The organism is Pseudoalteromonas sp. SR41-7, assembly GCF_014163935.1.
GTDB classification, from domain to species: Bacteria; Pseudomonadota; Gammaproteobacteria; order Enterobacterales; family Alteromonadaceae; genus Pseudoalteromonas; species Pseudoalteromonas distincta.
Genome location: NZ_JACJEF010000014.1, coordinates 1 through 102,119 on the forward strand (window position 1 = coordinate 1; position 102,119 = coordinate 102,119).

Here is a 102,119-nt window from a genome sequence, read left to right on the forward strand (position 1 = left end):
ATTTAATTATTTAATTATTTAGTATCATACCAATTCGCTTAATTAAGTGATCAACTTTGAGGCAAGAAAATCTTGTCGATAACAAGGCAAAAATTTCGTTATTTAGTTGCTCTATATCAGAAATTTTTAACGCAGTTACCGTCAGATTTAATCCCTCAAATTGATTAAGTATTATTGCGGGTTGGTATAAGCACGTGGCATTTTTGAATCTGTCGTATAGCGGTCACGCAGTTTATCTTGACGAGATTGTGTAGAAACCTCAACGCCATTAATAAACATTTTGCTTACATGGCTGCTTAACTCAAACGGGTCATTACTCCATATTACTACATCAGCAGCTTTGCCAACTTCAAGGCTACCTGCATTAATGCCAAATACATCAGCAACGTTTGATGTTAGCGCTTTTAACGCACCTTCTTGGCTCATACCATAAGACACAGCATTACCAGCATCAAAACGCAGCTGATAAATATTGTGACTTGCATCACCACCTACCGTTAATAATACTTTAACGCCTGCTTTTTCAAGCATACTAGCATTATCTAAACTTGCATGAAGCGAATCAAAGCTTCCAGGTAAGCTATCCATTGCACTAATAATCACTGGAATATTTGCTTTAGCAACGCGCTCTTTTACTACAACAGCATCTTGCGCACCATTAAGTACTAGGTTAATACCAAATTGCTCTTTTACTTTAATTAGCTCAATAATATCCGCCGCACGCGAAACGCCAACCACTAATGGCATTTCACCACTGAGTACTTTAGCCATTACTTTATCTTCAGTACTTGGCTTGTCGTCATCTTTTTTCGCTTTTTTACCGGCTTTAGTTTTGTGCTCATCAAGCTTATTAATCAGTGTTTGCAAAGTAAAAGCACGTGAGCCTTTACTACGCTCACCTAAGTAAACAATTAAAGCCGCTTGTTTTTGCATGTCGCTGTCAAAACTACCACTTAAATCAACAACACTCGCAAGGCCTGAAAAAATGCTATCGCCGCCATGAGGAGTAATTACATCGCGTGTTACGCCGCCTTTACGAGCGTAAGGAATTAAGCTTGAATGTGCGTTGTAAGCAAGGCTTACATCAAAATCAATACCAGCTTTTTCCTCACCTGCATCGCGAGAGCCTGCAACTGCACTTACTTCAACTAAACCAAGTTGATTAATACTTGCTATAAAGCCAGGGGTTACAATTTGCCCCTTTGCATCAATAATTTGATCTACTTTAATTTCAGTTGGATTAATCGCTGTGATTTTACCATCTGTCATTACAATGCTTGCCGCTTCTAATACACCTTGATCAGAAGACGTATGCAATGTTGCATTAATAATTGCTAGCGATTGTGCGCTTACAGCACCAGATGCTAATAATCCTGCAGCAACCAGAGAAAGCGAAAACGAACGTGATAAATTTTTCATTCTGGGTGCTCCTTATTGTTGACCTAACATAAAATCACTTGTTGCTTGGTACGCGCTGTCGTTTCTATCGTAAACCTTTGCACCATCAACAAACACTTGTTCAGCTTTAGCATAGACACTAAATGGGCTTTGATTCCAAATAACAACATCGCCCTGCTTACCCGCTTCTAGTGAACCTGTTTTGTCATCAATACCTAGCGATTTAGCAGCGTTAGACGTGATCCATTTAATAGCGTGTTGCTCAGAAATATCAAAACCATTTTCGTTAGCTCGGTACATCACCTTGCCCGCTTCTTGGTTTAAGCGCTGAATAGTAGTATCTGAATCTGAGTGAACAACTGCACACGAGTTTTTAACCGCATCAACAATAGCTACGTTTTCTTGAACCATGTCGTAGGCTTCCATTTTAAAGCCCCACCAGTCTGGCCAAAGTGCAGCACACGAACCATTTTGTGCAAGTAAGTCAGCAATTTTATATGCTTCTACACCGTGATGAAAAGTACCTGCGTGGTAACCAAATTCTTTTGACAGGTCAATCATCATTGCCATTTCTTCAGCTTTATAACAATGATTATGAATACGTACTTCGCCTTCAAGCACACCGCGAAGCGTATCGTGTTTAATATCACGTACTGGCGCTTCTGGGTTTAAACCGGCTTCATAATCGGCATCATATTTATCCCATGCACGTTTGTACTCAGCGGCTTCAGCCCATGCCATTCGGTAACCAGCCATATTACCCATACGGGTTGAAGGCAATACACCTTGACGACCATAAACACGTTTAGGGTTTTCACCACACGCCATTTTTAAACCATACGGCGCCTCTGGAAATTTCATCCCTTGCATAGTGTGCGCTGGTACGTTTTTAAGCGTAACGCCGCGTCCACCAAATAAGTTAGCTGAGCCTGGTAAAATTTGTAGAGAAGTAATGCCGCCTTCGCGTGCACGATTAAAGCCTGGATCTTGTGGCCAAACAGAATGCTCAACCCACACTTCTGCAGTGTTAGGGCTGGTCATTTCGTTACCATCTTGATGCGACTCGACCGAAGGACTTGGGTATGCGCCTAAATGTGAATGTACGTCAATAATACCCGGTGTTACCCATTTTCCTTGTGCATCAATTGTTATATCAGCAGTGGCTGTTAAGTCTTTACCTACTTGTTGTACTTTACCATCAACAAGTAATACATCAGCCTCATCTAAACGCTCACCAGTACCGGTAAGTACTGTTGCATTTGTAATAAGAGTGCTTGATGTAGAAATTGGCTGATAAGTACTTGGGTAAGGATTTTTGTTAATTGTTATTTTATCGTCTTGTGGGCCGTTTTCTTGGCAGCCTACAAGTGCAGCAGCTAAGCCAACCGCTAATAAAGAAGGTGCAAATTTTTGCATGTTGTTTGGATCTCCTGTTTTTTTGCTACTTTAGCGAAACCTAAAGGATAAAGCCAAAAAAACAGGTGAAAACGCAGTTAATTAAGATGAATTTCTGTAATTATTTCTTTATATAATTGTTATATAGCTTTTCAAGCGCACCTTCGGTGGTAAGCGAGGGATCTTTACTAATAAAGTGCTTAACCGTACGCGTTACAAAATCAGAGTTTTGCTTATGTAGCTTAGAAAAATCTTTAATAAGTGTATTACCATCTTTAGCCGCCGTTACTTTGTCATGACGATGACGATACTGGCTCAATGCTTTATTAAAATCGCCTTGATAGTCTTCAACCAAAATTTTATAAAAGTCGCTTTTTTGAACATTTAAATCGTTAATGCAGTAATTTAGCGCCTCTTTAAAGTCGGTAAATATCATGCCTTCTACATCAAACTCTTTTGTTTTTTCGCGCACTGCTACTTTGGCATCTTCTGTGGCATAGCTAAAACCCGTAAAGGCTAAACGCTCAGCGGCTTCTTTGCCTAATTTCATACCCGCTTGAATACTATGGGCAAACTCGTCGCTCATGTCGCCAAGTTCGCTTTCTTCCCACATGTTATAAACGCGCAGTGGTTTAGCATATTTATTTGAGAGCTTTTTTTTAAGCTTGGTAAAGCGCTCATCAATCGTCATCAGTCTTTCGTTATGTAAAAGTGCATGGCACTCATAACACGCAGGAATAGAGATAAAGTCAGCCTCTTCACCTAAATCAACGATACTTTGTAGCATATGCAGTGGCGGACAATGATCGCGCTCTGTCGCTTCACAGCCACAATAAAAACACTGATTAAAATGCTGCTGATCGCACGCGTATGCTTGCTGATAATAACTGGCTAACGTTTTGCTCACCGTTGCTCCTAAAAAAACACGACTAAATTATGGGGGCGATAATAACAGCCTGAAAAAATAAGTTATACCAATTGCATTAAATTAGTGCTCTATTATTTCACTAAGAAAATAGTGCAATAACAGGCACAAATAACAACGTGTAGTTATTCTATACAAATAATTTTTAACGCAGTAAGTACACTATTTAATGCTATCGAATGATTAAGTTTTTTATTAGTCGCTAGATTTAAATAACGGCCGCTATTAAACCAAATAAACCACCAAACACACCGCCCCATACTACAAGCCAGCCTAGGTGCTCGCGGATCATGGTCTGAATAATCTCTTTAACCATTTTAGGAGTAAGCTCATCTAAGCGCTCATCAACTAGTTTAAGCACCGTTTTATGTAGGCTTTCTGCGCTATTACCTTGTGAAAGTGTTTGGCTTACTAATGCTTTAAAGTCGTCAGTTTGAGAAATCTCACTAAGCGACAATTGCATTTTTTCAATAAACTTTTCACGCATCGGCTCTATTGCCGCTGTACCGCCAAACATTCCTAGCATACTACCAAACTGAGACTGCTCTATTACCTCTAACAAATTGTCGAATGCAGGGTTTAGATCAACATTGCTAATTATTGGCTCAAAGTCGATATTGGGCTGCGCTTTATTGAGTAAATTATTAATTTTTTGCTCTGAAAAAAACTCCGTTAATATCAGGTTTCGTATAGCTACTTTAAAGCTTTCAAACTTAAGCGCTATAACACCAGAACCATATAAAAACGGGACTTTTTCGAATAACATATGAATAGCTAATAAATTAGTTACCGCGCCAGAAAGTGCAAATAAACCAACAGACAACACAATTGCTTGGTTAAACATAAAACCTACAACAACACATAAACCCGCTAGCAAATTGGTTATTAAACTTTTGTTCATTTTAACTCCACTACAGTAAGTGTAATTTTATTCAATATAGCCGTTAATTTTACAACGTTTAGATTGTTAAATTAATACCTTTTTGCCATAGTTTAAGTATCTGTTTAAAAGGCGAGCAATTGTTATGTGGAAAACAGTAAATGAGCACATCAGCCGAGCCATCAATTTTGACTTTAAGCACACCTACAAACGCCAATTACAAAGTACAAACACCGACAAACTATTTCATATTACCAATGGTACGCATAACTACCTCGTTAAAATAGCACTAAAAAGCGAGCTCGAGCGTTTAGAAAGTGAATTTATTGGCTTAAAGCTTTTGGCGCAAAATAGTAATTTTAAAGTACCTGAATGTATTACAACTGGTGCAAATATAGAGTTTTCGTTTATTGTTTTACAATGGCTCGTTTTAGATAAACAACCCCACGACACGTGGACTAATATGGGGCGTAACCTCGCTAAAATGCATCAAAAACATGACCAAGCTATGTTTGGTTTTGATGTAGATAATTATCTAGCCACAACCATACAGCCAAACCGCTGGCACAAAAAGTGGGATGTATTTTACGCCGAAGAGCGTATAGGGTGGCAATTACAACTACTCGCTGAAAAAGGCATTAACTTTATTGAGCCCGAACGCTTAATTAATACCGTAAAAGAGCAACTACATAGCCATCAAGTACAACCTTCATTACTGCATGGCGATTTTTGGCGTGGCAATATGGGATTTTTAAAAGCAGAACCAACAATATTTAACCCGGCTTGTTATTATGGTGATCGGGAAGTGGATATTGCAATGAGCGAACTATTTGCCCCACTGCCTAAAGACTTTTATAGCGCCTATAACGCGCACTACCCGCTTTCTCAAAATTACGAAAAACGTAAGTTAATATACCAGCTATACCCCATTTTAAATCATGCCAACATCTTTGCCGGTCACTATCTTACTGAAGCTAAACAACATATAGAAAAGCTGGTATTTGAAGGTATAAAATAAATGTCATAAGCTGCATTTCAACACTATATTTAATGAGTAAGTAGACGTTCATCTGTAAGCGATTAAGTTGAACCTAACTTAATTATTTATAACTGGAGTGATTATGAAAGATTTTTTATCACAACGAATAACGTGCCCACACTGCGGACACCACATACATCTAGACTTAGACGCAAGCAGCGGCGATCAAGACTATATAGAAGATTGCACTGCCTGCTGTAACCCAATTCATTTAAATATGCATATAGACCATGCTAATAATAAATTGGAGCTACACGTAGACAGTGACGACGAACAAATATTTTAACTTAAGCCTGATGGCGTAAGTAGTTCTCTACCGTATTTACAATAGTGTAAGTTTGCTGATCAACTTCAATATTAAACTTGTCACCCACTTGCGCTGCACCAATGTTTGTAATGGCGAGCGTTTCCGGAATTAGGTGTATCCAAAAACCTTGTTCATCAACTTCGCCTACGGTTAAGCTTGCGCCATTTATAGCAACAAAGCCTTTATATAACACATACTTTTTCCACTCTTTTCGCAAGCTTAATTGTATTTTACAGTTATTCTCAAGTTTCACTATTTGAGAGATTTGTGACGTACAATGAATATGCCCAGACACTATATGCCCACCTAGCTCAGTACCAAACGTAACAGAGCGTTCGTAATTTACTAAACTGCCTAGCTCAAGCAAGCCTAAATTAGTTAACTTTAGAGTTTCGTCAATCACATCAAAATGCACTTGCGCCACCACATCATGATTACTTAGCTCAACTTGCACAACCGTTAAACAACAGCCATTAATAGCAATACTTGCGCCTAAATCTAAATGCTTAACGTACTCATCGCTCACCGATACAACTAAGCGTAACACACCATCAGCTTGAGTTTTAGAGACCACTGTTGCTTGTGTTTGCACTATTCCTGTAAACATAAAATCACTTAAAATTATTACAAAGTGCTAGTTTAACGTATCAACTCATAAAATCATTCACTACTGTGATTTTTATTTGAAACGCAATAGATTACAATTGCCGCCTGTTTTATCTAATAGCTTTTTTTATGACCTTTTGCAATTGGGAAGCCAAGCGTTTACTTTCCCTAGCCTTACCTGTTTTTTTAGCACAAGTTACACTTATTTTAATGTCGGTAGTCGACACAATTATGGCCGGCCAAGTTAGCCCTACTGACTTAGCTGCACTTTCTATTGCAACAGGAATATGGAACCCATTATTACTTGCTCTGCAAGGTATTTTATTAGCGCTTACTGGTATTATTGCGCAGTTTTCGGGCAGTGATGACCGCAAAGGCATTAGCCACTATTTTCAACAAGCGCTTTATTTAACCGCTATTTTAAGCTTTACAGGTTTTGGTATTGCCCATTTAGCAGATGCCATTATTTTAAAGCTCGATACAACGCCTGCTATTGCAAACCTTGCCATTGACTACATCCATTTTGTGAAATGGGGTGTGTTTGGATTTTTAATTTTTACAGTATACAGAAACGTTACCGAGGGCATGGGGATGACCAAACCCGCCTTTTATATAAGCCTATTAGGTTTAGCCGTTAATATTCCAGTAAATTATATTTTCATAAATGGCTTATTTGGTTTTCCTGCTTATGGCGGCGCAGGCTGTGGCATTGCCACAGCAATTGTTTTAACTGTTATGGCAATAGCACAAGTTACTTACTGCCAAATGAGTAAAAAGGTAGATGCTAAAGGCCTGCTTTCATCATTCGAAAAACCTAATTTCACTACCATTGGTATTATTACTAAGCTAGGTATACCAATTTCACTTGCAACCTTTTTTGAAGTCACTTTATTTGCGTGTATACCGCTATTTATTGCGCATTTAGGAGCAGTGGCTGTATCGGGGCACCAAATAGCAGCGAGTGTAACTACATTGCTGTTTATGATGCCACTGAGCCTCTCTATCGCTATAAGTATTCGTATTGGTAACCTATATGGTCAAAATAATTTACTGCAGTTAAAAGTTGCCGTATCGACTAGTTACATATTAGCTATTGTAATTGCACTATTTTTGGCACTTATGACTTTTACAGGTCGTGATTTAATTAGCCAACTTTATACCGACAGTCCCGCAGTAATGGCTCTGGCTTCATCAATTATGATACTAGCGTGTGTCTACCAGTTACCCGATGCATTACAGGTTGCTGCAAATGGCATGCTTCGTGGGTTAAAATACACCACGCCTATATCGTATATTACGTTTATATCGTATTGGTTAATCGGCTTTTGTTTAGGTTACGTATTGGCAAGAACAGACATAATTGTGCCAGCTATGGGGCCGCATGGCTTTTGGGTTGGAATAATAGTAGGCCTTAGTGTCGCTGCTATTTTATTAATGCTAACAGTAAGAAAGCGTCTAAAATATGAATTTGTTAACAGTGATTCACTCAATCAAAACTAATAAACTCAGCCTTAAAACATTACCAGCTGCTTTGCTGGTAATGTGTTTTTTAATGCTTACAGGCTGCAACAAACCACAAAGTACTGTAAACGCTACTTATATTGAACGCTTAAGTAGCACAGTTGATACAAGCACCACAGAGCCTGCGCCACTCAAGCAACTCCCTTTACTGCAGCCTCCCCCAATAGCACAAAGTGACTTAACATTGAGTATTGTGGAGCTTGCAGGCATTAGCCAATGTAAGCTTAACGTGCTTATAAGTGAGCACAATAACCAATTAGGAAAAACAGCCAGCGCTGCTGGGCAATTAAAATATCAAATAAACTTTATTAAAAGTGCGCAGGTTTGCTTAAATACGCTTGATAAAAATAGCCCTAGTTACACAAAAATACTCGCAGCCAAAAACTATAAAGAAACACACCTAATGTACTTTTTTAATACCATGTTATTTAAAGAACCTGAGTTAAATCGTACCTGGCAACTCACCTCAAACGAGCTCACTACTGAACCCGCTGGTTTTCGCGATACCGTATTTGCGCTAAAGCAACTTGTACTCATTAAACAGCAAATTAAGGCTAAAGAATTTAGTGAAATTAATAGCGACTCTATTTTTAGTGCACTCGAGCAGCTTAATAAATTTCAATTTAACCAAGCACTCATTCAATCAGTCCGCATGCAGGTCGTGTTAAATAACAACGCTACACAGTTTGTAAAAACACTAAACTTTAATACGCTGTGCCCAGAGGATAAAAATAATAAAAACGCAAAAATCATAAGCAACGTATTTCAAAAGTTTTACCTAAAAGAAATTCAGCCCTATCAAGCGCAATTAACTGGTTATCTAGAGGTACTACAACCGCTTTATAATGAGCTTTGGTTTAACGAAAGTATCTCAAGCCCTCAAATTAATAACTTAGTAAAAACGGGCTCAACAAGTAACTTACTGAACTTACTTAAAAGCTCAGCTAAAAAACATGTGGTTTGGTGGCAAGGTTTTTATAAAACGTGTGAAATAAGCCCAATATGAATAAAAAAACGGCAAATAAACTCAAAAACAACAAACTTGCTTGATTCACCAACCGCCACGCTATATATTAGCCGCCGTTGTTAAGCAATTAACACTTACTTAAATAAAGTAATACGACTGTAGCTCAGTTGGTTAGAGCACTACCTTGACATGGTAGGGGTCGGTGGTTCGAATCCACTCAGTCGTACCAACGTTTAAAAAAGTATAATTGAAGGAAAAAGCACTACCTACTCTTGATCACCCGGTCCAAAGGTCAGTAGTTCGAATCCACTCAGTCGTACCAACATTTAAAAAAGTATAATTGAAGGAAAAAGCACTACCTACTCTTGATCACCCGGTCCAAAGGTCAGTAGTTCTAATCCACTCAGTCGTACCAACATTTAAGTAAAACCTCAAAAATTGTACGACTGTAGCTCAGTTGGTTAGAGCACTACCTTGACATGGTAGGGGTCGGTGGTTCGAATCCACTCAGTCGTACCACTTCAAAGTAATAAAAAAAAACTAAAAATACCGAAGAATAAGCACTACCTACTCTTGATCACCCGGTCCAAAGGTCAGCAGTTCGAATCCACTCAGTCGTACCAACATTTAAGTAAAATAAATAAAAGTACATCTGAAGGAAAAAGCACTACCTACTCTTGATCACCCGGTCCAAGGGTCAGTAACTCGAATCCATTCAGTCGTACCAACATTAATAAACGTATAATTGAAGGAAAGAGCACTACCTAATCTTGACCACCGGTCCAAGGGGCAGTAACTCGAATCCACTCAGTCGTACCAATTAAACTATACATTTCAAACGGTTAAAAACCTAAATAATCTATCTATATAATTTTTACGCTGAATTTAAATTCTAAGTTTTTATTATTTTGTATTCAAAATTTAGAACTGACTAGAACCAAATCCAAAAAACCGTCCTAAATATTATGCTTTTCATCGAGTTGTTCCTAAAACAATATCTGAACGCCTAAAGCTATTTTCAGTTAAAATAGACCACTTCTTAGCAAGTGTATAACTTTACAGTAGTTTAGATTGAGCAACAAAAAATTTAAACAATTACCTTTCAACAGTTTGAGGAAGAATCCCTATGTGGTATTACTTACCTTAAACTCATTTACTTGCTTAATGTTTTTATTTAGTTTTAACAATACCTCAATAAGTGTATCAAGCTCTTTTTGTGAAACCCCTTGTAATAACAATCTTTCTCGCTCTAAAGCTACATAGAGAATTTTATCATGTAACTTTTCACCTTTTTCCGTCAGCTTTGCTAATGATGAACGACCATCTTTAGCATTTTTTATAAAGCTAATATGGCCTAACGTTTGTAATTGTTTTAAAGCTCGACTAACAGCTGCTTTATCTAGGCCAATCACCTGACAAATACGATTTGCAGAAATGTTAGTTTCTACTTTCAGCATCGCTAATACACGCCACTCAATAACGCCTACATTAAAGTTTTTTCGATAGCATACAGATGCACCACTTGAGAGTTTATTAGAAAGAAAATTTACAAGCGCAGGTATATATCGTTCAAGATCTAGCTGCTTAGCACTAGGTTCTTTGGGTTTAGAAGGCATTGGTTTTTCCAATTTTTAGGTATAAATAAATTTTACTAGGTAAATCTTGAGATTAAAACTATTTATGATCATTGCTTATTACGAGCAAAGAGTTTTACATTCATAACGTTAACACTAAGTTAATCTCTACACCCAAATTATAGTTGACACCTCAACTATAATTCAACATTATAAACATAAAGTAACAAACATTAGGAACTTTATGTTTTCAGTAAACGTACGCAGTAAAAAGGTTGAAACACCTAATATTGTCAGTTTTGAGCTAATACCTATAAATGGGCAAGCTTTACCTAAATTTGATGTGGGTAGCCACATTGATGTGGTGCTTAATGATAAAATAACTCGTCAGTACTCACTTATCAGCCATCCTCAATCCGATGAGTTTTATAAAATAGCTGTATTAAAAGATGCCAATTCACGAGGAGGCTCAATTGCACTTCACTCTGATGTGCAAGTCGGTGATACATTATCAATTTCTGATCCTCGCAACCTCTTTGCACTCAATTCAACTCATAATAAAGCACTATTATTCGCAGGCGGTATAGGCATTACTCCGATAATCTCAATGGCAAGAGAGCTTGATATTAACGGCGTTGATTTTGAGCTTCATTATCATGCTAAATCCCCCGTAGAGGCTGCTTTTTATCAAGAATTGCTAGAGTGTTCATTTTCTGAAAAGGTATTTTTTCACTTTTCAACCCAGCCAAAAAAAGATGCCAAAGAACTTATTGGTGAATTTAAAACGAATACGCATTTATACACTTGTGGCCCAGCAGCTTATATGGAATATATTTTTGACAGTGCAAAATCAAATAACTGGAAAGACGAGTACTTACACAAAGAAAATTTTAAAGCTGAACCTAAAGCAGAAGGTACTGAAGATATTCCGTTTAAGCTCATTTTGAGCCGTTCAGGCTTAGAAATTGATGTTTCTGCAGAGCAAACCGCACTAGAAGCAATGGAAGATGCGGGTATTGAGTTAGACGTATCATGCGAAATGGGAATTTGCGGGACATGCGTTACCTATGTGACATGCGGTATACCCGACCACAGAGATGAATTCTTTACTGCTGATGAAAAGGCAAAAAACGATAGGTTCACACCCTGTTGTTCAAGAGCGTTAAGCGACTCTCTAACGCTAGATTTATAGAGAAAATTTTAACACTAGACTTTACACGAGACACTTATGACCACACATACACAAACTAATTCGGACACTAAAACCCCCTTTCCTCTTAACATGTGGTACTTAGCAGCACTAAGCAAAGAGTTAACCGACAAGCCACTAGCTCGCACTTTATTAAACACCCCTATAGTTTTATTTAGAGATGCACAAGGCCATGCTAGCGCACTTGAAGATCGTTGTTGCCATCGCCAACTACCTTTATCGATGGGAACACTTGAAAAAGAAGGATTAAGATGCGGTTATCATGGTCTATTATTTAATGGCCAAGGCCAATGTCTTGAAGTACCAGGGCAAAAAAAAGTTCCAAGAAAAGCAAAAGTAACGCCTTTTACACTTAAAGAGCAAGATGATTTAATTTGGATTTGGTTTGGTTCAGAGCAAGGCTCAACCCCTGATCAAGACCCACCTCGCTATCTTTATCATTCTGACGAAAAATATGTTTACGATGGTGATGTATATCACTACCAAGCACCATTTCAACTCATACATGACAACTTACTCGATCTTAGCCACTTAGGTTACGTACACCTTAAAACGATTGGTGGTGACGCTAAAACGCATATGCATGCACAAATGGATGTAGAAGCTATAGGTGATAAAGTGACCGTAAAACGTTACATGCCAAATTCAACCCCGCCACCAACATATACAGCTGCTTATCCATTTAAAGATAAAATAGATCGCTGGCAAGAAATTGAATTCTATCCATCACATTTAAGGATATGGACTGGCGGTATTGACGCAAACAGTGAATCGGTAACTAACCCTAACCGTGGCGGCTTTCATATGCGTGGCTTACATTGCATAACTCCAGAGACAGAAGAAACATGTCATTATTTTTGGACTATATCAACAAACCCAACAACTGATATTGAAAACGTAAAACAAAAAGTAGTAGAACAAACTCGTTACACGTTCAATGAAGACAAAGTGGTTATTGAAGCGCAACACAAATCAATGAAGCACTTTAAAGGGCAACCTATGATTGATATCCATGTTGATACCGGTGCAAATCACGCTAGGCGAATAATTAAGCGCTTATGTGAAGCTTAAAGGCTTGTTTTAATTATATTAACTCAAACTGAGGTATTACTTTTTCAATGGCCTACAAAGTAATACCTCATCATATTGGACCAAAAATACGCTAATTAAAAATTACGTAGATACTTAGTAGACCAGCTTGCTACCTCTGTTGCTATTAGCAATAATAAACGCATTAAAAAACCCATGTTCTCAAACACCACCTTTTATTATTTTTATAGTCTATGCGTTTAAGGATCATATTTGTTTAAACTCCCTATTACTAACATCGCGCTTATAATTGTATGCAGCGGATCTATTATCGGACCTCTCGGCATGGCCGGCGTCAACATAGCTATTCCAAATCTTGCCGAGGATTTACAAGCAAGCGCTAAAATGATTGGTTGGATGCCGACCCTTTACTTACTTAGTAGCGTGATATTTATGCTGCCTTGCGGGAAAATAGCCGATAACTATGGTCGAAAACGAGTATATGCATTTGGTTTAGGCCTAAATGCACTAGCATCACTGATGTGTGCTATTGCGTCATCAATTGAATGGGTACTTTTTTGGCGTTTTGTACAAGGCGCTGCAGGTGCCATGATTTTTGGTATTGGTGTTGCAATTATTACTTCTATTACGCCAAATAATAAAAGAGGCATGGCACTGGGCACCTCTGCAGCGTGTGTGTATATAGGCTTAAGTGCAGCCCCTGCAATAGGCGGTTGGCTCACCGAAATATGGGGATGGCGGGCTGTATTTTACTCTCAAATTCCGCTTGTCCTTCTGCTACTACTTGCTATTAAACTTTTTTTACATGGTGAGTGGAAAAACGATAAAAAATCCTCGTTTGACTGGTGGGGTACTGCGCTTTTCTCACTCTTTGCAATATGTTTAGTATTAGGACTCAGTGATTTACCCACTATGACTGGATGGGGTTTAACATTACTTTCGGTAATAAGCTTAGGATTATTTATTATTCACCAAAGTAAAAGCAGGCGACCACTAATCAGAGTACAAATGTTCTTAGAAAGCAGAGTATTTAGCTTATCGCTGTCTACATCGTTTTTAATGTACGCCAGTAATTTTTCATTGGCTTTTTTGTTAAGCTTATATCTGCAGTATATTAAAGGGTTAAGTCCTTCTCATGCTGGCCAAATCGTGTTACTGCAAGCGGTTTCTATGGCCATTATGGCACCATTGTCCGGTAAACTTTCAGATAAATTACAGCCACGCATAATAGCTACATTTGGCTGTATAATTGTTATGGTCAGCTTTTTTTTACTATCACTGTTATCTATGGACTCAAGTATCACATACATTAGTGGCTCACTGTTATTGTTAGGTATTGGCTTTGGCTTATTCTCAACGCCTAACAATAATGCAATTATGGGTGCTGTAGATAAGAATGAGTTAGGCGTAGCCTCTTCTTCCATGAATTTATCACGAACAATTGGTAATTTATTTGGAATGAGCTTGGTAAATTTAATTGTGCATTATTACTTAGGGGACAGCACGTTTTCAGCGCAACATAGTCATGCTTTAATGAGTACAATTTCACTCGCGTTTAACGTGTCTTTAGGCTTTGTAATTCTAGCAAGCTGTATCTCGGCATTTCGTGGGAAAGCCTAAATTATGCGTTGCTGATACGGGTTACACGTATAAAAGTAATTATAAATCGTTTTATACGTGTAAGTGTATTTATAAATCGAGTGTTATGGACCCTGTTTTTGCTCTTGAACAACACGGCATAATCAACTTGCCTTGTGCTTTTTCTTTGTCTGTTAAAAAAACATCGCGATGTTCCGGATTGCCTTCCACTACACCAGTTTGGCAAGTGCCACAAACTCCTGATTCACACGCAACTGGTATAAATATCCCATTAACCTCTAGCACTTGAGAGATAGACTGCCCTTCGCCTACAGTAAACTGTTTACCTGAGCTAGCAATTTTTATAGTGAATGACGTGTCTTCTGAAATATTTTCAGCAACCACTGGTGCGGCGAAGTACTCTCGATGCAATCTCTCCTCAGACCAACCCAGCAAACGAGCATGATTTAATACATATGTTATAAACTCAGCAGGGCCACATATATACAAGTCAGTATCATGAATATGCTCACTTAGCACCTGTTCTACATCCATACGACCCGATTGCAATTCTTGGCTAAAGTGAAACGCTATTTTATCGCTAAACGACCCTAATTTTAATGCTTCAACAAATGCTGCAGTTTCAGAAGATTTAGCGCAATAGTGAAATGCGAAAGGTGTCCCTAAACTATGTAATGTTTGAGCCATCGTTAATAATGGCGTAACCCCTATTCCACCTGCAATCAGTAATGTATTTTTCTTTGGATTCAGCAATGAAAAGTGATTTTTAGGTTCACTTACTTCGACTCTATCGCCTATTTGTAGGCTATGTACCTCTGCTGATCCACCACGAGATTGAGGATCTTTTAATACTGCAATTTCGTAGTAACGTGGGTCGCACTGTAACCGACATAGAGAATATTGACGAAGCAAACCATTTGGTAGCTTTATATCAATATGTGCACCTGCCTCAAATGGGGGCAAATCCTCATTGTCAGCGCATCCAAGTACGAGCCTAACAACCGCCTTTGCTTCAACGACCACATTTTTAACAATAACTGAAATCATCCTAATTCCCTTTGTTAAAATGTTACTGATTGGAGCGGTAGCTCGTCTGTAGATATATTTTTCGCATTTATTTCTTTATCGATTAAACGCTCAATGATACGTCGCGACTGAACACCACCGGCATCTATATCAAGCTTTAAAAGATCAAATTGCGGGAAACTCTTCAGATTTTGCTGCTGACGTTCTAATACCTCTAAATCTTCTTGGAAAATACTGCCTTGCCCTTCTCTAATTTTATCAGTTAATGTAGCGTCTTGGGCATTAAAGTTACGTGCCATCCCCCAAAAGTACCACATCGTATTTTCAGTCTCAGGAGTAATAAAATCAACCACTGTACTGCTCGCTTTTTTATTCTTTGGTGCATCAAAACCACCATAACCAGCATGTGCTACACCCACATCAATCATTACATGTGATGGCGGCATAAAGCGACAAATTTGCCAACGGTCTACTGGTGTATCCGATGCAAGCCCATTACCCTCCAGAGCAGTTCGCCAAAATGGCGGTGCCATAATATTTTCCATATAACGGCGACAAAAAACTTTATCGCCTTCTACTTCAGTTTGCACCGGAGACTCATCAATTTCTTTTTGGCCTATACTACTAGCATGAACGTAGGTTTCATGTGTTAAGTCCATTAGATTATCGATCATTAAACGATAGTCGCATTTTATATGATACAACCCCCCCCCATAGGCCCAAGTATCATCTTCAGCCCAAGGTAAGTGTGGGATAAGATCTGTATTTGCAGCCTCTTTATCACCAGGCCAAACCCAGATAAAGCCAAAGCGCTCCTCAACTGCAAATGACTTCATACACGGAAATCTCTGCACACGTTGCAGCGGCATTTCTTTTGTTTTACCGTCCTCACCCATTTTTAGACCATGATAGCCGCATACAAGCAAGCCGTCCTCAACATATCCTAAAGATAAAGCTGCGCCACGGTGTGGACAAAAATCTAGCACCGCAGCTACTTTTCCATCCGCCTGACGATAAAAAGCAATACTTTGATCACACACTTTTCGGCCGAGTGGTTTATCGTGATTGATTTCATCACTCATTGCCGCCACATACCATGTATTTTTAATAAAGGTCTGCTTAGCCATACCTTGATCTCCTGTTGTGTTTTTGTTGTCATTGGATCCAATATAAACTAATAATCCAGATAAATAAAACAAACATGCGTAAATTGGATCCATATAATTTTCTTTTTTGCACTTTTAGTCACGCTTTAGTTGTAAATTCACACTATTTCAATGACTATATGCAGTGTAGATTCCTAATTGGATCCAGTTTAAAAAGTAATTGAGGTAATTTTTTATGACTAAGTCAGGCCAAAATGCAGTAACCACATTGCGACAAATGATTTTAACTGGAGCACTAAAAACCGGAGAAAGGCTCGTTGAAATTGCTACTTCTGAACGTCTAGGTGTTTCAAGAACGCCTGTAAGAATTGCATTTAGAACACTTGAACAAGAAGGTTTGTTGACCAAACTTCCTAGGCGTGGCTACGAAGTCCGCTCAGTTTCACCAATTGAAATTGAAGGCGCTATTGAAGTAAGAGGAGTATTAGAGGGCCTAGCTGCTCGACAAGCTGCTGAAAACGGCCTTAACGAAGAACAAAAACATGAAATACAATCCCTTCTTGCTTGTGGTGATTTATTATTTGAAGGGGCCGAACTAACTGAAGATGACTTAGCAACCTACCATGATATGAACCGCCGTTTTCATCTACTAATTATTGAAGCGTCGGGTAACTTGGCTATCCAGGCTGCACTATCTAAAAATGAGCACCTACCATTTGCCTCGGTAAGCGCGCTTGCCATCGACAAAAATAATATGCAAAAAGAGTTTAAACGCTTTGCATTTGCACATCAGCAACATCACCACGTATTTCATGCAATGCTTTCTCGCCAAGGTGCTCGTGCTGAAGGAATTATGCGTGAGCATGCACAAGCAACACTCGGTTACGATCGAAACTATCACCGAACAGAGCTTAAAAACAAACTCACAGTTATTTCGCACGCAAATAAATAACATGCACAGAAGTGTCACTCACTCTTACATATTGAGGGAGCCATATTCTATAAGATATAAAGCTTGCTAATGAAGGAGGCCTTTAAATATTAAAACTTATTAAGCCTTTGTGCGCTCACGCGAAACCAACATAGCAATGCCCATACCACCACCAATACAAAGTGTTGCTAACCCTTTTGTTTTATTAGCTCGCTGCATTTGATATATCAGCGAGACTAAAATACGACAACCTGAAGCTCCAATTGGATGACCAAGTGCAACCGCCCCTCCGTTAACATTTACTTTATTGCTATCTAGCCCCAGCGCAGTATTTACATACAAAGCTTGAGCCGAAAATGCCTCATTAGCTTCAATTAAATCAATCTCATGCACTTGCCAGCCCGCTTTTTTACACACAGCCTGCGTGGCCGCTATTGGGCCAGTGCCCATGTAAAGCGGCTCAACACCTTCGCAAGCGGTAGCTTCAATCACAGCTAAAATAGGTAAGTTTAACTTTTTTGCATACTCGTCTGTAGTAACCACCACCATCGCTGCGCCGTCGTTAATAGTCGAACTATTTCCAGCAGTAACTGAGCCACCTTTTTTGAACGCAGGCCTAAGCTTACTAAGGTTTATAATTTGTGTATCAGCTTTTACTGATTCATCAACATCAAAACTCTTGATATCGCCTCCACGTTTTGCAATATAAATAGGGGCAATTTCATCTTTGAATAAACCACTGCTAATAGCATTTGCTGCTTTTTGCTGTGAATGAACTGCAAATTCATCTTGTTCCGCTCTAGAAACAGCAAATTTTTCAGCTATATTTTCAGCTGTAATTCCCATATGTATATTTTCGCGACTATCCCACAAACCATCTTTTATCAGGCTATCAACCAAAGATAAGTCACCTAATTTTTTAGGTACTCTATTATTGGGTAATACGTGCGCCGCCTGAGACATACTTTCTTGCCCACCAGCAACCACCATTTTAGCATCACCGCAAAGAACTGATTGCGCAGCCAATTGCACCGCTTTTAGTCCTGAGCCACATACGTGATTAATAGTAAAAGCAGACACATTAATAGGTAGTCCGGCATTAAGTGCTGTCTGCCTTGCTGAATTTTGGCCACAACCAGCTGTTAGCACCTGCCCTAAAATCACCTCCTCAATGTGTGGCTTTACTTGCGGTGTTTCATCAAGAACGGTTTTAAGTAACTGACTACCTATTTCAATAGCTGATAGGCTTGATAAACTTTGTCCAAAACCACCAATTGCGGTTCTTTTTGCAGCAACAATAACAGCCTTCATGCTACCACCTCAGGCAAGTCCATTTCGGGTACATGCTCAGGAATAACAAGCTCACCTGCTGTTAACCGTTGAATATCTTCTACCGAGACATTCGGCGCCCTTTCTAACAAATGAAATTTACCGTCTTTAATTTCCATAAAAGCGAGATCAGTTAGCACTTTTTTAATACAGCCCTTACCAGTTAGTGGCAGTGTACAATTTGCTAATAACTTTGATTCACCATGCTTTGATGCATGGGTCATAGTGACAATAATGTTATCGGCACCCGCCACTAAGTCCATAGCACCTCCCATTCCTTTAATTAACTTCCCGGGGATCATGTAAGACGCAATATTACCATTCACATCCACTTCAAAAGCGCCTAATACAGTTAAATCAACATGGCCACCACGGATCATGGCAAACGACTCTGCACTATCAAAAATTGAGGCGCCGGTTGCCATAGTCACCGTTTGTTTGCCTGCATTGATTAAATCAGCATCAAGTTCATCTTCTGTTGGAAATTGCCCCATACCTAACAATCCGTTTTCTGATTGAAGCATCACTTCAATGCCTTCAGGCACATAGTTAGCAACAAGCGTTGGAATACCAATACCTAAGTTTACGTAGTATCCATCTTGTAGTTCTTGCGCAACACGCATTGCTAATTGCTCTCGGGATAAAGCCATTGTTACACTCCTTCAGCTTGCGAAGCACGAATAGTGCGTTGTTCTATACGTTTTTCAAATGAACCTTTAATAATACGATCCACGTAAATGCCAGGAGTATGAATTTCATCTGAATTTAATTGTCCTGCCTCTACAATCTCTTCAACCTCTGCCACCGTAATTTTCCCCGCTGTAGCCGCCAAAGGATTAAAATTACGTGCTGTTTTTCGATAAACTAAATTACCATATGTATCAGCTTTCCAAGCTTTAACAATGGCAAAATCACCTTTAATCGATTCTTCTAAAATGTAGGTTTTACCATTAAAGTTACGTTCTTCTTTTCCTTGTGCAACTGGAGTTCCATAACCCGTTGCGGTGAAAAAGGCAGGAATACCGGCACCACCGGCACGCATTTTTTCGGCTAATGTACCTTGAGGTGTCAATTCAACATCCAGTTCACCAGACATCATTTGTCGCTCAAACTCTGCATTTTCACCAACATAAGACGCAATGATCTTTTTGATTTGTCGTTTTTCTAGCAGCAACCCTAAACCAAAGTCATCAACACCACAGTTATTCGACACAAGCGTTAACCCCTTAGTACCTTTTTTTTGTATTTCCTTAATTAAATTCTCTGGTATACCGCATAAGCCAAAGCCACCAGCTAAAACGGTCATACCGTCTTCAAGTCCTTCAAGCGCTTGAGAATACGTAATTACTACTTTATTAAATCCAGCCATTGTTTAAGTCCAAATTAAGAATGTGTTTATTAGTTTGACAACAAAGCAAGATATAGTTAATTTTATAATTATGTTTTATTAATTAGTTTTTCTTATAAATGAATATAAAACAATTGAAGGCATTTACGCAGGTGGCTTCCAGCCTAAGTTTTGTAGAAGCCGCAGCTAAATTACACTTATCGCAACCCGCGCTTAGTTTAAGTATCAAAAATTTAGAAGAGAGCTTGGGCGGTAAATTATTAACTCGCACAACACGTACATTAGTACTCACCCAAGAAGGTAAAGCATTTTTACCTGTCGCTAAAAACTTATTAAACCAAATAGACGCAGCAGAACGAGAGATGAAAAAGCGATTTGCACTGGATCTTGGGCATACATCTATCGCAGCCATGCCCTCTTTTGCCAGTTCAATTTTGCCAAAAATAATTAAGCGTTTTCATACAAAGTACCCAAACATAAAACTCTCAGTGGACGATGTGTTATCTGATACGGTTATTGACTTGGTAAATGCTGACTTGGTGGAACTCGGTATTTCATTTGAGCCTAAACATAATGGTGACTTAGTATTTCATCCGCTGTATAACGATCAATTTATTGTGGTTTTACCTCAATTTCATCCGCTTGCTAAGTGCCATAGTATTAGTTGGTCGGAGCTACTAAAGTTTGAGTTAATTACTCTGCAAAGTCCCTCTTCTGTCAGAGGGCTAATTGAAGACACTCTCTCGCAGCATAACATTGCACTCAACCCTGCATTTGATGCGCACCAGTTAGCGACTGTTATAAGGATGGTGAGTAATAATTTAGGAGTGGCTGTTGTACCTGCACTTTGCAAAGAGCAAGCATTAGAAGCAGGCGTAATATGCAGAGAAATAAATTCCCCTATTATTGCAAGACGTGTAGGCGTTATTTCTAAACCTATCACGTCTTTATCTATCGCGGCTAAATCAATGCTTGAAACAATTAAGCTCTATTCATTGGAGTTAAGAGATTGAATTTAGGCCCATTGAATGTTCAAACAGGTGCCTTATTTGTATCATCACACTTTAAATCTCTTGCACCTTTACTTTTTAGTGCAGCGACCAGCGATGCAATTGCACAACAAATAGCAATTAGCACAAGCACAGCACTCAAAGAGTCCAATGTTTTTTGAAGTAAAGTTACAACAATAGGTGCTGTAAACTGACCTAAAAAGAACATACCCGTCCACATCCCAGTTCCTTTACCACGTACATTTTCAGGGAGTAGCTTTAATACCCATGTTAAAGTCGTTGGTAATAAAGAGCCAAAACCCAAGCAACCAATAAAAATAGCTATTGATGAAATTACAATTGAAGAAGACACTGCTGTTGCAAAGTAACCAAAGGCACTTAAACCAAAACCAACACATAATAAAAGTGGCCCTGAGATATGCTTAATTTTTCCGTAACAAAATGCACCTAATGCAACACCTATATTTGCTAAAGCTCCTATTCCGCCAATAATAGCGGGCGTCACTGCCTGACTAATCGACAGTACTTCACCTAGTTTTACAATCATAGAATAAAAAATAATACCAACAAATAGTGTTATAAATAATAGAGGCAGTACTTTTTTTACAGGGAATCCCGTGAGTTGTTTGTCTTCATTTGCTCTTACTTTAGGTTCAAATAAGTTTAAAGCAACCAGCAAAGCAACAGGCAAGGCAAGTAAGTATAAAACAAATGGGCCTCTTGAACCCAATACTTCACCCAACATACCGCCAAGTGCAATGAGAAAAATAGCACTTAAGCTCACTGACGCTATTTGTATAGAAATCCATTTTTGTCTTTCTTTTCCTATGAAGTAGTCAGCAATTAATGCGGTAGCAATTGTCATAATAACCGCTTCTGTAATACCTAAAAAAATACGAGATACTATTATATGAGATAAACTTTCCAAGAAATAAGGTAATACCCCAACAGCGCTGTATATTAACAGAGCAAAAATAAGGAGCGACTTCCTGCCAAACTTATCAGAAAGAGAACCCGCAATTGGAGAGAATACAGCAACACAGAGTGCAGGAATAGTCATAGCAATAGGCACTAAAACCTCATAACCACTAATATGCTTAAACTCTTCAAGTAACATAGGCAGCACAGGAACAAGGGAGATGACTGCCATAACAGGCATAATAGCCGCTAAAATTAAAATAATACCGTGTTTAGTAGAAGCCACAGTGGGCGAGATAGTATTCATAAAAACTTCCTTTAATTATTGTGTGTTTTGCTTAGTGTGTTGTCGGGTCATTAAATACAAACCCGAAGGCTCCACTATGTGTTGAAAGTTTCCAATTGTAGAATTTAATATTTAGATAGAATGTATCACGTAAATAAATAGTTAATTGCAATTACCTTTTTTATCACCTTTCCTCGCTAGAGTGCCTAGTTCTCTCATGTATCTATGAAATAGGTAACTTCAATCATAAAAATCAATTAACTTGATATGCAGTTTTTACTTTATCTTTACTTTTGCGTTGCACACACATCGCAATCTCGTCACTTGTATTAACAAGTGATTAGTAAAACGCTTTTACACACACAATTATAAGGATAGAACTATGAACAAATCGTATTTACGTTCATGTATTCTGACTGCATGTTTAGCACCTTTAGCTATTTCGGCTCAAACTGCCGAAAAAACTACAGAACCTAAAGCAGATAGTGGTATTGAGTTAATAACGGTTACAGCACTTAGAAAAACAGAAAGTTTACAAGATGTGGCTGTACCTATTGATGCCGCAACAGGTAAAGAACTATCACGCATCGGTGTTACCGATGCAACAGGGCTTAATAAAATATCACCTGCACTCAATGTTGTCTCTGGTGGCGGCTCTAATACTGTATTTTTTGTCAGAGGCGTTGGTAACTTTGCTGTAAATGCATACACAGATGCTGCTTTAGCATTTAACGTAGACGGTGTATTTTTAGGGCGCCCAACAGCCACAACGGCATCATTTTTAGATGTAGAACGTATAGAGGTTTTAAAGGGACCTCAGGGCACTCTTTATGGCCGAAATGCAACAGCGGGTGCGATAAATGTTATTTCAACAAAACCTGAACTTGGTGAGACATTTGGCAATATTTCTATTGGTGCTGCTAACTATGGAACAATAACAGCTTCTGGTGCTGTCAATTTACCAATAAGCGATGACTGGGCAGCTCGTTTTGCGATTGGCAAAACTAAAAATGACGGCTACAACGATGATGGTACAGCGGCAACAGATGATACCGCATACCGCGCACGTTTATTTGGTGAGTTTTCAGAAGATGTAAACCTTACCGTCACTGCAGATTACTCAACAACAGAAGGCAATGGTAATTCACCTTCATTTGAAGGTAGTTACGGATTCCCACTCCAAGGAAGTAATAACCACCCAAAAAATATTCCAGGTTACAACTTCAATCCTGCTCCAGATAACGTATCAGCTCCTCATACAGGCCCAGGTACACCAGCTGCAGTTGAATACTACACAGGCCAAATAACCTCGCCAGCATTTACTTCTATCACTCCCCTATATGACCCTTATATAGACAACGAGTATATGGGGGTGTCGGCAGAGTTAAACGTTGCAACATCATTGGGTGATCTAACAATTATTCCGGCTTATAGAGAGAATACGGTTGACGTTTTATTTAATAATCCCGCTTTCCAAGCAGCTATTAATCAAGAAAATCACCAGCAATCTAGTTTAGAAGCTCGTTTCTCTACAACCGTAGGGGCGCTTGATTTAATTATGGGTGGCTTTTACTTTGATGAAAAAGTTGATGGTCTAGCCTCATTTAACCAATACAGCTTGCAATCAACGCAAGATATTGAAAACTCCAGTACAAAGTCAACCGCGTTTTTTGTTCATGGTAAATATCACATCTCTGATGATCTTAGACTCGTTGGTGCTGTGCGTTGGACCAAAGATAAAAAAGAATTTAAGGGACAAGCGGATGTATTTCTAAATTTATGTATTAGAGATTTACCAGCCTACCCTGGCGGACCAGAAATCCCTAATTGTGACGGTGCGCCAGTTATTCCTGTTGGTGCAACTGTTGCAGAAACAATTGCATCTATTGATCCAGCGGATTTGCCAGAAGGAGCTCCTATAGCTAATCGAGGTCCTGTTCCGTATGGCCAAATTCCGTTGTTTCCTGGTGCGCCAGATAACCTGCGTGCAAACTTGCTTTTCATTAACCAAACACAAATTGACCGTGTTCAAGAAAATGACGAAATAACGTATCGAGCAGCAATAGAATACGATATTGCTGATAGTAATTTACTCTACACTAGTTACGAAACAGGCTATCGTTCAGGAGGGTTTAGTCCAACAGCAGGTCGTGAAGAGTTTTTACCTGAGTATATAAATGCATGGACATTTGGTTCTAAAAATAGATTTTTAGATAATTATTTACAAATCAATGCTGAGGCATTTATTTGGGATTATGAAGATCAACAGGCAAGTCACTTTGGTATTGATGGTAATGGTAATTCTGCATTCTTTACTGAAAATATAGGTCAATCAAGTATTAAAGGCGTTGAAGTTGATATTCTTTATCAACTGACTGAAGCAACACGAATCAAAGGTAATATTCAATACCTAAAAAATGAGATTGAAGAGTTTAGTTACCTTCAAAAAACGCCAGACGAAGCTGTAAATGTTGTGACTGGTTGTGACACAACGGTAATAAGCATGACTGATGGGGAGCCCACATATAATGTCAACTGTTCAGGTAAGGAAGGCAGAAACTCGCCATCACTTTCTTTAACTGCAAGTATTAACCATTACTTAGAGTTTAATAATGGTTATTCGGCATCGGTGTCTTTTGATGCTCGTTACCGCGACGAACGTTGGGTTGGCTTTGACTTCTTACCATCACAGCGTGCTGAAGATGTTATTACCTTAGACACTTCTATGCAATTATTTTCAGCAAATGATAAGTGGTCAATTCTCGCATATGTGAGAAACATAACTGACGAAGAGATAAAAGCAACATCACAGTTATTTGCTAATGGTGGCAACACCATGGTATCAACCTATGAAAAACCAAGAACATACGGCATTACATTTAAATATGACTTCTATTAAGAGAGCACACACAATGAAAAAAAGTAGTATTTTATTTAATTTATTTCTATCTATAGGCTGTTTAGCATTTACGTTTAACGGTAACGCAAGCGAAACAAAAAATGAGTGGATAACTCTAGGTACGATGGCAGGCCCTATTCCTAATGCAAAACACTCTCAACCAGCTAATGCGATGCTTGTTAATGGTAATACCTATTTAGTAGATGCGGGTGATGGAACTGCAGGGCAATTAGCAAAAGCAGGACTTAATATAAAGGATGTGGATGCTATATTTTTAAGTCACCTTCACTTTGATCACACAGGTGGTTTGCCTGCAATTATTAGCTTAAGGTGGCAAACAAGTGCTAATAATGAGCTTGTTATATATGGCCCGCCAGGTACTCAGCAAACCGTTGATGGTATTTTTAAATACATGACTTACGGTGCATTAGGTCATTATGGTGTTCCTGGTCAAGTTCCAGCTCCTGCAAATAACAATATTAAAGTAATTGAGGTTCAAGATGGCTCAGATATTAAATTTGATGACTTTACCCTAAATGTAATTAGAAACACTCATTATAGCTGGCCAAAAGGCAGTGACGAATGGAACAAGTTTCAAGCTTTATCGTTTAAGTTTACACTGGATGATGGTTATACTGCTGTTTACACTGGTGACACGGGCCCTAGTAAGGCCGTAGAAAAACTCGCAAACGGCGTTGATTTATTAGTTAGTGAGATGATGGATATTGATCATACCGTTAATCAAATTAAGAAAACGAATCCTCGTATGCCAGAGAAAAAATTTAAAGGTATTCATAGGCACCTTTCAAAGCATCACTTATCTCCTCAGCAGGTCGGTGAGCTGGCTAAAGCAGCAGACGTAAAAAAACTCGTCATTACTCATATGGCGCCAGGGTTAGATACTCCAGAGGAAATCGACTTTTATACCAAGCAAGTGCAAGGTGAATACAAAGGGACGATATCAATAGCTCAAGATTTGAATCGGTATGAATTAAAGCACTGACCTAATTATATAAAACTATAAGTCGCCTATTAAGGCGACTTTTTTATAAGTTTTGTGCAGTAGAAATTACTTTTTCTCTTAACCACCGGTGTATAGGGTCGTTATCAAGTGTAGGGTGCCACATCATTGATTCAACTAAAAGGGGTGTATCAAAGGGAAATGAAACGACCTTTAAACCATGCTTTTGTGCGTGTATATTGGCAAACTTTTTGGGTAAAATAGCTACGCGTTGAGTCCCCTTCAAAGTATAAATCATAGTAGAAAAGTCATTTGTAATAATATCAACTTTTCGACTTCCTCCCATCGTCTCCGTTAACCATGTTTCAATACTTAAATGACTTGTTCGTGCAAAACCTACCGACACATGCCCCATACTGCCAACTTGTTCAGCTGAAATTACATCACCAGCAACTAACTTGTTATCCATATCGACTACACATGCAAGTTCATCAACCATAAGTAATGAACTAGGGTAACCATCAAGCATTACCGATTCCGGTGCTATAAATAAATCGGCTCCTCCTTTGGTAAGTATATTAACTTCATGCGAAAACGGCGATAAAAACTCAAACGTCAATAATGGAGCTAGCGTAGCAAGCTCGGTTAAAATACTAGAAAACAGAACTTGAATAACATAATCCGATGCAACAATTTTGAAATGACGTTCACTTTTTAATGGATCATTAAATCGCTTACCAATAATCCCGCCTCTAATGGTTGTCAGTACTTCAGTAATTGGTACTTGAACTTCAAGCGCAAAAGGGGTCGGTTGCATAGTTTTACCAACTTGCACCAACAAGTCATCCTCGAAAAAGGCACGTGCTCTACCCAAAATACTGCTCATAGCAGACTGCGATAAATGCAGTCTCTTAGCGCTTTTGGTTATGTTTTTTTCTTCTAGTAAAACATCTAATGCAACCAGTAAATTTAAATCTAAATGCTCAAATCTCATAACATTGGCCCACTGCTGATTTTTAAATTTTGATTATTTTTAAGTATTAAAATTATTGATACAACCTATCTAAACATTCAATTTCATCAATTGCAAATGAAGTATTAATATGACTAAAACCAAAGTTTAACAACATCTGCGGACACACAATGAAATTTGCAACAATTAATAATTCAAAACCAGATGGTCAGCTTGTATTAGTCTCAAAGGATCTAACTGACTACGTAGACATTAGCGACCTAGCCGGCACGCTCCAAGAGGCACTAGATTTATGGCCTGCTATACAAGATAAGCTTTTACTTCGCTACGAAGCACTTAACGCACTTGAGCTAACAGGCATTAATAAAGTGTGTAACACTCAATTAATGGCCCCTTTACCACGTAGTTGGCAATGGTTAGACGGTTCACTTTTTTTAAATCATGGCGTGTTGATGCAGCAAGCATTTCATCTGGACCCAATCGAAGATGCTGATATTTATCCACTTGTTTATCAAGGTGCTGGCGATAGCTTTCTTAGCGCTAATGATAAAATTGCAGCTCCAAGTAACGAAGTTGGTCTTGATTTTGAGGGCGAATTTGGCGTGATGGTCGGTGACATCCCAATGGGGAGTAGTCCAGAGTTTGCACTTGAGAAAATACGTCTAATAGTCATGCTTAACGACATCAGCTATCGCGCACTCGGGCCAAGAGAAATGAAAACAGGTTTTGGCTTTGTACAAGCTAAAGGCCCTACCAGCTTCGCACCATTTGCTATTACCCCTGATGAGCTTGGTGAAAACTGGCGTAATGGTCGTATTTCACTGCCACTAGAAGTTTACCGTAACGACAAATGGTTTGGTGCGCCTGATGGCATAGAGATGTTTTTTGGTTTTCATGAATTAATTGCCCATGTCGCTAAAACTCGCCCTATTAAAGCGGGCACCGTGTTTGGCTCAGGTACTGTTTCTAACGCAGATATTAGTAAAGGACAAGCCTGTATCTCAGAGCTACGTGCTAAGGAAATGATTGCCACAGGCAAACCACAAACAGACTTTTTACAATCTGGCGAAACAGTTCATATGCGAGTACTAGATTCGCAGGGCAAGTCAATATTTGGAGATATAAAACAAGAAGCCATAATGGAGAATACACATGTTTAATCCATCACAATACACATTAATCGATTTATCGGTAACGCTTGAGAATAACCCCTATACAGATCCACCGCCATTATTACCAAAAATCGAGTATACCGACCACCAACAAGGTTGGCCAGAAATGTCATCAATGTTCCCTGGTTTAAAAAAAGATCAACTCCCAGGGAATGAATCGTGGGCGGCTGAACGTTTAGAGATCACCACTCATAGTGGCACTCACATGGACGCACCATGGCACTATGCCTCTACCACAGATGGTGGAAAACCAGCCTTTGGTATTGATGAGTTGCCCTTGGAGTGGTGTTTTCAACGCGGTGTTAAATTAGATTTTAGAGATTTCCCTGATGGTTATGTAATTACTGCCCTAGACGTTGAAAAAGAGCTAGCCCGAATTAATCACACCTTATCGCCGTTAGACATCGTTTTAGTCAATACCCGTGCAGGCTCTGTTTACGGTAAGCCTGGTTACCTTGATGCTGGTGTTGGTATGGGCCGCGAAGCCACCTTGTATCTTTTAGAGCGCGGTATAAAAGTTGTGGGTACCGACGCTTGGAGCTGGGATGCTCCTTTTAAATTCACTAAACAACGTTTCGAAGAAAGCGGCGACCCATCAATCATTTGGGAAGGCCATAAAGCGGGTCGCGACATTGGTTATGGGCAAATGGAAAAGCTAGCAAACTTAGCATCACTACCAAGTAGTGGTTTTTTAGTTTCATGTTTTCCTTACAAAATTAAACATGCCTCAGCAGGTTTTGTCAGAGCTGTCGCATTTCTAGAAAAGTAGTTGAGCACAACACATTAATTTATTAAGAGGTTATTATGTTTAAGTATTTCCCGACGAATTATGTATGGAATTTATCAGTAAATTTAGCTATCGAAATGGGCGCTCGCATTGGCGAAATCGAAGAAATGTGTGGCCCTTTACAAGAGGCTGCAAAATCACCAGATAAAGAAGGCGTTCAAGCATTTAGAGACACGTGGGCTAAAATGGCCGATAAACTATGTGGTCTTGCTGAAGAAGATCTAGAACGTGGCAGACTACTTTCTGCAGGGTACAAATATAATCGCGCTGCAACCTACCTTATAACCTGTGAACGCATTCAAGCACATGGCGCCTCGGGAAGAACAGAGCTGTATAAACGTTCACTTTCGCTTTTTCAAAAATCAATCGAACTGGGTCACGAAAACTGTGAACGCGTGGAAATTCCTTATGAAGGCAAACACCTTAGTGCTCTTTATGTCAAAGCCAAAGGCGTTAAAGGCCCTGCCCCTATTCTTATACAAATAAACGGCCTAGATTCATCAAAGGAAATGAAATATCGCGTTGGTTTACCACAATGGTTAGCAGAACGTGGCGTTTCATCACTTGTTTTAGATCAACCAGGTACAGGTGAAGCGTTAAAGCTACAAGACTTCCATGCTCGTTTTGACACTGAGCATTGGGCAAGTGTTGTTGTTGATTGGTTAGAACAACATGATGAAGTAGATAGCAAGCTAATTGGCATGGAAGGTGTCTCTTTAGGTGGCTATTACTGCCCTCGTGCGGTAGCGAATGAACCGAGACTTGCCCTAGGCTGTGTATGGGGTGCAAACCACGATTGGCGTGACGTTCAAAAACGTCGCTTAGAAAAAGAAGGTGACTTCCCCGTACCTCATTACTGGGCACATGTGCAATGGGTTTGGGGTGCAAAAAATATGGATGATTTCATGGAAATTGCTGAAAACGTCCACCTTGATGGTCAAATTGAAAAAATTAAAGTGCCATTTTTAGTCACTCACGGCGCTAAAGATTCGCAAATTCCACTTAAATGGGCCGAGCGCACCTTTGAGCAACTAGTCAATAGCCCTAAGCGTGAGCTAAAAATCTTTACAGAACGAGAAGGTGGTGTACAGCACTCTAGCTTCGACAACAGTTCAAACGCGGGTCAGTACATAGCTGATTGGGTAGCTGAAACATTTAACGAATTAAAAAAACAATAAGGATCACACCATGAATATTATTGGCCCCGATACGCTTGTTTTTGGTGTTGAAGACACCGAGAGTTGTAAGCAGTTCGCACTAGATTATGGCTTAACACAAAAAACTGAAACACGATTTGTTGCTCTTGATGGCACAGGTATTGAGATTAAAAAAGCAGATGACAGCTCATTACCGAATCCTCTTGCTACTGGTTCAATGCTGCGTAAAACAATTTACGGTGTAAAAGATCAGCATACAATAGATGCTTTAAAAACAGAGCTTGAAAAAGACCGAACAGTAACAACTTTAGACGATGGCAGTATCGAATCTGTTGACGATTTAGGGTTTGTTATTGGTTTTCAAGTGACCATACGGCAATCGCTCGAGAATCTACCAGCAGAAAAAGTCAACGCGCCAGGGTGTGAAAACAACCGTGCTGTAAACAATATTGGTATTAATACAGACTTCAAGGCAAAGCCTCGTAGCCTTTCTCATGTTGTGTATTTTGTACCGGATGCCGTTAAAGCTGAAGCTTTTTACGCACAGCGTTTAGGCTTTATTACTACGGATCGTTTTACCCATGTAGGTCCTTTTATGCGCCCTGCCGGTACCAACGATCACCACACATTATTTTTTATAAATACCCCGCCACACATGCAAGGTATTGAGCATTTCACTTTTCATATGAGCGGACCAACAGAAGTTTCTCAGGCAGGTACTGCCTTAGTTAATAAAGGCTATCAAAGCTTTTGGGGGCCAGGTCGTCATATATTCGGATCAAACTGGTTTTGGTACTTCAAAAGTCCGTTTGGCTGCAACATTGAATATGATGCTGATATGGATTTACACGATGATGAATGGACTGCACGAGAAGCAATGCCGGGTGCTGATAATTCGCAAGCTTTCTTGCTTCAGTACCGCGAAAAGTGGGCACCAATGGGCCCACCTCCCGGTAAACCAGAGTAATCATGAGTAAAGTATTTATCGCCTATAAAAGCGATATTACAGAGGGTCAAGCTAAAGGCTTTGACCCTCTTAATCAAGGGCGCGACAGCCTCTTTATAGTTCATAAAAATGGGGAGTATTATGGCTATAAAGATATCTGTCCTCACTACGGTGATACCACTTTACCTTGGAAAAAAGATAAATACTTAGATTCAAAAAGTGATCAAATAGTCTGTGCTGCTCACGGCGCTTTATTCGAAATTAGCACTGGTATTTGCACACAAGGGCCATGTAAAAATCAGGCCTTAACAAACATTGAATTAGATATTCACCAACACAATGAAATTTGGGTGGATATAACAACAATAAAGGAGTTCTAAAATGAACCCGTGTATTTCTAATGTATTAATAATTGGTGGTGGCTTCTCTGGTATGTCGGCAGCCATCGAACTTGAGAAAAAAAATATTGCTGTCGATTTGGTCGAAATTGACCCTAACTGGCGAGCAGAAGGGGCTGGGATCAGTTTAGGCGGAGCCACCATTCGAGCTTTTCAACAACTTGGAATTTTAGAAGAGTTTTTAGCAAAAGGCAGTGCCCATGAAGGGCTAGATATATATGCCCCGCATGGTTTGCACCTTGCCCATATACCAACGCCATTAATGGCTGATGCTAATATTCCAAAAGCGGGCGCTATAATGCGACCAGCACTTGCACAAATTTTGGCAAATAAAACGAAACAAACCAATGCCAATGTTAGGCTTGGCTGTACATTTTCATCTATAGAACAAGACGAAAATGGGGCAACAGTCACCTTTACCGATGGCACGACAAAAACATATGACCTAATCATTGGTGCTGATGGCTTGTACTCAAAAGTACGACAAATCATATTCCCTGAAGCTGAAAAGCCTAAATTTGTAGGCCAAGGTGTATGGCGAGCCGTACTGCCTCGCCTTGAAGGCATTGATAACACGGTAATGTGGGTAGGCGAACATATTAAAGTAGGGGTTAACCCTATGTCGAAAAACGAAATGTATATGTTTGTTACTGAAGATAAAATTGAAAATAATTATATTGAACCAAAAGACTTTTTACCTTTATTAAAAGCACTTGTAGCCAAATTTCCGGCTCCTGTAGTACAAGAGATACATGCTCATCTAAATGAAAACTCTAAAATTGATTACCGCCCGCTTGAAGGACTATTAGTTAAAGATGCATGGCACAAAAACCGAATCGTCCTTATCGGCGATGCAGTACATGCAACAACCCCCCATTTAGCGTCGGGTGCATGTATAGGTATTGAAGATGCTATTGTATTGGCTGATGAACTAACTAAGCATGCTCAGTTAGAACACGCACTAACCGCTTTTAAAGAGCGCCGTTGGGAGCGTTGTAAGCTTGTTGTTGAAAACTCAGGTCGACTTGCTCAAATTGAAATAGAAGGAGGCGACAAAGCTGAGCACTCTGCAATTATGCGCGACTCCCATATTGCTTTAGCTAAAGCAATATAACTGACCCGATTTTAGGTTAACTAGGTTGTTAATACCCCTTCGCTGAAAATGAGTGACAGCGAGGGGGTATTATTTATATTATCCCAACTAATTATAAAAATAACGGACGCCTTGCCATATCAAATGCAGGGATAAAAAGCTCAAGATAAGTCGTAATACCTTTCTAAAGTTAGCTCCATGAGTTTTATTTAATACATGTAAACCTACAAACGTTCCGAACACACCACTAATAACCATACAAAAAATTAAAGGCAGCCAATTAAAAAATGCAAATCCAACAACGCTAAAAACCGCCGCTTTTAATACATGCTGAAGTGCCATACAGCTTGAAAATGTTGCCGTAAATTTTAATTTTTCATACTCTTTTGTATACAAGTAACTGCTTACAATTGGGCCGCTAGCGCCAACAAATACAGAGAGAAAGGCAGTACTTAACCCTGCAATAAAGCGCACGCTTGGTGATGTGCAACTAAATTTAGGCTTTGGGCCCCACAACAAATAAAAAATAAATATTGCCAGCACAATTTTCATCGGCTCAAGTGCTATTTGTGTTACTACAGTAGTCGATAGCACAGCACCAAACAGCCCTCCTACTGAAAAATAAGCCAACATATTCAGGTCAATGTATCTAAACGTTGCTATTGCTCGAGTCGCATTAGAGCCTAACTGAACAAGGCCATGAACGGGAATAACAATTGACATAGGCAGTATAGAGGCCATTGAAAGCAGTAGTAATAAGCCGCCTCCTGCGCCAAATGCGGCGGTAATAAATGATCCAAAAAAAGCGAATGCAATTAAAATCCCCGCATATAGCGGGGTGAGTAAATCATTTAGTAATAAGCTCAAAACGAAAAACCTTAATTGCTACATTTAAAACTCTTCGGTGTCTATTTCCGCTTGAGTTGCTTCAGGATAACGCGGACCACTAACTGAGAACGGTGAGAATAAAGCTGATAGTTGCGTTAACTGCTCTGCTGACAGTACAATTTTTTCAGCACTTACATTATCGGCTAAATGTGCATTATTCTGTGTGCCAGGGATAACATGAACATGCTCACCTTGATGAAGCACCCAGGCTAAACACAATTGAGCCAGTGTTAAATTTGTGCTTTGTGCGATAGATTTTAATGCACTTAACAATTGCTTGTTTTTGCTAAAATGAGGTTCATTAAAGCGTGGCATACCACGTCTAATATCACCTTCAACTAGTACCTCTAGACTGGTAACCTGCTCAGTTAAGAAGCCTCTCGCTAATGGTGAAAATGCAATAAAAGCAGCCCCTATATGCTTACATGTTTCGAGGACTGCAATTTCAGGATTACGCGTCCATAACGAATACTCTGTTTGCACTGCTGCAATCGAATGTACGCTATTTGCTCGCATTATTGACTCGGCTGATACCTCAGATAAGCCAATTGCTTTAATTTTTCCTTCACCAACTAAGCGCGAGAGCTCGCCAACACTCTCCTCAATCGGCACAGATTTATCCATACGATGTAAGTAATATAAATCTAGAACTTCTGTATTTAGACTAGTTAAAGACGCCTCTATTGTTGATCGAAGCGTTTGTGGACGCCCATCAATAACACGCTTGCCATTAACGCCCGCCATACCACATTTGCTCGCCAAAAAAATTTTATCTCGGTGTGGAGCTAAAGCTTTACCTAGTAGGGCTTCATTTTTACCAAATCCATACAAAGCGGCAGTATCAAAATGCTCAACACCTAAATCAATCGCTGCGTGTAATAAATTAATTGCAGCTTCATCTGAGGGAGGACTCCCATAGGCATGGCTCAAGTTCATACAGCCCAACCCAATTGGATTAACGCTATGACCATTAATTTTACGCTTATTCATACGCCCTCCTTTGCGATTAATTATTGATTATTTAATTGCTGCTCTAAGTCGTGAAGCACCCGATAACAATCAAGTACCTGCTCCACACTTGAATTAGGCTCGCGACCTTCTTTTATAGCAGTAAAAAACTCTCTATCTTGCAGCTCAATACCATTCATTGATACATCAACAGCGGAGACATCAATCGCATTTTCTTTGCCATCCACTAAATCATCATAGCGTGCTATGTATGTTCCTGTGTCACCAATATAGCGGAAAAATGTTCCTAAAGGCCCATCATTGTTAAACGATAATGATAAGGTACAAATTGCACCATTTTCAGCTAGTAATTGAATAGACATATCTAAAGCAATACCAAGCTCTGGGTGAATTGGTCCCTGAATAGCATTCGCTTTAACCACTTTAGCGCCTGCTTGATAAGCAAATAAATCAACAGTGTGCGCAGCGTGGTGCCATAAAAGGTGATCAGTCCACGACCGGGCCTCGCCTTTAGCATTGATATTTTTACGACGGAAAAAGTACGTTTGTACATCCATTTGCTGAATACTAAACTCATCAGCCGTTATTTTATTATTAACCCATTGATGTGATGGATTAAAGCGCCGAGTATGCCCAACCATACAAGTCAGCCCCGTGCGCTTTTGTACCTCAACTACCTTTAATGAATTCTCCCAGCTATCTGCTAATGGGATTTCAACTTGCACATGCTTACCCGCTTCCATACATTGGATAGATTGCGCAGCGTGTTGCTGAGTAGGTGTACATAAAATAACTGCATCTGCGTCAATTTTAAGCGCATCATTTAAGCTTGTAAAAACCTGTGGAATGCCATACTCATCAGCCACTTTTTGAGTTTTTTCTAGCGTACGACCAACAAGTGCTACCACTTCAACACCGTCGATATTTTTAATACCGTCAAGGTGCTTAATTCCAAATGCGCCTGGTCCAACAACAATTACTTTCATAAAATTTCTCCAGGTTATTTATTTTCTAAAACAAGATGACCAACAGCAGTATTAGATGCGGGTACATGATAATGACGCTTCTTTAATTCAACCTCATCATTGAGCGCACCACGCATTACGAGCCACATAATAAGCTCAATGCCTTCAGAGCCAGCTAGGTTAATGTATTCAAGATGTGGTTTTAGGGCTAAGTTTTCAGCATCATCAACAATGTCATCTAAAAAAGCATTATCAAATTCTTTATTAATTAAACCTGCACGCGGTCCCTGTAATTGATGGCTCATGCCGCCCGTCCCCCAAATTTGTACATTCAGGTCTTCATCAAAACTTTCTACAGCTTTACGTAACGATTTACCTAAATTGTAACAACGCTGCCCAGATGGGGTTGGATAAAGCACTACATTTACTGCAATAGGAATAACTTTACACGGCCAATTTTCAGGCTGACCAAACATCAGTGATAACGGGACCGTTAAGCCATGATCAACATCTAAAGTATTGACGACAGTTAAGTCAAAATCGTCTTGAATAACAGATTGAGCAATATGTGAAGCAAATTCAGGATAGCCTTTTACATTTGGCACAGGACGCGGCCCCCATCCTTCATCGGCTGGCTTAAACTCTTCACCCGATGCAATCGCAAAGGTAGGAACTAAATTAGAGTCAAACGCGGTTGCATGATCGTTATATACTAATAATACAACGTCTGGTTTTTGCTTTTTTATCCACTCTTTAGCGTAATCATAACCCTCAAATAATGGTTTCCAATACTCATTATCTGTTATGCCATTATCAATAGCAGCCCCAATAGCCGGAACATGTGATGTAGCAACACCTGCATTTATTTTGGCCATGATTAACTTCCTTTCTTTAATGTATTACTGCTGTCGGGTGCACGACCCCCTGATAGCATCATTTGCGCGTATTCATCTTGTGTCATCCCCGTCATCGTTGATGCTGCGGCTTGAAAACTAATACCGTCGCTAGAAAATATTTTTGCAAGAAAATAAATATTGCCGCCTAGGCTCATCATTCTGTTGTAATCACGTGCTATAACCGCTTCTTTTTGTGCTTCGCTCATTGGCCACTCATCAAGGTAGACTTTCTCACCTGCTTTAAATTTCTTCCGATTTGGCGCTTTCATCAACGACATGCAAAATTGATTTAAGTGAAAACCTAAACGCGCCATATCGGCGTCAAATATAATGGTACCTGGCACCTCTTTGTAAGGTTTATTAATAGCCATATGTATTCCTTATTTCGACCAATACAAACGCATTGGATTATCAATTAATAACTTTTTCTGTAATTCAGCAGTAGGTGCAAAAAGTGGAATCATGTCCACTAATTTACCATCGTCGGGCATGTGGCTTTTCATATTTGGGTGCGGCCAATCAGTGCCCCATAAAACACGATCAGGAAAACTTTCCACGACTTTACGCGCAAAAGGAACAACGTCTTGGTAGCCTTTATCAGGACCATCAGCAGAGATCCGTTCAGGGCAACTTACTTTAGACCACACATTTTCATTCTCACGCATAAACTGTAAAAACAACGCAAAGTCTTCGCCTTCAACAGGTTTAGTAACATCTGGGCGCCCCATATGGTCAACGACTAATGTCGTTGGCAAACTAGTGAAAAAATCATAAAGCTCGGGCAAATCTTGGCTTTCAAAATAGATAACAATGTGCCAATTACGTTTAACAATACGATCAGCTATACGTTTTAACGAGTCAAATGGCAAGGCATCAACTAGGCGCTTTACAAAATTAAAACGTACACCGCGTACACCTGCAGCATGTAATTTATCAAGCTCGGCTTCGCTAATATCTTCTTTAATAGTTGCAATACCACGTGCTAAACCATTTGATGCTAAAAGCGCATCTACCATCGCATTGTTGTCAGCTCCATGACAGGTTGCTTGCACAATAACATTTCGACTAAATCCTAAGTAATCGCGTAAATCCCAGAGCTGCTGTTTTGATGCATCGCACGGTGTGTATTTACGCTCGGGCGCAAAACCAAACTCATTGCCGGGGCCGAATACATGACAATGCGCATCAACCGCACCTTCGGGTAACTCAAAACCAGGTTTTGATGGCGATTGATGCCAATGAAGCCAATTGGCATCCATTATAAATTTACTCACAAACCCATCCCTTTTAATTTGACGTCCAAGCGTGGGTATACGCGACGCGCATTCTCTTCAAAAATAGCTTTTTTGTCTGCTGCCGATATTTCTAATGTGTCAATGTAACGTTTAGTATCATCAAAATAGTGTCCGGTTTGCGGATCAATACCACGCACAGCCCCAATCATTTCAGAGCCAAATAAAATATTTTTAGTATCAATAACGTCTACTAATAAATCTATGCCTGGTTGATGATAAACGCAGGTATCAAAATATACATTTTTCATAACATGCTCGTTAAGTGGTGGCTGCTTCATCATATCAGCCAATCCACGATAACGCCCCCAATGATAAGGCACCGCTCCACCACCATGGGGTATAATAAACCGTAAATCAGGAAACTCGTTAAACAAGTCACCTTGTAAAAATTGCATGAATGCGGTGGTATCAGCATTCATATAATGCGCGCCCGTCGCATGAAAATTTGGATTACATGAGCCCGATACATGGATCATTGCAGGAACATCGAGCTCAACCATTTTTTCATAAAGTGGAAACCAACTCGGATCGGTTAACGGAGCTGAAGTCCAATGACCACCAGAAGGGTCAGGGTTTAAATTACAACCAACAAATCCTAATTCATTAACACAGCGCTCTAGCTCAGCAACTGAATTTTCAATTGGTACTCCCGGCGATTGTGGTAATTGGCACACTCCTATAAAACGCGTAGGGTATAAGTCAACAACTCGCGCTATTAAATCGTTACAGGCTGAGGTCCATTGTTTTGATACCTCCTCATTACCTACGTGATGAGCCATAGCCGATGCACGAGGTGAAAAAATAGTCATATCTAAGCCGCGTTCATCAAGTAATTTTAACTGATTTTTTTCAATACTTTCGCGAATTTCATCGTCCGAAATATAGGGAACGCCTGGAAGGGCTCTTCCCTCTTCAAATGCTTTAATTTGCGCTGCTCTAAAAAGCTGTAATGACTCTGGCGCTGTTGTGTAATGTCCGTGGCAGTCTATTATCATTGTGTGTCTCCTGCTGAGAGTATTATTGAAACTATCTTTTAGTAGTCGATCAAGCCATTGCTGAGCCGACCATTAATAAGCGCGCGGTTCTTAACAGCGCAGAACGATGTATTTTATAAGTGCTCAGTTGAGCGATACCTGATACCTGCATTTCAACAGTAAACTGACCCGTTGGATGCTCAACAACGATATCAAACTCCCCATCAATAAAGTTTTGGTTAGCATGCCTATAGGCTACAGTACCTTTTAAAACACATGCACTTGCTACGCTCACACTGCCTAACACCCCAATAGCCTCATGAACACGGTGGGGTATAAACGTTCGAGTGTTAATTACCCCACCATTTTTTGCAGGGCTTACTAAAGACATTTTTGGAATCGTTTTATTAGTTACATCCCCTAAATTCATCATCTTAGCCGCGATTAAACGAATAGCTTCAATCTTTTGCTTTAAATCGGTATTATCCTCGAGTGAATTAGGCGACTCATCACCCACTAAACCAAACTCGCTAGCATCTAAAATAACCACCGGCATGCCGTTATCAATACAGGTTATTGAATACCCATTAATTTCATCTATGGCATTACCCGTAGGAAAAAGTGCACCACAATTGGCACCCGCTATATCTAGAAAGTCGAGCGTGATAGGCGCTGCTGAACCTGGTACACCGTCGATTACGGCATCCCCTTTATAGCTTACTTTGCCATTAGGAGTTTGAACGCGTGCAACAGCTGAGGCTGCAGTATTTAGCATATGAATTCGAACATCGGTTGTTTTTTCTTTTGCATTCACTAAGCCCTGCTCAATTGCAAATGGCGCAACACCGGCGAGTAAATTGCCACAATTTTGTGTATCACTCACCACCGCTTTATCAACTACAACTTGTAAAAAAAGGTAATCCACATCAGTATTTGCTCGCATTGATTTTTCAACAATAGCCACTTTACTGGTGAGAGGATGCGCACCACCTAAACCATCAATTTGCCTTGTGTCAGGCGACCCCATTATGTGTAACAGTAATTCATCGCGCTTTGAGGAATCACTCGGAAGATCACTGGCTAAAAAATAAAGCCCTTTAGAGGTACCACCGCGCATAATTGAGCAAGGAATAGCCGCGTGCATTTACTTATCCTCACTTTGCTTTATATAAGTTAAGCCTTTAGCTGCTAAACGCTCGCGCATAGCATATATATCCAAACCTAACTCACCCGAAGCTAAACGCTTTCGCTTGTCTTCTTCGTTAGCAACACGTTTCAGGACTTTTTCATGAACCTCTTCACCACGACTTTGTTCAACAACAACAACGCCGTCATCATCAGCAACAATGATGTCTCCAGGTTTTATATAAGCCCCTGCGCACACAACTGGCACATTGACATTTGCAATGGTTTCTTTAACTGTACCTTGCGCATAAACATCTTTAGACCAAACCGGGAAGCCCATTTCAGTCAGTGTTGCGATATCGCGTACGCCACCATCAATAATTAAACCTTTAACGCCTCGCGCTTGTAATGAAGTTGCCAACAAGTCACCAAAAAAACCGTCAATACACCCGCTCGTAGGTGTAACAACAAGTACATCACCTGGCTGACATTGCTCTACAGCTACATGAATCATCCAGTTGTCGCCAGGAGCCACTTCACATGTTACTGCACTGCCAGCAATACGAGCAGAGCGATAAATAGGCTTCATATAGCTGGCTAATAAGCCAACGCGACCTTGTGCCTCATGTACCGTTGCAACTTCAGCATTTTGGTATTTTTCTAATATCTCTTTATTAGGGCGCGCTATATCTGTAATACACACAGCCATACTATTTACCTTATTTATAATTAAACGCTATTGATGCAATGAGTATATTGAAGTCAGCTATATAAAGAACTTTAAAAAGCTGTCAAAGGACATTAGTTTTTTCTATAGTGGTAGTAATCAAATATTAATGTGTGAGTTAAATAAAAATGAATTTTAACAATAGACATTTGTTAAGCGCCTTGTATATAAGGAACTTAATGTCGTTAAGCAAGGCAGCTAATACTGTTCACTTAACCCAGTCGGCACTCACCCAAGGCATTAAAAAACTTGAAAACGAACTTAATCAAGTCCTATTTATTCGGACCCACTCGGGGATGACACCGACGCCAAGCGGTATATTTTTTCTAAATCGGGTTGAACGTGCATTTGAGTATTTGGATGAATTTTCGAGGGTTATTTTTAATAATAAACATAAGCAAGATGCCTTTAATCGCTCTGTCACTTCAAAGCAATTAGTAGCACTCATACACTTAGTACAAATGAAAAACTACACCGCTGCAGCCAATAAACTTAATTTGTCGCAACCCACCTTACACCGCAGCATCAAAGATTTAGAGCAACTATGTAAAAAGGACCTCGCGGTACGTTCACCCGTGGGTATTGAACCTACTTGGACGGCAAACTTGCTAAATCGTTTTGCAAAGCTGTTTTTCTCTGAATTACGCCAAGGTATTTATGAAATGAGGGAGTTTAATGGACAAATGGATGGTGCTCTAAAAGTAGGTAGCTTACCATTGGCACGCTCAGCTATTGTGCCATTGAGTATTATTGCTTTAAATAATGAATTTCCTGATGCCCAGCTAAGTATTATAGATGGTCCATACCAAGAGCAGCTAGCTAACTTACTTCATGGTGAAATTGACATCATTGTCGGTGCATTACGCATCCCTGCTCAACATAATGATATTGAACAAATTCCATTATTTAAAGATCAACTTTGTGTTGTAGTAAATGCTCAACACCCTTTGGCAAGCCGCCAAACAATATCAACAAAAGAGCTCCAGCAACTTGATTGGGTAGCACCTAACAAAAGCACACCCGCGTGGCAGGTTTTTAGTAACATATTTGTTAGCCGAGGTTTACCACCACCAAGCCATGTAATAGAGTGCAGCTCACAAGTTGCTGCGCGCGGTATTTTATTAAACAGTTCTCGAGCGGCCTTGTTACCAGCCAAGCAAGTTGAAATAGAAGTACAAACAGGAATATTAGCTATCTGCCCGATGACACTGCCCGATACTGACCGTAGTATAGGACTGACGATACGAAAAGACTGGCAGCCTACCCAAATGCAATCGCGTTTTTTAACAATAATTAAAAACAATACGCGCATGCTTTAATCGAGCTAGTTAATATTCGACTGTTGCTTGAATAATGTTGGGGTTGTATTAGTGGCTAACTTAAAAAAACGGCAAAAATACGCGCTATCTTTAAATCCTAAATGAAGCGCTATTTCGTCGATTGTTTGTGTAGTATAGATTAAACGTCGCTTTGCCTCAGTGATCAGACGTTGATGAGCAATTGCTTTGGGAGAATCATTTAATAAACTTTTACAAATACGGTTTAACTTTGAAGTAGATATATGTAGCTTCTCAGCGTAGTCAGGAATAGTCATATGTGAGGTATAATTTAGCTCAATTAAGCTTCTAAAATTAACGACTATTTCTGTTTCTCGACTGCGGGCGTTACTTGCCAAAAGAGTAGTGTTTTTTTGCCTAAAAATATTTAATAATATCAATTTTAGCAATTGCTCAACGGCAATAGGCGCACCTAATTCATTATAATTAATTTCATACATTAGCAGCTCTATGTAGTGCTTTAAATGCACTAAACGTGCTGCATTTTCAAACTCAACCGTTAATGGCTTTAATAACAATTGATTCAGGCTAGTCTCACCATAATTGCTTACTAAAAAACTGTCGTCTATTGAAATTACAAAGCCTTGTGTGCGTGGTTTAAAATGAAAGCCATGTACAACACCAGCCGGAATAATTACCCCCCAATCCCCATTCAGTTGATACTCTCTTTCATCTAACCTCGCAGCCCAAGAGTTATTAAAAACAATTACAATTTGAACTAACTTATTATGACGATGTGGTGATATCTCCCATTTAAGCTCACTGCTTCGATAAGCTATATCTTCAACATGAACAGCACCTGGCTCTTGGCGAATAAACGGCTCTCCGTATAGGTCATAAAATGGAATTTTTTTATTCATGTGCACGTGTACTCAAATTAACTTTGACTCAAAAGTACAACAGATGACATCAATTGTGAATGGTTTAAACATTAACTAATGAGCAATATAAAAGAACACGATGTTTTCAACGAGTATAAAAATGCAATCATTAAAAACTAAAATAGCAATCATTGGCGCTGGGCCCTCTGGATTGTTACTCGGTCAACTTCTAGCTAAAAAGGGGATCGATAACATAATTATAGAGCGCGCATCAGGCGAATATATTTTAGGTCGTATTCGTGCAGGTATTTTAGAACAAGGATTAGTGAGTCTACTAGCAGAAGCTGGTGTAGATGAGCGAATGAAAAAGGAAGGCCACATTCACGATGGCTTTGAAATAGCACATTATGGTCAACGTCATCGAATCGATATAAAGGCACTTACAAATGGCAGCACCGTTATGTGTTACGGGCAAACAGAAGTTACCCGTGATTTAATGCAAGCGCGCCAAAACATAGGGGCAACGACTTATTATGAGTCTAGTGATGTTGCCATTCATGAGCAAAGTTCAAACTCCCCATTTGTAACGTTTACACAAAATGGTATTGAATATAAATTAGACTGTGATTATATTGCTGGATGCGATGGCTTTCATGGCGTTTCTCGACAATCTATCCCTAAAGAAAAACGTAACGAATTTGAACGTATTTATCCTTTTGGCTGGCTTGGGTTCCTTAGCGATACTCCCCCCGTTGCTGATGAGCTTATTTACTGTAAAACTAAACGAGGCTTTGCTTTAGCTAGTATGCGCTCTTCAACCCGTTCACGTTATTATTTACAGGTGCCATTAACTGATAAAATTGAAGATTGGTCTGATGATGAATTTTGGACTGAGCTTAAAAAACGCTTACCTGAAGACGTAGCTGAGATGCTGATTACCGGCCCCAGCATTGAAAAAAGTATTGCCCCTCTGCGTAGCTTTGTATGTGAACCAATGCAAGATGGACGCTTATTTTTAGTTGGCGATGCCGCTCACATTGTACCACCTACAGGCGCTAAAGGTCTTAATCTGGCAGCATCTGATGTATCCACCCTCAGCAAATTGCTAGATAAGACATACAATGGTGAGGAACCTGATGCGGTAGCCAAATACTCCGAAATAGCATTAAAAAGAGTATGGCACGCCGAGCGATTCTCATGGTGGATGTCAAACATGCTGCATGAATACGATGATGACAAAATGAATGAAAACGAGACTAAAACGCTTGAACGATTCATGGCATCCGACCTTGATTTTCATCTAAATTATGAAGAAGGTAAAAAAGTAATAGCAATCCAATATGTGGGAATGCCATACGAGAAAATTTAAACAAGTTCCCTTAAAATAATAAGCTCATATGATATTAGTAACATGGGCTTTATTTATTAATATATACGATTAGTTAACTAACTTAGTTATATCGTTTAAACGCTTAACTATCTGATCGTTTTTGATAGCTTACCAAAACTGATTAAATTCAATAATTTCATTCTTTATCGCTGAAAGTAGTGGCAAATTTTGAGTAAAATAAGGTGATGGGTTGCCATATGTAACAAATTTAACCCAAACAACATACATTTCAGTGGCAACATTTTATCTGGAGGTGATTTGCTGCTGAAATTTAACTTTCACAGAATCAAAACAATTGAATTCAAATTGTATAATATGCCTCCTAAACTTTTCCTTTTAAGCTATAAGCTATGTATTTGAATCGTTAAGGCCATGTCTGCTACCCAATAAATACGGCTTACCTAGCTACAATTTTACTGAATCAATGAAATTTTTCGTAATAATTAAAAAGTAAACAGCAACGCTTTGGTCAGGGTTTGCGCCTTGATTTAATGCTATTGTGTGGTATTTGAGTTTAATTTAAATGGCACATATGCAGCTTTAGCATACTGAATCAGCCTAACAGACGGACCAAATGGTTAATACATTAAAATCTAATATCATGCTTAAAATGCACTAAACATGCTTTGTTTAATTTTTTAATAAACACATATCAACACGCTCTAAAAATATAAATTTTAGTTATGAAAATTTAATATTTATGCCAATAAAAGCCCGTATATATACGGGCTCTATAAATGTTTATTGGCTAATTAGATTGGTTATCTCATTTAAGCGATTCTCAAGTGGGTCTTGTTTTACCTCACTTCCGTTCTCGTTAAATTCAATTATTCTATTATCTTTAGCATTGTAATTAGGCCAAGCAATGCCTTGCTTAGGTGACGGGTTGCTGTATTTAGCAAACCTTACCCATGCAGCGTGCATTGCACTGGCAATTTTAAAATCGTTTTGCGATGTTAACGGATTTTGCGCAAGAGTATTAAATACAAAAGGTATTTCAGTGGCATGGTATGCGCCATCAACTTTGCCTTTTAAGTGGCTAGGGACGTAATTAAAACGATAAAGCCATGTAGGCTGTTCACTCATACTCGCTTTGCTTGCAATATAGCGCGCAGGTTCTACAAAACGCTTATCACCGAATATCATAGAGCCTAGCAGTGGATAATTTAACTCCCCATTTTTAGCTAGCACAAATGGCGCATACGCTTTAGTAAACTGAGCTTTATTGTTCACTGATTCGAGCGTTTCTGTGGCTATTGCAATAGCACCTTTCGGATTGTAGTCTTTTAAAAATCCCCACTCAAAATCCGTACTGCCAATAAAAAGTGGAACTTTTGTTTGTAGAGCTTGAGCAAACCCCTCCTCGTCACTTGTTAATACAATAGATGAGTCAATCATAGGCCCGCTGTAAGTAGGCGTATTTGCGTTCATCATATTCAAACCGCTCAATACCTTTTCTGCAGGTAAAGCACGTAGTTTTGCGAGTGCTTTTATATCATTGGTATTAATTCCCACACTTCTAGCAAATTGAATGCCAGCATCCTCAGCTGAAGGGTTACCTTTAGTGCCTTTTTTATTTAAGTATACGACCGTCTCTGTCGAATCACTTCTACCACCCCCTGATTGCACAATCGCTTTGTGAAAAAGCCCTTTAGATTGGGGCGATAACATATGAAAATTCACCGAGCGACCACCAGCTGACTCACCAAAAAGTGTTACATTATCAGCGTCTCCACCAAAATGGGTAATGTTATTTTTAACCCATTTTAGTGCCGCGATTTGATCCATTAAGCCGTAATTTCCAAGCGGTGTATTTTTGCTTTGTTCACTCAACCCAGGATGAGCAAAGAAACCAAAACGCCCTAACCTGTAGTTAAAACTAACAAATACAACGCCCGATTCGGCAAACGACTGACCACTATAAATAGCCGCTGACGAACCACCATTGACAAAGCCTCCACCGTGTATCCACACCATAACTGGGCGCTTTTGAGTGATATCTTGTGCTGGTGCCCATATATTTAAGTAAAGGCAGTCTTCACTCAATGAGCCTTTTAGGGGCGCCGAATCACCAGGAAATGTGGTTTGCATACAGTCAGGGGCATATTGAGTTGCATCAAGCACGTCTCGCCACTGAGTCGCACTTTTAGGTCCCTGCCAGCGTAAATTAGCAATAGGTGCTTGTGCATAAGGGATCCCCAAAAATTTATTAACTGGCATTTTTGTATCTAGTACAGACACCCCTTTAACAAGCCCTAATTGTGTTTTTGCAATCACATTATGTGTGGCTTTTGCTTGCTCATTAAGTTCAGCTGAGTCTTGCCCGTTCGCACAAATACTTATGCTCATAAACATTGCAATGATAAAGCGAATTCGTTTTAAGGTATTCATATTAAATTCCTGAATTAAGCAGGTTGCCTTATTAAGCAATTGCTTATTGATTAATGCAGCCACATGAAAAAGCCGCATTATATAAGTATTACTAACTTGGGTATCTCACACTGAAATAAAAAGAGCACTACTCTGTAGAGCAGGTTTAATTCGCTTTGTATTGGGTTAGCTGAATGTTCAGCTTTTATATCAACTTCGGCTATGTCCATGAGCGGTTATTACTAATTTTTTGTATGGAATCAAGATTTTGCTGCTTTGGTTTTCTTGTAAAGGCCAACTTATATGTATTCTTTTTTAACCTTTAATGGAGTCCCGTAATGTGGGTAATGCTCGGCGAGATATTTCCAAATAGCATGAGAGGATTAGGCTTAGGAGTTGCAGGGCTTGCTCAATGGCTGGCTAATTTTTTAGTCACTATTACCTTTCCCATATTGCTAGCCGCTGGAGGGCTTGTACTCGCATATTCGCTCTATGCATTTTTCGCATTAATATCGGTGCTTTTTGTTATTTACTTAGTAACAGAAACCAAAGGAACGAAACTAGAAAACGTGTAACTTTATCGTCCTAAATAGCTAAATTTAGGACGATAATTTTTTAGTGCCTACCCAACTAATCTATAACCTACCGCTGGCTCAGTTAAGATATGAATAGGGCTTGCAGGGTTTACTTCAAGCTTTTGTCTTAGTTGCGCTACATGTACACGAATATACTCAGGTCTATTAATGTATTGCTCCCCCCATACCTGACTTAAAATAGCATTATGAGTAAGCACTTTATCTTTATTTTGAAATAACATAAGCAAAATTTTATATTCTTTATTAGTGAGCTTTACATCGCTACTGTTAAGCGTAACTGTGTGCTTATGCGGATCTATAATGATGCTACCGCATTGCAGTGCCAAACTCGGCTGTGTATTTACTCTTAGTAGCACACGCATTCTTGCCAGAAGTTCGTTTGCACTAAAAGGTTTGGTTATATAATCGTTTGCCCCATTATCAAGGGCTGTAACCTTTTCCACCTCGCCATCGCGAGCCGAAAGCACTAATATTGGTATTTGGCTCCATTGTCGTACTTCAAGTAACCAAGCTTGTCCATCCATATCAAGCAATCCCAAATCAAGTAACACTAAGTCAAAGCTTTGCTCACTCATTAATGAAAAACCATCAAGCCCTTTCGCACTAATTGATACGTTATAGCCACTGGCACCTAGTAATGTTTTTAAAAAACTTTGCAATGCAGGTGAGTCTTCTAGCACCAATACATTAATCATTCTTTGCACTCCAGCTAAGTATTGCTGTGGCTACTTGGGTCAGCTCATCAATAGCTAATACAAATTCGCCTTGATGAAACTGAGCAACTACATCGCAAATTACGCTACCAAGCCCAACTCCTTCATCCGAACTGCTTGGATGAGTAACTATGAGATTGCTTACGGCTATTTTATAGTGTGTTATATTAGCAATTCGCTCAGTATTAAAGTCCACTGTCGCCACTCCATCACCGTAACGTGCCGCGTTTTCGAATATATTCGCAAGCGCGATTTCTAAAAGTGTTATATCACCTATACAACAAGTAGCTTTATCAAAGACTAACACTAAGTTAAAACCACTTAATTGCTGCTGCCTGCGTGCTTTAGCCTCAGTAATAAGTGTATGTACGTTTATAGCTTGCCATGCTAGCTGCTCTCCTATTTTATTTACCCGGCTAAGCTCCATCACTTTATTAAAATGCTGATTTAAGATTTCACTTTGCTCATAAATATTTTTTGCTTGTTCTGTAATTGATGCCTTACTCAGCTCAATATTTTCGTCAGCTAACATGCTTGATGAGCCCATAATAGTAGCCAAAGGCGTGCGTAGATCATGAGATAAACTACGCAGCAATGCATTTTTAGCACGTTCTAACTCTGCTTGTACTTTCATCGATGCCGACTGGTTTCTAAGATTTGAGTTTTCGTGGACCTGAAACAACAAAGACAGTGCCGTATCTATAAATGCACGGTTTTCAGGACTAAGTTCGGCATCTGCAATAAAGCCGCCCCATTGTGTGTTTTGTTCGATATTAAAGTACTCTCCATTATCCATTGTATTATTGTTCCAACGAAGTGTAATATCTAGATGGTTTTTAATCGATATTGTAAATACTTGGCGCTGAGCGTTTATATCATCAAGCCCATTAAGCGCCTTAGCTAACTCATATAAACATCGTGTATTGCTGGCATGTAACTGGGTATCACGAACGTTTTTACTTAGCTCGCCCGCCAATTTGCTTATCATCAAGCCAACTATAAGCATGACAGTAAAAGTGACTAAGTATTCAATTTTTTCGATATGAAATGTAAAGTACGGCAGTACAAAAAACCAGTCGGTACATGCCACACTAACTAACGTTGTAATCCCCGCTAAGGCTGCATTTTGACGCACCGCAACCCATGCCACCCAAAGTAATTGCAACATGACAATGTCGGTGGTCGTTAGCCACTCTCGAACTGGAAAAATAGCCAGCACAATAAAAATAGGCGCAATTGTTGTTAATAAAAGCGGCTTAAGCCATTTATTAATACCCATTTGTGCACTCCCATAAAATTCTCTTTTTATAGGTTACTGCTTTTTAATACGTTGTGTATAAAGTTTTTATAAAGATTTTTGGCTGTAGTGTTAAATGTTTATAAAGCTTAATTGATATGGGGTGACTCTTTTTTAAAATTCCATAGTCTTTGCTATGTCGTATTTTTTAATAGGAACACACATGGCACAGTTTGCAGTAATTGGATTAGGTAGTTTTGGTGTTACCGCCTCGCTTGAGCTTGCTAATCAGGGGCATCACGTTTGCGCAGCCGATATAAGCGAAAGCACCATTAACACGTTTGCTAATCAGTTAAATTACACTGTCATTTTAGATGCTAGTGATGAAACACAGCTTGCTCGACTCGACTTAACCAGCTGCCAAGCTGTATTAGTTGCAATTGGTGAAAACATAGAAGCGAGTATTTTATGCGTGCTGCATTTAAAAAACCTTGGTGTTAAACAAATATGGGTTAAGGCGTGCTCTAAAAGTCACCATCAAATTTTAAGTAAACTTGGCGTATCTCGTATTATTCACCCCGAAGAAGAAATGGGAATCAGAGTAGCACATGCACTTAACTACCCTATGGTTAACCAGTATTTTGCGCTTACACAATCTACATTTATTGTTGAGCTTGCCATAGATTTACATTTATCAGGGCGCAATATTGGCTGGCTTCTAAAAGAGCGTAACTCAGATATAAAACCGCTCACCTTACGCCGAGATGATAATTTTAATACAGACCTAACACTCGACACCGAGTTACGCCATGGTGATAGCCTTGTATTACTGGGCTCTAAACATTACCTAACAAAACTCACCAAACGGTTTAAAGCTTTATGATCAACTGGCAAGCACACGTACTTCCAAAGCAATTTAATCGCCGTTTAAAAAATTTCAAAAGGCCTGTTAACCCCCCTTTAATTTTAACTGCTGGTTTTTTTGCTCTCATTATTTTAGGCACTTGCTTATTACTATTACCTTTTGCAAGTGTTGAATCGCTTAGCTTTATTCAAGCTTTTTTTACTGCATCCTCTGCGGTTACAGTTACAGGCTTAGTTGTTATTGATACAGGTACTGCGCTAACCACATTTGGGCAATGTGTTGTTATGGTACTTATTCAAATTGGAGGAATCGGCTTTATGACCGTAGCCGTTATTTCATTTTTAAGTATTGGTAAAAACTTAGGATTAAAACAACGTTTACTTGCAAGCCAAGCATTCGATACAAGCGATTTAAATGGAGTGATCCATGTAGCTAGATGTGTAATAACTTACTCGCTAATAATTCAGACTATAGCATTTTGCTTACTTTTTATTAGCTGGGTAGATGACTATGGTATTGCGGGTAGCGCCTATCAAAGTCTATTTTATACTATTTCGGCTTTTAACAATGCCGGGTTTGCACTCGATAGTAATAGCTTAATGGCTTTTAAAAGTGATGTATCTGTTAATCTTATTATCAGTGCATTATTTATAATCGGTGGCTTAGGGTTTACCGTTTTAATAGATATATATCAACAACGTCGCTGGCATAAATTAGCAACTAATACACGTATTGTATTAATTGCAAGTGCTGTAATAAATTGCAGTGCATTTTTGCTTATTTTTTTATTTGAATATTCAAATCCAGCCACACTTGCCAACCTACCTATTAACGAGCAAGTAATTGCTGCTTGGTTTCAAGCAGTTACACCACGTACTGCAGGCTTTAATACTTTACCTATTAGCCAGCTCAGTTCCGACTCGACATTGCTTACATTGTTATTAATGGTAATAGGTGGCGGTTCGGTAAGTACAGCAAGCGGCATTAAAATAGGAACTTTTGTTATTTTACTACTTGCTATGTATAGTTATTTACGCCAAAAACCACAGGTAACCATATTTAACAGAGAGCTAAGCGACAAACTTGTGATAAAAGCATTGAGTGTTGTAATTTTATACTTATTTACGGCTTTTTTAAGCATCATGATTATGAGTAAAATCGAGCAAGCGTCTCTTTTAGATATTACTTTTGAAGTAATTTCGGCATTGAGCACTGTAGGGCTATCTCGTGATTTTACTAGTAATTTAAGTATGCCAAGCCAGCTAATAATAATTTTACTTATGCTGATTGGTAGAGTAGGTCCACTGACATTTGCTTATTGTTTTGCAAAACCTAAATTACAACCTCTTAAATTTGCTAAAACAACCATACAAATAGGGTAACTATTATTAAGGCCACTTAGCCAGCATAATTTATGTAAGGTACTATTGCGGTGCAAGTTAGAAAATTAATGACTCCTAAATATAACTTTATCTATTAGGAGTCTTTTATAGAAAAATAAAAATGAATATAAGCACTCTTTTTCATTATAGGTATGAAAATAAATAAAATAAGCGCCAAACCATTACAATAGTTTTGGCGCTTATTAAAGGGGTAATATTTACCCTTTCATTTGTTCAAGCTCTTTGCCTTTGGTTTCGTGTAAAAACTTAAATACAAATATTTTTCATGATGTTGATATTGCCCCTGAAGGCAAAGCACTACAAGAAAGCCTCGATAACGTAACGCACATAGCTAACATTATCTAAAAAGAAATGCAGCGCACTGGTGTAAAGCCACTGTGGGGTACTGCTAACTTGTTCTCAAACAAACGTTTTTGTGCCGGTGGTGCAACAAACCCTAATCCTAATACATATGCATATGCAGCAGCGCAAGTTAAACATGCAATGGAAATTACGCATCGTTTAGGCGGCGAAAACTACGTACTTTGGGGTGGTCGTGAAGGTTACGACACACTACTAAATACAGACCTTGCGCAAGAATGCGAGCAGTACGCACGCTTTTTGAAAATGGTTGTAGAACACAAGAAAAAAATTGGTTTTAAAGGCACATTATTAATTGAGCCAAAACCACAAGAGCCAACTAAGCACCAGTACGATTACGATACAGCAACGGTTGCAGGCTTTTTACACAAGCACGCCTTACAAGACAAAATTAAAGTAAACATTGAAGCAAACCACGCAACACTTGCAGGTCATAGCTTCCACCACGAAATTGCCGTTGCTTGCGCTAAAGGTATTATGGGTAGTATTGATGCTAACCGTGGTGATATGCAAAACGGATGGGATACAGATCAATTCCCTAACGATGTAGCTGAGTGCACACTTGTCGTTTACGAAATTATAAAGAATGGCGGTTTTACAACCGGTGGCTTTAACTTTGATACTAAACTTCGTCGTCAATCGTGTGAACGCGATGATTTATTCATCGGTCACATTGGTGGTATGGATACGATGGCAAAAGCATTACTCAATGCAGCAGCAATGATTGAAGGCGGCGAGCTTTCTGACTTTGTAGAAAAACGTTACGCAGGCTGGAAAGAAGACCTAGGCCAAAGCATTTTAAAAGGTGAACAATCACTTGAGAGCCTTGCTGCGTTAGTACACGAAAACAACATCTATCCTAAGCAAGTTTCTGGCCGACAAGAGCTGCCTGAGAATATTGTTAACCACTACGTATAAGGACATCGCCTCGGTTTTAAAGCCGAGGCGTACATCATTATGAACTTGTTAGAACAACTCAAAAAAGTAACCACGGTCGTTGCCGACAGTGGCGATGTAGAGTCAATCAAAGCCCTACAACCGGTTGATGCAACAACCAATCCTTCGTTAATTTTACAAGCTGCAAAATTACCTCAATATAAACACTTAAATACGTTTTTCACATATATGTAATTGTTATATCTGATAGTTTTTAAATTGCTCCCACACGGCCTCTCCTACAGGTCCCAACACTTCTCCCCTTTTCTTAATAATGTAATATTTTAGAGGCGTTATATTTTGCACATCACTAAGTGACAGCATTTGAAGAGTATTATTTGCAATACCTTCATCAGCTAAATAACCTGGTAATTTGCCCCAACCCATTGCACTTTCGATAAGCATTTTTTTAGTTGGAAAGTCATTTACATACCATCGTCGCTGACCTTGCTGTACACCCCACTCTATGTTTTTTGAACCAGTGCCAGAGTCCTGCACAATTATTTGGTATTCGTTCAACAAATCAGTGGCTTGCCTTAGGTTTGGATTTCGCTTTAACAACAAAGGGGAAGCTACATTGATTAATGAGCCGCTATTTAACAAATGCTTTTCAATTTTCTCTTCTTGTGCAGAAAATTCCATTGTTGGTGTTATACACAGATCGGCACCGCCATCAAGTAAGGCTTCAATTGCACCTGTTATGTACTCTTGCCTGATTATTATTTGAGTTTCAGGGAACTGATTTTGCATATTTTTTAGTAATGGTAAAATACCTTTTAAATTAAATGATGCTTCAATTGCAATCGTTATACTTACCTCGTTCCCCTGTGCTATGTGGTGTGCAACTTGTTTAAGTTGTGCTGCATCATCTAGCAATTTCATAGCCTTATGAAATATAGTTTTTCCTGCACTGGTAAGCTCTAACCGATAACCATTACGACTAAATAAGGCAAAGTTAAGGGTATTTTCTAGTTGCTTAATACCTTGGCTTATAGCTGGTTGAGTTTTGTGTAAAAGAGCACTTGCTTCACTCAATGATCCAACCTGAGCAACAGTAACAAACATACTAAGCTGTTCTAATTTCATAATTTACGCCAAACATGTAAAGCTAAAGTTTATATCTTATAAAAAAACATTCAATATTAATTAACAAGAACTGTGATTATTCTAACGTCAAAAGCTAAGCATCTGCTTAAATCACTCTTATTAAAGTTGGGAATAACATGAGCACAAAAGTAAAAAGAATTTTTATGTATACATCACTAGGATTAACAACACTTGCCTTTATAGCTGCAGGCTCTGCAAAACTAGCAGGAGTTGAGCAAATGCACTTATCTTTTGCACTCATGGGTTTACCTGCTTGGTTTGGCTATTTTATTGGTGCAAGTGAACTTGCAGGTGCTATTGCTATTTGGATCAAAAAACTAAGCATTTTAGCTGCAAGTGGTTTGTTAGTTATTATGGCTGGTGCAACATTTTTTCATGTAGTTTACGACAGTGTTGCCAATGCAATACCTGCCGTTATTTTATGTGCTTTTTTAATTAATATCATAATTAACCGAGTCAATGATATAAACGCCTTGGATAGTAAGTAAACTAGAGCTATTTTCAATACAATGAATAACAATATATTCGCTTCTATCGTTACTCAAACCCTCATTTACAAAATGACAAATGCTTTCGCATCTCTAATTTAGACTAAAGATAACAAACTCGATCTCTAAACAAACAAAGGCTAAGGTTGTTTTATCCATTAAATTTTAATTTTGAGTTCATACCCTGTATTTAATAATTAAATATACGACGTACTAAAGTTTATTACTTGGGCTTTTAATATGCCTAATTAACTAAGGTGTAAAATATGAAAAAAACATTTTTAGGCATTTTCTCGATTACAGTAATAACTTACTTACTGAGCGGCTGCACAACATCAAATAACGGTAATATTACAAAATTGAGTGAAGATAAAATAAGTACTAGATTAAATAAATTACCTTCCTCGCTAACCTCTAGTGATTTGTTCAATACCACTGTTATTGAACCCACTCAGCTATTTGATAACCTTTATTTTGTAGGATATGTCAGCGTAGGTACTTTTGTTATCACTACAACTGAGGGCATTATTTTAATCGATACCATGTGGACCCCGCACGATGCCAAACATGTGATTGTTCCTGGACTAAAAGAGTTAGGCTTAAATCCTGAAGATATTAAATACGTAATAGTTACTCACGGCCACAGCGACCATTATGGCGGCGCTCACTACTTTGAATCACATTATGGCGCTAAAATTTTAATGAGAAAAAATGAGTGGGACTACATCCATAATCCAAATGCACCTGTATTAACTGATCCTTTCGGTAACTTTTCTACCGAAATACCATTACCTAGCACTTACACCCAAGTTATCGATGGCGAAAAAATAAGTTTAGGTAAAACTAATTTAACTGTACTTGCTACACCAGGACATACGCCTGGTGGGTTGTCTTTGATAATACCTGTTACAGATAATGGCATACCTCATACAGTTGCACTTTGGGGAGGTACCGGTTTACCGGATACTAAAGAAGCAAATCAAACTTATTTGCACTCTTTAAATTATTTTCAAAAAATTGCAAACAAAAACGATGTTGATGGAAGTATCTCAAACCACCCGTTTTCACATGATCTAATTAATCAAATTAATACATTAAAAAATCGTAAATCTGATCAACGAAACCCCGTGATAACCGGTAATAAGGCATTTAATGAGTACATAGACGATGTATTGCGAAATAACGTTCAAAAGAAACTTTCGTCATTTGAGTCAAACTAATATAGCTTTTCACGCACCGGCGTTATCGTGCTAATGTATTTATAATGACGGTATATTTCGCTTTAAAGCGATACTCATTACTAATATAAAAGCATAGTGCACTTCTTTTTATGAAACCCCACATTTGATAGTCTGTATAAAAATACAGACTATCAAATGTGGGGTTAATTACTTTTAGTTTGGTTTATTGTTCTACCAAAGTGACCGATACGTCGTCTACATAAAAATCAGCAGTCAGTTCGTTTGACTCCACATAAAGTAAAGCCGCACTTCCTCGGTTGTTATTGAATGGGTATAAGTGCCAGAAAGCTGTACCCAATCGCCTGCAACTACGTTTGTAACAGTGGTTAGCTCGAGGTATTCAGTGCTCGCATGCTCAATTTGCAGTGTAAGTTTAATTCCTGGCGATACCGCTGTGTTATCGTCAGATAACTTAACCCACGCAGATACATTATAGGTTTTGCCCGCTGTGAGCTTGGGTTGTTTCAAGTGAAATAGTAGCACTGCCTCGTGATTGCCATGAATCAAGACCGGCTTCAAAGTCACCATTAGTTAGCAGCTCTGCGTGTTGTTAAAAGTACGACCGGTGTTGAAAACCTTTATTTAGATCAGTTAGGTGCGTTTGGTAACGTTGACCGCTACCCTGCTAGACGTATTATAACCATTGTTTACTATTCGCTCGTACGCTTTGAAGAAACCAATCTTTTGAGCGGCGACAATGCTTTAGAATGTGAATGGTTTGATGTAAATAACGTTCTCCCTTTAATGTTTGACCACGCCGACATTTTAAAAAGTGGCTTAGATTACTTACGCTATAAAGTAAGGCACGAGCCGATTGGTTTTAGCCTGCTCCCTGAAAAGTTTACCTTGCTTGAGCTACAAGGAATTTACGAGTCGATTTTAAATAAATCACTCGATAAGCCTAACTTTAGACGTAAGTTCCAAAAAATAAACTTACTAATAAACTGCAAAGAAAAACAAATCAACGTAGCTCACCGAGCTGCTACTTTGTACCGTTTTGATATAAACGTATACGAAAAACTAAGAGAGTTTGGTTTTACATTTGAGTTTTAAATAAGCAAATGCATAATTAAATTAATGTTTGGTCTTTAAGGCCAAATAACATATTGCTAATATATATGTGATGTTTATAATTCGTCCGCATTATTAATGTAAACTAATCAAAAGGAGCTTTTTTCTTGAAACTTACGCCGCCCTAGGCAACCACTCCCCTTTTTCATCAGCACGTTACGTGCAACCTTAATCGCCGCCTGCGCGAGAATCACTGTTATTTAAATAAAATACTCCCCTATACTTTGGGAAACTAACTAATTAGGTTTATTACATGTTTGATCACGTAAAAAGAGATTGGCTCTCTAATGTTCGTGGCGATGTGCTTGCTGGTATTGTTGTGGCGCTTGCCCTAATACCTGAAGCGATTGCCTTTTCTATTATTGCCGGTGTTGATCCAAAAGTAGGTTTATACGCCTCATTTTGTATTGCGGTTATTATTGCCTTTGTAGGCGGACGTCCTGGCATGATATCGGCGGCCACCGGTGCAATGGCACTGTTAATGGTGACGCTGGTTAAAGATCATGGTTTGGAATACTTACTGGTTGCTACCTTACTTACCGGTGTACTACAAATATTTGCAGGCTTTTTAAAGCTCGGTGAATTAATGCGCTTTGTATCGCGCTCTGTTGTAACAGGGTTTGTAAACGCGCTGGCGATTTTAATATTTATGGCGCAGTTACCTGAGCTGACTAATGTTACTTGGCATGTTTATGCGATGACCGCAGCGGGCTTAGGTATTATTTACTTATTCCCATATATTCCAACTATTGGCAAAATACTTCCCTCTCCTTTAGTGTGTATTGTTGTTATTACACTGATTTCAATATTTTTGGGTCTTGATATAAGAACCGTTGGCGACATGGGCGAACTACCAGACACTCTACCTATATTTTTATGGCCCGATGTACCGCTAACACTCGAAACACTGCAAATTGTATTACCGTATTCAATTGGTCTTGCTGTTGTGGGCTTACTTGAGTCAATGATGACCGCCACTATTGTTGATGACTTAACTGATACAACGAGCGATCGTAATAAAGAATGTAAGGGCCAAGGTATTGCTAATATTGGCGCAGGCTTATTTGGTGGTATGGCGGGTTGCGCTATGATTGGGCAATCAATTATTAATGTTAAATCGGGCGGTCGCGGCAGGCTTTCTACCTTTATTGCAGGTTTATTTTTAATCATCATGGTGGTGTTTTTAGATGAGTGGCTGCAGTTAATTCCTATGGCAGCATTAGTTGCGGTAATGATTATGGTATCGATTGGTACGTTTTCGTGGACATCTGTTAAGGATTTAAAAAAGAACCCGCTTTCATCAAATGTTGTGATGATTTCCACCGTTATTGTGGTTGTTGCCACGCATAACCTAGCCATTGGCGTTTTAGTTGGTGTGTTGTTAGCTACGCTGTTTTTTGCCAATAAAATTGGTCGCTTTATGGTGGTTAAAACCAAGCATGATGAAAGCAACGATAAAATAACCTATGAAGTCGTTGGCCAAGTATTTTTTGCCTCAGCTGAGCAATTTATTGCATCGTTCGATTTTAAAAATGCGGTTTCTAACGTGGTAATTGATTTAACCCATGCACATTTTTGGGATATAACTGGTGTATCGTCACTCGATAAGGTGGTTATTAAATTTAGGCGTGAAGGCGCAACGGTTAATATTATTGGTATGAATAGCGCAACCGAAACTGTAATTGATAAATTTGGTGTGCATAACAACCCTGAAGAAGTCGAAAAACTACTTGGCGGACATTAAGGAGAATGCAATGACTAAAATAATTACCTATGTAGATGGCTCAGCCATTACTAAAAATGTAACCGATGCTGCTATTTGGGCTTCAAAAAAGCTAAATAAACCAATTAGCTTTGTGCATACAATTGAAAAAACGCAGCAAACTAATATCGGCGACTACTCTGGTAGTATTGGGCTTGGTGCACAGTCAACACTTCTTGATGAAATGACTAAGCTTGACGAACAACGCTGCAAAGTAAGTTTAAAAATGGCTGACGAATTATTAAATTCAGTAAGTGAGCATGCTAAATCGGCAGGTGTTACTAATTTTGAACTAATTAAGCGCCACGGTGATTTGCTCGATACCGTTATAGACTTAAAAGACGATACACGCCTCATTGTTATTGGCCAAAATGGTGCTGGACATAGTAATAGCTTTGCGGTGCTGGGTTCACATATAGAAACCTTAGTGCGTAATGCAACACAACCTATTTTGCTTATTCCTGAAACATTTAAACAACCTAAATCATTTATGATTGCGTATGACGGCCGCGAAACAGCCGACAAAGCGCTACAACAAGTGATTGATGGCGGCTTGTTACATGGTTTGCATTGTCATTTAGTGAGTATTAAAAACAACGAAAAAGACCTTGAAGAAAAATTTGTTAACGCACAGCACAAGCTTATCAGTATGGACTTTGAAGTGTCGGCAAGCTTTTTAGAGGGCAATATTTTTGACTCGTTAATGCAATATAAAGAACAAAATAATGTAGAACTAATTGTAATGGGTGCATTTGGGCACTCTAAACTAAGGCAGTTTTTTGTGGGCAGTAACACCATTAAAATGCTCGAGAACAGCGATGTGCCTGTGGTTATTTTAAAATAAATTTAATAACCTGCACCAAAAAGCCTAAAATCACTTAACTGATTTTAGGCTTTTTTGTTTTTGGCTTAGCTTCAAACTTTTCAAATAAAAACTGAATAAACGACGTAACCTTTTGAGTCACAAACTTTCTATGCTGCTCTGGCATAAATGAGCGCACGCCACGTTTGCTAAATGTTGCCATTATTTTTCGTTTACCGAGTTTGTCTTGTATTGCCAACTCGCCTTCGTGAAAAGGGGGAATCATCTATTGAATTTGTGTTTATCATTTTGCTTGTAATTCGTGTGCGTATTTTATGGGCTAAATTTAACTCAATACACAATGAATGATAATGGGTGTTTTATTGACTGATAATGCACAATACAATGACAATACTTGCACCCTCTTAGTGCCAGGCGCGCACCAACATATGTCAAAACGGGTTTTTCATTCACTCTAAAAAAACATTAAATACTATTTAAACAACAACTTAAAAAACTGGCTATGTTTTTGCAAACACTCTATTAACAAGCCAGTTTTATTTACGGCAAAAATTTAGGTTGTTGGCACTATAGCTATTAGCAACCATCGGCAAAGAAGCCCGCACACAATTATGCTTAATGCGTATTTGTGGCGGGCTTTTTTGTTATTTGTATTTAAACCGTCACTTTAAGGAATGCCATATGCAAACCTCGCAAAAAATACTCATTATTGGTAATGGTATGGTCGGACACCACTTTGTTGAGCAAATGCGCCAAAGCGATGCCAACGCAGACATTACCGTACTTTGCGGAGAAGCAAATCTTGCATACGATCGCGTGTATTTATCAAGTGTATTTGATGGCAAAACAGCCGCCGATTTAGCACTTACCACTCACGACAACTATAAACAACTAAATATTAATGTGTATACCAGCCAGTGGGTTGAAGACATTGATAGATCAGCAAAAATAGTGACCACATTAACCGGTGAGCAATACCCGTACGACAAACTTATACTCGCTACAGGTTCGTTCCCATTTGTGCCGCCTATAAAAGGTAACGACCAACCCCATTGTTTGGTGTATCGCACATTAGAAGATTTAGAGCAAATAAAAGCCAGTGCAGCTGTAAGTAAAAGTGGTGTAGTTATTGGCGGTGGTTTGTTAGGGCTTGAAGCCGCAAATGCGATTAAGCAACTAGGACTTGATACCCACGTAGTTGAATTTGCACCGCAGCTTATGGCTGTTCAGCTTGATGGACAAGGCGGTACGCTTCTAAAAAATAAAATAGAAGAACTTGGCGTAACGGTACACACATCAAAGGCAACCAGTGAAATAGTAAAAGGCGAAACCAGTCGCTTTAGATTAAATTTTTCGGATGAGTCATTTTTAGAAACAGACCTAATTTTGTTTTCTGCTGGTATTCGCCCGTATGACCAACTCGGCAAAATTGCTGATTTAGAACTCGGTGAGCGCGGCGGTATTATTATTAATAACCAATGCCAAACATCTGATCCTGATATTTTAGCCATTGGGGAATGCGCCCTGTGGGACAAAAAACTATTTGGCTTAGTCGCACCGGGTTACAACATGGCGCGCGTTGCAGCGAGCCAATTAAGTGGTGGCGAGCTTGAGTTTTTAGGTGCCGACATGAGCACTAAACTTAAGTTGTTAGGCGTAGAAGTAGGCTCAATTGGCGACGCTCATGCAAAAACGCCTGACTGTAAAGAGCTTATATACCAAGACGCTATTCGCGGCTGTTATAAAAAAATCATACTAAGTGAAAAAGGCGATAAATTACTGGGCGCTGTACTAGTTGGCGATACCAGCGACTACGATACTTTATTGCAGTACATGCTTAACGACATGGACTTACCAGAAAACCCTGAGTGTTTAATTTTACCAGATAGCGGCGGCGCGCCGTCGTTATCTGGCAGTGCCCTACCCGACACCGCCACTATTTGTTCGTGTCACAATGTGAGTAAAGGCGACATTGTAGGTGCAATCGATGGCGGCTCATGCGATTTAGCCTCGGTAAAATCATGCACTAAAGCAGCAAGCGGCTGTGGCGGTTGTGCTGCGTTACTAAAATCAGTTGTTGATAACGAATTAGCAAGTCGTGGTGTTGAAGTTATCAACCATGTATGTGAGCACTTTGCGTATTCACGCCAAGAACTATTGCACATGGTAAAAGTAGAAAGCATTAAAACGTTTGATGACTTACTAACTAAACACGGCAGCGGTCATGGCTGTGAAATATGTAAACCTGCCATTGGCTCTATTTTAGCCTCAACATGGAACGACTTTATTTTAGAGCCCGCTCATGTTGGTTTGCAAGACACTAACGATACGTACCTAGCAAATATGCAAAAAGATGGTTCGTACTCTGTGGTACCACGTATTGCTGGCGGCGAAATAACACCCGACAAACTCATTGTAATTGGACAAGTAGCCAAAGACTTTAACCTGTACTGCAAAGTCACTGGTGGTCAGCGTATCGATTTATTTGGTGCGCGTTTAGAAGAGCTCCCTGTTATTTGGGAGCGACTTATAGAAGCCGGATTTGAGACCGGTCATGCCTATGGTAAGTCTCTTAGAACTGTTAAATCGTGTGTGGGTAGTACGTGGTGTCGTTATGGTGTGCAAGATAGCGTTGGACACGCAATAGAAATTGAAAACCGCTACAAAGGGTTACGCGCACCGCATAAATTTAAAATGGCGGTATCGGGTTGTACCCGCGAATGCGCCGAAGCACAAAGTAAAGATATTGGCATTATAGCCACCGAAAATGGCTGGAACTTATACGTGTGTGGTAATGGCGGTATGCGCCCTCGCCATGCTGATTTATTTGCGACCGATTTAGACACGCCAACACTAATTAAATACATTGACCGCGTAATTATGTTTTACATTAAAACGGCTGACAAATTGCAGCGTACGTCGGTATGGATGGAAAACCTTGAAGGCGGTTTAGACTACCTTAAAAGCGTAGTAATTGACGACAGCTTAGGCATTTGCGACGAGCTAGAAGCGCAAATGGAATTAATTACACAAACCTATGCGTGTGAATGGAAAAAAGCGATTGAAAGCCCAGATGCTGCCAAACGATTCCGCCAGTTTGTTAATAGCCCCGAAACCGACGACAACATTTTGTTTGTGCAAGAGCGTAACCAAATTCGCCCTGCTACAGAAGCCGAAAAACGTGAGCAACGTAATACACAAAACCGTATTCCAGTAATGGAAGTTGAACAGGAGCAAGCTGATGTCTTGGCATAATATTGGAACAATCGACAACCTAGTCGCTAATAGCGGCGTATGCGCATTAGTTAATAATCAGCAAGTGGCTATTTTTTACATTCCACAAAATCCAACGGCTGTGTTTGCCATTAGCAACTACGACCCGATTGGCAAAGCCAATGTATTGTCGCGTGGCATTATTGGCTCAGTCGACAATAAATTAGTTGTCGCATCGCCTTTATATAAGCAACACTTTTGCCTAGAAACAGGCGAATGTTTAGAAGCAGAAGCAATACACCTACCGGTTTTTAATGCAAAAATTGAAGACGGCAGTGTATTTATAAGCGCTGAACCAAAAGTTACAACAGCAGTGGCTTAAGGGAATAGTATGAGTGTACTGTCTTATTTTTCGGGTATTGAAAACGTGTGGCTAAATAAGCTTGTTACTAAGCTAACAAGCTCAAATAGTCGCAGCGTCAAAAGCGGCAACGTTTATATAATTGGTGCGGGCCCAGGAGACGCAGAGCTAATTACAGTAAAAGCGCAGCGTTTAATTAATACCGCCGATGTTGTTTTATACGATTGGTTAGTAAGCGATGATTTATTAAAAACGCTTCCTAAAAAAGCACAGCGAGTATTTGTAGGTAAACGTGCGGGTAAACATTCGATGACCCAAGCTAACATTTGCGAACTACTGGTTAAATACGCACAACAAGGCTTAAACGTAGTGCGTTTAAAAGGCGGCGATCCGAGTATATTTGCACGTATTAACGAAGAAGCCGATGCGCTTAGTGAGCATAATATTAATTTTGCTATTGTTCCGGGTGTGACAACGGCTTGTGCTACGTCCGCTTATACGGGTATTCCGCTCACTGCACGCGATGTAGCGCGTAGTGTTACATTTTTAACAGCGCAGTTTGCCGATCCTAACAAGCAACCTCATTGGCAAAATTACGCGTTTATGCCTGCAAACAACAACCCCACTTTAGTGGTTTATATGGGGCTTTCGCGCTTACAAACGCTAAGCTGCGGTTTGCAATCAGTGGGCTGGCCAAGTAATACACCCATCGCACTAATAGAGAATGCCACTACTACTAAGCAAAAAGTAATTACCAGTACGCTTGAGAAAATAGTAAATGAGCATGCTAAACACAACCTTCAAGGCCCTACCCTAATTATGATTGGTGAAGTAATAAATCATAAAATGGCTATTAGTCCTGAGTTACTAAACAGTGTAAATGTTAACGCATGACGTAAAATGAATAATGCACTTTTCGCGCTTACTACCTCCCCAGGAGTAGGCGCTTTTTTTGTTTTTAATTTGGGTTCAAGTTGTGTGCAATAACATACTTAAATGCACCAAATAAGTTAAAAGTAATGGCAAGTTAAATTATAGAAACACAGTGACAAATAAAAATAATACTTTAAGCAATTGTATTAGCTTGATTTTAAATTCAATGATGAAATTTATTAATGATTGGAACAGTGGTTGCACTTTAAAAACAAAAAAGTGTGGAATAATACCAATGGCGACAAGCAACCCTCTCACAAAACAGTTTTTATTAGCGGCTAAGTATCAAGAAATACACGCGCTAAAGCAATTACAAAACAGTTGTGCCTCGCTTACTAAGTTAGGCGATTTTGTACATCAGTTACAAAAAGAACGTGCAATGAGTAATATCTTTTTAGCCTCAAATCGCGAGCGATTTAAAACCCAATTACAAGAACAAATCCCTTTAAGCAGCAGCGCACAAACTGCATTTTATGATTCTCTTAAACAAACATTTATAAACGACAACGCCGATACTGGTCATACTCGGTTATTTAATTTAATTACCTATAGCCTGCAAACACTTGACGCATTGCCCGAACTACGCAATCAAATAGCACAACAAAACATTAGTGCAGTGCATGCTACGCAGTCGTTCACGCAGTTAATTGCTAGTTTACTCAATATTATTTTAGAGGCAGCAGATGGCGCAAGCGATCCTAAAATAACGCGTTTGTTAGTTGCCTTTTTTAACTTTATGCAAGGTAAAGAGTATGCAGGACAAGAGCGCGCCTGTGGTGCACAAGCATTTGCAGCGAGTAAATTTACCACTGAGCAAAAACAACAACTCGCGCATTTCGTACAAGAGCAAAACCACAGCTTTGACTTTTTTAATGAGTACGCCGATGCGCACCTTTTAAAATGCTTTGCCACACTAACAACACATCAGGTTAATAATCAGGTAGACCAACTTAGAAGTTTACTGCAAAAACTTGATGACGAGAATGCTCAACCGCTCTCGCAACTAAGCGAAGTATGGTACGAAGTAACCACTACGCGCATAGATATAATGCACAAAATTGAACAAAATATAGCAGATCAATTAATTGATACCGCAGCAATGCAAATAGCCTGTGCTCAACGTAGTTTAAATACAAATAAGCAAGTACTTAACAATATGGCAGAGCAACACATAGCCCCTACTTTTGGCCAATTAGCCATTAAGCAACCAGAGCCAGAAGTAAACCAAAATATAGCGGCCGATAAGCTCAACAGTAATAAAACTATGTATGATTTAATTATCGAGCAAAGCCAGCATATAAAACAAATAAACCAAGCGTTACTTGACGCTAAAAAAGTTATTAGTGAGCAAAAGGTAATTCACCAAGCCAAGTACATACTTATTGAGCAGTTAAAACTCACCGAAGAGCAAGCCCATAAACAGCTACAAAAACAAGCAATGGATACGCATAAAACCTTATTTAGCGTAGCGCAAACAATTGTACAAATGAGCGATTAAATATGCTGTTTTTACTTGGGCATGTTGATCTTTAGTAATACCACTACCCTAAATAATAGTTATTTATTAAGTTACAAATTTCACACCCAGATTGAGTTTTGCCTTATTTTAAAATTGATTCATAACCTGCTGACTATAATAAGGTAAAACCCTAATTTGAAGTCTATTTATAATGCAAATTATTCAACGCATTCAAAATAATCAACTACAATAAGTTAATCATTTGTTGCATCTCATTTTAATGAGGCATATTTAATACTGTTGTAGGAGTTTGAATGCCCAATGTAGAGAGTTATATAGAAGGTGTATCATTAATAGATGAGCAGCAATTAACAACTTCTCTTGATAATGACATTCAAACAAACATAAAAAACATTGCTGAGCTAATTTTAAACATTTTTGATGCGAGCTCATTTTCTATTGTTGCTAATCAGCCTTCAGGTGTCGTTGAGCTATATAAATCAGGTTCAGAAATAGCAGTAGCTAAAGAGCAACTAGCTGATGATATTTTTAATGAATCGATTATTGAGCATGACCTTAAAATATTTAGAGTTATATCGCCTATTATATTGCCCTCAAACCTTAAGTTTGGATGGTTGATATTCGAGCGAGCAAGTGATTCACTACTTACAGAAAAAGAAAAATCAATTTTAAATAGTTTACAAAAAAACTTTGTAAATCAGTTAGTCCAACGTAAAAACTTATTAGATAAAATAAACAGTGCTAAGTATAATTCAACAATTTGCGAGCAAAACAAAAAAGACGAAACTGAAAAAGATCGCTTAATTAAAAAATTACAAAAAATGAGCGATGAACTTGATGAATTTACCAGTATTGCTTCACACGATCTCAAGTCACCATTAAATGCTATAAAACGTTTATTAGAATGGGTTTATGATGATTGCAAAGATTTACTCCCTCAAGAGCACCTAGAAAATTTTCAGCTTGTGTTCAGCAGAGCTAATAGAATGCAAGTACTCCTAGAAGATTTACTAAGCTACTCGAGAATAAATAGCTGTGATTCAACTCGTGCAAACATATCTTTAGAAAGTCTTTACCAAGATATAGAAAAAATTTTAGAAGTTCCACAAGCTGTCACTGTTGATATACACGCCAATAACGAAGTACTCGATATACCACTGATCCCTTTTAAAACTGTTTTTCAAAATCTTATTAGTAATGCAATAAAACATAACAATAAAGAGCACCCGGTTATCGACATTTCACTTATCCCCTCTAATCAATATTACATTATTGAAATAAAAGATAATGGTCCAGGAATTAACCCTAAATATTTTTCACTCATATTTAAGTTATTTCAGACATTGCAATCTCGAGATGATGTTGAAGGGAGCGGCATCGGACTCTGTATTGCCAATAAGCTCATTATTAATTATGGGGGCAAAATTGAAGTAGCCTCCGATGGGGAACTCGGCAGTACATTCACTATTTTTTGGCCCAAAGTTTAACTATGAAATTATCAATTATAAACGAGCATCATGTAGATGCTGCTCTTAGAAGGAACTTATGAATATTTTAATTGTTGATGATGACTTAGTTGATCGCAAATTAATAAAAAAAATGCTTATTTCTGATGGCTCTCATCATCATGACATTACCGAAGTAACGTGCGTACCCGAGGGCTTGAAAGCCATTGAAGACACGCACTTTGATATAATACTACTCGATTATAATATGCCTAAAGAAGATGGCATTGAAATGCTAATTGAAATGCGTGCAAAGCCTAAACTCGGTAACACCGCAATTATCATGATTAGCTCCTCAGAGAACTCAGCTTTGGCTATTGAGTGTATAGAAGCAGGCGCTCAAGACTTTTTACCAAAAGGTGATATAACGAGGGATAGTTTAAATAAAGCGCTTATATATGCCAAAAAACGCTTCGAGGCAGAACAACGTATGCACAACAGTTATCTTGCTGTAAAGCATATGGCAGAACGGGATCAGCTTACTGGTTTGTCTAATCGATATCATTTTGAAGAAATACTAAAAGTAATGATAGCTAACAATAAACGTGCTAAAAACTGCGTGGCGTTACTTGCTTTAGATTTAGATAACTTCAAAAATATTAATGATACGCTTGGCCATAGTGTCGGCGACGAAATTTTAATACAAACAGTAGAAAGGATTCATAGTTGCCTGAGGCAAAATGAAGGATTTGCACGCTTAGGAGGCGATGAATTTGCAGTTATAATAGGTGGAATTTGCAATATTAATCAAATAGGTATGATAGCAAATAGAATTTTAGCAGAAGTTTCTAAACCCTTTTTGCATGAAGGCAGAACTTTAAATTGCAGTGTTAGCATTGGAAGTGCCATATACCCAAATGATGCTACTGAATCTCATGAACTGCTAAAATGTGCTGACATTGCAATGTATCGCTCAAAGCAAAGTGGTAAAAGTAGAATTAGCTTTTACAAAGAGCAATATCAGTACGAATTTAGTCGTCGAGTAGATATTCAAAATAGTATAAAAGAGCATATAGAGGAAAAAAACTTTAGGCTATTTTATCAACCTGTTTATTGTTCAAAAACACAAATAATGACAGGTGTCGAAGCCCTTATCCGTTGGCCAGGTACAACCATTCATTATACTCCTGATGAATTTATTCCTATTGCTGAAGAGTGCCGATTAATAGCCCCTCTTGGAAAATGGATAATTGCGAGCGCTTTAGAGCAGTTATCTTTATGGCAGCAAAGCTATGAAACTCCCTTAACACTATCTATCAATATTTCACCTATTCAGCTACAAAAAGAGATTTTAGAGAGCTATTTATTAGAGACAGTCAAAACATACAACTTAAAAACCAACAGTATTATTCTTGAAATAACAGAAACAGCTTTTATGGAAAATAGTAAAGAAGTGATTGAGATATTAACTTCTTTGTCTAACAAGGGATTTAGGATTGCTTTGGACGATTTTGGTATGGGGTACTCATCCATATCTCATCTAATATCTTACCCTATTGATATAGTAAAATTAGACAAAAGCATGCAGTCGTTGGATGGAGAAAATAATAAGCGATTAAAAATAATCGAGAGTTTATCTTTAATGCTAAAAAAATTAGATTTTTTTGTGGTAGCTGAAGGAATCGAAACGAAAGCCCAACATCAGCTATGTAAAAAACTAAACATAGACTACTTGCAAGGTTTTCTATTTTCAAAACCTATGCCTGCAAACGAGATTAACTTGATACTCGATGACTATTGTAAAAAATCATCCTTAAATAAATAGGTTATTTTGAGCCTCTGTAAAATTGAAGCTTAAATCAGACACCTATATAACTTTAAGCTAAAAACCTTTGGTTTGAGCCACATACTCAAACTAAAGGCTCTTCAATTGGCACAGCCTAATAGGTTAAAACTTAAAATACATGCACATCAGCTGTATTTATCTAAATGCTGACCAATAACAGCCATGACTTTTTCTTTTAACTCTGCTGCCTGAAAACTTCCTTTTACAAGGTAACCTTTTACAAAGTCGTGTGACATTATAATCTTTTTTTCTTCTTCTCTTTCAGATGAGCTAAACATCATAACTACACACGAGCTTATCTCTATCATTTTTCTGAGTTTAGAGAACTTCTCTAAAAATTGAATGCCATTAACTTTTGGCATATTAATGTCTAGAAATATAAGAATTGGAGGAAATCCATCAGGGTACTTTATTCTATTAGATTCATAATTTTCTAAAAATTCTAATGCTTCTTGACCATCTTTTTTTTCAAAAATTGTAAGATCTAACTTGGCTTCTTTTATTAGCCTTTTAAGAATATACCGGTCAACTTCGTTGTCATCGACAATTAATATAGGGGGTTTAATTTTTGTCATATTAGCTTATCCAATGGTATTACTATTTTAAATGTTGTGCCTTTATCAGAGCTTTGCAGTGATATTTCACCGTTTAAGTACTCAATATGTTTTTTAACCAACGCCATCCCTAAACCAGAGCCCGTACTCGTCTGTGCATGAAATCGCTTAAACATATCAAACACTTCACCTTGATGCTTTTGTGGTATTCCCATTCCGTTATCTGTAACAGTAATAAAAAACGTCTCTTGCTCATTGAAAATATCACAGCGGACATAAGGGGAGTCTTTATTTCTGTCGTAATACTTCAACCCGTTTGAAATTAAGTTTTCAATAATTTGAGCAAAACGCGCTTTTTCTGACTTTATAGGTACTGATAGATTAATTGTTGTCTCGAGCGTACAAGGGTTGTCTTTCATAAGCCAAGTGAGTCGCTCTTTCATATCAATAATCAACTGATTAAAATCAATTACATCTCTATCTTCACTACCAATTTCAGCTTTAGCTAATAGTAAAATATCAACAACAAGTGTCTCTAACTTTTCCATTTGTTGATAGATAACCAATGCATTTCGACTTGCCTCTTCAGTATCTCCTGCTTTTATATCTTCAATAACAAAATGCGCTAGGGATTTAGCCCCTGACAACGGTGATTTCAGGTCATGAGAAGCTCGATAAGCAAACTGTGCAAGTTCGTCATTTGCTTGCTGCAGGGAGGCTGTTTGGCTATTTATAATCTCTTTGAGTTCAATACTGTTTTCAATATTTAAAAGATCATTTTTAATCCGCTGCCTGGCCGCGATAACGAGTGCTTTTAATTCACCCGACGTTTTTATATCAAGCTCATCATCTAGGTTAATATTGCTTTCGGGTTTACTTGATAAGAGCAGGGTAAGATTTCGAATAGAGCTGGATATAGTACGAGAAAGGTAACTTATAAAAATAATATTAAAAAAAGATATGACGATAACAAGTGGAATTAACGTCATTAGTATAAACGATACTGTTTTTCTGATTGGTTCTTCAAACATCTCAGAGTGTTTGTTAAAGCTGACAAGTGCAACATTAAGGTTTAGTAAAAAATCAGCTCTACTGAGCTCACCTTTTTCATACTGAGTAACTGACAGTAGTGTTTTATCCGCAATTTCTATATCTTTTTCACAAATTGTTAAAGTTTGCTCTGTGTTAATAAATTTCATAACAGCATAATTTAATGGATTTATTTCTTCAATACAGTCAATTGGTTGCTGCCTAATTAACAATATATCTGACTCAATGGTATTTATATCTATGGGGAGATCATTTTCTATTTTTTTAACTGACTTAGTAAGTTGATGAGTATATTTTAAGTGAAGAAAATTAAGTTGGTGAAACTTGGCCCCTTTAGCTATTTCAAAAGCTGAGTAAACAGTAATACTTACCTCTGCAGCTGTTAAAATCACAATAAGCATCAGTTTTCTGGAGATATTCATATACGACACCTATTTTAGCTACTAACCCAACAGTTTTTAATAACACTATAATAATTATAGTATTTATCACATTAGGTATAGCAGGTTTTATCTTTTTTACTAGCTCCTCTATAAATAACAATTTACGCTTAACTTAGTTCATTTTTAATACAAAGCTTCTTTTTAATTTTAGTTTGCCACTCAAGAGCAAGCTCCGGCAATTCGAGTGCTGCTAATAATACACTTTCATAATCTGGATATTTTTTATCAAAAAAAGCCTGGAACAGTTTTTTTACTGATATGTCGTGCGAGGCTTTCTTCTCGATAACAACACTATCACCCGTTTTTGCAACGCCCTGCTCTAGTACCCTAAAATACACGCCAGTGCAGTAATGCTGCGTAAACAGTTTAAGGCTGTTTTTATTATTAAGGGCGATAGCTAATTTAAAACAAGGCACACGAGGCTGGCTTACTTCAAGTAATGCAGTACCAATTCGAATATGGTCACCTATGTGTATATTCGCTTCATCAAGGTCAGAAATCGTGAAGTTTTCGCCAAAGGCACCTACTGCCAAATCATCATTCTCGAGGGTTTGTTTCCAATAATCATAATGATTGTGCGAAAACGCGTAAACCGCTTTATCAACCCCGCCGTGATTAACTAAATCAGCTTGCTCATCCCCTATAATATTTAGCTTTTCAATAACAACAGGTTCGTTAGTTGGCGTTTTGAATATTCCCGTTTTCACCTCTTTACCATTATGAATAAGAGTTTTAATTTTAGAGATATTAGTCGAGATGATTTTCATTGCGATACCAACGGATGAGGAAGTAAAGATTAATTATGCAGGTTTTAAAATTATTATAAATAAATTTAAGCAAAAAAATGACCGCTTAAGACTAAGCAGTCATTTAACAATATACAGTTTTTATTATTCTGCTTGTTTTAAAAAATACGTTTCGGCCAGTCCGTTATGTATTCCAGCTAAGTCTATTTGTATTTCATCGATAAAGTCATGCAACAGACCATTTTTAAGTACTCGTACGTCTTTATTTTCTAACTCAACAATTGCATCATCAATTGATTTAATAATTTCTGTTGAGTTTGGCAAAGGTAAAACCAATGCTTTTAATTCATTCATACAAAATAAAATAGATCGTGGGAATACTTTGCTGTGCATCACAAATTCTATTACATCTGCACGCTGTACTCTAACGCCCATTTCTTGGCGATACATTTGATAAGCACTTAACGAACGCAATAAACTGATCCACTGAATATTATCAAACGGCTTCACTTCTTCTTCATTAGTAATTAACGTAGCAGAGCGAATATCTAAAATTCGCGATGTCATATCTGCGCGCTCTATAATCGAACCAAAGCGGATAAAAACATAGCCCTGATCATGATTAATTGTGGCATCTAACGCCCCAAATATTTGATGGGCTGAATCTATAATCTTTTTTAAATAATCAAAACGTCCGCGCTTTGTTATCCCTTCTTTTTGATTATCTTTTACATAATAATAAAGAGAGTTAATTTCTTCCCATACATCTCGCGGTATTACATCGCGAATTGTACGCGCGCTTTCTCGTGCCGAAGTAATAGAGTTTAAAATTGACGAGCTGTTATCACTACCAACAAGTAAATACCTTAATGCTTTTTGTTCAGTAAAATCAGTATGGTTTTCTGAATACGCTTTACGCACACCAATAATATCAATTAATGGCTCCCAGCCGGTACATACGCCTTTGGGTAAGTCCATCATCAGTAAATTGTTAACGTTGATTAAACGAGCCACATTTTCCGCGCGCTCAATGTATCGAGATACCCAATATAAAGTTTCGCCTACTCTTGATAACATATTATTTAGCCTCTTCGTCAACAATCCAAGTATCTTTACTGCCACCACCTTGTGATGAATTAACCACCAAAGAGCCTTTAACCATAGCAACACGCGTTAATCCACCAGTGGTAACTTGCGTATCTTTACCTGATGATAAAATAAACGGTCTTAAATCGGTATGTCGACCATCTGGTTTATTACCATCAAATGTTGGTACTGTTGATAAATCTAATGTTGGTTGAGCTACCCAATTTCGTGGGTCCGCTTTAATTTGAGCAATACACGCTTCTTGTTCTTTTTTAGTCGATTTAGGACCAATTAATAATCCATATCCGCCAGATTCATTTGCAGGTTTAACAACAAGCTTATCGATATTTTTAATCACATGGTCGCATTCTTTCGGATCTAAACATTTGAACGTTGGGACATTAGCAAGTTTAGCTTCCTCGCCTAAGTAGTACTTAATCATCTCAGGTACATAGGCGTAAACTACTTTGTCATCAGCAACACCTGCGCCTGGTGCATTAACTAAAGCCACATTACCTTTAGACCAAGCACGCATTAATCCAGGAACGCCAAGTTGGGATTCTGGTAAAAAGGCTTCTGGGTCTAAAAATAAATCATCTATACGACGATAAATAACATCAACTCGTTGTAGCCCTGTGATTGTTCTCATGTATACACAGTCATCTTTTTCAACAACTAAATCGCGCCCTTCTACCAGTTCGCAACCCATTTCTTGGGCAAGGTAACAATGCTCAAAATAAGCGGAGTTAAATACCCCAGGAGTAAGTACCACGACTTCTGGTTTATCTTGTGGACGAGGCGACATTGCCGCTAGCATATCAAATAATTGTGAAGGGTAATCATCAACAGGTAAAATCGATACTTGCTCAAATAATTCAGGGAATACACGCTTCATTACAGAGCGATTTTCAAGCATATAAGATACACCTGAAGGAACACGCAGGTTATCCTCAAGCACATACATTGTACCGCTACCATCGCGTACTAAATCTGAGCCACAGATATGCGCCCATATTTTATTTGGCGGATTTATTCCCACACATTGCTGGCGAAAGTTAACTGATTTTTCTAGTAACCCTTTTGGAAAAACACCATCTTTTATTATTTTTTGGTCGTGGTATAAATCATCTATAAAAAGGTTAAGCGCTTCAACACGTTGCTTTAAACCAACCTCTACGCTTTGCCATTCTTTTTTGCCAATGGTACGCGGTATAATATCAAACGGCCAGGCTCTATCAATCATATTACCTTCGTTGTAAACCGTGAAAGTAATACCCATTTCTTTAATTGCTAAATCAGCAACCGCTCTGGCTTTTACTAATTCTTCTGCTGATAAATTAGCAAAAAATTGTGCTAATTGTGTTCCATGCGATCTAACGTTTCCTTGTGCATCAATTAATTCATCAAAGAAACCTTTTGTTTGGTACGCTTTCCAATCAATTTTCATACACTCTTTCACCTTATCCATCATCATATATGACGTAGTTAAACTGCTATTCCATTCGAATCATATCAACCGCTACATCAAGCAATTGACTACCGCCACCAAATACCACTCCTTTTAAAGGAGTTACGTCAGAAAAGTCTCGCCCTACGGCTAGAGTAATATGCTGATCGCGTGGTAAAACATTATTTGTTGGATCAAAATCAACCCAACCAAAGTTTGGCACAAATACCGCAAACCATGCATGAGTTGCATCTGCACCTTCTAGCTTTTCTTCGCCTTCTGGCGGCATGGTTTCTATGTACCCACTTACGTATCGACCTGCTAACCCCACGCTGCGTAAGCATGCAAGCGCAAAGTGTGCAAAGTCTTGGCAAACGCCCCTTTTTTGTGCAAAAACAGTGCTCAAAGGCGTACTAATTGTTGTAAAACCAGGATCATAATGAAATTCATGAAAAATCCGTGCCATTAAATCTTTGCATGCAGAAATTATATTTTTGTGTGCATCAAACGAAATTAATGCGTATTCCTTAATTCCTTTATCTATTGGAATAAGCTGTGAAGGTAGTACAAATTCAGACGTTTTTAATAATTCCGCCGTATTTGGTTTAACCAATAAATCACGTACTTTTCGCCAAGCAATATCAACACTCTCTAAATTGCTATTAGCGCCGACTAACAGTTCTACCTCGCTGATCATCGTTACTTTAAGTTTTTTATGCTGTATTGCTATTTCAAACGCTGTTACCTGATTATTAAAATAATCAGTAAATGTTTGTAAGTAAGTCGGTGTAGGTTCAATTTCTACACGACTACTGTGGCATATTTGCCCGCGATTCGTTTTTGGCGTTAATCGCGCTTGGTTTTGACACAAACTAACAAAGTCTGAATAGTTGTATGTAGTCGAGTGCTTTATTTTATATTTCACGATTGAGCTTGCTCAATATTAGTCCAGTTCAATTTATTTGCCGTTTGGGTATGAGAAAAATACTGTAGTAATAATACATCACAAAATGTATCTAAGTTCATACGCGTATTATGGTTAAATTCGATTAACTGGTTACGTTGTCCATTTTCACTTTTTTGTAGGTAATCTTTCTCAGTTACATAACAACTTGTTTTAGATAGTAAAATTGCTTTTTCGTGTGCCGCAATTACGCCTTGCCTGCGTTTTGTGGGTAAATGCTTACATAACTTATTAATTTCCTCTAACTGAAATAATAAAGAACGTGGGTATTCAGCATCTAAAAGTAATAACTCAAGCCCTGTACCAATGGTTTGATACATTCTGTATCGGCGCTTATGCGTAACTAAACTAACTTGGCAACTTAGCACTGCTTCAAGTAAGCCAAGCTCTTCGGGCTCGTCTAACTCTTTGGTTAATAAAGCCGCACTTAATGATGTTATTTGTAAGCTACGCTCTACTCTTCTACCCATTTCGAGTAAAAACCAGCCATTACTATTTGGCATACAATCTGCAATCGAGCCATTAAAAGCCATAATTGAGCCTATAACTCTATCTAGGCTGCTTTGCATTGCACGCGTTGGAATATTAATATTTACATTTTTAAATACTTTAATTTGCTCATTAATATCATCAATTATTCGGCGGCTATCATGAGATAGTAATTCTTGAATTTGCACCGACGCATTTGCAATGTACTTTAATGTATTAATAATACTGCCAGCGCATTGCTCGTCTGCAAGGAGTTGAAAGGCGGTTTCTTTAGACAGATTTACATCAATGCCATCTAGTTTTAAATCAGGTTCTATATAGGGATAAACAATATATTGCGACCTAATGGCATTAGAAAGCCGTGCAACTATACTTTTTCGTATTGAATCTGGGTAAACAGAAAATTCGGTGTACTTGTCTATAAAAATACGCAATATACGTATGGTATTTTCGCAGCGTTCTAAGTATCGGCCCAACCAAAAAAGGTGCTCAGCCGTACGGCTCGAAATAACCCCTTCGAGTAGCGTTACATCCATTCTTTTTCTAATTGGCACCGGTGGATTATGCTCGCCTAAATCAACTCTATCGGCTGTATTTATCCATGTATCTTTGATCCAACCAGATATTCTCGGGTTGTTACTTTTTTCGTTCGAAAAACACAGTGCTGAAGGAAGTACTTCTACGCCATTTTCAGTGGTTAATGCATAGCATCTAAACACCACTGGCTTGGAGATTAATTGCCCGTCATGCCAAAATGGTGCACTGCTAAAAGAAGGTTTTTCTTGGAAAAAGTAATTATCGGGTTCTTTGCTAATAAGTAGCTTTATTTCTTGCTCGTCTAACACTCCATCTAACTTGAGTGTAGGGTCTATAGCAGATAGTAGTTCGAGGTTATTCCAATCAACGGCTTGCGCTTCTTTTACACTTAAATAATTTGGCTCACCTAACAACAGGGGTTGTTTTAAAATTTGCTGCGATAACTTTTCTAAGTTGCACTTTATTGAAGGTGACGAGAGCACACCGCTACCAAACGGGTTTAAAACCTTAACCGACCCTTGTCGAACCGATTGTAATAAGCCCGGAATACCATGAAGTGAATATTCAGTTTGCTCTAAAGAGTCAATACAACGATCAGAAACCCAGCGTAAAATGACATTAATTTTACCCAAGCCTTGTAACGATTTTAAACAAACGTCACCACCACGTACGGTTAAGTCGGCGCTTTGTACTAATGTATAGCCAAAGTAGGTAGATAGGAATGCATGCTCGTTGTAGTTAGGGTCATCAATTCCTTGGGTAAGGATTACAATTCGTGGGTCATCCATATAATGGGTATATTCGTTAATACCCTCTTGGAATAAATTTAAAAATTCTTTAATTTGCTGAACATTACATTCGGCAAATTCTTCAGCCATTACACGCCTTGCAATAATACGGCTTTTAATTAATAGCCCTAAGCCTAACGGGCACTGACAATGATCGCTTAATACTTTAAATTCGCCTGTTGGCGTGCGGTAAACATCTAATGCAGTAAAAAATAGTGTTAATTCGTTACTAGGTAAGCTAAAACCTTCGCGTAAGTAATTAGGGTCTTGAAAAAGCTGCTTTGCAGGAATATGACCATCGACTAATAATGTTTGGTCACCGTAAATATCTTGCTGAATTTTATTTAATAAAAGGGTTCTTTGTTTTATTCCCTCTTCGAGCAATGCCCAATCAGCTTTTGATAACATAAATGGCAATGGGTCGAAGTGCCACTGCTTATTGCTTTCATTTTTAATATTGCCATTTTGTAGCAATTGGCTAATTTCTGTAGCGCGGCTACTAACATCATCTGCTGTTAGACTAGCTAAACGCTTAAATAAAGTATCCCAATGTTCTGGGTTTAGACCACTGTGGTTTGCTAGTTCATCATGTCCATGTGATTTATCAAGGTATAAAGACAACCACTCAGGCAATTCCGGCATCGCGTTATTGTTAATATACAAGCTGAAAGCGCTCCAATTTATAGTAAATAGCCGTGTTCATAATGATGCTTTAAAAATATTTAGTCATTCCACTTTAAATAATTTCAAAGTGGAATGACACAACTATCAATTATTATTTAAAGTTAGGCTGCCTGCGTAAATCCAAGGTATTTGGATAATCAGGATTACTACTTTCTTCATCAGGCACTACGTATTCACTTGCGCTTTGCGCCGATTGAAAACTATGCGTAACCGCCGATGGGCTCCAGCTTGGTTCTGCTGATGCAAGTAACGATGGTGTATGCCCATGCTCCCAAAATCTTGCAACCCTGCGCCCTTCGGCTTCAAATGCATTAACCGGTAGCGTTTCAGGATTACGACCCCCAGCATGGCTCACATGATATACAAAGCCTCCAACTGAACGACCTTCCCACGTATCGATTAAATCAAAAACTAATGGAGCATGTACGCCAATAGTTGGGTGAAGCGCTGTAGGTGGCTGCCAAGCTCTGTATCGTATACCCGCGACCATTTCATCTTTTGCTTTACCTTTAACCGATTTAAGCGGCACTCTTCGACCATTACACGTTACAACATAGCGATCGCTCATTGTTCCTTGTACTTTTATTTGTACTCTTTCTAATGACGAATCTACATAGCGCGCCGTACCCGACGCACTTGCCTCTTCGCCTAGTACATGCCAAGGCTCGATTGCGGTTCTAAGCTCAAGTGTAACGTTATCAAGTTCTCGCGTGCCACATACCGGAAACCTAAATTCAAAAAATGGATTTAACCAACTTAACTGAAATTGAAAACCTGCTTGTTGTAAATCGCGGCTTACTTCAGCTAAATCGTTTTCTACATATTGTGGTAATAAAAACTTATCGTGTAACTCTGTACCCCAACGTATTAATGGCTTGTGGTAAGGTTTTTTCCAAAACCAAGCAAGTAAAGTACGCAACAGTAGCATTTGCACTAAACTCATTTGTGAATGTGGAGGCATTTCAAAGCCTCTAAATTCTACAATCCCTAAACGACCTCTGGCTGAGTCGGGTGAATAGAGCTTATCTATACAAAATTCTGCTCTGTGTGTATTACCCGTTAAATCCACTAATAAATTACGCAGTAACCTATCAACTAACCAAGGCTCAGGTACCTCACCTTCGGGCATATGCGAAAAGGCAATTTCTAGCTCGTATAAAACTTCATCACGGGCTTCATCCACTCGCGGCGCTTGGCTTGTAGGACCAATAAAAAGCCCCGAAAACAAATACGACAAACCAGGATGATGCTGCCAATAGGTAATAAAGCTTCTTAAAATATCGGGTCTGCGTAAAAATGGGCTTTGCTCAGGTGTTTCGCCACCAAGCGTTACGTGGTTACCACCACCAGTACCAGTATGGCGACCATCTGCCATAAACTTATCGGTACCTAATCGGCATTCTTTTGCTAAACCGTATAACGTTGTGGTTCGACTGACTAATTGATCCCACGATGTTGAAGGATGAATATTTACTTCAATAACACCTGGATCTGGCGTTACAGCGTATTTTTCTACGCGGCTATCTTTAGGTGGGCTATAGCCTTCAATAACAAGCGGCATTTTAAGTTCTTTAGCCACACTCTCTATACTACTTATTAAACCCATGTAATGTTCAAAATGACTTGTTGGTGGCATAAATATATATAAACGCCCCTCTCTCACTTCCATTACAAGCGCAGTTTTAACCATTTCTTTACCAATAAACCCCTTTTTAAGCTTTTTAGCTTTGGTAAAATTTTCTGGAATATCAAACGGGTCGCGGTCAATAATATTGCCGCTCCACTCAAGGCTGTCTAAAGGTAGACGATAACCAAGTGGTGATTCACCCGGTAATAAAAAACAATGACCCCGTTTAAACTCCCACGTACACGACTGCCAACAGTTTTTACTATCGTTCCATTTTAAAGGTAGAACATAGCCAACAGGCTTTTCTATGCCTTTATCCATTTTAGCTAAAAAGCCTTTTCGGCTCATTGCATGGAGAAGTTCTGGTTGATCTGGCTTTATTTCGGTAGGTAATGAGGCTTCTTGCCACATGTGATATAAAATATCTTCATAAGCCGTAGTAAGTGCCTTGGTTTCAAGACCAAGTGAGTCACACAGTTTATCAGCAAACTTTTTAGTATCGGTATGATCAAATTTATAATCTTTATTAGGATCGGCTAATAGTGCGGCATCTTGCCATAAAGGCTCACCATCTTTGCGCCAATAACATGCGTATTGCCAACGTGGTAATGGCTCACCCGGATACCATTTACCTTGTCCGTAATGAGTAAAGCCACCTTTTGTGTATACTTTATTCATTTCTACAAATAAATTTTGAGCTAATATTCTTTTTTCTTTACCATCGGCATCAGTATTCCACTGAGGATGTTCCATATCGTCAATAGAAATAAACGTAGGTTCGCCGCCCATGGTTAAATGTATGTTTTCTTCATTGTAAACATTGTCAACGTGCTGACCTAAACGGTTAATTGCCGCCCACTGCGCCTCAGAATACGGCTTAGTAACACGTGGGTCTTCGTGTACACGCGTTACTTTATTATAAAAGCTAAACTCAGATTTACAGTCATCTATACCGCCGGTTACCGGCGCTGCCGAGCTTGGCTCTGGCGTACACGCCAATGGAATATGACCTTCACCAGCAAATAAACCCGAGGTAGGATCAAGCCCTATCCAACCTGCACCCGGAATATAAACCTCGGTCCATGCATGCAAATCGGTAAAATCTTCTTCTGGACCACTTGGACCATCTAATGATTTTTGATCTGATGTTAGCTGTACTAAGTAGCCCGATACAAATCGAGAGGCCAACCCTAAATGACGAAACAATTGTACTAACAACCAAGCAGAATCACGACACGAACCTGTTTTTTTACTTATTGTTTCGTTTGCCGTTTGCACACCGGGTTCTAAACGAATGCCATAACCTACTAATTCATAAATAGCTTGATTAACAGCCACTAAAAAATCAACGCTTCTAAGCGGCTCTTTAGGGTTTAAAGATTCAATTAATTCTTTAAATTTTGGACTGGCTTTGCGTTTTTTTAAATAAGGAGAGAGTTCTGACTTTGAAATAGCATCGTAAACAAACGGGAAGTTTTCGGCGTAATCTTCTAAAAAGAAATCAAAAGGATTAATAACCGTTAGTTCGGCGACCAAATCAACTGTAAAACTAAATTCGGTAGTTGGCTTGTTAAACACCACCCTCGCTTGGTAATTACCAAAAGGGTCTTGTTGCCAATTTATATAATGATCTTCTGGAACTATTTTTAAAGAATAACTTTTAATTTTTGTACGGCTATGTGGCGCTGGACGTAATCGGAATATATGCGGCCCCATATTAACTGACCGGTCGTATTTATACTGAGTATGGTGCGAAATCCCAACTGTAATTGTCATCTATTAATTCCCCTTTAATAATGTATGGCCACAATATAACGCTGAAAATATTATTTGGACTAATTCACTTGTGCAATTTTTATACCAAAAGACTTGCTTAAGTAGTACTGTTCATCCACTCGCGGCTCTTGCACAAAGCAACGTTATGCATAAAGGTTTTGACCTAATTAATAGGAAAAACACACCTATTCAATAAATAGTAAACTTAGTGTGATTTAGACCATCGATTTTAGATTATTAATGGTGCAGAAAACGCACCAAAATAGTGCTTCAAAATAACTTATAATTAAATCCTGTTAATTTAAAATATTGAAATAAAACAAATATATTTAGATTTTTTAAAATACTCACTGCGTTACTTATACCGCTAAACTGATATAATTAAAAGGATTTATTTAGAGTTTAAAAATCACTCAAAGTAATCATTAAATAGTAAGAAATAGTTCACAATAAAGCTGCTGTTAAAGTAAGTAACGGTGCTATACTAGATCGATTTTTAACCGCTTACGTTACAGTAAAACTAACAATCTCGATGACATAAAACAAGCAACTTTTAATACATAGATGCTTACTTTAAAGATTAGTTTTGCAGTGGTGTGTTTTAATTTCAAACAAAACAGAACACGTCCAATTTGAAAAACCAGCACACCTCACTAACCTGTTAATTTTTCATTATCATCAAAGCTAAAGGTAATGCAGCACTAGGGCGTGTTGTTCTTTGGTGGTTGAATTTGCAGCAGTGTGTTTGGTATTTAAGCAAGGCAGAGTCTATGATGTGTGGTTGTTCCCCATACATAGGCGATAACGCAGCATAAATGCCAAACATGCGCTGCCCCTGGGTTCTTTCTAGGGACGATTGACTCTTTGTTGCTCGGTTTTTACTTAGCCCACTAGGTTACAAACCTCGCGCCGCGATTAAATCGCCCCTAGATTGAACAAATTTCAATCCCAAAAAACAACACGCCCTAGCGTATTTAAGATTTTTTAAATCAACCCAATCTACCTAATAGGATATTTTCTTATGCAAAAGCTAACAGATGTCGGTGAAAACTTAGTTAATGGTATAGCATCTCGTTATAACCTCAGTCACGATGCAGTAATTCACATGTTAGTTAGCGTTAATAACGGCGGTTGCTCAATGGCACAGTTTAATTGCCCAGAGCTTGGTGGTTCTGGTCAATGGATGCGTGGCGGAATGACAATGGTTGGCGACATGTTTAACAACGGTTTAAAATCAACCGTTGATAACTTGTGCAACGAACTTGCTAATATATTGAGCAATAACCAAATATTTCCGGTTATTCCTGTAGGATCGCCTGGCAGCAATCAGTGGTGGCCAGGTAATCTAGGCAGCCCAATTAGCAGTGGTGCGCAAAATAATATTCGCTACGCTATATTCCCTAATCGCTTAGCCGTTGAATTAAATGGACAAGTGAGCGTATACGACACGTTAGATCATAATATTGGTGGTGTAAGCCAACAGCAAGGCAATAATACCTCTCTTACATTTAACAGCCAGTGGGGGACAATTAATGTAAATACCCTGCCATTAATTTCAGGGCAAACGCCAACGCCTCCAGAACCACAAAAAGATTTTACGCAGCAAGTAACGCAGCCGAATTTTGCATCGTCAACACCAAACCAAGTTGAAGCACCGGCTAATAATACTGTGGGGCAATACTCGGTAGACGAAACACTTCAAATTATTGAAAAGTTAGCACAACTTCGCGACTCTAATGCGTTGAGTGATGATGAATTTAATATTAAAAAGTCTGAACTTTTAAAAAGGATTTAACCACTATCCTCCAGTAGCATAGCGCTAAGTAAAAGTGGTTTATACGGTCTCTTTTTTATTCGGTAACATATGAAAACATTTAAATGTAATTGCACAGATCAACTTATTTTATTTTTTGAAAGCAGCCATTGTTTGGCTTGTGGCAGAACCGTGGGTATTGATGATGAGTTCGACCAAGTTGAACCCTATGAAATTGATGAGCAATCGGGGTTATTTTACAAAGCAGAAGCGCCTGAAGTTTTTTATAAAAAATGTGATAACAATGCTCAGTACCACGTTTGTAATGGTATGGTTAATTTAGACACATTTATACCTGTTGCCGATAAAGACGAAGTGCTGTGTTTTTCGTGCCGCTTTAATGAAACGGTGCCCGATTTAAGTATTGTTGAACATATTCCATTATGGAAAAAAATGGAGACAGCAAAACGTCGCGCTTTGTATACATTAAAATCATTATCACTCCCTTTAAATACCACGATTCAAGAACCTGAAAGCGGATTAAGCTTCGATTTTATAGCAGACCGTAACGTAAGCGATCACTTTGTAAGCCCTATTATAGGTCAAGACGTTGTATTTACAGGACACGATTGCGGGCATATCACTATAAACCTAGCTGAAGCAGACGACGTAGCACGCTCTCAAGCTAAAATAGCAATGGGCGAGCGTTACCGTACTTTACTTGGCCATTTTCGCCATGAACTCGGTCATTATTATTTTGATCAACTAATCGCAAATTCATCAAAAAAACATGCTTTATGTAAGCAATATTTTGGTGATGACGAATTAGATTACCAGCAAGCGCTCGATACTCATTACAAGCAAGGCGCGCCAGCTAACTGGCATGAAACCTTTATCAGTGAATACGCTACTATGCACCCTTATGAAGACTGGGCGGAAACATGGGCGCATTACATGCATATTATCGATACTTTAGAAACAGCCAAAAACTTTTCAATTACAGGCTCAACAACGGGTAATGAGTTTGAATTAGATGAAGCAGACGAGCTTAGATTGCCACAAAGTGCATATTACTTTAATTCACAAACATCGATTGATGCTATTTTAGATACTTGGATGGAATTTTCGATCATTCTAAATTCACTAAATCGCAGCATGGGACTTGCCGATGCCTACCCATTTGTACTAACTCAAGCGGTGCGAACTAAGTTATCTTTCATCCATCATGCTATCCATAACAGGCTCAATTTAATGCCTGATTTACTAACATAAGAAGTAATTAATTGAGTAAGATAGTTTACTGTTTTACTCAGTAAACTATTAAAATAACTGCTAAAGAGACAGAAAACATTAGGGCGTGTTGATCTTTTCAAAGACTATATTCTATTAGTTTTAAATTTAGAATTTTGGGTGCTATAAGCGACAATAAAATAATCACGATATGTAAATGCCCCTAAAACACTTCACTGTAAAATGAGTAAGGCTTAACGTTCCAACTAAGGCAAAAAGTAAATATAGAACGGCTGTAAAAAATGGCTAATAGTAAGAGCGTATAAATTTAATCACTCGTTCTTAATAAGAAACTGAACAATATTTATAAGTCGCTAATAAATAATAAAGTTAAAATTAAAAACACTACAAAAATGGGAGTAAGTATATAAAAAAGAATATTTGATATGATTTTGTGTTCTTCTCTGAAGCTAAGCAAGCTATTGTACTGCGCCCTAAAAAATGGAAAAGTAAAAAAAGATCTAAAAATAAACCATAACACTAAGCTGCAGTGCAATTTTATTTCAAACCAAAACTGTTCTGGCTCAATATTTATAGAGTGACCAGCAGTGCTTTTTCCACCTATAGACCAGCCTGTTATGAGCTCTAACATAATAGCTAAAATTAATAGAGCCGCTACCCAAAGTGCAGCGGACTCTAATGACTCTCTTTTTGAGATAAATTTTGAACGCATCTTTATTCACAGATTACATTTATAACTACTTTTGCCACTTGCCCAGCGCTTGTTTGTCGCTTTGTTTAAACTCAACCCAGTTTGATGAGTCTTTAAAGTGCTCTTTTTTCCAAAACGTGGCGTGGTTTTTTAAATAATCCATTATAAATTGTGCGCCTTCGAACGCGGCTTGGCGATGGCGGGACGTTACGCCTACAAATACAATTTGCTCGCCAAGTGCTAAGTAACCAACGCGGTGAATAATACATATTCGCGCCAGTTGCCAGCGAGTTTGAGCTTGCTCTGCAATAGATTGAAGCAGTTGCTCGGTCATACCAGGGTAGTGTTCAAGCTCAAGTGCAATAACATTATCGCCACTGCTGAACTCTCTTACCAAACCTGTAAAGGTGACAACAGCGCCATCGCTTTTATTATTACTACAAAGCGTATTGTGCTCGCCACCTACATTAAAATCATCGGTTTGTACTTGAATATGTATGCTCATTAGCCACCTGTAACCGGCGGGAAAAAGGCAAGCTCATCCCCTGCTCTCACTATTTCGTCGCTTGATGACATAGTTTGGTTAAGCGCTGCAAGTAGCTCACGCTCCTTCAGCCACGGTTGCCAATGCGGGTATTGGCTCACTAATCTTAATTTAAGCTCTGAAATAGTAAGCGGCTGCGTAATCTCAAGACTTAATTTGCTGCACTTTAACCGCTCTTTTAGTTGCCCAAAAAACAATAACTCTACTTTTCCGGCGCTAGATATTGCATCGTTTGGATTAATCGCGTTGCCAACTGCCATTTTTGCCCCCAGCTTTTTGAGTAACGCGCATGCCGCTAATTTCCATTAGTGGGTCGGCTGCTTTACACATATCAAACAAAGTAAGGCTAGCCACAGATACCGCGGTGAGCGCTTCCATTTCGACCCCAGTTTTACCTGCAAGTTTGCAGTAGCTGGTTATTTTAATTTGGCTGTTTGCTTCATCAAGTTCAAAATCAACAGCGACTTTACTAAGTGCAAGCGGATGACAAAGCGGGATTAAATCGGCGCACTTTTTAGCGCCTTGAATACCCGCAATACGTGCCACGCCTAACACATCGCCCTTTTTGTTTTGATTAAGCATTACTTGTTCAAAGGCAAGCTTACTCATGCTAATAAATGCTTCAGCCGAGGCATCGCGCAAGGTTACGTCTTTGAGCGATACATCAACCATATTCGCTTGGCCGTTTTCGTCAACATGGCTCAACATACTATTGCTCACGCGATTCACACTTTTTACCAATGGTAATGTGCGGTACAAAGTTACACGGTTTATGCATTGAGTTAAGTTGATCTTTTATAATACCTGTCCACGCTGTTTTACATGCGCCTGTAGAGCCTGGCATACAAAAAATAACCGTGTTGTTAGCAAGTCCCGCAAGTGCACGAGATTGAATAGTAGAGTTACCAATTTCGCCGTACGATATGTGCCTAAATAGCTCCCCAAAACCGTCTACGCTTTTATCAAACAGCGGAGCAAATGCCTCTGGTGTTGAATCGCGCTCAGTAAAACCTGTACCGCCAGTCACTAAAATAGCATGAATGGTGTCATCGGCTATCCACTGCGATGCCACTGCACGCATTTGGTAAACGTCATCTTTAACTATGTCTTTATCAGCTAAGTGATGGCCAGCTTCAGTTAGCGCTTTAATTAAGTAATGACCAGAAGTATCGGTAATCGCATCGCGTGTATCGCTTACCGTCATTACGGCAATGTTTAATGCTATTTGTGACTCAGTTGTGTGACTCATAATGTTCTTCTTAATTGATTAATGCTTTGGTCAAAATGCTCATTTACAGCTTTAAATTGCGCCGGTGTATTGGTGTTTATTAATGCGTGCGCTTTATTACATAAAAGCGTTTGCACACCAATGCTTTGGGTAAACTGTTTTATTGATTTATGACTGTTAGCGTTTGTGAGTATGTGTTTTAAATGATTTTTTACACTGCTTGTATTACGAATATACAGCGGTAGTGGTTCATTTTCAAAGTGCCAAGCATGTATTTGTGACTGATTTAATTGATTGCTCACACTTTGTACGTTATTTGACTGAGAAGCCAGCACAATTATGCTTAACAAACTACTCGTAAGTAGAGGCATATCTACCGCAGTAATAAGTAAGTCGTGCTCTGTGGCTATTAATGTGGAATAAATTCCGCCAAGGGGTCCACTATTTGGGTATATATCTTTAACGTACTTTTCTGAGGGATAATCGCTCGGTGAATAATGGTTCAATGACTTGACTGGATTTGTAACGTTGCGACTTATAAGTATGTTTTTAGCACCTACGTCTTTTAATAAATCACACGCATTGTGCAATAGCGTTTTATTTTTTAAAACTAAATCGGCTTTGTCTGTGCCCATTCTTGATGACTTACCACCAGCAAGCACAACACCTGTAAAATCTCGCTTAACTTTTACTTCCATATTAACCACCTAACATGGCTAAGTGAGTTGTCGCACCTGTTAAGCGTTTATCTAGCTCATGGCTTATTTCTTTATTGCCCATAGCGGCTTGAATTGCCTTTACGGTCGCTGCAGTATCGTCCTCGTTGAGTAGTTCGCGTAAATCTATACCTTGCTCTGCAAATAAACATAAGTGTAATTTACCCAGCGCCGACACCCTTAAGCGATTACAACTTTTACAAAAGTCTTTACTGTACGGCATTATTAAACCAATACGACCATCGTAATCAGGATGACAAAACTCCTCAGCGGGTCCATTTAATTTCCCCCTAACGACTTGTAACCAACCTTGGTAAAGTAATTGGGCTTTAACCGTTTGCCCACTTAAGTGGTTTTCTTCAAAAAATGTTGCGCCGTCACCGGTTTCCATTAATTCTATAAAGCGCACTGTAACTTTGTGGTGTTTTACCCACGCTAAAAAATCCTTCAATTGGTTTTTATTAAACTGCTTGGCAAGCACTGCATTTATTTTTATATCTTTTATGCCCAGATCTACCGCGCGTTCAATCCCTTTTAAAATAAGGTTAAGTTTGTCGTGCCCTGTTATGAGTTTAAACATACTCGGATTTAAGCTATCAATACTGACATTAAGCGCATCAAGCCCTGCCTCAGCAAATTCATCAATTTTCTTTAATAAATTAAACCCGTTGGTAGTAATGGCTACTTTTTCTATGCCAGGTGTATTTTTACAGAGTTTTATAATATCGGTTACGTCGTTTCGCAAGCACGGTTCGCCACCTGTAATGCGTACTTTTTTAGTACCTAGCTCTGCAAACGCATTTACTAGCGTGCTAATTTCGTTTTTATTTAAAAAATTACGCGGCGTATCGCACTGATACCCGTTTGGTAAACAATAACTACAACTAAAATTACATACATCGGTTATTGAGAGGCGCAAATAGTTAAACTGCCGACCAAATTGATCATTAAGCATATGCTTCCTTTTTTATTTACATTACAACCGCAACATCAATGCTGCTAGAACCTGCTTTGTAATGTTGTTTTATTAATTGGCTTAATTGTGTTTTACACGAACCGCAGTTCGTCCCACATTTAAGTTCAGACCCCAATTGCTCGACTGTGTTTGCACCGTTTTTAATGGCGTTTATAATTGGCTGCTCTCTTACTTTAAAGCAGCTACACACTTGCACGCCTTGAGTAAATTCTTCATCTGGGGTTGCATAAAGCAAAGACTGTAACTGTGTAAAGGTCAGTAATGGCTCTGCAAATAAATGGTTTATCCACTCAAGTGATATTTCTTTTTGCTCATTAGAAATAACACCAACAAACGCTAATTGATCGTTTTGAATACACTGCACATGCATGGCTTTTGCCGTATTCATAGCCGACCACTGCCCTTGTAAACCGGTTAAGGTTTGGCAGTAATACAGTAAATCACTTTGTGGCTCATTAAGCGCCAATTGGTAATTAAAGCAATTACTTGCATTAACTTTGAGCCAAAAATCACTGTTTATAACAAGTTCGTTTTTAGCAAACAGCTGCATATATTGCACAAAGGGTGCTTTAACTATATTAACAGCGCCGTGTTTACACTCAGCCTGACCAGATAGAGGGTCAACTACCGATTGATACAACCCACTTACTGTTGCTGATGACGCAAATTGCTTGTTCCAATGAATAGGCATAAAGCATTCACCTTTTCGCACCGAATCGGTTACTTTTGCATGCGCGGTAACGTGCCCTGTTTGGGCAATCGCACTTATTAAATCGTTTTGTTTAATTGCTAATTTACTGGCATCAAGCGGATTAATTTCAATGTACGGGCGTGTAATATGCGATGAAAGCGCAGTGCTTTTACCCGTGCGGCTCATGGTATGCCATTGGTCGCGTATACGTCCTGAGTTCATTATAAACGGATAATCACTTGATGTTTGTTGAACAGGTAGTTGCGGCGCTATAGGTATAAAACGCGCCTTTTTATCAGCGGTGCTAAATTGGTTATCTGTAAAAACCTGACCATTTTTATAAGGCTGGTTTTTAACAACAGGCCACATAATGGGTTTTAAGTTATCGTACTGGCTTTTTGTGAGCCCAACTAAACCAGAGAGGTTTAATAATCGGCTGCCATTATTTTCAAAGTCGGTTAATTGTGCCCATTCTTCAAAAATGCCACTTGGATCTGTAAAATCAAAACCTTCAAAGCCCATTTTTTTAGCGACTTCGCACATAATTTGCCAATCGTTTTTAGCACCCGAATAAGGCGCTACTAACGGGCGCTGTCTTGATATTCTGCGCTCTGAGTTAGTTACTGTGCCGTTTTTTTCGCCCCATCCGGTTGATGGAAAAGCAACATCGGCAAATTTTAACGTATCACTTTTTGCAATACAGTCAGATACAACCACCAGCTCGCAGGTCTCTAATGCTTTTTTAATAGCGGTGTTATTCGGCAAGCTCACCATTGGGTTTGTTGCCATTATCCACACTGCTTTTATTTTGCCTGCCGCTATTTCATCAAACATATCAATAGCATTACTGCCTGCTTTTTTAGCAATAGTTGGCGCAAGCCAAAAACGTTGTACAAGTGACTGATGCGCTTCGTTTTCAATATCTAAATGCGCCGCTAACTGATTAGCCAAACCACCTACTTCGCGCCCGCCCATCGCATTGGGCTGCCCAGTAATCGAAAACGGACCACTGCCTGGTTTAAGTAATTTACCTGAGGCTAAATGTGCATTAATAATGGCGTTGCATTTATCTACACCCGAGCTTGACTGATTTATACCCATTGAATAAAAGCTAATCGCACTTGGGCTGTTAGCAAATAGCGCGTAAAACTCAGTGACTTGCTCAATTGCTATATCGCAAAAGTCGCTAACTGCCTCACAGCTCCACTTTTGTGCCTCTTGCAATGCGCTTTCAAAGCCGTTTGTGTGCTGATCAATAAATTGCGTATCGAGGTGGTTATGCTCATTTAAATAATTAAGCAAACCGTTATAAAGCGCAGCGTCACTGCCTGGTTTTATATTTAAAAATGTGTCGGCAAGCTCAGCGGTGTCGGTTTTTCGCGGGTCAATAACCACCACTTTCATATTTGGGTTAAGCTGCTTTGCACGCTCCATTCGCTGATACAAAACCGGGTGAGTCCACGCTGCATTTGAGCCAATTAAAATAAGTAACTCAGTTTGCTCTAAATCTTCGTAGTTACACGGCACTACGTCTTCACCAAAAGCGCGTTTATAACCTGCCACAGCAGATGACATACACAGGCGCGAATTTGTATCAATATTGCCTGAGCCTATGTAGCCTTTCATTAATTTATTCGCGATGTAGTAATCTTCAGTAAGTAACTGCCCCGATACATAAAAAGCCACCGCATCAGGCCCGTGCTTTTGTATTATGTCGTTAAATTTATTGGCAACATGGTCGGTTGCTTCATCCCACGTGGCTGCTTTATTATTAATGAGGGGCGACGTTAAGCGGTTATCACTGCCTGTGGTGTCTAGCAAATGCGTGCCTTTTACACATAAACGACCAAAGTTTGCGGGATGCTCTCGCATGCCTTCAAGCTTGGTTGGCACATTATTAAAAAGTGAAATATCAACACCGCACCCTACACCACAGTAAGCACATGTTGTTTGTTTTAAACTCGTTTTATTTATAGTTGGTGATGTGTTTGCGGTTGTCATACTGCTCTCTTTTAATGTACTTTAATTTATGCGAGCTGTTTAACAGGCTCATTAAGGGTAACTACGTTAATAGTGTTACTTGCTTTAGCGAGTGCGCTGTTTATTACGTTTTGAACGAGCTTTTCACACCCTCCACAGCCTGTACTGGCTTTGGTACTTTGCTGCACACTTGCCAAATCTATGCAGCCTTTAGCGACTGTTTGTTCTATGGTGTGTTTAGTTACTTTATGACACGCGCAAATAATGGCGTCATCAGGCAAGTCGTCGGCGCTTAGCTCTGCTATGTCGCCGGCAAGGGGCATAATGAGCGCTTCGGGGGCGGTGGTAAGTTCAATGTCGTTTAAATGATATTGCAGTAAATTATCGTAATCGCTGGTATCACCAACAAGTACCGCGCCTATCAGCTTATTACTTTGTGAATTAGTGACTACTTTTTTATAAATGCCATTGGGTTGATCTTCAAAGTAATAGCTTATTGCGCCTTCGCTGCGTGCATGTGCATCGCCAATAGAGCCCACTTCAACACCCATTAATTTAAGCTTGGTGCTCATATCGGCACCGCTAAATTCATCGGCTTTATTGTCTAAGCCAGTACTTTGCAAAGTACCTTGCTGGGTCTGTTGTAAAATATGCCCAACTGCAATTTTAGCCATGGCGTAACCGGGTGCCACTAAGCCAAAAATAAAATTATTCCACAGTGCACATTCACCAATTGCGTATATGTTTTTGTCGCTCGTTTGGCAGTGGTTATTAATTACAATACCGCCGCGCTCACCTAACTCTAAATTAAACTCGCGGGCCAAATTATCATAAGGGCGAATACCCGCCGAAAATACAATCATGTCGGTTTCAAGGGTTTTACCGCCTTTAAAACACATTTTGTAACGGCAACTTTCACCTTCTACTATTTCCTCGGTTGCTACCGATGTATGCACAGTAACACCTAAATCTGTAATTTTGTTTTTTAGTAGCCGACCGCCACCAGCATCAACTTGTACACCCATAAGTTGCGGTGCAAATTCTATTACGTGAGTATGTAAACCCAATTGCTTTAATGCGTTTGCAGCTTCAAGCCCCAGTAAACCGCCACCAATTACCACGCCTACTTTGCTGCCGTGGGCTGAATTTTTTATTGCGTGTAAATCGTTAATGGTGCGATAAACAAGGCAATGCTCGCGATCTTTACCCGGTATAGGCGGTACAAATGGGAATGAACCTGTAGCAAGCACAAGTTTGTCGTATTCAAACAATTCCCCTTTAGCGGTCGTGACAGTTTGCGTATCACGATTTATATCAACCACTTTAGAATGAGTATGAAAGCGTACTTGCCAATCGTCATAGGTTTTATTACATGTAAGTGCGAGGTCGTCTGCGGTTTTGCCTTTAAAAAAAGAGGATAGTTGTACGCGGTCATACGCTAAACGGTCTTCACCGCTAAGTACCGTAATTTCAAATTGCTCATCAGCTTGATTTTGAGAAACTAGCTGTTGCACAAAATGGTGCCCGACCATTCCGTTCCCTACCACTACAACACGCTGCTTGCTTAACATTTACCCACCTTAAAGTGATACCTATTTTAGTAATTGACTAAAATTGAAATCGAATAATTTGTTATAGGTTTGTTATAGCAATATGTAAGCCAAATATATAAGCATTTAAAATCAGCAAGTTGCCTACATTGGTGCAGAGGTGAAAAGCATAAAGTCCCACAAGATGGTGCAATTGCACCATCGTGTGTCGCTATAAATTACAAGTGAATATTAGAAGATAGAGAGGGTTAAAATTTAGCGCTCATCCATACCCACAATTTTTGAGTATCGACTTTATTAGCAGCAGTATCGCCCGCTGAGTAATCAGCATACTTAACACCTACTGCGTATTGTTTATTAATAGGTTTAACGTATTGTACGTTTAGTTCACTGCCTAAATCGTCAACCCCATTTGATTGCTCATTAGCATCAAAACTGTGATAAGCCACCAGCCATTTTCCGTCAAACGCTTTACCGTTTAAGCTTATGTAAGTGTCGTCCAAACCTTGTGTGGGTGTATTTAAAAACGTATCTGTCCAACCATTAAATTTATGTAACGTGGCAAGCGGTGTTGCAAACCCGTAATCGCCATTATCAGAGCCAAGTGACTCTATGCCAACTTTTAATGTTACTGTTTTTATGCCCAACCCATTTAAATCGACAGCGCCTTCAAGTGCATAGTAATCGGCATCAAAATCACTCACGCTTGTTGAAGCAGACTGCGTTGCATACTCCGCTTTGTAATAAAATTTTATGTCGTTTAGGGTTTTATTACCGTTAAAAGAAACGCCATAAGTATCTAAACTGTCGTCTTGTAGTGCATCGTCACTTAATAAGTAACTGTATAAAACCACTTTACCGTAGTCTGTTTTAAAGCTTGCATTAATTAAATGATCGGACGATTTAATGTCTTTATCGTCAGCAAATATGCGGTTACGCTTATTTAAATAACTGTACTGTAAATTTATGTTATTAAATGCGTAATTAATGGTCGCGGCATCAAAGGTTTGTCTGTCTTGGCGCCAACCTACGTGCCCAACAAAACGCTGCCCATCAAGAGCTATTATTTGGCGCCCTACTTTTAGCGATAGACCATCGCGGGCATATTTAACAAAGCCTTGGTCTATCTCAGTGTTTTCTGGGTCTGCAATAACAGAATAATTAGTGTTTTTCCCCACTGTATTGTTGTAATCATCTACGCCCAATAGGCTGCGAGTGTCTTCTACTTCAATAAGTGCTGAAAAACCATTCACCTCGTCTGTTTGATGCGTTAAGCGGGTTCTAAGTGTTAAGCCGCTTGCATCTTTTAGAGCATTTTCTTGATCAACGCTTTCAAAACGCAGTCTAAAATCAAGATCAGTTTGCGCAGCTTGGCTTATTAAAGGCGCAGTGAAGCAACCCAGTATAAAAATAATAGGTAAGTTGTTCTTGTAATTAAGCATTTTGGTTCTCTAAGTTTTAATTATTAATACACATACCAAAGCAATAAATAAACACAGCGAAATACATTTCCACACCATAACTGGATCGCGTTTCATTATTGAACTTTTATTAGCGGTACTTTCTAAATAAGGATTAGGTTTGTTGATATCGTTTATAAACTCAGAAAAAGCTTGGTATCTGAGCTCAGGTTTAGGGGCAAGCGCCTTCATAAGGGCTTGATCTAACCAAAACGGAATATCGGCTCTGTATTTACGAATACTTGTGTAATGCCAATGGCTGTAATCTTTTGGCGCTACGTGGTTAAGTGGCAGTGGTTTATAAGGCAATTTTGAGCACAATAACTCATATGCAATCACGCCAAGTGAAAACAAATCACTTTTAAAATCGGCGTGCATAGTAATAAGTGTTTCGGGTGCGGTGTAGTCGGCAGTGCCTTGCGGGCAATCATCCGCAATTTGTTTAACCGACTCGTCCATAGCCGCAACACTTACTGTGCCGTAATCTATTAGCGTTACTTTACCGTGCGCATCTATCATCACGTTATCGAGTTTTAAATCACGATGTACCATATCGAGTCGCTGAAACGCCCTTAGTGCATGTACTATTTGTTCAATAATACTACGTACTTGGGTTATTTCTGGGTGCGGCACGTCGTGCTTCCAATCACTGAGTGTTTGCCCGTCCATGTACTCACAAATATGATACAAAAAACGACTCTGCGATTGCGTACTTAGCACTTTCATCACGTTTAAATGGTTTATGCGTTGCCCTACCCATCCTTCTCTTATAAAGCCTTGAAGGTAGTGCACATCGTCTTCAAAATTAACCGAAGGTGCTTTTAAAACCACTGGCGGTATATCGGGCGCTTGTTGCACTAAATAAATGTGCGAGCGACTACTGGCATGTAATTTACGAATAACCGTGTAGTCATCAATTTTTTGCCCAACATTAAGCGCAGGTGGAATTTTTCGTCGTGTTAGCGAATGGTAAAGTTCATCTAACTTTTGCTCGGCAATATTTTCTACTTTTACCAGTAAACAACTTACGTTGTCGTCACTGCCTCGTGCTAATGCAAGTTCGGTAATTGCTTTAGCTGCATTTTCTAAATTAGTGTACTCGTTAATTAATTTAGCTATATCACTACTTGGGAGCACATCGTGTACGCCATCGCAGGTTAATATATAAATATCGTCTGCTTTTAGGTCAACCTCGTATACATCTATTTCTTGATGAAGTTGCGCGCCAAGAGCACGCGTTAGCGTATCGTTTACTTTGTGATCCCGTGTTATTGCCTCGATTTTATTTCCTCGCAAGCGAGTAATACGCGTATCACCTAAGTGGAATATATAACCCGTTGCCGACTTTAAAATAAGTGCTGTAAAAGTCGTCATCCAATCGGCTTGACGCTGACCTAAGTGATTGTAATTAACCGATTGCGAATAAAGCCACTGATTTAAACTTGCTAACACCTTCGACACCGACTTTTTAACCGCCCAACTTTCGGGGGTATTTAAATACTCATTTATAAAATGAGTAACCGAAAGTTGAGACGCTTGTTTAGCATTTTTTGCTGATGAACACCCATCGGCTAAGCAAGCAATAACGCCTTTAGACTCTTTTTCTTGCGCTTTGGTATTGAGAGCTGCAAACGCATCTTGGTTTTCTGCTTTTAACCCTTTAGCACTGTGCCCGCCAAATGAAACGTTGAGTTCATTTTTTAGCGATTTAGCGTGGAGTGTTTCATCAAACATAGTCAATAATGCCTTAAGTCACTGAAATAAGTTCAACGGTGCCGTCTTCATTTACTTCGGTAATATGGCCATCTGGTTCTCTCATAAAAAACAGTGCAGCTAGACCAAGTAATGCACTACCCGCAATAATGAAAAAGAAAGTTTGATAATCAACAAGTGACAATGCCGTTAAGTACACTACTGCACCTACATTACCGTAAGCACCTGTCATTCCAGCTATTTGCCCAGTTAAACGACGCTTAATTAGCGGTACTGCGGCAAATACAGCGCCTTCACCAGCTTGCACAAAGAACGAACACGCCATAGCCGCAACAACTGCAAGCCATAAAGGCCAAGATGCATCAACCAAGCCCATTACAAAATAACCAACAGCAAGACCCGTTGTAAGTACAATAAGGGTAATACGGCGACCTAATTTATCTGAAATCCAACCGCCACCTGGGCGAGATGCTAAGTTCATAAATGCATAAGCTGAGGCTAAAATACCCGCGTACACCATATCAAGCGCAAACACATCCATAAAAAATAGCGGTAACATAGATACAACTGCAAGCTCAGAACCAAAAGTTGTAAAATATAAAATATTTAAAACAGCCACTTGCTTAAATTCATAACGATGAGACTCAGGTACAGGCTCTTTAAAAATATGACCATTTACGTCAAAGGTTTTATACACTTCGTAAATATAAAGCAGAACTAAAAAAGCATACACGGCAAGTACAAAGTTAGCCGAAATTAGGTTAGCACCGGTTGGTGAAAGCTTCCAAGTAAGTAATGCTAGTGCACCATACATAGGGATTTTCATAATAAGAAGTAATACAAAGTCGCCTTTACTGGTTACTTCCATTGCGCCTACTTTTTTAGGCTTAAAGTATGTACCGCCTTTTGGTGTATCGGTTACATTTAAGTACCAAATAATACCAAATATAACGCTTAATACACCCGTTAAACCTACTGCGTAACGCCAACCATCTTCGCCACCAAACATAAGTGCAATAATTGGCAATAACATAGCCGCTGCTGCTGAACCAAAGTTACCCCAGCCGCCATAAATACCTTCTGCTATGCCCAGCTCGTTAGCAGGAAACCATTCACTCACCATACGAATGCCCACAACAAAGCCAGCACCAATAAAGCCTAGCGCAAAACGCGCTATAGCGGCTTGTTCAAATGTGGTTGCCATAGCAAACATAAAACACGGAATACTACAGGTAATAAGTAGCGCGGCATAAACAATCCGGGGACCAAATTTATCGGTCAGCATACCCACCACAACACGGGCAGGAATAGTTAACGCTACATTTAAAATTAGTAATGTTTTAACTTGTGCCATGGTAATACCAAGCGAGCCCGCAATTGCACCTAATAAAGGAGCATGGTTAAACCATACAAAAAATGACACAAAAAAGACCATCCAACTCAGATGTAATACTTTCATTTTTCCTTTAAAGGATATTAAGTTAAATCCAGAACTCGGTTGCATGTTTATTTCCTCGTAAACGTATTATTGTTTTATAAATGCCCCACTCTTTTATATGAGTAGTAGCTCAAACTTTGTTAAATTTTAGTTAACCAAACACAGCAATTACTGAGCCACTAATTAAAAACCATATATTTCAGCTAGTTATATGTATTTATTATTTTAATGCGTTATAGTTGCACTATATGAGTGAGGGGGTAAGGGCTGTTACAGTGCAAATAAAAAGCGTTACTACTTGCTCTAGGATTTAACAAATTGGTATTGTTCAAAAAAAGTATGAGATATTTAAAAATGCAAAAAGCACCGTTAACGTACCAACAGCAACTACGCTATTCTCGGCATATTATGCTGCCGCAGCTTGATATAGACGGACAAGAGAAACTATGGCAATCGCATGCTTTAATTATTGGTGTGGGTGGGCTTGGTTGCGCGGTAGGTCAATACTTAGCGGCATCTGGCGTTGGCACGCTTACCTTAGTTGATAACGATGAAATAGACGTGACCAACCTGCAAAGGCAAATACTGTATAAAGAAAGCGACATTGGTAGCTCAAAATGCAGTGTTGCTAAAAAACAGCTTAACGCGCTTAATAGTGAAATAAACATAAATACTATTGAGGCATTTTTTGATGCAAATACCTCTACAGAACAGCTATTTAATAACATTGATATAGTAATTGATTGCTCAGATAACCTAGCAACGCGTAATGCACTTAATAGCGCCTGTTTTAAAGCTAAAGTTCCGCTAGTGTCAGGCTCTGCAATACGTATGGAAGGACAAGTCGCGTGTTTTACTATGGATGAAAACAGCCATTGTTATGGTTGTTTATCGCAATTTTTTAGTGAACAAACACAAAGCTGCTCTGAATCTGGTGTGCTTTCTCCTATTGTGGGGTTAATAGGCAGTATTCAGGCAACTGAAGCGCTAAAAATGCTTGCTGGTTTACCCAGCGGCTTAAGCGAACACTTATTGCTAGTGGATGGTTTAAGTATGGAATTTAATCGTTTTAAAATAGCTAAAAATAGCCAATGTGCGATGTGCAGTATTTAGTTATTCTAGATTACTGATTGTTGTATAAAACACATCGCCCACTTTAAAGTCGTTTTTGTCCCACACTCGTCTTGAAGCCAAGCCAAACAAAGTTTGCCCGTCAACATTAAGCGTTAACTGCCACTTATTATTAATAAGCTCAGCCTGAGTTAATACCGACCTTAAAACATTACTGTGCGTTGTTTGCTCAGGCTTTAACGCACTAAGCGACATTTGCTCACTTTCTATAATTAGCTTATTACTACTATCGACAAGTGCAGGAAGCACAAAAAGCGGTTGCTCACTTTGCTGTAATTGCAGTTGATATAGCCCGTAGTCTTTATCAAATTTAACCACATCGTAATTAATTAAGCTCAGCGGTGTTTGCCTGTCGTTTGCGTAAATAGCCTTTGCAACGTGCGCACTTGCACCTTGGTTTATCACCTTACCTTTATCAAGCTGAATAAGGGTATCGCAGCAAAATAGCAGCTCTTTTAATGAGTGACTTACTATTATAAATTTAATATTAAACTTAACGGCTAACTCATTGAGTTTAGTGAGCGTTTTAAAACGCAATGACCAATCAAGCGCACTAAAAGGCTCATCAAGCATTATAAATTTTTGACCGGCAAGCAAAGTGCGCGCAAATACTACACGCTGGCGCTCGCCACCCGATAAGCTTTGTACATCACGATTTAGTAAATCTTGTAATTCAAGTGTTTTAACAACGTATTGAAGCGTTAAGCTGGTTTGCTTATTTTCGCAGTGTTTTTGTGTAAACGCTAAATTGCCTGCCACATCTAAATGAGGAAACAACGGGCACGATTGCAACTGAAGCGTTATACCGCGTTTATCACTTGGCAACTCATGCACTGGCTGATTATTAATATGAACACTTTTTGCAGGCTCTAAACCACTAATACAACGCAGTAATGTTGACTTACCGGAGCCTGAAGGACCGTAAACACCCAATACATTAAACGACTCAAGCTCAAGGTTTATATCTAAATCAAAATTATTGAGTGCTTTAAAAAGGCTTAACTTAATCATGTTATTGCTTAACCCCTACAATGCTTTTATTAAACTTAAATAACAGCACTAAGCAGGCAAACGAAATAGCCAGTAAAATAAGTGAAAGCTGATGCGCCGCCGTATAATTTAACGATTCAACATGGTCATAAAGCGCAATAGACACCACCTGTGTTTGCCCCTGAATATTACCGCCAATCATTAATACCAAACCAAATTCACCCAATGTATGCGCAAAGCCTAAAGCAAATGCGCTACCAATACTGGGTTTTAAAAGCGGAATAATTAAATGCACAAAGCGTTTAAATGGGCTTAATCCAAGCGCAATGGCAGCTTCGTTATAGGTTTGATTAATATGCTTAAACCCAGCCACAAGCGGCTGCATTACAAAAGGCAGCGAATAAAAAAGCGAGCCAATAACCACGCCCTGAAAACTAAACGCAAGCTGCGTACTCGTTAGCCAAAACCAAAACTGCCCAAAAGCGTGATCAGGCGAAAACAAAACAAGTAAATAAAACCCTAACAACGTAGGCGGTAGCACTAAAGGCATTGCAATTAATGCCTCTAAAAATGGTTTAAATTTACCGTTATAGCCAGCGAGCTTGTATGCCAGCGGAATACAAAAGATAAGAAGGAGTACTGCGGTTATAAAGGCAAGTTTTATAGTTAACCACAGCGCGGTTAAATCACTTTGAAGCATTGTTATCCTTTATTCTGTAACCTAATTCAATTAACTGCTGCTGCGTAGCCTGCGTCATTAAAAATTGCATAAGTTGCTTAGCGCTAGCATGCTTTTTAGTCGAGCTAATAATAACGCCTTGTTGAATTATATCGGGATATTGATTGGTAGGCAGCACGGTGTAATCTAAATATTTTTGATCTTGCGTGTTACTGTAAGCCGCCTTTAGGGATGAAACAGCCACCAGCCCTACTCCTACATTACCACTTTGCACAAACTGAAACGCATGCGTAATATTATTCCCGTACACATAATTTATTGGTTTTTTAAAATGGTTATTCGCGTAGTGCTCTGAGGCACGTCCGTATGGTGAAAAACGCGGATTAGCAATGGCTACTTTATCATTTACTTTTTCAGCTTTGGGTTGCCACAAAGCAAGTTCGCCTAACGCGTAAGTGATCAAACTACTTTGCTCGGCATAACCTTCTTTAATAAGCGATTGCGGACGAAAATCGTCGGCCGATAAAAACACATCAAATGGCGCGCCATGCACTATTTGCGAATATAAAACACCGCTAGAAGCGGCTGATATTTTCACGTCAACATTAGGTAATGGGGATTTTTTTAGTAGGGTTTCCAATACAGTTTTAAAATTACTCGCTACGGCTACATGCAGCGTTTCTTTTGCGTTTACGCTGCACGAAAGCATGCATATCACACACAAAAAATAACCCAACCATGTATTGTAAAGCTTTGACATTATAAGTATTGTTTCAAAATAAAATGATTTAAGTAAGCAATATATATGAACGATGTTTGCAATGCACCCGGTTTATTACCAATTGAAACTGCAATACAAAATATACTTGGCACAATAACGCCTGTTAAAGACGTTGAAACCATTTCTATAATGCAAAGTGTTGATCGCGTTTTAGCAAGCGATGTTAAGTCAACTATAAACGTACCCGCTCATAACAACTCAGCAATGGATGGCTATGCGCTGTGTATTTCAGATAAAAGCTTAACCTACACACAAGTAGGCAGCGTGTTTGCAGGTCAAGTTTTTGAAGGAACACTTACCCCAGGGCAATGCGTAAGAATAATGACCGGCGCCGCCATTGCACCTGGCGCTAACGGCGTTGTAATGCAAGAAAACGCCTCGGTTGATGGCGATAAAATTACGTTTACTGCGCAACCTGAGCTAAATGAAAACGTGCGTTTTGCTGGCGAAGATATTGCTATAGACGACGTTATTTTAAAAGCAGGCGATAAATTAAAAGCCGTTGATGTGGGATTACTGGCATCTTTAGGAATTGCGAATATAGATGTGGTAAGAACCCTAAAAATAGCCGTGCTTTCTACAGGCGATGAGCTAATAGAACCTGGTCAGCCTCTTAAGCAAGGCGCTATTTTTGAAAGCAACCGCGCTGTTATTATTAGTGCGCTGCAACAAAAAAATATAGACGTGCTTGATTTAGGAATAATCCCTGATGACAAAGAACTCATCACTAATGCATTTTTAAAAGCGAACGAACTTGCCGATGCCGTAATAAGCTCAGGCGGTGTATCGGTTGGTGAAGCCGACTTTACCAAAGAAGTGCTCAACGAAATTGGCAATATCCACTTTTGGAAAATAGCCATGAAACCAGGCAAACCTTTTGCCTTTGGTAAATTAAGTAACAGTTACTTTTTTGGCTTGCCAGGTAACCCTGTGTCGGCTGCTGTTACGTTTAATCAGTTAGTAGAGCCTGCACTGCAAAAGCTGTCGGGTCTTGGTGACGTAAACCCTAAAATGCGCTTTAACGCTGTTACTACATCCGTCATTAAAAAGCGCCCTGGCAGAGCTGACTTTCAGCGCGGTACTGCAACAATTAACGAACAAGGTGACTTGGTAGTTGCCCCGTTTAATAAACAGGGCTCGGGTGTACTTTCGTCGCTTAGTAAAGCTAACTGTTTAATTGTAGTGCCAGCGCAAAGCGGCAATATCGAAAAAGGCGCAACAGTAAGTATTGAGTTGCTATAAAGCCTAAAATGCTACAGCTAACTGTATAATTTAGCTGTAGCGCTGCTGCAAACCTTAAAATATTTTTATATTTAATGTTTGAATTAAACAATTTAACTTTTCGCTACGCCCTACAAACTCTTCTTTACTTAATCTATTAACGCACTTCAGCGCGTTTTTAGTCGCAAAGTATCTATCATAACTTAGGCTTCTTTCGCATTTAACACTATACGTTGAGGGCCAAGAGCCACCGGCACCCGTTGCTATGCCAACAACGTTACATGTAGCATCTATATACTGCTCCCATGCTTTTATTTGCGCTTTAACTGCATCTACTTGGTAATCATCAGTTAGTTGCGGGTAGATCTCATCCATCATTTTACTGATTTTAGTTTTGTATCTATTGCCCTCTAAATTATAAGTATTGCCCGTGTGCATTGCACCGCCTTCTGGCCAATCATCAGTACTTTGTGCAAATGCGCCAAATGATGAAATAGCAAAAGCAAACCCAATAATAATTTTATTCATTTTAAATCCCTTTAATACCAATCTGCTTATATATGGGGTCTATTTAACGTTAAGAAAATTACGCTAGAACTAGGCAAAAATTTTTGTATCTAGTTGTTCTAAATAAAAAATTTTTAACGACGTTATAGTGCAATTTAATTCGTTAAATTGATCAAAGAT

The 102,119-nt window shown here is 38.9% G+C and carries 88 protein-coding genes, 2 tRNA genes and 3 pseudogenes; 41 read left to right on the top strand and 52 right to left on the bottom strand.

Going from position 1 to position 102,119, the window contains the following annotated elements:
• Nucleotides 1–171 precede the first annotated feature (171 nt).
• The 4 genes from H5092_RS16100 to H5092_RS16115 form a co-directional block, all read right to left on the bottom strand.
• Complete coding sequence (locus tag H5092_RS16100) at nucleotides 172–1,419, bottom strand: amidohydrolase family protein (RefSeq protein ID WP_182672154.1); 1,248 nt, start codon at nucleotides 1,417–1,419, stop codon at nucleotides 172–174.
• Between the two features lie 12 nt (nucleotides 1,420–1,431).
• A complete protein-coding gene (locus tag H5092_RS16105) occupies nucleotides 1,432–2,814 on the bottom strand; it encodes an amidohydrolase (RefSeq protein ID WP_182672155.1) in 1,383 nt (460 codons plus the stop codon).
• Nucleotides 2,815–2,914: 100 nt separating this feature from the next.
• Nucleotides 2,915–3,700, bottom strand: a complete 786-nt coding sequence (locus H5092_RS16110; protein WP_002962505.1) for a hypothetical protein — start codon at nucleotides 3,698–3,700, stop codon at nucleotides 2,915–2,917.
• Between the two features lie 226 nt (nucleotides 3,701–3,926).
• The gene (locus H5092_RS16115) at nucleotides 3,927–4,619 is read right to left on the bottom strand and encodes a hypothetical protein (protein WP_024603971.1); all 693 of its coding nucleotides are present in this window, start codon (nucleotides 4,617–4,619) and stop codon (nucleotides 3,927–3,929) included.
• 124 nt (nucleotides 4,620–4,743) lie between these two features.
• Here H5092_RS16115 and H5092_RS16120 point away from each other — a divergent pair, with 124 nt between their 5' ends.
• On the top strand, nucleotides 4,744–5,616 hold the full coding sequence (locus H5092_RS16120) for a fructosamine kinase family protein (RefSeq protein WP_182734016.1): 873 nt from the start codon (nucleotides 4,744–4,746) through the stop codon (nucleotides 5,614–5,616).
• A 103-nt stretch (nucleotides 5,617–5,719) separates the two neighbouring features.
• Entirely contained in the window at nucleotides 5,720–5,923 is a 204-nt protein-coding gene (locus H5092_RS16125) for a CPXCG motif-containing cysteine-rich protein (RefSeq protein WP_002962509.1), read from the top strand.
• Between the two features lies 1 nt (nucleotide 5,924).
• Here H5092_RS16125 and H5092_RS16130 read toward each other — a convergent pair whose 3' ends face one another.
• Entirely contained in the window at nucleotides 5,925–6,551 is a 627-nt protein-coding gene (locus H5092_RS16130; protein WP_182721113.1) for a riboflavin synthase subunit alpha, read from the bottom strand.
• A gap of 128 nt (nucleotides 6,552–6,679) precedes the next feature.
• Here H5092_RS16130 and H5092_RS16135 point away from each other — a divergent pair, with 128 nt between their 5' ends.
• The 4 genes from H5092_RS16135 to H5092_RS16150 all read left to right on the top strand — a co-directional run bounded on the left by H5092_RS16135 (nucleotide 6,680) and on the right by H5092_RS16150 (nucleotide 9,557).
• Nucleotides 6,680–8,050 carry an MATE family efflux transporter gene (locus tag H5092_RS16135; RefSeq protein WP_182721112.1) on the top strand — a complete coding sequence of 457 codons (1,371 nt, stop codon included), beginning with the start codon at nucleotides 6,680–6,682 and terminating at the stop codon, nucleotides 8,048–8,050.
• Nucleotides 8,013–9,077, top strand: a complete 1,065-nt coding sequence (locus H5092_RS16140) for a DUF3080 family protein (protein WP_182721111.1) — start codon at nucleotides 8,013–8,015, stop codon at nucleotides 9,075–9,077. Before H5092_RS16135 ends, H5092_RS16140 begins: the two co-directional genes overlap by 38 nt.
• A 113-nt stretch (nucleotides 9,078–9,190) precedes the next feature.
• A tRNA-Val gene (locus H5092_RS16145) sits at nucleotides 9,191–9,267 on the top strand.
• Nucleotides 9,268–9,480: 213 nt separating this feature from the next.
• Nucleotides 9,481–9,557: transfer RNA gene (locus H5092_RS16150), tRNA-Val, on the top strand.
• A 605-nt stretch (nucleotides 9,558–10,162) separates the two neighbouring features.
• On the opposite strand, the gene H5092_RS16155 is transcribed toward H5092_RS16150, so the two are convergent.
• Nucleotides 10,163–10,654 (bottom strand): MarR family winged helix-turn-helix transcriptional regulator, encoded by a 492-nt coding sequence (locus tag H5092_RS16155; protein WP_182681183.1) that lies wholly within the window; start codon nucleotides 10,652–10,654, stop codon nucleotides 10,163–10,165.
• A 202-nt stretch (nucleotides 10,655–10,856) separates the two neighbouring features.
• Between H5092_RS16155 and H5092_RS16160 the strand changes: the two genes are divergently transcribed.
• From H5092_RS16160 to H5092_RS16170, 3 genes are all read left to right on the top strand, one after another.
• Nucleotides 10,857–11,804: a PDR/VanB family oxidoreductase gene (locus H5092_RS16160; RefSeq protein WP_182716398.1), complete on the top strand. Its 948-nt coding sequence runs from the start codon at nucleotides 10,857–10,859 to the stop codon at nucleotides 11,802–11,804.
• Between the two features lie 36 nt (nucleotides 11,805–11,840).
• Nucleotides 11,841–12,893, top strand: coding sequence for an aromatic ring-hydroxylating dioxygenase subunit alpha (locus H5092_RS16165; protein ID WP_058429815.1), 1,053 nt, complete (start codon nucleotides 11,841–11,843; stop codon nucleotides 12,891–12,893).
• A gap of 246 nt (nucleotides 12,894–13,139) precedes the next feature.
• Nucleotides 13,140–14,492: an MFS transporter gene (locus H5092_RS16170; RefSeq protein ID WP_404936168.1), complete on the top strand. Its 1,353-nt coding sequence runs from the start codon at nucleotides 13,140–13,142 to the stop codon at nucleotides 14,490–14,492.
• A gap of 69 nt (nucleotides 14,493–14,561) precedes the next feature.
• On the opposite strand, the gene H5092_RS16175 is transcribed toward H5092_RS16170, so the two are convergent.
• Both H5092_RS16175 and H5092_RS16180 read right to left on the bottom strand, forming a co-directional pair.
• Nucleotides 14,562–15,518, bottom strand: coding sequence for a PDR/VanB family oxidoreductase (locus H5092_RS16175; RefSeq protein WP_182695749.1), 957 nt, complete (start codon nucleotides 15,516–15,518; stop codon nucleotides 14,562–14,564).
• 14 nt (nucleotides 15,519–15,532) lie between these two features.
• Nucleotides 15,533–16,624: an aromatic ring-hydroxylating dioxygenase subunit alpha gene (locus tag H5092_RS16180; RefSeq protein WP_182721109.1), complete on the bottom strand. Its 1,092-nt coding sequence runs from the start codon at nucleotides 16,622–16,624 to the stop codon at nucleotides 15,533–15,535.
• A gap of 214 nt (nucleotides 16,625–16,838) precedes the next feature.
• On the opposite strand from H5092_RS16180, the gene H5092_RS16185 reads away from it, so the two are divergent.
• The gene (locus H5092_RS16185; RefSeq protein WP_182695750.1) at nucleotides 16,839–17,555 is read left to right on the top strand and encodes a GntR family transcriptional regulator; all 717 of its coding nucleotides are present in this window, start codon (nucleotides 16,839–16,841) and stop codon (nucleotides 17,553–17,555) included.
• Between the two features lie 99 nt (nucleotides 17,556–17,654).
• Here H5092_RS16185 and H5092_RS16190 read toward each other — a convergent pair whose 3' ends face one another.
• From H5092_RS16190 to H5092_RS16200, 3 genes are read right to left on the bottom strand one after another with little or no spacing between them, the layout of a single operon-like run.
• Nucleotides 17,655–18,845: an acetyl-CoA C-acetyltransferase gene (locus H5092_RS16190; protein WP_182734020.1), complete on the bottom strand. Its 1,191-nt coding sequence runs from the start codon at nucleotides 18,843–18,845 to the stop codon at nucleotides 17,655–17,657.
• Nucleotides 18,842–19,513 carry a 3-oxoacid CoA-transferase subunit B gene (locus H5092_RS16195; RefSeq protein WP_058429821.1) on the bottom strand — a complete coding sequence of 224 codons (672 nt, stop codon included), beginning with the start codon at nucleotides 19,511–19,513 and terminating at the stop codon, nucleotides 18,842–18,844. Before H5092_RS16195 ends, H5092_RS16190 begins: the two co-directional genes overlap by 4 nt.
• Before the next feature lie 2 nt (nucleotides 19,514–19,515).
• The gene (locus tag H5092_RS16200) at nucleotides 19,516–20,232 is read right to left on the bottom strand and encodes a CoA transferase subunit A (RefSeq protein ID WP_182734024.1); all 717 of its coding nucleotides are present in this window, start codon (nucleotides 20,230–20,232) and stop codon (nucleotides 19,516–19,518) included.
• Nucleotides 20,233–20,330: 98 nt separating this feature from the next.
• Between H5092_RS16200 and H5092_RS16205 the strand changes: the two genes are divergently transcribed.
• Entirely contained in the window at nucleotides 20,331–21,224 is an 894-nt protein-coding gene (locus tag H5092_RS16205; RefSeq protein WP_182734027.1) for a LysR family transcriptional regulator, read from the top strand.
• 19 nt (nucleotides 21,225–21,243) lie between these two features.
• On the opposite strand, the gene H5092_RS16210 is transcribed toward H5092_RS16205, so the two are convergent.
• The gene (locus H5092_RS16210) at nucleotides 21,244–22,446 is read right to left on the bottom strand and encodes an MFS transporter (RefSeq protein ID WP_154902995.1); all 1,203 of its coding nucleotides are present in this window, start codon (nucleotides 22,444–22,446) and stop codon (nucleotides 21,244–21,246) included.
• 361 nt (nucleotides 22,447–22,807) lie between these two features.
• Here H5092_RS16210 and H5092_RS16215 point away from each other — a divergent pair, with 361 nt between their 5' ends.
• Together H5092_RS16215 and H5092_RS16220 are read left to right on the top strand one after the other, a co-directional pair.
• Nucleotides 22,808–25,324, top strand: coding sequence for a TonB-dependent receptor (locus H5092_RS16215; protein WP_182734030.1), 2,517 nt, complete (start codon nucleotides 22,808–22,810; stop codon nucleotides 25,322–25,324).
• 13 nt (nucleotides 25,325–25,337) lie between these two features.
• Nucleotides 25,338–26,327: an MBL fold metallo-hydrolase gene (locus tag H5092_RS16220; protein WP_182721106.1), complete on the top strand. Its 990-nt coding sequence runs from the start codon at nucleotides 25,338–25,340 to the stop codon at nucleotides 26,325–26,327.
• A 43-nt stretch (nucleotides 26,328–26,370) separates the two neighbouring features.
• Here the strand turns inward: H5092_RS16220 and H5092_RS16225 are convergent, their stop codons facing one another.
• A complete protein-coding gene (locus tag H5092_RS16225; protein ID WP_182721105.1) occupies nucleotides 26,371–27,279 on the bottom strand; it encodes a LysR family transcriptional regulator in 909 nt (302 codons plus the stop codon).
• A gap of 149 nt (nucleotides 27,280–27,428) precedes the next feature.
• On the opposite strand from H5092_RS16225, the gene H5092_RS16230 reads away from it, so the two are divergent.
• Genes H5092_RS16230 through H5092_RS16255 form a run of 6 tightly spaced genes read left to right on the top strand, consistent with a single transcriptional unit; the run spans nucleotide 27,429 to nucleotide 32,832 of the window.
• The gene (locus tag H5092_RS16230) at nucleotides 27,429–28,418 is read left to right on the top strand and encodes a fumarylacetoacetate hydrolase family protein (RefSeq protein WP_154902991.1); all 990 of its coding nucleotides are present in this window, start codon (nucleotides 27,429–27,431) and stop codon (nucleotides 28,416–28,418) included.
• Entirely contained in the window at nucleotides 28,411–29,199 is a 789-nt protein-coding gene (locus H5092_RS16235) for a cyclase family protein (RefSeq protein ID WP_154902990.1), read from the top strand. Before H5092_RS16230 ends, H5092_RS16235 begins: the two co-directional genes overlap by 8 nt.
• Nucleotides 29,200–29,234: 35 nt before the next feature.
• On the top strand, nucleotides 29,235–30,395 hold the full coding sequence (locus H5092_RS16240; protein ID WP_154902989.1) for a S9 family peptidase: 1,161 nt from the start codon (nucleotides 29,235–29,237) through the stop codon (nucleotides 30,393–30,395).
• 10 nt (nucleotides 30,396–30,405) lie between these two features.
• A complete protein-coding gene (locus tag H5092_RS16245) occupies nucleotides 30,406–31,341 on the top strand; it encodes a VOC family protein (RefSeq protein ID WP_154902988.1) in 936 nt (311 codons plus the stop codon).
• Nucleotides 31,342–31,343: 2 nt separating this feature from the next.
• Nucleotides 31,344–31,700, top strand: a complete 357-nt coding sequence (locus tag H5092_RS16250) for a Rieske (2Fe-2S) protein (RefSeq protein ID WP_182695759.1) — start codon at nucleotides 31,344–31,346, stop codon at nucleotides 31,698–31,700.
• Nucleotide 31,701: 1 nt separating this feature from the next.
• Nucleotides 31,702–32,832, top strand: coding sequence for an FAD-dependent oxidoreductase (locus H5092_RS16255; protein ID WP_182734033.1), 1,131 nt, complete (start codon nucleotides 31,702–31,704; stop codon nucleotides 32,830–32,832).
• Between the two features lie 87 nt (nucleotides 32,833–32,919).
• On the opposite strand, the gene H5092_RS16260 is transcribed toward H5092_RS16255, so the two are convergent.
• From H5092_RS16260 to H5092_RS16300, 9 genes are read right to left on the bottom strand one after another with little or no spacing between them, the layout of a single operon-like run.
• Nucleotides 32,920–33,678: a sulfite exporter TauE/SafE family protein gene (locus H5092_RS16260; protein WP_182734035.1), complete on the bottom strand. Its 759-nt coding sequence runs from the start codon at nucleotides 33,676–33,678 to the stop codon at nucleotides 32,920–32,922.
• 24 nt (nucleotides 33,679–33,702) lie between these two features.
• Entirely contained in the window at nucleotides 33,703–34,689 is a 987-nt protein-coding gene (locus H5092_RS16265) for an aldo/keto reductase (protein WP_182734037.1), read from the bottom strand.
• A 20-nt stretch (nucleotides 34,690–34,709) separates the two neighbouring features.
• The gene (locus tag H5092_RS16270; protein ID WP_182681164.1) at nucleotides 34,710–35,654 is read right to left on the bottom strand and encodes a Gfo/Idh/MocA family oxidoreductase; all 945 of its coding nucleotides are present in this window, start codon (nucleotides 35,652–35,654) and stop codon (nucleotides 34,710–34,712) included.
• A gap of 14 nt (nucleotides 35,655–35,668) precedes the next feature.
• Nucleotides 35,669–36,508 carry a class III extradiol dioxygenase subunit beta gene (locus tag H5092_RS16275; protein ID WP_182734041.1) on the bottom strand — a complete coding sequence of 280 codons (840 nt, stop codon included), beginning with the start codon at nucleotides 36,506–36,508 and terminating at the stop codon, nucleotides 35,669–35,671.
• A gap of 2 nt (nucleotides 36,509–36,510) precedes the next feature.
• Nucleotides 36,511–36,900 (bottom strand): protocatechuate 4,5-dioxygenase subunit alpha, encoded by a 390-nt coding sequence (ligA, locus tag H5092_RS16280; RefSeq protein ID WP_154903787.1) that lies wholly within the window; start codon nucleotides 36,898–36,900, stop codon nucleotides 36,511–36,513.
• A 9-nt stretch (nucleotides 36,901–36,909) separates the two neighbouring features.
• Nucleotides 36,910–37,803 (bottom strand): amidohydrolase family protein, encoded by an 894-nt coding sequence (locus H5092_RS16285; RefSeq protein ID WP_310736019.1) that lies wholly within the window; start codon nucleotides 37,801–37,803, stop codon nucleotides 36,910–36,912.
• Nucleotides 37,800–38,819 carry an amidohydrolase family protein gene (locus H5092_RS16290; protein WP_154903786.1) on the bottom strand — a complete coding sequence of 340 codons (1,020 nt, stop codon included), beginning with the start codon at nucleotides 38,817–38,819 and terminating at the stop codon, nucleotides 37,800–37,802. The genes H5092_RS16285 and H5092_RS16290 overlap by 4 nt, the downstream gene beginning before the upstream one ends.
• 49 nt (nucleotides 38,820–38,868) lie before the next feature.
• Nucleotides 38,869–39,942 carry a 4-oxalomesaconate tautomerase gene (locus H5092_RS16295; RefSeq protein ID WP_182720883.1) on the bottom strand — a complete coding sequence of 358 codons (1,074 nt, stop codon included), beginning with the start codon at nucleotides 39,940–39,942 and terminating at the stop codon, nucleotides 38,869–38,871.
• Nucleotides 39,943–40,632 carry a 4-carboxy-4-hydroxy-2-oxoadipate aldolase/oxaloacetate decarboxylase gene (locus H5092_RS16300; protein ID WP_154903784.1) on the bottom strand — a complete coding sequence of 230 codons (690 nt, stop codon included), beginning with the start codon at nucleotides 40,630–40,632 and terminating at the stop codon, nucleotides 39,943–39,945.
• A gap of 197 nt (nucleotides 40,633–40,829) precedes the next feature.
• Between H5092_RS16300 and H5092_RS16305 the strand changes: the two genes are divergently transcribed.
• The gene (locus tag H5092_RS16305; RefSeq protein ID WP_259395096.1) at nucleotides 40,830–41,969 is read left to right on the top strand and encodes a LysR family transcriptional regulator; all 1,140 of its coding nucleotides are present in this window, start codon (nucleotides 40,830–40,832) and stop codon (nucleotides 41,967–41,969) included.
• Between the two features lie 5 nt (nucleotides 41,970–41,974).
• Here H5092_RS16305 and H5092_RS16310 read toward each other — a convergent pair whose 3' ends face one another.
• The gene (locus tag H5092_RS16310) at nucleotides 41,975–42,847 is read right to left on the bottom strand and encodes a helix-turn-helix domain-containing protein (RefSeq protein WP_182711652.1); all 873 of its coding nucleotides are present in this window, start codon (nucleotides 42,845–42,847) and stop codon (nucleotides 41,975–41,977) included.
• 121 nt (nucleotides 42,848–42,968) lie between these two features.
• Between H5092_RS16310 and pobA the strand changes: the two genes are divergently transcribed.
• Nucleotides 42,969–44,177: a 4-hydroxybenzoate 3-monooxygenase gene (gene pobA, locus H5092_RS16315; RefSeq protein WP_182734045.1), complete on the top strand. Its 1,209-nt coding sequence runs from the start codon at nucleotides 42,969–42,971 to the stop codon at nucleotides 44,175–44,177.
• Nucleotides 44,178–44,939: 762 nt separating this feature from the next.
• Here the strand turns inward: pobA and H5092_RS16320 are convergent.
• The gene (locus H5092_RS16320; protein ID WP_182734049.1) at nucleotides 44,940–46,589 is read right to left on the bottom strand and encodes a carboxylesterase/lipase family protein; all 1,650 of its coding nucleotides are present in this window, start codon (nucleotides 46,587–46,589) and stop codon (nucleotides 44,940–44,942) included.
• Between the two features lie 263 nt (nucleotides 46,590–46,852).
• Between H5092_RS16320 and H5092_RS16325 the strand changes: the two are divergent.
• Nucleotides 46,853–47,143: pseudogene (locus H5092_RS16325) on the top strand (MFS transporter); the annotation flags it as partial.
• Nucleotides 47,144–47,190: 47 nt separating this feature from the next.
• On the opposite strand, the gene H5092_RS16330 reads toward H5092_RS16325, so the two are convergent.
• A complete protein-coding gene (locus tag H5092_RS16330; protein WP_154903778.1) occupies nucleotides 47,191–47,859 on the bottom strand; it encodes a response regulator in 669 nt (222 codons plus the stop codon).
• Nucleotides 47,852–49,156, bottom strand: a complete 1,305-nt coding sequence (locus H5092_RS16335) for a DUF4118 domain-containing protein (RefSeq protein WP_182734053.1) — start codon at nucleotides 49,154–49,156, stop codon at nucleotides 47,852–47,854. The genes H5092_RS16330 and H5092_RS16335 overlap by 8 nt, the downstream gene beginning before the upstream one ends.
• A 181-nt stretch (nucleotides 49,157–49,337) precedes the next feature.
• Here H5092_RS16335 and H5092_RS16340 point away from each other — a divergent pair, with 181 nt between their 5' ends.
• From H5092_RS16340 to H5092_RS16355, 4 genes and pseudogenes are all read left to right on the top strand, one after another.
• The gene (locus H5092_RS16340) at nucleotides 49,338–49,997 is read left to right on the top strand and encodes a TrkA family potassium uptake protein (protein WP_024596486.1); all 660 of its coding nucleotides are present in this window, start codon (nucleotides 49,338–49,340) and stop codon (nucleotides 49,995–49,997) included.
• The gene (locus H5092_RS16345; RefSeq protein ID WP_101163049.1) at nucleotides 49,994–51,361 is read left to right on the top strand and encodes a TrkH family potassium uptake protein; all 1,368 of its coding nucleotides are present in this window, start codon (nucleotides 49,994–49,996) and stop codon (nucleotides 51,359–51,361) included. The genes H5092_RS16340 and H5092_RS16345 overlap by 4 nt, the downstream gene beginning before the upstream one ends.
• A gap of 282 nt (nucleotides 51,362–51,643) precedes the next feature.
• Nucleotides 51,644–52,660 (top strand): annotated as a pseudogene (locus H5092_RS16350) (xylose isomerase); the annotation flags it as partial.
• Nucleotides 52,661–52,696: 36 nt separating this feature from the next.
• Nucleotides 52,697–52,849, top strand: a pseudogene (locus tag H5092_RS16355) (transaldolase family protein); the annotation flags it as partial.
• Nucleotides 52,850–52,876: 27 nt separating this feature from the next.
• On the opposite strand, the gene H5092_RS16360 reads toward H5092_RS16355, so the two are convergent.
• Complete coding sequence (locus H5092_RS16360; protein ID WP_182734055.1) at nucleotides 52,877–53,764, bottom strand: LysR family transcriptional regulator; 888 nt, start codon at nucleotides 53,762–53,764, stop codon at nucleotides 52,877–52,879.
• Nucleotides 53,765–53,928: 164 nt separating this feature from the next.
• Between H5092_RS16360 and H5092_RS16365 the strand changes: the two genes are divergently transcribed.
• Nucleotides 53,929–54,273: a DoxX family protein gene (locus tag H5092_RS16365; RefSeq protein ID WP_045984457.1), complete on the top strand. Its 345-nt coding sequence runs from the start codon at nucleotides 53,929–53,931 to the stop codon at nucleotides 54,271–54,273.
• A 266-nt stretch (nucleotides 54,274–54,539) separates the two neighbouring features.
• The gene (locus H5092_RS16370; RefSeq protein ID WP_182724882.1) at nucleotides 54,540–55,493 is read left to right on the top strand and encodes an MBL fold metallo-hydrolase; all 954 of its coding nucleotides are present in this window, start codon (nucleotides 54,540–54,542) and stop codon (nucleotides 55,491–55,493) included.
• Between the two features lie 234 nt (nucleotides 55,494–55,727).
• Here H5092_RS16370 and H5092_RS16375 read toward each other — a convergent pair whose 3' ends face one another.
• On the bottom strand, nucleotides 55,728–55,982 hold the full coding sequence (locus H5092_RS16375; RefSeq protein WP_259398396.1) for a carbohydrate binding domain-containing protein: 255 nt from the start codon (nucleotides 55,980–55,982) through the stop codon (nucleotides 55,728–55,730).
• Nucleotides 55,983–56,198: 216 nt separating this feature from the next.
• Here H5092_RS16375 and H5092_RS16380 point away from each other — a divergent pair, with 216 nt between their 5' ends.
• The 3 genes from H5092_RS16380 to H5092_RS16390 all read left to right on the top strand — a co-directional run bounded on the left by H5092_RS16380 (nucleotide 56,199) and on the right by H5092_RS16390 (nucleotide 59,191).
• Entirely contained in the window at nucleotides 56,199–56,567 is a 369-nt protein-coding gene (locus H5092_RS16380) for an NrtR DNA-binding winged helix domain-containing protein (RefSeq protein ID WP_259398397.1), read from the top strand.
• Nucleotides 56,568–56,838: 271 nt separating this feature from the next.
• A complete protein-coding gene (locus tag H5092_RS16385) occupies nucleotides 56,839–58,329 on the top strand; it encodes a SulP family inorganic anion transporter (protein WP_182734060.1) in 1,491 nt (496 codons plus the stop codon).
• Nucleotides 58,330–58,339: 10 nt separating this feature from the next.
• Nucleotides 58,340–59,191 carry a universal stress protein gene (locus tag H5092_RS16390; protein WP_024596346.1) on the top strand — a complete coding sequence of 284 codons (852 nt, stop codon included), beginning with the start codon at nucleotides 58,340–58,342 and terminating at the stop codon, nucleotides 59,189–59,191.
• Between the two features lie 34 nt (nucleotides 59,192–59,225).
• On the opposite strand, the gene H5092_RS20745 is transcribed toward H5092_RS16390, so the two are convergent.
• On the bottom strand, nucleotides 59,226–59,435 hold the full coding sequence (locus tag H5092_RS20745) for a hypothetical protein (RefSeq protein ID WP_259398398.1): 210 nt from the start codon (nucleotides 59,433–59,435) through the stop codon (nucleotides 59,226–59,228).
• Nucleotides 59,436–59,851: 416 nt separating this feature from the next.
• On the opposite strand from H5092_RS20745, the gene nirB reads away from it, so the two are divergent.
• The 6 genes from nirB (at nucleotide 59,852) to H5092_RS16425 (ending at nucleotide 68,427) form a co-directional block, all read left to right on the top strand.
• Entirely contained in the window at nucleotides 59,852–62,425 is a 2,574-nt protein-coding gene (nirB, locus tag H5092_RS16400; protein WP_182734064.1) for a nitrite reductase large subunit NirB, read from the top strand.
• Nucleotides 62,412–62,765: a nitrite reductase small subunit NirD gene (gene nirD / locus H5092_RS16405; protein WP_182693842.1), complete on the top strand. Its 354-nt coding sequence runs from the start codon at nucleotides 62,412–62,414 to the stop codon at nucleotides 62,763–62,765. The genes nirB and nirD overlap by 14 nt, the downstream gene beginning before the upstream one ends.
• A 9-nt stretch (nucleotides 62,766–62,774) precedes the next feature.
• Nucleotides 62,775–63,638 carry a uroporphyrinogen-III C-methyltransferase gene (cobA, locus tag H5092_RS16410; protein WP_182695777.1) on the top strand — a complete coding sequence of 288 codons (864 nt, stop codon included), beginning with the start codon at nucleotides 62,775–62,777 and terminating at the stop codon, nucleotides 63,636–63,638.
• A 274-nt stretch (nucleotides 63,639–63,912) separates the two neighbouring features.
• A complete protein-coding gene (locus H5092_RS16415) occupies nucleotides 63,913–65,175 on the top strand; it encodes a nitrate- and nitrite sensing domain-containing protein (RefSeq protein WP_182724875.1) in 1,263 nt (420 codons plus the stop codon).
• A 275-nt stretch (nucleotides 65,176–65,450) separates the two neighbouring features.
• The gene (locus tag H5092_RS16420) at nucleotides 65,451–66,644 is read left to right on the top strand and encodes an ATP-binding protein (RefSeq protein WP_182734068.1); all 1,194 of its coding nucleotides are present in this window, start codon (nucleotides 65,451–65,453) and stop codon (nucleotides 66,642–66,644) included.
• Nucleotides 66,645–66,702: 58 nt separating this feature from the next.
• Nucleotides 66,703–68,427 carry a GGDEF domain-containing response regulator gene (locus H5092_RS16425; protein WP_182695779.1) on the top strand — a complete coding sequence of 575 codons (1,725 nt, stop codon included), beginning with the start codon at nucleotides 66,703–66,705 and terminating at the stop codon, nucleotides 68,425–68,427.
• A 146-nt stretch (nucleotides 68,428–68,573) separates the two neighbouring features.
• Here the strand turns inward: H5092_RS16425 and H5092_RS16430 are convergent, their stop codons facing one another.
• The 8 genes from H5092_RS16430 to H5092_RS16465 form a co-directional block, all read right to left on the bottom strand.
• Nucleotides 68,574–69,023: a response regulator gene (locus H5092_RS16430; protein WP_024596059.1), complete on the bottom strand. Its 450-nt coding sequence runs from the start codon at nucleotides 69,021–69,023 to the stop codon at nucleotides 68,574–68,576.
• On the bottom strand, nucleotides 69,020–70,474 hold the full coding sequence (locus H5092_RS16435) for an ATP-binding protein (protein WP_182734072.1): 1,455 nt from the start codon (nucleotides 70,472–70,474) through the stop codon (nucleotides 69,020–69,022). Before H5092_RS16435 ends, H5092_RS16430 begins: the two co-directional genes overlap by 4 nt.
• Nucleotides 70,475–70,602: 128 nt before the next feature.
• Entirely contained in the window at nucleotides 70,603–71,262 is a 660-nt protein-coding gene (locus H5092_RS16440; RefSeq protein ID WP_024604871.1) for an MOSC domain-containing protein, read from the bottom strand.
• Nucleotides 71,263–71,385: 123 nt separating this feature from the next.
• Complete coding sequence (locus H5092_RS16445) at nucleotides 71,386–72,318, bottom strand: alpha-E domain-containing protein (protein WP_007585221.1); 933 nt, start codon at nucleotides 72,316–72,318, stop codon at nucleotides 71,386–71,388.
• Nucleotide 72,319: 1 nt separating this feature from the next.
• A complete protein-coding gene (locus tag H5092_RS16450) occupies nucleotides 72,320–73,774 on the bottom strand; it encodes a circularly permuted type 2 ATP-grasp protein (protein WP_007585223.1) in 1,455 nt (484 codons plus the stop codon).
• Nucleotides 73,775–73,820: 46 nt separating this feature from the next.
• The gene (locus tag H5092_RS16455; RefSeq protein WP_024590933.1) at nucleotides 73,821–74,699 is read right to left on the bottom strand and encodes a transglutaminase family protein; all 879 of its coding nucleotides are present in this window, start codon (nucleotides 74,697–74,699) and stop codon (nucleotides 73,821–73,823) included.
• Nucleotides 74,696–77,215: a circularly permuted type 2 ATP-grasp protein gene (locus tag H5092_RS16460; protein WP_182734074.1), complete on the bottom strand. Its 2,520-nt coding sequence runs from the start codon at nucleotides 77,213–77,215 to the stop codon at nucleotides 74,696–74,698. Before H5092_RS16460 ends, H5092_RS16455 begins: the two co-directional genes overlap by 4 nt.
• Nucleotides 77,216–77,327: 112 nt before the next feature.
• A complete protein-coding gene (locus H5092_RS16465; RefSeq protein ID WP_182734076.1) occupies nucleotides 77,328–80,639 on the bottom strand; it encodes a DUF2126 domain-containing protein in 3,312 nt (1,103 codons plus the stop codon).
• A 1,021-nt stretch (nucleotides 80,640–81,660) separates the two neighbouring features.
• On the opposite strand from H5092_RS16465, the gene H5092_RS16470 reads away from it, so the two are divergent.
• Together H5092_RS16470 and H5092_RS16475 are read left to right on the top strand one after the other, a co-directional pair.
• Nucleotides 81,661–82,434, top strand: a complete 774-nt coding sequence (locus H5092_RS16470; protein ID WP_182734078.1) for an SHOCT domain-containing protein — start codon at nucleotides 81,661–81,663, stop codon at nucleotides 82,432–82,434.
• Between the two features lie 69 nt (nucleotides 82,435–82,503).
• Nucleotides 82,504–83,664, top strand: a complete 1,161-nt coding sequence (locus tag H5092_RS16475) for a putative zinc-binding metallopeptidase (protein WP_182711636.1) — start codon at nucleotides 82,504–82,506, stop codon at nucleotides 83,662–83,664.
• 716 nt (nucleotides 83,665–84,380) lie between these two features.
• On the opposite strand, the gene moaE is transcribed toward H5092_RS16475, so the two are convergent.
• The 11 genes from moaE to H5092_RS16530 form a co-directional block, all read right to left on the bottom strand.
• A complete protein-coding gene (gene moaE, locus H5092_RS16480) occupies nucleotides 84,381–84,839 on the bottom strand; it encodes a molybdopterin synthase catalytic subunit MoaE (protein ID WP_182734081.1) in 459 nt (152 codons plus the stop codon).
• Nucleotides 84,839–85,138, bottom strand: coding sequence for a MoaD/ThiS family protein (locus H5092_RS16485; RefSeq protein WP_182734086.1), 300 nt, complete (start codon nucleotides 85,136–85,138; stop codon nucleotides 84,839–84,841). Before H5092_RS16485 ends, moaE begins: the two co-directional genes overlap by 1 nt.
• Nucleotides 85,116–85,586 (bottom strand): cyclic pyranopterin monophosphate synthase MoaC, encoded by a 471-nt coding sequence (gene moaC, locus H5092_RS16490; RefSeq protein ID WP_007375236.1) that lies wholly within the window; start codon nucleotides 85,584–85,586, stop codon nucleotides 85,116–85,118. The genes H5092_RS16485 and moaC overlap by 23 nt, the downstream gene beginning before the upstream one ends.
• Before the next feature lies 1 nt (nucleotide 85,587).
• Nucleotides 85,588–86,127, bottom strand: coding sequence for a molybdenum cofactor biosynthesis protein B (gene moaB / locus H5092_RS16495; protein WP_182695790.1), 540 nt, complete (start codon nucleotides 86,125–86,127; stop codon nucleotides 85,588–85,590).
• Nucleotides 86,124–86,804 carry a molybdenum cofactor guanylyltransferase gene (locus H5092_RS16500; RefSeq protein WP_182734089.1) on the bottom strand — a complete coding sequence of 227 codons (681 nt, stop codon included), beginning with the start codon at nucleotides 86,802–86,804 and terminating at the stop codon, nucleotides 86,124–86,126. The genes moaB and H5092_RS16500 overlap by 4 nt, the downstream gene beginning before the upstream one ends.
• A 1-nt stretch (nucleotide 86,805) precedes the next feature.
• The gene (moaA, locus tag H5092_RS16505; protein WP_182734092.1) at nucleotides 86,806–87,777 is read right to left on the bottom strand and encodes a GTP 3',8-cyclase MoaA; all 972 of its coding nucleotides are present in this window, start codon (nucleotides 87,775–87,777) and stop codon (nucleotides 86,806–86,808) included.
• A gap of 16 nt (nucleotides 87,778–87,793) precedes the next feature.
• A complete protein-coding gene (locus H5092_RS16510; protein WP_182734094.1) occupies nucleotides 87,794–90,490 on the bottom strand; it encodes a nitrate reductase in 2,697 nt (898 codons plus the stop codon).
• 26 nt (nucleotides 90,491–90,516) lie between these two features.
• Nucleotides 90,517–92,040, bottom strand: a complete 1,524-nt coding sequence (locus tag H5092_RS16515; protein ID WP_182734096.1) for an FAD-dependent oxidoreductase — start codon at nucleotides 92,038–92,040, stop codon at nucleotides 90,517–90,519.
• Nucleotides 92,041–92,267: 227 nt separating this feature from the next.
• The gene (locus H5092_RS16520) at nucleotides 92,268–93,461 is read right to left on the bottom strand and encodes an alginate export family protein (RefSeq protein WP_024603792.1); all 1,194 of its coding nucleotides are present in this window, start codon (nucleotides 93,459–93,461) and stop codon (nucleotides 92,268–92,270) included.
• A gap of 9 nt (nucleotides 93,462–93,470) precedes the next feature.
• Complete coding sequence (locus H5092_RS16525; protein WP_024595624.1) at nucleotides 93,471–95,213, bottom strand: bifunctional protein-serine/threonine kinase/phosphatase; 1,743 nt, start codon at nucleotides 95,211–95,213, stop codon at nucleotides 93,471–93,473.
• 13 nt (nucleotides 95,214–95,226) lie between these two features.
• A complete protein-coding gene (locus tag H5092_RS16530; protein ID WP_024595623.1) occupies nucleotides 95,227–96,696 on the bottom strand; it encodes a NarK family nitrate/nitrite MFS transporter in 1,470 nt (489 codons plus the stop codon).
• Between the two features lie 288 nt (nucleotides 96,697–96,984).
• Between H5092_RS16530 and moeB the strand changes: the two genes are divergently transcribed.
• Entirely contained in the window at nucleotides 96,985–97,743 is a 759-nt protein-coding gene (moeB, locus tag H5092_RS16535; RefSeq protein ID WP_182734098.1) for a molybdopterin-synthase adenylyltransferase MoeB, read from the top strand.
• On the opposite strand, the gene H5092_RS16540 is transcribed toward moeB, so the two are convergent.
• The 3 genes from H5092_RS16540 to modA are packed head-to-tail and all read right to left on the bottom strand — an operon-like array spanning nucleotide 97,744 to nucleotide 100,139.
• Nucleotides 97,744–98,772, bottom strand: coding sequence for an ATP-binding cassette domain-containing protein (locus H5092_RS16540; protein ID WP_182734100.1), 1,029 nt, complete (start codon nucleotides 98,770–98,772; stop codon nucleotides 97,744–97,746). It lies immediately after the preceding gene.
• A gap of 1 nt (nucleotide 98,773) precedes the next feature.
• Nucleotides 98,774–99,451 carry a molybdate ABC transporter permease subunit gene (gene modB / locus H5092_RS16545; RefSeq protein WP_182734113.1) on the bottom strand — a complete coding sequence of 226 codons (678 nt, stop codon included), beginning with the start codon at nucleotides 99,449–99,451 and terminating at the stop codon, nucleotides 98,774–98,776.
• Nucleotides 99,438–100,139 (bottom strand): molybdate ABC transporter substrate-binding protein, encoded by a 702-nt coding sequence (gene modA / locus H5092_RS16550; RefSeq protein WP_024606456.1) that lies wholly within the window; start codon nucleotides 100,137–100,139, stop codon nucleotides 99,438–99,440. The genes modB and modA overlap by 14 nt, the downstream gene beginning before the upstream one ends.
• 96 nt (nucleotides 100,140–100,235) lie before the next feature.
• Between modA and glp the strand changes: the two genes are divergently transcribed.
• On the top strand, nucleotides 100,236–101,453 hold the full coding sequence (glp, locus tag H5092_RS16555; protein WP_182672210.1) for a gephyrin-like molybdotransferase Glp: 1,218 nt from the start codon (nucleotides 100,236–100,238) through the stop codon (nucleotides 101,451–101,453).
• A gap of 54 nt (nucleotides 101,454–101,507) precedes the next feature.
• Here the strand turns inward: glp and H5092_RS16560 are convergent, their stop codons facing one another.
• The gene (locus H5092_RS16560) at nucleotides 101,508–101,960 is read right to left on the bottom strand and encodes a hypothetical protein (protein ID WP_024599117.1); all 453 of its coding nucleotides are present in this window, start codon (nucleotides 101,958–101,960) and stop codon (nucleotides 101,508–101,510) included.
• Between the last annotated feature and the right edge of the window lie 159 nt (nucleotides 101,961–102,119).

What these genes read in the sequence shown, in the direction of transcription:
- H5092_RS16340 (WP_024596486.1), top strand. Translation starts at nt 49,338, where the DNA reads ATGGCACAGTTTGCAGTAATTGGATTAGGTAGTTTTGGTGTTACCGCC.
- H5092_RS16430 (WP_024596059.1), bottom strand. Translation starts at nt 69,023, where the DNA reads ATGACAAAAATTAAACCCCCTATATTAATTGTCGATGACAACGAAGTT.
- H5092_RS16130 (WP_182721113.1), bottom strand. Translation starts at nt 6,551, where the DNA reads ATGTTTACAGGAATAGTGCAAACACAAGCAACAGTGGTCTCTAAAACT.
- modA (WP_024606456.1), bottom strand. Translation starts at nt 100,139, where the DNA reads ATGCTTTCGTGCAGCGTAAACGCAAAAGAAACGCTGCATGTAGCCGTA.
- pobA (WP_182734045.1), top strand. Translation starts at nt 42,969, where the DNA reads ATGCAATCATTAAAAACTAAAATAGCAATCATTGGCGCTGGGCCCTCT.
- H5092_RS16305 (WP_259395096.1), top strand. Translation starts at nt 40,830, where the DNA reads ATGTCGTTAAGCAAGGCAGCTAATACTGTTCACTTAACCCAGTCGGCA.
- H5092_RS16120 (WP_182734016.1), top strand. Translation starts at nt 4,744, where the DNA reads ATGTGGAAAACAGTAAATGAGCACATCAGCCGAGCCATCAATTTTGAC.
- H5092_RS16520 (WP_024603792.1), bottom strand. Translation starts at nt 93,461, where the DNA reads ATGCTTAATTACAAGAACAACTTACCTATTATTTTTATACTGGGTTGC.
- H5092_RS16420 (WP_182734068.1), top strand. Translation starts at nt 65,451, where the DNA reads ATGCCCAATGTAGAGAGTTATATAGAAGGTGTATCATTAATAGATGAG.
- H5092_RS16530 (WP_024595623.1), bottom strand. Translation starts at nt 96,696, where the DNA reads ATGCAACCGAGTTCTGGATTTAACTTAATATCCTTTAAAGGAAAAATG.
- H5092_RS16195 (WP_058429821.1), bottom strand. Translation starts at nt 19,513, where the DNA reads ATGGCTTTATCCCGAGAGCAATTAGCAATGCGTGTTGCGCAAGAACTA.
- H5092_RS16225 (WP_182721105.1), bottom strand. Translation starts at nt 27,279, where the DNA reads ATGAGATTTGAGCATTTAGATTTAAATTTACTGGTTGCATTAGATGTT.
- H5092_RS16320 (WP_182734049.1), bottom strand. Translation starts at nt 46,589, where the DNA reads ATGAATACCTTAAAACGAATTCGCTTTATCATTGCAATGTTTATGAGC.
- H5092_RS16330 (WP_154903778.1), bottom strand. Translation starts at nt 47,859, where the DNA reads ATGATTAATGTATTGGTGCTAGAAGACTCACCTGCATTGCAAAGTTTT.
- H5092_RS16370 (WP_182724882.1), top strand. Translation starts at nt 54,540, where the DNA reads ATGAAAAAAACATTTTTAGGCATTTTCTCGATTACAGTAATAACTTAC.
- H5092_RS16205 (WP_182734027.1), top strand. Translation starts at nt 20,331, where the DNA reads ATGAATATAAAACAATTGAAGGCATTTACGCAGGTGGCTTCCAGCCTA.
- H5092_RS16470 (WP_182734078.1), top strand. Translation starts at nt 81,661, where the DNA reads ATGCAAAAGCTAACAGATGTCGGTGAAAACTTAGTTAATGGTATAGCA.
- H5092_RS16115 (WP_024603971.1), bottom strand. Translation starts at nt 4,619, where the DNA reads ATGAACAAAAGTTTAATAACCAATTTGCTAGCGGGTTTATGTGTTGTT.
- modB (WP_182734113.1), bottom strand. Translation starts at nt 99,451, where the DNA reads ATGCTTCAAAGTGATTTAACCGCGCTGTGGTTAACTATAAAACTTGCC.
- H5092_RS16160 (WP_182716398.1), top strand. Translation starts at nt 10,857, where the DNA reads ATGTTTTCAGTAAACGTACGCAGTAAAAAGGTTGAAACACCTAATATT.
- H5092_RS16135 (WP_182721112.1), top strand. Translation starts at nt 6,680, where the DNA reads ATGACCTTTTGCAATTGGGAAGCCAAGCGTTTACTTTCCCTAGCCTTA.
- H5092_RS16415 (WP_182724875.1), top strand. Translation starts at nt 63,913, where the DNA reads ATGGCGACAAGCAACCCTCTCACAAAACAGTTTTTATTAGCGGCTAAG.
- H5092_RS16390 (WP_024596346.1), top strand. Translation starts at nt 58,340, where the DNA reads ATGACTAAAATAATTACCTATGTAGATGGCTCAGCCATTACTAAAAAT.
- H5092_RS16275 (WP_182734041.1), bottom strand. Translation starts at nt 36,508, where the DNA reads ATGGCCAAAATAAATGCAGGTGTTGCTACATCACATGTTCCGGCTATT.
- cobA (WP_182695777.1), top strand. Translation starts at nt 62,775, where the DNA reads ATGAGTGTACTGTCTTATTTTTCGGGTATTGAAAACGTGTGGCTAAAT.
- H5092_RS16310 (WP_182711652.1), bottom strand. Translation starts at nt 42,847, where the DNA reads ATGAATAAAAAAATTCCATTTTATGACCTATACGGAGAGCCGTTTATT.
- H5092_RS16210 (WP_154902995.1), bottom strand. Translation starts at nt 22,446, where the DNA reads ATGAATACTATCTCGCCCACTGTGGCTTCTACTAAACACGGTATTATT.
- H5092_RS16560 (WP_024599117.1), bottom strand. Translation starts at nt 101,960, where the DNA reads ATGAATAAAATTATTATTGGGTTTGCTTTTGCTATTTCATCATTTGGC.
- H5092_RS16230 (WP_154902991.1), top strand. Translation starts at nt 27,429, where the DNA reads ATGAAATTTGCAACAATTAATAATTCAAAACCAGATGGTCAGCTTGTA.
- H5092_RS16140 (WP_182721111.1), top strand. Translation starts at nt 8,013, where the DNA reads ATGAATTTGTTAACAGTGATTCACTCAATCAAAACTAATAAACTCAGC.
- H5092_RS16220 (WP_182721106.1), top strand. Translation starts at nt 25,338, where the DNA reads ATGAAAAAAAGTAGTATTTTATTTAATTTATTTCTATCTATAGGCTGT.
- H5092_RS16540 (WP_182734100.1), bottom strand. Translation starts at nt 98,772, where the DNA reads ATGATTAAGTTAAGCCTTTTTAAAGCACTCAATAATTTTGATTTAGAT.
- ligA (WP_154903787.1), bottom strand. Translation starts at nt 36,900, where the DNA reads ATGGCTATTAATAAACCTTACAAAGAGGTGCCAGGTACCATTATATTT.
- H5092_RS16125 (WP_002962509.1), top strand. Translation starts at nt 5,720, where the DNA reads ATGAAAGATTTTTTATCACAACGAATAACGTGCCCACACTGCGGACAC.
- H5092_RS16250 (WP_182695759.1), top strand. Translation starts at nt 31,344, where the DNA reads ATGAGTAAAGTATTTATCGCCTATAAAAGCGATATTACAGAGGGTCAA.
- moaE (WP_182734081.1), bottom strand. Translation starts at nt 84,839, where the DNA reads ATGAGCATACATATTCAAGTACAAACCGATGATTTTAATGTAGGTGGC.
- H5092_RS16100 (WP_182672154.1), bottom strand. Translation starts at nt 1,419, where the DNA reads ATGAAAAATTTATCACGTTCGTTTTCGCTTTCTCTGGTTGCTGCAGGA.
- H5092_RS16510 (WP_182734094.1), bottom strand. Translation starts at nt 90,490, where the DNA reads ATGACAACCGCAAACACATCACCAACTATAAATAAAACGAGTTTAAAA.
- nirD (WP_182693842.1), top strand. Translation starts at nt 62,412, where the DNA reads ATGTCTTGGCATAATATTGGAACAATCGACAACCTAGTCGCTAATAGC.
- H5092_RS16185 (WP_182695750.1), top strand. Translation starts at nt 16,839, where the DNA reads ATGACTAAGTCAGGCCAAAATGCAGTAACCACATTGCGACAAATGATT.
- H5092_RS16475 (WP_182711636.1), top strand. Translation starts at nt 82,504, where the DNA reads ATGAAAACATTTAAATGTAATTGCACAGATCAACTTATTTTATTTTTT.
- H5092_RS16175 (WP_182695749.1), bottom strand. Translation starts at nt 15,518, where the DNA reads ATGATTTCAGTTATTGTTAAAAATGTGGTCGTTGAAGCAAAGGCGGTT.
- H5092_RS16240 (WP_154902989.1), top strand. Translation starts at nt 29,235, where the DNA reads ATGTTTAAGTATTTCCCGACGAATTATGTATGGAATTTATCAGTAAAT.
- H5092_RS16235 (WP_154902990.1), top strand. Translation starts at nt 28,411, where the DNA reads ATGTTTAATCCATCACAATACACATTAATCGATTTATCGGTAACGCTT.
- H5092_RS16290 (WP_154903786.1), bottom strand. Translation starts at nt 38,819, where the DNA reads ATGATAATAGACTGCCACGGACATTACACAACAGCGCCAGAGTCATTA.
- H5092_RS16255 (WP_182734033.1), top strand. Translation starts at nt 31,702, where the DNA reads ATGAACCCGTGTATTTCTAATGTATTAATAATTGGTGGTGGCTTCTCT.
- H5092_RS16435 (WP_182734072.1), bottom strand. Translation starts at nt 70,474, where the DNA reads ATGAATATCTCCAGAAAACTGATGCTTATTGTGATTTTAACAGCTGCA.
- H5092_RS16270 (WP_182681164.1), bottom strand. Translation starts at nt 35,654, where the DNA reads ATGAAAGTAATTGTTGTTGGACCAGGCGCATTTGGAATTAAGCACCTT.
- H5092_RS16500 (WP_182734089.1), bottom strand. Translation starts at nt 86,804, where the DNA reads ATGGAAGTAAAAGTTAAGCGAGATTTTACAGGTGTTGTGCTTGCTGGT.
- moeB (WP_182734098.1), top strand. Translation starts at nt 96,985, where the DNA reads ATGCAAAAAGCACCGTTAACGTACCAACAGCAACTACGCTATTCTCGG.
- H5092_RS16365 (WP_045984457.1), top strand. Translation starts at nt 53,929, where the DNA reads ATGTATACATCACTAGGATTAACAACACTTGCCTTTATAGCTGCAGGC.
- H5092_RS16245 (WP_154902988.1), top strand. Translation starts at nt 30,406, where the DNA reads ATGAATATTATTGGCCCCGATACGCTTGTTTTTGGTGTTGAAGACACC.
- moaA (WP_182734092.1), bottom strand. Translation starts at nt 87,777, where the DNA reads ATGCTTAATGATCAATTTGGTCGGCAGTTTAACTATTTGCGCCTCTCA.
- H5092_RS16525 (WP_024595624.1), bottom strand. Translation starts at nt 95,213, where the DNA reads ATGTTTGATGAAACACTCCACGCTAAATCGCTAAAAAATGAACTCAAC.
- nirB (WP_182734064.1), top strand. Translation starts at nt 59,852, where the DNA reads ATGCAAACCTCGCAAAAAATACTCATTATTGGTAATGGTATGGTCGGA.
- H5092_RS16385 (WP_182734060.1), top strand. Translation starts at nt 56,839, where the DNA reads ATGTTTGATCACGTAAAAAGAGATTGGCTCTCTAATGTTCGTGGCGAT.
- H5092_RS16425 (WP_182695779.1), top strand. Translation starts at nt 66,703, where the DNA reads ATGAATATTTTAATTGTTGATGATGACTTAGTTGATCGCAAATTAATA.
- H5092_RS16190 (WP_182734020.1), bottom strand. Translation starts at nt 18,845, where the DNA reads ATGAAGGCTGTTATTGTTGCTGCAAAAAGAACCGCAATTGGTGGTTTT.
- H5092_RS20745 (WP_259398398.1), bottom strand. Translation starts at nt 59,435, where the DNA reads ATGATTCCCCCTTTTCACGAAGGCGAGTTGGCAATACAAGACAAACTC.
- moaB (WP_182695790.1), bottom strand. Translation starts at nt 86,127, where the DNA reads ATGAGTCACACAACTGAGTCACAAATAGCATTAAACATTGCCGTAATG.
- H5092_RS16445 (WP_007585221.1), bottom strand. Translation starts at nt 72,318, where the DNA reads ATGTTATCAAGAGTAGGCGAAACTTTATATTGGGTATCTCGATACATT.
- H5092_RS16215 (WP_182734030.1), top strand. Translation starts at nt 22,808, where the DNA reads ATGAACAAATCGTATTTACGTTCATGTATTCTGACTGCATGTTTAGCA.
- H5092_RS16345 (WP_101163049.1), top strand. Translation starts at nt 49,994, where the DNA reads ATGATCAACTGGCAAGCACACGTACTTCCAAAGCAATTTAATCGCCGT.
- H5092_RS16155 (WP_182681183.1), bottom strand. Translation starts at nt 10,654, where the DNA reads ATGCCTTCTAAACCCAAAGAACCTAGTGCTAAGCAGCTAGATCTTGAA.
- H5092_RS16360 (WP_182734055.1), bottom strand. Translation starts at nt 53,764, where the DNA reads ATGAAATTAGAACAGCTTAGTATGTTTGTTACTGTTGCTCAGGTTGGA.
- glp (WP_182672210.1), top strand. Translation starts at nt 100,236, where the DNA reads ATGAACGATGTTTGCAATGCACCCGGTTTATTACCAATTGAAACTGCA.
- H5092_RS16165 (WP_058429815.1), top strand. Translation starts at nt 11,841, where the DNA reads ATGACCACACATACACAAACTAATTCGGACACTAAAACCCCCTTTCCT.
- H5092_RS16440 (WP_024604871.1), bottom strand. Translation starts at nt 71,262, where the DNA reads ATGAAAATCATCTCGACTAATATCTCTAAAATTAAAACTCTTATTCAT.
- H5092_RS16515 (WP_182734096.1), bottom strand. Translation starts at nt 92,040, where the DNA reads ATGTTAAGCAAGCAGCGTGTTGTAGTGGTAGGGAACGGAATGGTCGGG.
- H5092_RS16300 (WP_154903784.1), bottom strand. Translation starts at nt 40,632, where the DNA reads ATGGCTGTGTGTATTACAGATATAGCGCGCCCTAATAAAGAGATATTA.
- H5092_RS16450 (WP_007585223.1), bottom strand. Translation starts at nt 73,774, where the DNA reads ATGAAAATTGATTGGAAAGCGTACCAAACAAAAGGTTTCTTTGATGAA.
- H5092_RS16265 (WP_182734037.1), bottom strand. Translation starts at nt 34,689, where the DNA reads ATGAATAAGCGTAAAATTAATGGTCATAGCGTTAATCCAATTGGGTTG.
- H5092_RS16105 (WP_182672155.1), bottom strand. Translation starts at nt 2,814, where the DNA reads ATGCAAAAATTTGCACCTTCTTTATTAGCGGTTGGCTTAGCTGCTGCA.
- H5092_RS16335 (WP_182734053.1), bottom strand. Translation starts at nt 49,156, where the DNA reads ATGGGTATTAATAAATGGCTTAAGCCGCTTTTATTAACAACAATTGCG.
- moaC (WP_007375236.1), bottom strand. Translation starts at nt 85,586, where the DNA reads ATGTTGAGCCATGTTGACGAAAACGGCCAAGCGAATATGGTTGATGTA.
- H5092_RS16180 (WP_182721109.1), bottom strand. Translation starts at nt 16,624, where the DNA reads ATGGCTAAGCAGACCTTTATTAAAAATACATGGTATGTGGCGGCAATG.
- H5092_RS16200 (WP_182734024.1), bottom strand. Translation starts at nt 20,232, where the DNA reads ATGGCTGGATTTAATAAAGTAGTAATTACGTATTCTCAAGCGCTTGAA.
- H5092_RS16295 (WP_182720883.1), bottom strand. Translation starts at nt 39,942, where the DNA reads ATGCACGCGGCTATTCCTTGCTCAATTATGCGCGGTGGTACCTCTAAA.
- H5092_RS16465 (WP_182734076.1), bottom strand. Translation starts at nt 80,639, where the DNA reads ATGACAATTACAGTTGGGATTTCGCACCATACTCAGTATAAATACGAC.
- H5092_RS16485 (WP_182734086.1), bottom strand. Translation starts at nt 85,138, where the DNA reads ATGGCAGTTGGCAACGCGATTAATCCAAACGATGCAATATCTAGCGCC.